Origin of the sequence: Nitrospira sp. (genome assembly GCA_016715825.1) — a bacterium.
Taxonomy (GTDB): domain Bacteria; phylum Nitrospirota; class Nitrospiria; order Nitrospirales; family Nitrospiraceae; genus Nitrospira_D.
Window position 1 is genome coordinate 759,614 of record JADJXO010000001.1, and the last position, 115,343, is coordinate 874,956.

100 protein-coding genes and 1 pseudogene (1 of these 101 cut by a window edge) are annotated in these 115,343 nt (G+C 55.8%); 48 read left to right on the forward strand and 53 right to left on the reverse strand.

The genetic code is table 11. From position 1 onward, the window contains the following. The 7 genes from IPM58_03755 to IPM58_03785 all read left to right on the forward strand — a co-directional run. A protein-coding gene (locus IPM58_03755) for a glycogen debranching enzyme family protein (GenBank protein MBK9306204.1) crosses the window boundary here: on the forward strand, nucleotides 1–3 show its 3' portion. It extends 1,995 nt beyond the left edge of the window; the window shows 3 of its 1,998 coding nt (coding positions 1,996–1,998); the start codon falls outside the window, past its left edge; its stop codon occupies nucleotides 1–3. Between the two features lie 114 nt (nucleotides 4–117). Then, nucleotides 118–666: a heme-binding protein gene (locus IPM58_03760; GenBank protein ID MBK9306205.1), complete on the forward strand. Its 549-nt coding sequence runs from the start codon at nucleotides 118–120 to the stop codon at nucleotides 664–666. 125 nt (nucleotides 667–791) lie between these two features. Then, on the forward strand, nucleotides 792–1,118 hold the full coding sequence (locus tag IPM58_03765) for a hypothetical protein (GenBank protein ID MBK9306206.1): 327 nt from the start codon (nucleotides 792–794) through the stop codon (nucleotides 1,116–1,118). A 4-nt stretch (nucleotides 1,119–1,122) separates the two neighbouring features. Next, nucleotides 1,123–1,350, forward strand: coding sequence for a DUF3565 domain-containing protein (locus tag IPM58_03770; protein MBK9306207.1), 228 nt, complete (start codon nucleotides 1,123–1,125; stop codon nucleotides 1,348–1,350). A 316-nt stretch (nucleotides 1,351–1,666) separates the two neighbouring features. Then, on the forward strand, nucleotides 1,667–4,456 hold the full coding sequence (locus IPM58_03775; protein MBK9306208.1) for a YdbH domain-containing protein: 2,790 nt from the start codon (nucleotides 1,667–1,669) through the stop codon (nucleotides 4,454–4,456). A 17-nt stretch (nucleotides 4,457–4,473) separates the two neighbouring features. Beyond that, nucleotides 4,474–4,683 (forward strand): YnbE family lipoprotein, encoded by a 210-nt coding sequence (locus tag IPM58_03780; GenBank protein ID MBK9306209.1) that lies wholly within the window; start codon nucleotides 4,474–4,476, stop codon nucleotides 4,681–4,683. A 15-nt stretch (nucleotides 4,684–4,698) separates the two neighbouring features. Beyond that, the gene (locus IPM58_03785) at nucleotides 4,699–5,034 is read left to right on the forward strand and encodes a YdbL family protein (GenBank protein MBK9306210.1); all 336 of its coding nucleotides are present in this window, start codon (nucleotides 4,699–4,701) and stop codon (nucleotides 5,032–5,034) included. 3 nt (nucleotides 5,035–5,037) lie between these two features. On the opposite strand, the gene IPM58_03790 is transcribed toward IPM58_03785, so the two are convergent. Continuing rightward, a complete protein-coding gene (locus IPM58_03790) occupies nucleotides 5,038–5,682 on the reverse strand; it encodes a sulfite oxidase-like oxidoreductase (protein MBK9306211.1) in 645 nt (214 codons plus the stop codon). A 272-nt stretch (nucleotides 5,683–5,954) separates the two neighbouring features. Between IPM58_03790 and IPM58_03795 the strand changes: the two genes are divergently transcribed. The 7 genes from IPM58_03795 to IPM58_03825 all read left to right on the forward strand — a co-directional run bounded on the left by IPM58_03795 (nucleotide 5,955) and on the right by IPM58_03825 (nucleotide 13,861). Then, nucleotides 5,955–6,674 (forward strand): TVP38/TMEM64 family protein, encoded by a 720-nt coding sequence (locus IPM58_03795; protein ID MBK9306212.1) that lies wholly within the window; start codon nucleotides 5,955–5,957, stop codon nucleotides 6,672–6,674. A gap of 69 nt (nucleotides 6,675–6,743) precedes the next feature. After that, nucleotides 6,744–8,294 (forward strand): mercuric reductase, encoded by a 1,551-nt coding sequence (locus tag IPM58_03800; GenBank protein MBK9306213.1) that lies wholly within the window; start codon nucleotides 6,744–6,746, stop codon nucleotides 8,292–8,294. A gap of 28 nt (nucleotides 8,295–8,322) precedes the next feature. After that, nucleotides 8,323–9,051 carry a DUF3047 domain-containing protein gene (locus IPM58_03805; protein MBK9306214.1) on the forward strand — a complete coding sequence of 243 codons (729 nt, stop codon included), beginning with the start codon at nucleotides 8,323–8,325 and terminating at the stop codon, nucleotides 9,049–9,051. Between the two features lie 270 nt (nucleotides 9,052–9,321). Further along, nucleotides 9,322–10,425: a beta-propeller fold lactonase family protein gene (locus IPM58_03810; GenBank protein ID MBK9306215.1), complete on the forward strand. Its 1,104-nt coding sequence runs from the start codon at nucleotides 9,322–9,324 to the stop codon at nucleotides 10,423–10,425. Beyond that, nucleotides 10,406–11,311 (forward strand): response regulator transcription factor, encoded by a 906-nt coding sequence (locus tag IPM58_03815; GenBank protein ID MBK9306216.1) that lies wholly within the window; start codon nucleotides 10,406–10,408, stop codon nucleotides 11,309–11,311. The genes IPM58_03810 and IPM58_03815 overlap by 20 nt, the downstream gene beginning before the upstream one ends. 4 nt (nucleotides 11,312–11,315) lie before the next feature. Continuing rightward, complete coding sequence (locus IPM58_03820; protein ID MBK9306217.1) at nucleotides 11,316–12,860, forward strand: sensor histidine kinase; 1,545 nt, start codon at nucleotides 11,316–11,318, stop codon at nucleotides 12,858–12,860. Between the two features lie 359 nt (nucleotides 12,861–13,219). Then, nucleotides 13,220–13,861, forward strand: a complete 642-nt coding sequence (locus IPM58_03825) for an RNA polymerase sigma factor (GenBank protein MBK9306218.1) — start codon at nucleotides 13,220–13,222, stop codon at nucleotides 13,859–13,861. A 212-nt stretch (nucleotides 13,862–14,073) separates the two neighbouring features. On the opposite strand, the gene IPM58_03830 is transcribed toward IPM58_03825, so the two are convergent. After that, nucleotides 14,074–14,451 (reverse strand): hypothetical protein, encoded by a 378-nt coding sequence (locus tag IPM58_03830; protein ID MBK9306219.1) that lies wholly within the window; start codon nucleotides 14,449–14,451, stop codon nucleotides 14,074–14,076. Between the two features lie 388 nt (nucleotides 14,452–14,839). Between IPM58_03830 and IPM58_03835 the strand changes: the two genes are divergently transcribed. From IPM58_03835 to IPM58_03890, 12 genes are all read left to right on the forward strand, one after another. After that, nucleotides 14,840–15,700, forward strand: a complete 861-nt coding sequence (locus IPM58_03835) for a radical SAM protein (protein ID MBK9306220.1) — start codon at nucleotides 14,840–14,842, stop codon at nucleotides 15,698–15,700. Nucleotides 15,701–15,705: 5 nt separating this feature from the next. Further along, entirely contained in the window at nucleotides 15,706–16,512 is an 807-nt protein-coding gene (locus tag IPM58_03840) for a DUF547 domain-containing protein (GenBank protein MBK9306221.1), read from the forward strand. Then, nucleotides 16,496–17,131: a hypothetical protein gene (locus IPM58_03845; protein ID MBK9306222.1), complete on the forward strand. Its 636-nt coding sequence runs from the start codon at nucleotides 16,496–16,498 to the stop codon at nucleotides 17,129–17,131. Before IPM58_03840 ends, IPM58_03845 begins: the two co-directional genes overlap by 17 nt. Further along, on the forward strand, nucleotides 17,083–17,889 hold the full coding sequence (locus IPM58_03850; protein MBK9306223.1) for a TIGR04283 family arsenosugar biosynthesis glycosyltransferase: 807 nt from the start codon (nucleotides 17,083–17,085) through the stop codon (nucleotides 17,887–17,889). Before IPM58_03845 ends, IPM58_03850 begins: the two co-directional genes overlap by 49 nt. Before the next feature lie 186 nt (nucleotides 17,890–18,075). Continuing rightward, a complete protein-coding gene (locus IPM58_03855; protein MBK9306224.1) occupies nucleotides 18,076–18,516 on the forward strand; it encodes a hypothetical protein in 441 nt (146 codons plus the stop codon). Nucleotides 18,517–18,543: 27 nt separating this feature from the next. Next, a complete protein-coding gene (locus IPM58_03860) occupies nucleotides 18,544–19,968 on the forward strand; it encodes a hypothetical protein (GenBank protein MBK9306225.1) in 1,425 nt (474 codons plus the stop codon). 63 nt (nucleotides 19,969–20,031) lie between these two features. After that, the gene (locus tag IPM58_03865) at nucleotides 20,032–20,622 is read left to right on the forward strand and encodes a hypothetical protein (protein ID MBK9306226.1); all 591 of its coding nucleotides are present in this window, start codon (nucleotides 20,032–20,034) and stop codon (nucleotides 20,620–20,622) included. Between the two features lie 193 nt (nucleotides 20,623–20,815). Further along, the gene (locus tag IPM58_03870) at nucleotides 20,816–21,724 is read left to right on the forward strand and encodes a transporter (GenBank protein MBK9306227.1); all 909 of its coding nucleotides are present in this window, start codon (nucleotides 20,816–20,818) and stop codon (nucleotides 21,722–21,724) included. A gap of 117 nt (nucleotides 21,725–21,841) precedes the next feature. Next, entirely contained in the window at nucleotides 21,842–22,432 is a 591-nt protein-coding gene (locus tag IPM58_03875; protein ID MBK9306228.1) for a sigma-70 family RNA polymerase sigma factor, read from the forward strand. Nucleotides 22,433–22,449: 17 nt separating this feature from the next. Then, nucleotides 22,450–23,133, forward strand: coding sequence for a hypothetical protein (locus IPM58_03880; GenBank protein MBK9306229.1), 684 nt, complete (start codon nucleotides 22,450–22,452; stop codon nucleotides 23,131–23,133). 101 nt (nucleotides 23,134–23,234) lie between these two features. Next, nucleotides 23,235–23,570: an isoamylase early set domain-containing protein gene (locus IPM58_03885; GenBank protein ID MBK9306230.1), complete on the forward strand. Its 336-nt coding sequence runs from the start codon at nucleotides 23,235–23,237 to the stop codon at nucleotides 23,568–23,570. 44 nt (nucleotides 23,571–23,614) lie between these two features. After that, nucleotides 23,615–24,514 (forward strand): hypothetical protein, encoded by a 900-nt coding sequence (locus IPM58_03890; protein MBK9306231.1) that lies wholly within the window; start codon nucleotides 23,615–23,617, stop codon nucleotides 24,512–24,514. 283 nt (nucleotides 24,515–24,797) lie between these two features. On the opposite strand, the gene IPM58_03895 is transcribed toward IPM58_03890, so the two are convergent. From IPM58_03895 to IPM58_03990, 20 genes are all read right to left on the reverse strand, one after another. Continuing rightward, nucleotides 24,798–26,228 carry an alginate export family protein gene (locus IPM58_03895; protein MBK9306232.1) on the reverse strand — a complete coding sequence of 477 codons (1,431 nt, stop codon included), beginning with the start codon at nucleotides 26,226–26,228 and terminating at the stop codon, nucleotides 24,798–24,800. Nucleotides 26,229–26,296: 68 nt separating this feature from the next. Beyond that, a complete protein-coding gene (locus IPM58_03900; GenBank protein ID MBK9306233.1) occupies nucleotides 26,297–28,129 on the reverse strand; it encodes an ABC transporter ATP-binding protein in 1,833 nt (610 codons plus the stop codon). Beyond that, nucleotides 28,126–28,437, reverse strand: coding sequence for a hypothetical protein (locus tag IPM58_03905; GenBank protein ID MBK9306234.1), 312 nt, complete (start codon nucleotides 28,435–28,437; stop codon nucleotides 28,126–28,128). The genes IPM58_03900 and IPM58_03905 overlap by 4 nt, the downstream gene beginning before the upstream one ends. 138 nt (nucleotides 28,438–28,575) lie before the next feature. After that, the gene (locus tag IPM58_03910; GenBank protein ID MBK9306235.1) at nucleotides 28,576–30,171 is read right to left on the reverse strand and encodes a glycosyl transferase; all 1,596 of its coding nucleotides are present in this window, start codon (nucleotides 30,169–30,171) and stop codon (nucleotides 28,576–28,578) included. Continuing rightward, a complete protein-coding gene (locus IPM58_03915; GenBank protein MBK9306236.1) occupies nucleotides 30,168–31,178 on the reverse strand; it encodes a phosphotransferase in 1,011 nt (336 codons plus the stop codon). The genes IPM58_03910 and IPM58_03915 overlap by 4 nt, the downstream gene beginning before the upstream one ends. A 392-nt stretch (nucleotides 31,179–31,570) precedes the next feature. Further along, complete coding sequence (locus IPM58_03920) at nucleotides 31,571–32,722, reverse strand: hypothetical protein (GenBank protein MBK9306237.1); 1,152 nt, start codon at nucleotides 32,720–32,722, stop codon at nucleotides 31,571–31,573. Nucleotides 32,723–32,819: 97 nt separating this feature from the next. After that, complete coding sequence (locus tag IPM58_03925; protein ID MBK9306238.1) at nucleotides 32,820–33,797, reverse strand: glycosyltransferase family 4 protein; 978 nt, start codon at nucleotides 33,795–33,797, stop codon at nucleotides 32,820–32,822. Beyond that, on the reverse strand, nucleotides 33,791–35,302 hold the full coding sequence (locus tag IPM58_03930) for a phosphotransferase (GenBank protein MBK9306239.1): 1,512 nt from the start codon (nucleotides 35,300–35,302) through the stop codon (nucleotides 33,791–33,793). The genes IPM58_03925 and IPM58_03930 overlap by 7 nt, the downstream gene beginning before the upstream one ends. Beyond that, nucleotides 35,299–35,955 carry a histidine phosphatase family protein gene (locus IPM58_03935; GenBank protein ID MBK9306240.1) on the reverse strand — a complete coding sequence of 219 codons (657 nt, stop codon included), beginning with the start codon at nucleotides 35,953–35,955 and terminating at the stop codon, nucleotides 35,299–35,301. The genes IPM58_03930 and IPM58_03935 overlap by 4 nt, the downstream gene beginning before the upstream one ends. After that, entirely contained in the window at nucleotides 35,952–37,319 is a 1,368-nt protein-coding gene (locus IPM58_03940) for a phosphotransferase (protein MBK9306241.1), read from the reverse strand. The genes IPM58_03935 and IPM58_03940 overlap by 4 nt, the downstream gene beginning before the upstream one ends. A 126-nt stretch (nucleotides 37,320–37,445) precedes the next feature. After that, entirely contained in the window at nucleotides 37,446–39,434 is a 1,989-nt protein-coding gene (locus IPM58_03945) for an alginate lyase family protein (protein ID MBK9306242.1), read from the reverse strand. After that, complete coding sequence (locus IPM58_03950; GenBank protein ID MBK9306243.1) at nucleotides 39,418–42,075, reverse strand: glycosyltransferase; 2,658 nt, start codon at nucleotides 42,073–42,075, stop codon at nucleotides 39,418–39,420. Before IPM58_03950 ends, IPM58_03945 begins: the two co-directional genes overlap by 17 nt. Nucleotides 42,076–42,077: 2 nt before the next feature. Then, nucleotides 42,078–43,352 (reverse strand): glycosyltransferase, encoded by a 1,275-nt coding sequence (locus tag IPM58_03955; protein ID MBK9306244.1) that lies wholly within the window; start codon nucleotides 43,350–43,352, stop codon nucleotides 42,078–42,080. A 169-nt stretch (nucleotides 43,353–43,521) separates the two neighbouring features. Continuing rightward, nucleotides 43,522–43,941, reverse strand: coding sequence for a response regulator (locus IPM58_03960; protein MBK9306245.1), 420 nt, complete (start codon nucleotides 43,939–43,941; stop codon nucleotides 43,522–43,524). Between the two features lie 176 nt (nucleotides 43,942–44,117). Then, nucleotides 44,118–44,468: a hypothetical protein gene (locus IPM58_03965; protein MBK9306246.1), complete on the reverse strand. Its 351-nt coding sequence runs from the start codon at nucleotides 44,466–44,468 to the stop codon at nucleotides 44,118–44,120. A 449-nt stretch (nucleotides 44,469–44,917) separates the two neighbouring features. After that, nucleotides 44,918–45,604 (reverse strand): response regulator transcription factor, encoded by a 687-nt coding sequence (locus tag IPM58_03970; protein MBK9306247.1) that lies wholly within the window; start codon nucleotides 45,602–45,604, stop codon nucleotides 44,918–44,920. 12 nt (nucleotides 45,605–45,616) lie between these two features. Next, nucleotides 45,617–47,890: a PAS domain S-box protein gene (locus IPM58_03975; GenBank protein ID MBK9306248.1), complete on the reverse strand. Its 2,274-nt coding sequence runs from the start codon at nucleotides 47,888–47,890 to the stop codon at nucleotides 45,617–45,619. A gap of 10 nt (nucleotides 47,891–47,900) precedes the next feature. Next, entirely contained in the window at nucleotides 47,901–48,359 is a 459-nt protein-coding gene (locus IPM58_03980; protein ID MBK9306249.1) for a hypothetical protein, read from the reverse strand. A 10-nt stretch (nucleotides 48,360–48,369) separates the two neighbouring features. Next, nucleotides 48,370–49,671: a hypothetical protein gene (locus IPM58_03985; protein ID MBK9306250.1), complete on the reverse strand. Its 1,302-nt coding sequence runs from the start codon at nucleotides 49,669–49,671 to the stop codon at nucleotides 48,370–48,372. 13 nt (nucleotides 49,672–49,684) lie between these two features. Beyond that, on the reverse strand, nucleotides 49,685–50,269 hold the full coding sequence (locus IPM58_03990; GenBank protein MBK9306251.1) for a hypothetical protein: 585 nt from the start codon (nucleotides 50,267–50,269) through the stop codon (nucleotides 49,685–49,687). A 158-nt stretch (nucleotides 50,270–50,427) separates the two neighbouring features. Between IPM58_03990 and IPM58_03995 the strand changes: the two genes are divergently transcribed. The 14 genes from IPM58_03995 to IPM58_04060 all read left to right on the forward strand — a co-directional run bounded on the left by IPM58_03995 (nucleotide 50,428) and on the right by IPM58_04060 (nucleotide 68,601). Beyond that, complete coding sequence (locus tag IPM58_03995; protein ID MBK9306252.1) at nucleotides 50,428–53,079, forward strand: CBS domain-containing protein; 2,652 nt, start codon at nucleotides 50,428–50,430, stop codon at nucleotides 53,077–53,079. 288 nt (nucleotides 53,080–53,367) lie between these two features. After that, a complete protein-coding gene (ndhC, locus tag IPM58_04000; protein MBK9306253.1) occupies nucleotides 53,368–53,832 on the forward strand; it encodes an NADH-quinone oxidoreductase subunit A in 465 nt (154 codons plus the stop codon). Continuing rightward, nucleotides 53,816–54,523 carry an NADH-quinone oxidoreductase subunit B gene (locus tag IPM58_04005; GenBank protein MBK9306254.1) on the forward strand — a complete coding sequence of 236 codons (708 nt, stop codon included), beginning with the start codon at nucleotides 53,816–53,818 and terminating at the stop codon, nucleotides 54,521–54,523. Before ndhC ends, IPM58_04005 begins: the two co-directional genes overlap by 17 nt. After that, nucleotides 54,520–56,322 carry an NADH-quinone oxidoreductase subunit C/D gene (gene nuoC / locus IPM58_04010; GenBank protein ID MBK9306255.1) on the forward strand — a complete coding sequence of 601 codons (1,803 nt, stop codon included), beginning with the start codon at nucleotides 54,520–54,522 and terminating at the stop codon, nucleotides 56,320–56,322. The genes IPM58_04005 and nuoC overlap by 4 nt, the downstream gene beginning before the upstream one ends. Before the next feature lie 98 nt (nucleotides 56,323–56,420). Then, on the forward strand, nucleotides 56,421–56,885 hold the full coding sequence (gene nuoE / locus IPM58_04015) for an NADH-quinone oxidoreductase subunit NuoE (GenBank protein ID MBK9306256.1): 465 nt from the start codon (nucleotides 56,421–56,423) through the stop codon (nucleotides 56,883–56,885). A gap of 84 nt (nucleotides 56,886–56,969) precedes the next feature. Continuing rightward, on the forward strand, nucleotides 56,970–58,274 hold the full coding sequence (locus IPM58_04020) for an SLBB domain-containing protein (GenBank protein MBK9306257.1): 1,305 nt from the start codon (nucleotides 56,970–56,972) through the stop codon (nucleotides 58,272–58,274). 3 nt (nucleotides 58,275–58,277) lie between these two features. Then, nucleotides 58,278–61,037: an NADH-quinone oxidoreductase subunit NuoG gene (gene nuoG / locus IPM58_04025; GenBank protein MBK9306258.1), complete on the forward strand. Its 2,760-nt coding sequence runs from the start codon at nucleotides 58,278–58,280 to the stop codon at nucleotides 61,035–61,037. After that, nucleotides 61,037–61,990 (forward strand): NADH-quinone oxidoreductase subunit NuoH, encoded by a 954-nt coding sequence (gene nuoH, locus IPM58_04030; GenBank protein MBK9306259.1) that lies wholly within the window; start codon nucleotides 61,037–61,039, stop codon nucleotides 61,988–61,990. The genes nuoG and nuoH overlap by 1 nt, the downstream gene beginning before the upstream one ends. Before the next feature lie 78 nt (nucleotides 61,991–62,068). Next, nucleotides 62,069–62,611 carry an NADH-quinone oxidoreductase subunit NuoI gene (gene nuoI, locus IPM58_04035; GenBank protein MBK9306260.1) on the forward strand — a complete coding sequence of 181 codons (543 nt, stop codon included), beginning with the start codon at nucleotides 62,069–62,071 and terminating at the stop codon, nucleotides 62,609–62,611. Between the two features lie 119 nt (nucleotides 62,612–62,730). Further along, nucleotides 62,731–63,234: an NADH-quinone oxidoreductase subunit J gene (gene nuoJ, locus IPM58_04040; GenBank protein ID MBK9306261.1), complete on the forward strand. Its 504-nt coding sequence runs from the start codon at nucleotides 62,731–62,733 to the stop codon at nucleotides 63,232–63,234. Continuing rightward, the gene (nuoK, locus tag IPM58_04045) at nucleotides 63,228–63,527 is read left to right on the forward strand and encodes an NADH-quinone oxidoreductase subunit NuoK (GenBank protein MBK9306262.1); all 300 of its coding nucleotides are present in this window, start codon (nucleotides 63,228–63,230) and stop codon (nucleotides 63,525–63,527) included. Before nuoJ ends, nuoK begins: the two co-directional genes overlap by 7 nt. A gap of 141 nt (nucleotides 63,528–63,668) precedes the next feature. After that, nucleotides 63,669–65,558: an NADH-quinone oxidoreductase subunit L gene (gene nuoL, locus IPM58_04050; GenBank protein MBK9306263.1), complete on the forward strand. Its 1,890-nt coding sequence runs from the start codon at nucleotides 63,669–63,671 to the stop codon at nucleotides 65,556–65,558. 5 nt (nucleotides 65,559–65,563) lie between these two features. Continuing rightward, a complete protein-coding gene (locus IPM58_04055; protein MBK9306264.1) occupies nucleotides 65,564–67,117 on the forward strand; it encodes an NADH-quinone oxidoreductase subunit M in 1,554 nt (517 codons plus the stop codon). Beyond that, nucleotides 67,114–68,601 (forward strand): NADH-quinone oxidoreductase subunit N, encoded by a 1,488-nt coding sequence (locus IPM58_04060; GenBank protein MBK9306265.1) that lies wholly within the window; start codon nucleotides 67,114–67,116, stop codon nucleotides 68,599–68,601. Before IPM58_04055 ends, IPM58_04060 begins: the two co-directional genes overlap by 4 nt. 96 nt (nucleotides 68,602–68,697) lie before the next feature. Here IPM58_04060 and IPM58_04065 read toward each other — a convergent pair. The 7 genes and pseudogenes from IPM58_04065 to IPM58_04095 form a co-directional block, all read right to left on the reverse strand. Beyond that, a pseudogene (locus IPM58_04065) lies at nucleotides 68,698–70,339 on the reverse strand (type I restriction-modification system subunit M). Between the two features lie 5 nt (nucleotides 70,340–70,344). Continuing rightward, nucleotides 70,345–70,539 (reverse strand): hypothetical protein, encoded by a 195-nt coding sequence (locus tag IPM58_04070; protein ID MBK9306266.1) that lies wholly within the window; start codon nucleotides 70,537–70,539, stop codon nucleotides 70,345–70,347. Then, the gene (locus IPM58_04075; protein MBK9306267.1) at nucleotides 70,539–71,054 is read right to left on the reverse strand and encodes a zeta toxin family protein; all 516 of its coding nucleotides are present in this window, start codon (nucleotides 71,052–71,054) and stop codon (nucleotides 70,539–70,541) included. Before IPM58_04075 ends, IPM58_04070 begins: the two co-directional genes overlap by 1 nt. Beyond that, nucleotides 71,051–72,313 carry a restriction endonuclease subunit S gene (locus IPM58_04080; protein MBK9306268.1) on the reverse strand — a complete coding sequence of 421 codons (1,263 nt, stop codon included), beginning with the start codon at nucleotides 72,311–72,313 and terminating at the stop codon, nucleotides 71,051–71,053. Before IPM58_04080 ends, IPM58_04075 begins: the two co-directional genes overlap by 4 nt. Continuing rightward, the gene (locus IPM58_04085; protein ID MBK9306269.1) at nucleotides 72,303–75,374 is read right to left on the reverse strand and encodes a type I restriction endonuclease subunit R; all 3,072 of its coding nucleotides are present in this window, start codon (nucleotides 75,372–75,374) and stop codon (nucleotides 72,303–72,305) included. Before IPM58_04085 ends, IPM58_04080 begins: the two co-directional genes overlap by 11 nt. A 371-nt stretch (nucleotides 75,375–75,745) precedes the next feature. Then, on the reverse strand, nucleotides 75,746–76,432 hold the full coding sequence (locus IPM58_04090; GenBank protein MBK9306270.1) for a hypothetical protein: 687 nt from the start codon (nucleotides 76,430–76,432) through the stop codon (nucleotides 75,746–75,748). Between the two features lie 48 nt (nucleotides 76,433–76,480). Beyond that, the gene (locus IPM58_04095) at nucleotides 76,481–77,659 is read right to left on the reverse strand and encodes an MFS transporter (GenBank protein ID MBK9306271.1); all 1,179 of its coding nucleotides are present in this window, start codon (nucleotides 77,657–77,659) and stop codon (nucleotides 76,481–76,483) included. A 327-nt stretch (nucleotides 77,660–77,986) separates the two neighbouring features. Between IPM58_04095 and IPM58_04100 the strand changes: the two genes are divergently transcribed. Continuing rightward, on the forward strand, nucleotides 77,987–78,625 hold the full coding sequence (locus IPM58_04100; GenBank protein ID MBK9306272.1) for a J domain-containing protein: 639 nt from the start codon (nucleotides 77,987–77,989) through the stop codon (nucleotides 78,623–78,625). Here the strand turns inward: IPM58_04100 and IPM58_04105 are convergent. Both IPM58_04105 and IPM58_04110 read right to left on the reverse strand, forming a co-directional pair. Continuing rightward, entirely contained in the window at nucleotides 78,622–79,830 is a 1,209-nt protein-coding gene (locus tag IPM58_04105; protein MBK9306273.1) for an amidohydrolase family protein, read from the reverse strand. The genes IPM58_04100 and IPM58_04105 overlap by 4 nt on opposite strands. 4 nt (nucleotides 79,831–79,834) lie before the next feature. Then, nucleotides 79,835–81,013, reverse strand: coding sequence for an alanine--glyoxylate aminotransferase family protein (locus IPM58_04110; GenBank protein MBK9306274.1), 1,179 nt, complete (start codon nucleotides 81,011–81,013; stop codon nucleotides 79,835–79,837). Between the two features lie 145 nt (nucleotides 81,014–81,158). Between IPM58_04110 and IPM58_04115 the strand changes: the two genes are divergently transcribed. Then, entirely contained in the window at nucleotides 81,159–82,655 is a 1,497-nt protein-coding gene (locus IPM58_04115; protein ID MBK9306275.1) for a CPBP family intramembrane metalloprotease, read from the forward strand. On the opposite strand, the gene IPM58_04120 is transcribed toward IPM58_04115, so the two are convergent. Beyond that, nucleotides 82,630–83,466, reverse strand: a complete 837-nt coding sequence (locus IPM58_04120) for a hypothetical protein (protein ID MBK9306276.1) — start codon at nucleotides 83,464–83,466, stop codon at nucleotides 82,630–82,632. The two genes, IPM58_04115 and IPM58_04120, sit on opposite strands and share 26 nt — an antisense overlap. Nucleotides 83,467–83,670: 204 nt before the next feature. Here IPM58_04120 and IPM58_04125 point away from each other — a divergent pair, with 204 nt between their 5' ends. After that, nucleotides 83,671–84,894, forward strand: a complete 1,224-nt coding sequence (locus tag IPM58_04125; GenBank protein MBK9306277.1) for a beta-propeller fold lactonase family protein — start codon at nucleotides 83,671–83,673, stop codon at nucleotides 84,892–84,894. Nucleotides 84,895–84,926: 32 nt separating this feature from the next. Here IPM58_04125 and IPM58_04130 read toward each other — a convergent pair whose 3' ends face one another. From IPM58_04130 to IPM58_04165, 8 genes are all read right to left on the reverse strand, one after another. After that, nucleotides 84,927–87,095: an EAL domain-containing protein gene (locus tag IPM58_04130; GenBank protein MBK9306278.1), complete on the reverse strand. Its 2,169-nt coding sequence runs from the start codon at nucleotides 87,093–87,095 to the stop codon at nucleotides 84,927–84,929. Then, nucleotides 87,092–90,088, reverse strand: coding sequence for a response regulator (locus tag IPM58_04135; GenBank protein ID MBK9306279.1), 2,997 nt, complete (start codon nucleotides 90,086–90,088; stop codon nucleotides 87,092–87,094). Before IPM58_04135 ends, IPM58_04130 begins: the two co-directional genes overlap by 4 nt. Next, nucleotides 90,055–91,290 (reverse strand): HAMP domain-containing protein, encoded by a 1,236-nt coding sequence (locus IPM58_04140; GenBank protein ID MBK9306280.1) that lies wholly within the window; start codon nucleotides 91,288–91,290, stop codon nucleotides 90,055–90,057. The genes IPM58_04135 and IPM58_04140 overlap by 34 nt, the downstream gene beginning before the upstream one ends. Before the next feature lie 6 nt (nucleotides 91,291–91,296). After that, the gene (locus IPM58_04145) at nucleotides 91,297–92,058 is read right to left on the reverse strand and encodes a prepilin-type N-terminal cleavage/methylation domain-containing protein (GenBank protein MBK9306281.1); all 762 of its coding nucleotides are present in this window, start codon (nucleotides 92,056–92,058) and stop codon (nucleotides 91,297–91,299) included. 9 nt (nucleotides 92,059–92,067) lie between these two features. Then, nucleotides 92,068–92,811, reverse strand: coding sequence for a hypothetical protein (locus IPM58_04150; GenBank protein ID MBK9306282.1), 744 nt, complete (start codon nucleotides 92,809–92,811; stop codon nucleotides 92,068–92,070). Between the two features lie 2 nt (nucleotides 92,812–92,813). Continuing rightward, nucleotides 92,814–93,503, reverse strand: a complete 690-nt coding sequence (locus IPM58_04155; GenBank protein ID MBK9306283.1) for a methyl-accepting chemotaxis protein — start codon at nucleotides 93,501–93,503, stop codon at nucleotides 92,814–92,816. Then, nucleotides 93,476–93,910: a hypothetical protein gene (locus tag IPM58_04160; protein MBK9306284.1), complete on the reverse strand. Its 435-nt coding sequence runs from the start codon at nucleotides 93,908–93,910 to the stop codon at nucleotides 93,476–93,478. The genes IPM58_04155 and IPM58_04160 overlap by 28 nt, the downstream gene beginning before the upstream one ends. A 252-nt stretch (nucleotides 93,911–94,162) precedes the next feature. Then, nucleotides 94,163–95,074 (reverse strand): alpha/beta hydrolase, encoded by a 912-nt coding sequence (locus IPM58_04165; GenBank protein MBK9306285.1) that lies wholly within the window; start codon nucleotides 95,072–95,074, stop codon nucleotides 94,163–94,165. A gap of 45 nt (nucleotides 95,075–95,119) precedes the next feature. On the opposite strand from IPM58_04165, the gene IPM58_04170 reads away from it, so the two are divergent. Then, nucleotides 95,120–95,503 (forward strand): hypothetical protein, encoded by a 384-nt coding sequence (locus IPM58_04170; GenBank protein MBK9306286.1) that lies wholly within the window; start codon nucleotides 95,120–95,122, stop codon nucleotides 95,501–95,503. Nucleotides 95,504–95,623: 120 nt separating this feature from the next. Here IPM58_04170 and IPM58_04175 read toward each other — a convergent pair whose 3' ends face one another. The 3 genes from IPM58_04175 to IPM58_04185 form a co-directional block, all read right to left on the reverse strand. Next, a complete protein-coding gene (locus tag IPM58_04175) occupies nucleotides 95,624–97,213 on the reverse strand; it encodes a hypothetical protein (protein ID MBK9306287.1) in 1,590 nt (529 codons plus the stop codon). A gap of 134 nt (nucleotides 97,214–97,347) precedes the next feature. Then, on the reverse strand, nucleotides 97,348–98,298 hold the full coding sequence (locus IPM58_04180; protein MBK9306288.1) for a hypothetical protein: 951 nt from the start codon (nucleotides 98,296–98,298) through the stop codon (nucleotides 97,348–97,350). Nucleotides 98,299–98,338: 40 nt separating this feature from the next. Continuing rightward, a complete protein-coding gene (locus IPM58_04185; GenBank protein MBK9306289.1) occupies nucleotides 98,339–98,797 on the reverse strand; it encodes a rhodanese-like domain-containing protein in 459 nt (152 codons plus the stop codon). Between the two features lie 486 nt (nucleotides 98,798–99,283). Between IPM58_04185 and IPM58_04190 the strand changes: the two genes are divergently transcribed. Continuing rightward, nucleotides 99,284–103,135, forward strand: coding sequence for a DUF4347 domain-containing protein (locus IPM58_04190; protein MBK9306290.1), 3,852 nt, complete (start codon nucleotides 99,284–99,286; stop codon nucleotides 103,133–103,135). 49 nt (nucleotides 103,136–103,184) lie between these two features. On the opposite strand, the gene IPM58_04195 is transcribed toward IPM58_04190, so the two are convergent. The 5 genes from IPM58_04195 to IPM58_04215 form a co-directional block, all read right to left on the reverse strand. Continuing rightward, nucleotides 103,185–104,198, reverse strand: coding sequence for a hypothetical protein (locus IPM58_04195; GenBank protein ID MBK9306291.1), 1,014 nt, complete (start codon nucleotides 104,196–104,198; stop codon nucleotides 103,185–103,187). Between the two features lie 697 nt (nucleotides 104,199–104,895). After that, on the reverse strand, nucleotides 104,896–105,765 hold the full coding sequence (locus IPM58_04200) for a nuclear transport factor 2 family protein (protein MBK9306292.1): 870 nt from the start codon (nucleotides 105,763–105,765) through the stop codon (nucleotides 104,896–104,898). Between the two features lie 68 nt (nucleotides 105,766–105,833). Next, nucleotides 105,834–106,373 (reverse strand): hypothetical protein, encoded by a 540-nt coding sequence (locus IPM58_04205; protein MBK9306293.1) that lies wholly within the window; start codon nucleotides 106,371–106,373, stop codon nucleotides 105,834–105,836. A gap of 113 nt (nucleotides 106,374–106,486) precedes the next feature. Next, on the reverse strand, nucleotides 106,487–106,897 hold the full coding sequence (locus IPM58_04210) for a rhodanese-like domain-containing protein (protein ID MBK9306294.1): 411 nt from the start codon (nucleotides 106,895–106,897) through the stop codon (nucleotides 106,487–106,489). Between the two features lie 247 nt (nucleotides 106,898–107,144). Beyond that, nucleotides 107,145–107,444 (reverse strand): hypothetical protein, encoded by a 300-nt coding sequence (locus tag IPM58_04215; GenBank protein MBK9306295.1) that lies wholly within the window; start codon nucleotides 107,442–107,444, stop codon nucleotides 107,145–107,147. A gap of 260 nt (nucleotides 107,445–107,704) precedes the next feature. On the opposite strand from IPM58_04215, the gene IPM58_04220 reads away from it, so the two are divergent. From IPM58_04220 to IPM58_04230, 3 genes are all read left to right on the forward strand, one after another. After that, the gene (locus tag IPM58_04220; protein MBK9306296.1) at nucleotides 107,705–109,204 is read left to right on the forward strand and encodes a circularly permuted type 2 ATP-grasp protein; all 1,500 of its coding nucleotides are present in this window, start codon (nucleotides 107,705–107,707) and stop codon (nucleotides 109,202–109,204) included. A 6-nt stretch (nucleotides 109,205–109,210) separates the two neighbouring features. Continuing rightward, complete coding sequence (locus IPM58_04225) at nucleotides 109,211–111,154, forward strand: alpha-E domain-containing protein (GenBank protein ID MBK9306297.1); 1,944 nt, start codon at nucleotides 109,211–109,213, stop codon at nucleotides 111,152–111,154. 268 nt (nucleotides 111,155–111,422) lie between these two features. Then, the gene (locus IPM58_04230) at nucleotides 111,423–111,617 is read left to right on the forward strand and encodes a hypothetical protein (protein MBK9306298.1); all 195 of its coding nucleotides are present in this window, start codon (nucleotides 111,423–111,425) and stop codon (nucleotides 111,615–111,617) included. A 126-nt stretch (nucleotides 111,618–111,743) separates the two neighbouring features. Here the strand turns inward: IPM58_04230 and IPM58_04235 are convergent, their stop codons facing one another. The 5 genes from IPM58_04235 to IPM58_04255 all read right to left on the reverse strand — a co-directional run bounded on the left by IPM58_04235 (nucleotide 111,744) and on the right by IPM58_04255 (nucleotide 114,966). Next, complete coding sequence (locus tag IPM58_04235) at nucleotides 111,744–112,283, reverse strand: YaeQ family protein (protein ID MBK9306299.1); 540 nt, start codon at nucleotides 112,281–112,283, stop codon at nucleotides 111,744–111,746. 17 nt (nucleotides 112,284–112,300) lie between these two features. Continuing rightward, nucleotides 112,301–112,531, reverse strand: a complete 231-nt coding sequence (locus tag IPM58_04240; GenBank protein MBK9306300.1) for a DUF2132 domain-containing protein — start codon at nucleotides 112,529–112,531, stop codon at nucleotides 112,301–112,303. A 75-nt stretch (nucleotides 112,532–112,606) separates the two neighbouring features. Continuing rightward, the gene (locus IPM58_04245) at nucleotides 112,607–113,074 is read right to left on the reverse strand and encodes a CreA family protein (GenBank protein ID MBK9306301.1); all 468 of its coding nucleotides are present in this window, start codon (nucleotides 113,072–113,074) and stop codon (nucleotides 112,607–112,609) included. Nucleotides 113,075–113,224: 150 nt separating this feature from the next. Continuing rightward, the gene (locus IPM58_04250; protein ID MBK9306302.1) at nucleotides 113,225–113,731 is read right to left on the reverse strand and encodes a sel1 repeat family protein; all 507 of its coding nucleotides are present in this window, start codon (nucleotides 113,729–113,731) and stop codon (nucleotides 113,225–113,227) included. Nucleotides 113,732–114,021: 290 nt separating this feature from the next. After that, nucleotides 114,022–114,966 carry a PilZ domain-containing protein gene (locus IPM58_04255; protein ID MBK9306303.1) on the reverse strand — a complete coding sequence of 315 codons (945 nt, stop codon included), beginning with the start codon at nucleotides 114,964–114,966 and terminating at the stop codon, nucleotides 114,022–114,024. Nucleotides 114,967–115,343: the final 377 nt, after the last annotated feature.

Genomic DNA, 115,343 nt, shown 5'->3' on the forward strand with positions numbered 1-115,343 from the left:
TAAGATCTCAACGTGCCTGGCGGCTCACCGAGTCCACTCACATCTGGCGATCTTGACAGCGTTTCCTATGCAGCCGTACTGTGAGGATGTATTAAGGTCGAAAAGGGGGAAACTGTCATGAGCCAGCGGTATGGATACACCAAAATTCAGCGGTTTCTTGCGACTGGAAAGCTGATAATCGGTGTCTTGAGTACGACGATGCCTCTGGTTGGCTCGGCAGAAGATCTACCCAAGGAAGCCACCTTGCCGCTGAGCCTCGCCAACAAGGCGATGGAGGCGGCGGTCGAAGCCTGTAAGAAAGATGGATATCGAGTCAGTGTGTCGGTAGTGGATCGCAACGGCGTACTACGTGCGATGGGACGAGCCGATGGAGCAGGGCCACATACGGTCGATAGCAGCCGAAAAAAAGCCTACACGGCCGTAAGTATCCGTCGTCCGACCAGCGAACTTGCCGATCTGATCACAAAAGTCCCGACGCTTGAGGCGCTTCGCGATATGAATAGCGAGATCCTGATTTTAGGTGGAGGCCTTCCCGTCGAGATCGGCGGAGATGTCGTCGGCGGCATCGGAGTCGGCGGAGCACCAGGTGCTCATCTCGATGATGCTTGCGCACAGCAGGGGCTCAACGCAATCGGCGCAACCCCAAAGGTTTCTACGCCCAAGTGAGCATTCTCCCACGGTCTCTTGTTCTCGGGAGTGCACTGTTGCTCAGTGTAGGGTGCAATAGCAATACTCCCGAGCCCGCCTCTGCTGAACTAGATTCTGCGCGGCTTCGATTAACCATCGTCAGAATGGCGACCGATCCGTTCCTCCAGCGGTTCAATCTCACCATGAAGGTCCAGGGAACGGCAGGCTGTGTCTCATCCACCGAATTATTTCCCGACACTGGTTATGCGGGGAGGCGAAATGTCTATCAGGCTGCCAAAGGCATGGTGTACGTCGTAGGACAGTACGACGCACGAGTCATTGATTCTCAGACCTGTCGAACGAGTCTTTCAGAGTTTCGGCATCTCGATCGAGAGGTGATCTTCCTTGGTAGCTTCGACCATGATGACGAAAAGCGCTGGAGGTATTTTCCATCCTTCGAGCGTCCGGAACTACCATTTGTAAAACGCTAAGATCATGCAACAAGCGATCACTGGATATCATCAGGATGAATATGGAGATTGGGTTGCTGAGTTAGCCTGTGGCCATGGACAACACGTGCGTCATCAACCTCCATTTTTCAATCGTCCTTGGGTAATCGACGTGATCGGACGAAACGAGCATCTTGGGACGTATCTGAACTGCAAGAAGTGCGAGGAGCCGACGGAGAATATGTCGCCAGGTAGATCTCGGACATATCCCTAGTCAGGTTTCTTGAAACGACACCATTGCCTTAGGGGGGATTGATCCTCGATGATGTTGGGACGAGGCGGTACCTGTTTGTGTAGGATCTGCATGTACGGGGAAGAATAATTTGCCTTGCATAAGAAGATCGTTTTTCTGCATGATCACGGAGAACAGAATTCGATGCGTGCCTGATGACCAATCCAACATCGCGACGGATGGTTCCATTGGGCCCTATCCTCACGTAGAGTCGTTCGGATCTCTTGACACAGCTTGTTTGTTTACCTGAGAACCGTTGTCGTATTCCATACGGTCGCTCTCTAGAAGAGAGCCGTTTATGCTAACTCAACGATACCAGGTTACCGCACTCTTTGGACTCGTCGTCATTCTTGGTTGCTACCTGCTGCTGCCGTTGGGAGTGTCGTACCTTCTGGCAAACAAGCTTCGGGATTTCGGGTACAGCCATGTGATCCTCCAACTGGGCTATCCCGGGTGGAAACAAATCCGCGTTCCGGTTCTCTCATTCCAGCAGGATTGGGGTGAGGAGCGATTGATCGTCTCGGTTATGAATACGGAGATTCAATATGACCTATCACAGTTATTGCAGGGTCAACCACGTCGGATTGTGCTTCGAGAGGTGACGATCCAGATCTTGAACACTCCTACGACGGGTCGACTCGAGGAAGATGGAAAGTCTCCCGAAGAGGCTGATGACGACTCATCACCTTTGAGCCTCATCACCGCCGGTGATCTGTTGAAAAGCTTACCGATGCTCCCATTCGAGGAGTTGCAGCTCGATCATCTCAGCTTCTTTCGGGAACAGGCGACGGGTCCGCTTCGCAGGGTGACGGTCGCCGGAAGCCTGACATACAGTGACCGAGAGTTAGGTGGCCATCTCTCGTTTCGGGGTCTTGATACCGCCTCCTATGGACTCGTGGTCGTGGGGAATTCCGCCAGCACGTGGTCTGCGATCCTTTCTTCTCAACGACCGCATGCGTCTCCGATTGTGGCATGGCAATCCCAAGCCCAGCCGAGCGGTTCACAGATTCAAGTCAATGGTCGTCTACAGGTCAATGTGCAGGAACTTGCTCCATTTATCGCGTTGTTGGTTCCCATCGGCCCAGAATTGGAAAAAGTCACGGGTCATATCGCGATTGATTGGACCGGAAAGGCCGACGCTGGTACCACTCTTGATTCTCTGGACCAGAATGCCCAGTCACATCTGGCAGGGAATATTCAGGTCAATGCCACGTTGCCGGGTCTCAAAGGGATCGCGAAAGATATCGGGTTGGCGTACGAAGGGACATTTGCGGGGAATGTCTCCCAGCTCGAATGGGTGATGAATCCTGGTGTTCTGCTCACCGCGACCGTCAATGCACAGCCGCGTATCATCCCTGAAATGATTCGGTTGGTTCTTCCTCATGGTGATCAGCCCGTGCGGATGGAAAATAAGAAGCCCGTACACGGCACCTTACACTGGAAGGAAACCCCGGTTCGAATGAGCGTTCGGGGGCCGTTGGATATCAGTTACGGACAGGCGACAGGTCCGGTGGTTGCGCAATTCCACACCACGCGTGCTGAAGGGATCGGTCATGAGCTCGTCCTGGTTGAAGGAGCCTATGATCTCGAGGGGAAGCTTCCGAAAACCATCACGGAGATCCTCTCAGCAAAAGAAGCGGTAGGCGGTGTTCGAGGTACCATCAAGTTGGGCAGGACACAGGTCGAGGGAGCTCTGTTGGCATCATCTTCGGTCACTGTAAAGCAGGTGGGAAAGGGGGTAACACACATTCCAGATCTTATGCTGGAGCTTTCTGAGCCGATGGTGTTTGAGTGCACTGTGAAGGCGCTCCACTGTAGCGGCGGGCCAATGACTGCAACGGTTCAGGTCCCGACGTTACGAATCGGAGACCGCACCGTTCATACTACGCAAGGGCAGTTACGGTTGGACAAAGTGCAAACAAAAGGGAACGAATGGGAGACTCACGGGACCCTCTCAGTCGATGGCGTGCGCCTGGATTCTCCTTCGTTGGCGCTTGCTCCAAGTATGTGGAGTCTTGGGTTCGCGGCCGATCATGTTGGCGTGAAGGCGGATCTTCGTGTCGATCTGCCGGTACGCACCAAAATCATGACGGCAAGGATCGAACAGCCCTATCGGGGAAAACAAGGGACGCTGCATGGAATAGTTGGTCCGTTCACCTTCAACAGTGCCGACGGTCGACTCAGCAAGATTTTGACGGGGCTTCCCCCATCTACCGATGTCATTGACGGGACATTTCGTGGGACCGTGGACGCCTCCTGGTCTGGTGGCCTGGGTGGGTCATCGAACGAAATGACAATTACTGCAGCCGCTGCGGAATTCGTGAGCCAGAACCTCTCAGGATATTACTCCGACTATGTGATGAAGGGTCTGAGCACGACGATGCATGTGCAGATGGATGGACCTCAGTCCGTTGCCATGGTTCAACCGGCGTCCCTTTTGGTCACATCGATACGCAGTGGTGTTGATATCTCCAATTTGGGAGCGTTCTACCAGATTCATTGGAGGTTTCTCGATGAATTGCCCATCATTGAGATAAAAGATTTTCAGTGTGATGTCCTTGGAGGGAAGGTCACGGCTCCCGGTCTTATGGTAGAATTAAGCAAGCCGCCGTTTTCAACGACCTTTTCCCTACATAATCTGGATCTTGCAAGAATTCTCAGTGTGGAACAGCAGCGAGGGCTGCAGGGAACGGGAATACTCAACGGGACAGTTCCGATGACATTCACATCTACCGGAGTGAGCGTGAACGATGGACAGGTTGAGGCACAGCCTCCAGGGGGTGTGTTACGGTATGTCTCCGAGTCCGCAACTGCTCAGGATACGTCGGAATCAGACCGCCACCTCCAGTTTGTCGAGCAGGCACTGAACAATTTCCATTATTCGCTGTTACGAGTCGGAGTGAGGTACGAAGAGACGGGGACGTTGGATTTGAGTGCTCGTATCGAAGGGAAGAACCCGGATTTGAAGAACACACCTCCCATTCATTTTAATGTGACGGTACAGGAACACATTCCGACGTTGCTGAAGAGTCTACGTTTGGTGGAAGATATCCAAGGGTCTATTGAGAGAAAGTATGGGCGTTTATGACTATGATGAGGCTGACTATGCGGAGGAGAGTGTGGCTGATCAGTGTTGAACTGCTGATGTCTGGAGCTCTCCTCATCAGCCTAGGAGCGTGTACTCCTCGTGTCGAAGTGGCGCCGTCGGACAAACCGATTACCATTAATCTCAATGTCAAGATTGATCATGAGATTCGGCTGAAAGTAGACAAAGAACTCGATGACGTCATTTCAAAGGACAGTGGATTGTTTTAGGTGCTGGAGGGAACGATGCGGAACGGAATATGGGGCCTCGCAATCTGTATCGCGGTCATTGTGCTGACAACAGCATCGGTCGTTGCTGCATTGTCGCTGGACGAAGCCAAAGCCAAGGGTTTGGTCGGGGAGCGGCCAACCGGGTATCTTGGGATAGTGAACAATTCAAACGCGGAGGCTCAGACACTGATTGCGGATGTCAATCAGAAGCGGCGGCAAGCCTATGAAGACATCGCCAAGCGTAATCGAACGCCGGTGACGACAGTTGAGACTTTGGCAGGAGAAAAAGCTATCCAGAGCACCAAGCCAGGCCATTTCATTGAAGGCCCGGGTGGGTGGATCAAGAAATAACCGCTATCCGTAGCGATCATTCTTCCAAGGAAATGCGGTATTGGAGTACCCACGAACCTCCCAGAACCCCTTTTCGTCTTTATCCGAAAACGTAATTTCCTTCACCCACTTTGCCCCCTTCCAGGCATACCGTTTCGGGACGATGACACGGACAGGTCCGCCATGGTCCCGCGAGAGCGGCGTGCCGTTCCAACTGCGGGCGAGCAACACATCGTCATCGTCACAAGCCTCAAGCGGGAGGTTCGTGGTGTAGTCGTCGTAGGACTTGAATAAGATAAATCGTGCAAGTGAGAGCGGTTTCACAACTGCAATGAGGTGCTTGAAGCTGACACCTTCCCAGTCGTTATCGTAACGGCTCCACGACGTGACACAATGGAAATCCGACCGATCTTTGAAGTGGGGCTGTGCCAGGAACTGTTCCCATGTCCAGGTAACCGGAGTCGTGACGAAGCCTCCGACGGTCAGTTGCCAATCGCCTAACGCAATATCCGGCTTGAAGCCAAGATCGAGTACGGGAAAGTTTTCCACCAGATGCTGCCCCGGCGGCAAGCGTTCATCACCCTCATAAAATACCTCACGTTCTTCTCCACCTCGTCGAGCTCGTGCCCACTGTTCCTTCGTCTTCGTGAGTCGATTGTATTCGTCCATGACGGCCTCCTGGCATAGACTACGGGAAGAGGAGTGTACCTGACAACCTCTCTATAGCATATATCGTGAGAAAGGGATGTGTTCACACCCTTGAGCGAACCGCAGTCTGTAATCCTGGGGAAAGATACGATGAGGTCTCCTTATAGGCCTTGTAAGGCCTATGTGGGCATTGGGATCCTGTAAGATTCCTACGTCCGCTCCGACTTACCATTAAGCCGGTTATCTCGTTGACAGAACGAAGGGGAGCCACCATGATACGTCAGGATGCCGTCATGACCACCGAGGTTTCACAGCAAGCTGAATCAAAGAAGCCGAACGCAGGCAAGATCGTGATTGCCTTGCTGATCGCATTTGGTATCGGAGCCTTTTTCTATTTTGATCTTGGACGGTTTCTTTCCCTGACCTCGCTGAAAGACAATCGGGACCTTCTGTTGGCATTCACCGAGGAGAATTTCGGACCAGCAGTGGTGATTTTCATCATGGCCTATGTGCTTGTGGCCGGTTTGTCTCTTCCTGGGGCGGTCATTCTCACACTGGCCGGTGGGTTCTTGTTCGGGGCGGGTTTGGCAACGTTGTTCATCAATATCGGGGCCACAACCGGCGCGACCTTGGCATTTCTGGCTGCCCGCTATTTATTGCGGGATACGGTTGAACACAAGTTTGAAAAATGGCTGGTGCCGTTCCAGGAGGGATTCGCGAAGAATGCCTTCAGCTACTTGTTAACCCTCCGGCTCATCCCACTTTTTCCATTCTTTGTGGTGAACCTGGTGTCAGGACTGACGCGTGTCAATACCGGAACCTATGTCACAGCCACAGCCATCGGCATCATTCCTGGTTCCTTTGTCTATGCCTATGCAGGACGACAACTGGGCACCATTGATTCCTTGAAAGAGATTGCCTCGCCCAATGTGATGGGGGCCTTTGTGCTGCTTGGACTTCTCGCATTGGTTCCAGTGCTGTACAAGAAATACGCAGCAAAATCATTCGGATGACACCGACTGATGATAGGCAAAGAATGGTGAGGTCCGATGATCACGCAACCTGGCAAAAGGCCGACTGGAATGAGTGAGTCCGATCAATCTCTCGTGTATCCCAACGACGAATACAATCGGCAACTTGTCGCCAATGTACATCCGTCAGACTGGGTCAACCCAGAGTCGACGGCTCGATACAACCTGGTCGTGCTCGGGGCAGGAACGGCCGGTTTAATTACGGCCGTGGTGGCCGCGAGTCTTGGAGCGAAGGTCGCCTTGATCGAAAAGCATTTGATGGGCGGAGACTGTCTGAATGTTGGCTGTGTGCCCTCGAAAGGAGTGATTCGTGCTGCCAGAGCGTGGGCTGACTTACGGAAGGCCTCAGAGTTCGGCCTTCAGATACCCCCTGGGGTGAAGTATGATTTCGGGGCTGTGATGACTCGGATGAGAAAACTACGGGCGCGCATCAGCCGGAATGACTCTGCCCATCGGTATGCCAAACTTGGAGTTGACGTCTACATCGGTAGCGGGCATTTTCTGGGCACCGATACGATTCAAGTCAACGGATCCGCAGGCGATCGGATTCTCAGGTTTGTGAAAGCCGCCGTCTGTACCGGCGCGCGGGCTTCGGAGCCACCCATACCAGGACTTCAGGAGGCGGGATCTCTCACGAACGAGACCGTCTTTTCCTTAACCACGCTCCCGCAACGGGTCGGAGTAATCGGGGCGGGTCCGATTGGGTGTGAACTGGCGCAAGCCTTTGGTCGGTTTGGAAGCCAGGTCTACCTCATCGAGGCGACCCATGGCATTCTACCCACTGAAGATCGTGATGCGGCAGAGATCGTCGAGCAACAGATACGTCGTGACGGTGTCACACTACTCTGTTGCGGGAAGGACCTGAGAGTAGAGAAGACCTCTGGTGGGAAACGGTTAACCGTCGATTCGCATGGTATTCAATATGACGTGACGGTCGATGAAATTCTTACGGCGGTCGGCCGGGCCCCAAATGTTGAGGGGATTGGTCTTGAGGCAGCGGGCGTGAACTACGATAAGAACGGCATCACGGTCAACGCGCGCCTTCAGACGACAAACCCGAGGATCTATGCGGCGGGCGACATCTGTTCACGGTTCAAGTTTACCCATGCCGCCGATGCCATGGCGCAAATCGTTATCCAGAATGCGCTCTTTCCTCATCCGTTCGGGTTAGGGTACGCCAGTGTCGAAACCTTGAACATGCCATGGTGCACCTTCACTGAGCCTGAAATTGCCCATGTCGGCATGTATGAAACAGATGCCAAGGAAAAGGGGATTGAGGTGGAAACCTATACCTACACGTTGGATGAGGTTGATCGGGCACTCCTCGATGGAGAGGACGAAGGATTTGCGCGCGTCCACATCAAGAAGGGAACCGATAAGATCCTCGGGGCGACGATCGTGGCAGCACGTGCCGGTGACATGATCAGTGAGTTTGCGGTAGCCATGAAAGCAGGTGGAGCAAAGACGATCGCTGGGACAATCCATCCATACCCAACACAAGCCGAGGTGAACAAGAAAGTGGTGAATCTGTGGCGGAAAGCCCATTTCACACAGAACACCAAGAACGTTCTTACGAAAGTATTTGCTTGGATGCGGCGCTAGAGATGCGCGGAGAGAAGGAACGCCTATGATGCGTGTGTTTGTGATGATGCTGTGGGCCGCCATGTGGAGTCCCGCACTAGGGGCGGAGGGCAGAGCTGTGCTGGAGGTAGGGAAGTTTTCAGCAAACGAACCAGGGACTAGCCTACCTGAAGACTGGAAGCCGTTGACCTTCAAAAAGATTCCCAAACTGACCACCTATGAATTGGTGAAAGATGAGGAACGGATAGTGGTCAAAGCGACGAGCGATGCATCGGCCTCTGGGCTGACCAAAGAAGTCAAGATCGACCCGAAAGAGTTTCCTGTCGTGCGATGGAACTGGAAGGTTGAGAACCTTCTCAAGAAGAGCGATGCGACGCGCAAGGACGGCGACGACTATCCGGCCCGTCTGTACATCACGTTTGAATACGACCCTGAGAAGGTGAGCTTCGGCAAGAAGCTCAAGTATAAGGCGGGACAAGTCTTGTTCGGAGATATCCCAATCGGGGCAATCAACTATGTATGGGAACAAAAGGCTCCTGTCGGCACGATCATCGATAATGCCTATACGGATTTCGTCAAAATGGTGGTCGTCGAGAGCGGGCTACAAAACATCGGCATGTGGGTGGATGAAGAGCGAAACATCTATCAGGATTACAAGAAGGCTTTTGGGGAGGAACCACCGATGATCAATGGTGTGGCGATCATGAGCGACACGGATAATACCAAAGAACGTGCAGTGGCGTACTACGGCGACATCGTATTTCTGAAAGGGCAGTAGGCTAAGTGGTCAGCCATCCACACGGGAGGCCTATTCACTCGTTTCTTGAACGATCCTTATCCCAGCATACCAGTAGCTAAGTCCCTGCCATTCTCCACGTATTGTTTTCTCATCGTATGGCCATGTGCTCGTCCTATGACCTGTGCATGACATCCAAGGCCTCATCGTCGTGACGAAAATGTGATGCTTTCGCGAGACCGACGTGAGATGGCGACGCTATGGTGGAAGAGTCGATTTCTTGCAATTTATTCATACACTAAGGAGGACGGAATGCGACATAAATTGATCATGGGTGCGCTGGTCACAGCGATCACTCTTTCCGGGTGGGTGACCGGCTCGGCATTCGCCAACGAGGAATGGCAATGGCCAACCGTCTACACGATGTCGAATGGGACAGACGGCAATGCGGTGTTGGCATTTAGGCAGCACGGAGACACGCTGGTTCCTGTTGGATCGTTTCCGACAGGGGGAAAAGGGTCAGGCGGTGGCCTGGGGAATCAAGGAGCCCTCGCCTTCAGCGATGATGGTGACGCCCTCTTAGTTGTGAATCCTGGGAGTCATGATATCTCGGTGTTCGAAATCAACGGACGTTACCTGAAGCTGACAGATCGAGTGTCTTCCGGGGGAAGCAGTCCGATCAGTATTACCACCCATGAAGATTATGTCTATGTATTGAACGCGGGTGGGCAGGGTAACATTGCGGGGTTCGAACTGACGCAGCACAACAAGTTGAAGCCTATTGCTGGATCGATTCAGCCACTCAGTGGGGCCAATACCGCGCCGGCCCAAATCTCGTTCAATCTCTTGGGCGATACGCTGGTCGTGACTGAAAAAGCAACAAGCATCATTGACACCTATGCGGTGGATGAGAACGGTGTGGCAGCTGCGCCGGTTTCACAGCGATCCAACGGCCAAACCCCCTTCGGCTTTTCCTTTACTCGGCGAGGGGTGTTGGTGGTCAGTGAAGCCTTCGGAGGCGCACCGAATGCGTCTGCTGTCTCGTCGTACCGCCTCCGCGATGAACAATTGACCGTCCGGAGCGCGTCGGTCCCCACCACCCAGTCGGCCGCATGCTGGATCGTGATTACGAAAAATGGAAAGTTTGCGTATGCCAGTAATACCGGCAGCAACAATATTTCCAGTTATCGAGTGAGAAGTGCGGGGAGGTTAACGTTACAAGAAGCGGTGGCAACGCCCACCGGGGCTGGGCCCATTGACATGGCATTGAACAAGAACAGTCGGTTCTTGTATGTGCTCGATGCAGGATCCGATTCTATCGAGGTCTTTCGGGTCAATCGTTGGAATGGACGCTTGACCCAAATGACTGGCGTTTCGGGCCTCCCTGATGGGGCCAATGGCCTTGTTGCGCGATAACCGCCGCCGAAGTCAGGTTTCTAGTATCAGGACTACTCAGAGGTCTCGCCTCGGCGAGGCTTCTGAGTGTCTCAGGACGGCCGAGTCGGCGCGAGCACGGGAGCGCTCGTCCTCGCGCTGGTCAGAACGTGGTCGGTTGTCATATGCTGGTAGAGATCATGGAGCACACGTGACGCCTCGTACAATCCTGGTAATTGAAGACGATCCGGATATTGCGAACCTTGTGCACTTGCACCTGTGTGATTCGGGCTACCAGGTCGATGTCGCGCGAGATGGTACGGTCGGCCTTCAGCAAGCCCTGGCCAAGTCGTATGATTTGGTGATTCTGGATCTGATGCTTCCTGGAATAGATGGATTGGAATTGTGTCGGAAACTGCGTGGATCAACGAGATATAGCTTGATCCTGATGCTCACGTCCAAGTCGACTGAATTGGATCGCGTGTTGGGTCTGGAAGTCGGCGCTGACGACTATCTTACAAAGCCGTTCAGTATTCTGGAGCTTCTCGCCCGGGTGAAAGCCTTGTTCCGTCGTATGGAGGCTCTTCGTTCGCAGGCCCCTCAAAAGACGCTCCCGACCATTCGTGCAGGCGACCTCGTGATCGAAGTCGATAAACGAAAGGTCCAACTGCGTGGGCAATCGATCGAGTTGACGGCCAAAGAGTTTGACCTCTTACTGCAGTTTGCCCAACACCCTGGCCAGGTGTACACCCGTGCCACACTCTTAGATGCTGTGTGGGGGTATTCACATGAAGGGTATGAACATACCGTGAATTCCCACATCAATCGGCTGCGGGCTAAAATCGAGGATGATAGCAGTCGGCCTCGGTATATTTTAACGGTGTGGGGAGTCGGCTATAGCTTTACTGAAGAATGGTCAGAACGGTAGCGGCATGCTCAATACGTTGTATGGAAAGTTAGCGGCTGTTCTCTTCGGGCTCTTTTGTGTGATCGGCGCCGTGGTCATGTTCCTCACGCTCTATGTCACCCAGTCGTATTTCCAGGAAGTCAACCAGAAGCTGAACCGGACCTTGGCTGAACGGATGGTGTCTGAAAAGGTTCTGATGCAGGAAGGGCGAGTCAATGATGAGGTGTTGAAGGAAATCTTTCACGAGCTCATGGTGATCAATCCTAGTATTGAACTGTATCTACTTGATCCTCAAGGCGCAATTCTGACCTTTTCCGCTCCCTCTGGGAAGGTCACACGACAACACATCTCTCTCGACCCACTTGAGCGGTTCCTGTCTGGTACCGTGGACTTCCCAATTCTGGGAGAGGACCCTCGTGATCTCACACGTAAGAAGGTGTTTTCGGTCTTTCCTATTGAAACGTTAGGAGGCTCCATCCAGGGTTATCTGTACATCATTCTGGGTGGTGAAGAGTTCGATTCGATCATGCAGATGCTTGAGGAGAGCTATATTCTGAGACTGAGCGTATGGACTGTGTGTGCCATTCTGGTCTTTACCCTCCTAGCGGGGCTGCTCTGCCTGAAGCTCTTGACGCGAAGACTCAACTCCCTGGCTTTGGCAATGGAGTCCTTCAGACACACAGAACTCCCAACCCAGCCGCACCTCTCGTCTCCATCCGACCTTCGACCATCTGTAGTCTGGCAAGGAGATGAAATTGATCAGCTGAAAATGATGTTTTCGCAAATGGCCGATCTCATTCACCAACAAGTTCAAGCGTTGAAAGAGACCGATCAGTTGCGACGGGAATTGGTCGCCAACGTCTCCCATGATCTTCGCACGCCCGTCACCAGTCTCCAGGGTTATCTTGAAACCTTGGTGCTGAAGGAAGGCGCGCTCACGTCTCAAGAGCGACAGCGGTATCTGGAAATCGCTACGGCACAGAGCCAACGGCTCGGAGAGCTGATTGCGGAACTGTTTGAACTTGCCAAACTGAACTCGCAGGAAATGAAACCTCGTATCGAGTCATTTTCGCTTGGTGAACTGGTACAGGACGTGCTTCAAAAGTTTCGGTTGAGCGTTGCAACTAAACAGGTGACGCTTCAGGCAAAGCTGGGGGAGAATCTCCCGTTTGTTTCAGCTGATATCGGACTGATCGAACGTGTTCTCGAAAACCTGATCGAGAATGCCCTGAGATACACGCCACAAGGGGGTCGGATTACGGTGATTTTGAGCCTCATGAGTCAGAACATCATGACACGGATTGAGGATACCGGCTGCGGTATTCCGCCGGAAGACCTGCCGCATGTTTTTGACCGGTACTATCAAGTCGGGAAGAAACATCAAAGTCATGACAAAGGGGCCGGGCTTGGGCTCGCGATCACGAAGCGAATTCTAGAGCTGCACGGAAGCGCTATTGAGGTTCAGAGTGCCGTCAATCAAGGGACGACCTTTTCCTTCTACCTCGCAGCCACTCAGTCGGGTGTCATCCAGGTCGCTACTTCGGCAACTGAATACTCGCCCCACAGATAAACCTTCCGATCACACTTCACATACTCCTGCCCTAGTCCTATTCACTCGACTCACGCGGACACACTATGTTTTCTGCGGTGCCATGGCGTGATCGCACGGCCATGTGTCCAGAAAACGATCAGTCTGTGACGAAGACGTCATGATTTCGTGAAGGTTTGTTGATCATTGTTTGCGAATATGCCGATGAGTCCATCATCGGCCTTCACGGATGAATGCTGAATCGATCGATGTGTTCGAAAACCTATATTGGAGCACAGGCATCGAAGGCGACCGTAGACCGGAGGAAGAGTATGAGTACAAACGTGATCAGGTATACAGGATCGATTCCTTTTGCTGTACCGGCGAGCAGGACATCGCCGATGAACAACGTCTTCCGTTTGATGAACGATGAGGATCGGCTTGTGTCACAACTGCAGGCAGGGGAGGAAGAAGCATTTGGAGCCGTCGTCACCCACTATCAGGAAACACTCATCCGAATGGCGCTGCGCTATGTGGCCAATCGAGCAACGGCAGAGGAGGTCGTGCAGGAGACCTGGATAGGGGTGATGAGCGGGCTGAATCGATTCGAAGGCCGGTCGTCCCTCCATGCATGGATCTGTGCGATTCTCATCCACAAGGCGAAGGATCGAGGCGTCAGAGAGAAACGTCAGAAAGTCTTTTCAGACTTCGAAGTGGAAACCGCGAACTGGCGTGGCGAACATGACCCATCTCATTTCAGACCACACAGGGAGTGGTCCGGGCTCACGGCGTTCGCCCATCATCTTTGGGACAACCGGACTCCGGAGAAACTGTTGGCATCAAGCCAGGCTACAGCCTGTATGTGGCATGCGATCGAGACTCTGCCCATACTTCAGAAGGAAGTCCTGGTTCTACACGATGTGCATGGTGCGAAAACCAAAGAGGTGTGTACACAACTGAGGATTTCTGAAACGAACTTCTATGTACGATTACACCGCGCTCGGGAACGAGTGAAAGTGGCGGTCGCGGCCGCGTTGGGATGAACTAGGGTCCAGGTCTGAATGCAATAGAGCATCTCGTGGTCATTCACATGTGATCAAACTGTGTACTGAGAGACCTATGTTAACACCGCATGAACCCACTGTGAGTGGCTGCCAGAAATGTCGGTGAGGTTGTAAGAAATAGAACGAGTATCCGACAAACACTCAAGGGCAACACAGCCCGCGTCGATTGAGGCGGGCTGTGCATGAAGCGATCACTGGATCGAATTGGCAAAACCGCTGTGGGTGATTTCGGCACGAACATGATCACCAACTTTCTTGCGACCCCCCAGCTGCTTGGTCTCTCGACTGACAACAAGTTGAACCTGGTTTCCTTCATAATCTTCGATCGTGTACGTCGTATCTTTCATGTGCTTGACAGTGCCTCCGATTGTCCTCCAGGCAGGGCCAGGCTTATTGTTGGAATGGTGCGTTACGGCAGAGGAATGACTTTCGGTAGAAGATGAAGATGCGGCGATATCTGACTTCCGCTCATGCTTTTGGCCGGCCATAATGAAGGAAGGTGCAGCCAACAAGATTGCGGTCAGTCCTCCGATCGTCACGAGGTGGATTTTTTGATGATCTTTCTTCATGATGAACCTCCTGTGGAAGAAACCGTCTTTGCCGGGAAGTTCTCAGCAAGGCACATGCCGGAGCTACAAAACCCATGACCTACCAATTTCAAAGTGTTACAAAGTTTGCCGGACTAGAGACGGCAGGTCAGCGCGGTAAAAAACTGTCAACGACTGTACAGATCTGGGCATAGCATATCCAGCGTGGCGTATGCTGATTCGAATTGAACGAACTAGGGAAAAACTTCATGATCACGATAGCCAATCTGCGACATTCGAAGGCAGGAGGCCGGGTCTCCACCGAGCCTTATGGGGTGGGTTGAGGAATCTGGTTTGGCAACGACCACTCCTAGCCATTTTTCAAATAAATCTCCGCTGTAATTCCTCTTGCGGGTACTGCAACCTTCCGTTGAATGAAGGTCGATACGAGATGACACGAGATGAAATTCGGCATGTCTTCGCAGGACTCTATAAGGAGGGTGTACGGTTTGTATTTGTGCAGGGGGGAGAACCGTTACTTCGAAAAGACTTACTAGGCATTCTTCAAGATTTAGTTCAGATTGGATTCCACATTACGCTCATTACAAATGGGACCAGATTAACTTCCGATCTGGTCGACGCATTCAACACGCTCAACGTGTCGCTTTCGATTAGTCTGGATACGCTTGACCCGATCAACTATGCACGTATCCGCGGAGCCGATCAACTTGATCGGGTACTTGCTGGTCTCGACCTACTGGAAGACTATCGTCATCCCAAGTTTCTGACCTGCATCGTCAGTGAAATCAATCGCCATGAAGTCACTCAGGTGGTTCGATTTGCTCAAGAACGGGGCTTCTTGCCGGTTGTGGGCGCCTATCATTGGGACGTCGGACTGTACGGAAAGCAAGAACCCGTCTTGATGTATGAACGTGAACAGGCACGTGCTGTGTTTGAGGAGCTACTGAAAGAAGATATCCTCCCACCAGGATATTTGCGGCAATACGCGAAGGACAATGTAGCCTGGCTCGCTGGTGAGCCATTAAAGCCCTGCGACGCTGGACGGTATAGCATTGCCATTGGTGCATCGGGTCATGTCTCCCCTTGCTTGTCCCTCCGTGAAGCCGGGAATCTCCTCGAGTCTCCGCTGTGCGACATCCTTGCGCGGTTTGATCGACAGGCCATTCAAGCTTGTTCGGATCGATCGTCCTGTAACAGGCTGGATGGGCGCGTCATCGGGTCGGTACTGCGGCACCCTATTGCTGCATGGCAAACCCCGGTGCAATGGTGACAAAGGTGAAGGGCTTCATCAAATGCGGCATCGTGAGCCTCGCGGTTATCCTCGCGGGGTGCTCCACCGTTCCGACCTCCTTCACTCCTCTCAATCCGATTCCATCAGAAGAGTTCTCACATAAGGTGTTTCATGATGTGGTACAGGCCCATGTTACAGACGGCCTCGTCGATTATCCTGGCATCCAGTCTGATGCACGGCTACCGACGTATCTCCAGCAACTCGACCGAGTAGACCCAAATGCCCTCAAGACAAAGAATGCACGCCTAGCCTACTGGATCAATGCCTACAACGCCTTTGCGATCAAGGGCATTCTCGATACATACTCACCCACGAGCTATTGGGGACGGTATCGCTATTTTATCGGCCGAGACTATCGTGTCGGTGGAGAAACCATCAATCTCTATGATCTGGAACGAACGGTGTTAATTGCGCAGTTCCATGAGCCGCGGATCCATTTTGCCATCGTCTGCGCCTCGCTGTCCTGTCCGAAACTTCAAGCCTGGGCCTACGAGCCGAATCAGCTTGAATTCCAGCTGGACCGCGTGGCTCGGGAGTTTATCAACGACCCGACTCGGAATCATTTTGATCGTGCGAAGAAAGTGGCGTCACTCTCGATGATCTTCAAATGGTTTGAGAAAGACTTTACGAAAGCCGCCGGATCTGTTCAGGTCTACATCGCGCGGTACATAAACGATCCTGAACTGGTCCAGGACCTGATGCAATCGGACTATCGTATCGAGTATCTCGACTACGACTGGAGCTTAAACGGGACACCACCAAAGGAGATGCGCGATGCTGGCCGGTCCTGATGAGAGAGAGCCTATCGCCAGGCTGTTGACGTTCTTAGAGCACGGCGAACGGATGGCCCATGAGTGCGCCAAGGCTCAAGCCGCATTGTCCGACGATTCGGGGACACGGCGATTTCTGCTGAGTCAGGCCAAACAAGAAGCGATGCATGCGCGGGTCTTTCAGGGAGCCATTGCCTGGCTTGCGCCGAAACACCTCCGTGACACGCCATTCCTTCCTGCCCTGGAAGAATATCGAAGAGTTCTGGACGAGGCGCTGGCTCGTCATGATCTCCTGGAAACGTTCCTCGCCGAGCAAGTCGTGCTCGAAGGCTTAGGCGAGGCCGTCCTCACGCGCATCGAACAGGGATTGGTGAAGCGGGCGGCTCCGTTCGGACGGCTCCGCCGTATTTTGCTGCACCAGGAAGAAGCCCATCATGGATTTGGCCGCCGCCAGGTCGAACAGGCGATGGAGCGTGGCGAGACCGATGTGCCGGATCTCAGGCAACGGGCGCAGCGCTACCTCGCGTTGACCGATGCCATGGTCTTCACGCTCTGTGACTTATTTGAGAGCATCGACGAAGATGCCACGGCTTGGGCACAGGATGTCCGGACATTTTTGCCGGACTGGTGTTCGGCATGATCAGCGTCATCATGCCTGCCTATAACGAAGAGAAGGTTTTGCCTGGCACACTCCAGGCGTTGTTCGCACAGCCAGGAGAATTTGAGACGATCCTTGTCGACGGCGGCAGCACCGACCGGACCCGCACGATCGCCGAATCGTTTGGGTTTGCTGATCGAACCGGCGATGACGGCTGGTCATCGCTCGTCCCTCATCGTTCCCTAGACTCTCCCCGATATAGGCTCCACGCGTCACATATTGTGCTGACGGCGCCCAAGGGTCGCGCCTCCCAGATGAATGCCGGGGCCAAGCAGGCGAGGGGAGAGTGGTTACTTTTTCTCCATGCCGATACGGTCCTACCGGATGGTGCACTCCAACGGCTCAATGACATGGAGCGAGATCAGACGGTTCAAGCTGGCGGTTTCATGCACCGATTTTCAGGAGACGACTGGCGGCTCAAGTTCATTTCCTTCTTAGACAATTTCCGGTGCACCCGCAGCCGGATCATTTACGGAGACCAGGCCCTCTTCGTCCGACGAACTTTATTTGAACAGCTCGGCGGGTTTCCCAAACAGCCGATCCTGGAAGACGTTGCCTTCTGTGAGCGTGTGATTCAAGTCACCAACCCGCTCTTGCTCTCTCCACCGGTCGTCACCGATGCTCGGAAGTTCGTGAAGATGGGGATTTGGCGTAGCTTTGTCCGAGTCTTGTTAATTATTCTCCATGTCGAATATCGCCTGCCGGTCCTGCCTCGCATGTTTTTCCAGGATGTGCGCTGATCGCGAGATTAGTGCATTATCCGCTACTCATTGCACAATCCAACAGATAATTGGTTAATCCAGTTTGAACAGCACTCAGGAGGAACTCCTCCCCCTACCGTTGCGGAACTAAGGCCTTCCTCGGCCCCGTTTACCTTTCCCTCGCCCCTCCGTCTAACCCATCAGATAAGGTTAGAAGGAGGGGTTATGCAACCATTCCGTTCAAGAGTGTGCACGTTTGTTTTATCCGCGACGCTGTTGTCTTCTGGCTGTTCCTCGACCTTGGTCCGCGATGATGTGAACCTGACGGCTGACGTAGAAGGACATTGCTCTGGAAGTGAATGGGTAGACGATTCATCCATAGCCGTTCTACCGGTCCCAGTTGTCGCCTTCGTGATTCCTCACGTTGATCTACGTCACGTCTCCAGCGAGCCCTACCTGAATCGGTGCGGAGCCTCGACTAAAGTGATCAATCGGGACGTGTCCGTCAATCGACTCGCCTGCATGCCGGCCGGGCTCACGCGGATCATCACGCTCGGCGTCTGGCAATGGTGTCCGGCGCGAGTCACCTGGTCGGCTGATGTGTTACCCGATGTCCCTCGGCCGGCGAGTGCCTCGTTCGATGACCACGGAAACCAGAAATCGTAACCATCATCGTTTCAGAAGGAACATACTATGAACACCACACGATGGATTCTTAGTCTGCTGGGAATAGTAGGACTTGCGGGACTCCTTGCTGCTTGCGGCAGCGAGGGGGCTCCCTCTGTGTCGGCAAGTGCCTCAGGGAGCGGTTCTGCGTCTGCGTCGGGCAGCATCACCGGTTTTGGGAGCGTGTTTGTGAACGGTAAACGCTTTGAGACGAGTGACGCATCGTTTCGTGTCGACGGTCAATCCGGCAGCCAAAGCGACCTTAAGATTGGGATGACCGTGACAGTCAACGGCTCGTTCAACGGTGATCAACGGTCGGCCCGCATTGTTCTCCAGAAGGACGCGGTGGAGGGTCTTGTCCAATCCGTGGCAGCGGATGGTTCCAGCCTGATCGTGATGGGACAGACGGTATTGGCCGACAATACTACCCTGATCGACGACAATATCCCTGGACGGAATCTTCTGAACCTCGTAGCCGGGACCGATCATGTCGAAGTGAATGGCCACATTCGCCCGAACGGCATCATTCAGGCGACGTATATTGAAAGGAAGCCGGTCAATGTCACACCGGAAGTTCGTGGCTTTGTAAGTGGTCATGCTTCTGGTTCTGCGACATTCCAAATCGGGAACCTCATGATCCATTACAGCGGAGCAGATATCAGTCACATGCCCGTCCCCAATGGGAGCAACTGGGACGGTCTTTTCGTGGAGAGTAAGGGAACGAATTTCATCAGCCCCTCGACGACGCTCATCGCTACGAAGGTCGAACCTGAGAACCAGACCGTCGGTCAGGTGATCGATGAATTCGAGGTTGAAGGATTTGTGACACAGGCCGGCCTTCCTAGCGGCAACAGCATTGATTTTACCATTGGGACCACTCCGGTGAGGACGACGGACAACACAGAATTTAGAGGTGGCAGAGTTGATGAGATTCTGGCCGGGACGAAGATGTCCGGTGAAGGCCGATTCGACGGGAACACGCTCGTCGCCAAGCATGTGAAGTTCCACGAAAGTGTACGCCTCGAAGGCGATATCGCAACCATTGGATCGAATGTGTTCACGATCGCCGGTTTACCCGGTGTGACCGTTCATGTGAACAACCGGACGGATCTCAGAGGGGCCGGTCTGGATAATTTGTCACCCGGCGATCACGTGCGCGTACGCGGTCGCATCAACGGTTCGATTTCGCTCATCGCCACACGTGTTGAGTTACGCTCAGCCGATAAGGATCTGGATCTTCAAGGGCCGGTGCAATCGATCACCGGCAATGATCTGGTCATTCTCGGGGTACCGGTGGATACGAGTTCGATTACTCACTTTGAGAGCGTGACCGGCTCTTCCATGAGTCGTGCAGGCTTCTTCGCAGCGGTAAAGGTGAACTCGCTGGTGAAGTTCAAAGGTGGGCGGAACGGAACTGTGGTGGTATGGGACGAGGCGGAATTGGAAGATTAGGTAGCTGTCGATTCGTTCGCACGTTAGACTGAGCCCGTTTGATGCTTACAAAGGAGCTACATTATGAACCGTATGAGTTGGAAGGAAATCATCGTTGGGACTCTCGCAGGACTTTCAATCTTGGCTTCACCGGCCGTAGGAAAGATGAACGGTGACAGTAAAGGATCGGAGGTTCGAATAGACAATCGAGGGCATGGATCGCTCAATAGTGGACCGGGATCATTGAATGGTGGTCATGGGTCTATCAATAGTGGTCGAGATGGAAAGGGGCGAGACTATACGGTAGTGGCTCAGGTCGATCATATGCGCCAGGAGGATCGACGGGCGGACAGAAGAGAAGACCGCCGAGAAGATCGCCGGATGGATCGTCGTGAAGATCGGCGCGAGGACCGGAGAGAGGATCGACGGATGGATCGGCAAGCGGATCGTCGAGACAATCATCGCTCGAACGCCGGCGGGGAGCTCCGCGGACTGGACCGAGCCGACCATGTGGCCGGCGAGCACGGTCGAGGTGGGCGAGAGAACGCCCGCATGATGCAGATCGATCGGCTGAACCGACCGGAACGGATGGAGCGCTTTGAACGACCGGATCGTCCGGAAAAACCTGAGAAGCCCGAACGCTCTGAACGACCGGAACGCTCTGGAAGAAACTGAATACGGTCGGTCATCACTGCTTGGAGTGGCTACGGCGCCGAGACGGTCTCGGCGCCGTTTTTCTGTGTATCTGAGATGTGTGTCAAATTGTTGCATGTCACGAAGTCCGTTGCTAACCTACAGAATATGTATTGGTTCGTACGAGATCATATGGCGGGAGAGTTCTTAATCCGGAAAGGGATGGTGAGTGACGATGCAGAAGTGGATGGTGGTCGTGGTGACAATGTTCGGAATGGTTGCCTGTGCGATGGACCGGGTATACGCAACAGATCCGTACGACAAGAGACCCCAACCTACAGCTGAACGAAACTGGCAGATTGGGATTACCCCCAGTTACAGCAGCGGAAACTTTGGCACCACGACCACCAATGAATTTGTGTACGTCCCGTTTTCAATACGGCGCTACTTTCGAGACGGCGATGTGTCGTTGGTGATTCCGTTTGTGTCGGTGACCAGTAACGGCACAGCGACGTTGGTTGGTGGTCAGCCGATTCAGACGTTGCCTGGACGGTGCCTCAAGAAGGGCGGGACAGAAATCGATACGGACAAGCCGGAGTGTCTTGCCTTGCTTAATGCCGGCCAGGGTGTTGCCGGGCAGGCGGCACAAAAGGTGACCAATTCAGGCCTCGGTGATATCATCCTCAGGGGACGCTACTACCTCGTGGAAGAACGGGACTATGTCCCACTGATTGCCATCACCGGGCGTTTAAAGATCCCCACCGCCAGTGAAGGAAAGGGCTTGGGAACCGGTGCCCTTGACCATGGATACGGGATCGAAATATCCAAGCTTATCGGGGAGAAGTGGTTGGCTTTCCTCGACGGCGGGTACAATTTCATTGGGAATCCCGATGGCGTGGAGTTACAGAACCAGTATTGGTATGACGTCGGCGCCGGTTACTACTTCACCAAGAATCTCCTGGCGAGCGTCTATTTTGAGGAGTATCGGGCATTAGTACCGGGTCTCGTGAATATTCGAGATTTCTTTTTCGCGATGAATTACAAAGCGTCCGCTGCCTGGAGATTCAACGGCGGTGTGGCGGTTGGTGTCTCCAACGGCGCGCCCGACTATGTGGTCTCAATCGGGACCAGTTACCGATTTTAACCGAGCTTCCCAGTCTTTGAGGGTTGTTTACGCCCTGCAGCCCCCTGCGTCTAATGTTATGTGTAGGCCAAAACAGACGGTCCCGTGGCATCGGACCAGACTAACCGGAATCGGAGTATGCCGCCGGATCTGAAGGTAGGACCCGATGATGCACAACTGGTTGCCCGTAGCCTCAAGCAAGATCATGAGGCCTTCGGACAACTCATTGAGCGACATGCGTCTACGATTGTGAGTCTGGCTTATCGGATGGTGGGGAATCGTGCGGAAGCTGAAGACCTGGCTCAGGAAGCATTTCTCACGGCCTTCAAGGCGCTCGCGACATTTCGTGCCGATTCCAAGTTCTCGACCTGGCTCTACCGGATCGGAGTCAATAAGTGTAAGGACTGGCTGCGAGCCAAGCGTCCAGGAAAGGGACCGGCCGACCTCGATGTGGATGAGGCGTTGGACAGCCATGTCGCCGAGATGCGGACGCCGGAGCGACTGCTGTCGCAACAGCAGGTGGCGAACCAGTTGGAAGAAGCGATAGCACGCTTGCCACCGCTCTATCGCGAGGCCTTCGTTCTGAAGCATGTCGAAGGACTCAGTTATGAGGAGATGGAAGAGATGCTCGGTGTGAACAGCGACACACTCAAAATGCGGGTGTATAAGGGGCGGCTCCAGCTCAGCCGTGACCTGGTGGCCTTACGCCCCACAGGACAGGATACATAACGCGGCCTGGTGACCGTATGGATGAACACGAACTTCTTCTCCAACGATTTGTGGATCACGATCTCACTCCCGAGGAGCGAGTCAGATTTCTACAAGCCATCGATGCAGAACCAGACCTTCGCCGACAGTGGCTGAATCTTGAGATGGTTGTTGCCGAAGCCGTTGCACTGCCCAAGATTGTGCCTTCGCCGAAATTCTTCACTGAGCTGAAAACCAGGCTCGAGCCACGGTCGCCTACTTGGTGGGAGCGACTGTGGGTGACCGTCACGGCACCACGCACATTGGAGTGGAATCTTGTCGGTGCCGTTGCTGCAGCTTGTATTGCCATCGTATCCGTCGTGGGTGTATTTGCCGTCCTACCTCCCCGGGTTGTGGAAATGCCAGCGCCTACTGGTCCGGCACATACCATTGCAGCTCAGATGGAGCAAGCAAAGCCGAAGGTGTTTGTCCGTCTCATTCTCCTCCAGCCGGACGCGCACTCGGTCTCTGTTGCGGGAGACTTCAACGGATGGAATCCAGCGCGAACCCCGTTGGAACGGTCCGATGGGGGCATGTGGACTGCCACCATTCCTCTAACTCCCGGCCGATATCAATATATGTTTGTCATCGACGGGAAAGAGTGGATTGTCGATCCGTTGGCAGATGAGGAAACCACCGATGGTTTTGGTGCGCACAATGCGGTGCTTGATGTTGCCATCTAGCGTCTATACCTGTTCCCTTGAAACGATCGGCAACCTGCATTACTCTTGTGCTCATGTACAGAACGCCGAGACCTCATGGGTGCTTCCAATCGATTGCGCTGTTGAGCCTCTTTCTCGTATTGATCGGGACTTGGGGTTGCGCCACGACCTTGAGGCCCGAACGGCCGAGAACCACAGCTCAAGGAGTCCAATTTACCGTATCGGCACCAGGGGCCAAGGCTGTCTGTCTCGTCGGTTCCTTCAATGGGTGGGTCAAACATACCACACCGATGACCATCGTAGATGGGGCGATCTGGTCAGTGGTCGTGCCCTTGAAGGAAGGGGAGTATCCCTTCATGTATGTCATTGACCAAGGCCAGTGGATCACACCACCCCATGCCGATGATTTTGTGACGGATGGATTCGGACAAACAAACGGAATAGTGGTGGTACGGTAAACGCCATGAGGAACGGGACTGTTACACGATACATCATCCTAAGCATGGCACTGACGCACTGGATCACTCCTGTCCAGGCAGAATCTCTTTCGAATCAAGATCGAGCGGAGATCAATCGGCTGCGGGCTGCGCAAGGTCATTCATCCGACGATATCACCGCCCTCCTCGAACAGGTCAATAAGGCCGGTGACCGAGGTCTACCGGTTGAATCGCTGGCCAATAAAGTGAAAGAGGGGCTCGCAAAAGGAATTGATCCCAAGCGGATCGACCCGGTGCTTCGACAAATGACCTCTCGGCTTGAATCCGCGCATGAGGTCTTGGAAGAAGCGAAGGGGCGCGGCATAGCCGAGGGGAACCGGCAGCGTGCGCTGGAAACCATGGCGGAAGCATTTGCACGTGGAGCGACGGCAGACGAGGTGCGGGAGCTGAGCAGACTGTCTCAGGAAGGCCGTCATAAGGCGACTCAGGAGGAACTTGCGGCCGGTGCGAAAGGCCTCGCCGTGATGAAAGAAGGGAAGATTCCGTCGAAGGACGGAACGGCCTTGGTCGGTGAGGGAATCAAACAAGGCTATCGCGCATCCGAACTCTTAGACCTCGGTCGAGAAGTCAAACGGCGAGGGTCCGACTTTAAAGAAGGGCGTGCGAGTCTTCAAACGCTTCGTGACAAAGTCAGCAAAGGCGAACGAAGCGATCGGCTCTTTCGTGATGATCACAGCGGTTCCGGAGGGGATCGCGATCGGGGAGAACGCAGCGATCGTGGCGGGAAGGGGGGCCGCGACGATTCCGACAGAGACCGATCTGACCGACATGAGCAATCCGGCAGCCGAGACCGATCGGAGCGAATGGACCGTCCTGATAAAGTAGATCGAATCGAGCGTCCTGACCGCCTGGACAGTAGGGACCGCCCCGAGCGATCCGATCGTTCCGGCCGCGGACGCGATTGATCACTCAATAATTGTCTCACCCCGCACGGTTCACAAGGACCACACGTAACGGCAATGACCCTGCGCAGGTTCCCGAGCCGGTTGACTGGAACAGTCAGTTCAGGAGTAATGTATCGTTGTGACACAGCTCTATAGTTTGACATTCCCCTGATGTCTTTACGTTGTATATCGGGTAGGTTGACACCAACGACCTAATCGTTACAGGCCACGAGTACGTATGCCAGCGAAGGCACAACACTGTCCTCATTAAGGCGTCGGCTCTCATGCCACCGATGGTTAAAGCTTAGTAGAAGCTGTACCGTAAGAGGATGCTGGCGAGAAACGCTCCGCTACGAGACGTGTCAGGAAATGCATCGCCAGGGGAAAAATACCCGAGCACAAACTTCGTCTGTAAATGCGGTATCCCCTGATAGCCTGCCACGAAATCGATTTCGTGGCCGATGTCTTTACTGAGGCCGGTCGGATCGATCGAAAGATCGGAGCCACGGACACGTGTCGACGCGTGGTCCTGCAAGTAATAGTGATAGATCAAGTCAAACGAGGTCTTTGAAAACGGCTTGATACCGACGCCACCGGTAAAGACCATGAGATTACTCAGCCTCGGATCCAGCACTTCGCCGTAATATTTGAAACGAGCGACCCCACTGAATTTGTCGGAGTTCCCTTGAAAACCGGTCTGTCGAAACGATCCATCGACATTGTCGTCAGGATTCCCGTCTCCGGTACCATACGCATACCCGATCGTGACGGATGGTTCCCAGGACCCATCAAAAGCTTGTGTCAGTCCCACATCGATTGCCTCACCTCGAATCCGCTCGCCTCCATCTGAGCCACGGACCACCGCTGCCTGAAGCCAATATTTCAAGTCTTTCAAGAGTCGTCCGCTTGTTTGGAGGCCGACATAGATCGGTTGTGCCGAACCAAGGCGCTGTTGATCCTGATAAAGAGCAAACAGCCCGATATGATTTTTCTTGCCGAATTTGTAGTCGGCGTACAGGTAATAATTGACGAACGTTTCTTCGTCGTCCCCTTCTTCCGTCCGTAAGAGATTCCGCTGAACCACGTTCAATTGGCTGACCGAAAGCTCAACGGAGAAGTTATCGTACTGGTATCCGAGCCTGATGGCGTCCATATTGTCGTTGAACAGCCATCGCCTGGAGTCGATGAACCGCTGTCTTCCGACCTGCAGCCTGGCGCCGGGCACGACGTTCCGCAGCGTAAGGAAGGCCAGGTTCATCTTGAGTTCCGTCGGCTGAGACGTATCCTCGATTTCCTCCACTGAAATCGGTACCTCTAGAACAGGATTGGCATAGAACTGTAGGTATTGGTTTGGAGTATAGGCAAATGCAGGGGAGAGAATCGGTGCCAGAATGCTGTCGGCCTTGCCCAGGTCTGAGGAGAGGCTATAGTTACGATTGCTTTCTCCCTCTAACGAGACGTACCCACCGAACGTCAAATTGGGGCCGATCGGGATGGTCGCCCTTGGGGGTGCGGTCTGATCAAATGGCTCAACGGCCTGACCAGGGGGCAGACCATTGGTCTGACTGTACGTCGGAAGAATCGGACCATTGTGTACTGAAGGCCCGCTTGATGACGCTGCTGAGGATTGCATCGCCCTATCTGAAGATTCCTCTGCCGCATACGGAGCGGTGGTCAGCAATAACGTACAAGCTGACGTCATGAGCATGAGTCGAATTGTCGCCTCGCAGGTCATGCTCTTTAGACGCAAAGCACGAGCTGGCGTTACCCAGTTTGTAGACATCATTCGCACATATGTTGGCGTTACGTCAGGTTCTTCGATTGAAGGCCGAGCAGATTATCGGATTGTTGCGTATAGAGGCCGGCATAGAGCCCCTGGCGTTCCAGCAACTGTCGATGCGTACCCTGTTCGACCAATTCACCTTGGTCTAGGACAAGGATGTGGTCGAATAGCTCCATTCCGACAAATTGATGGGTGATGACAATGGTCGTTCGGTCTGCTTGGATGCGGGTGATGGCTTCTCGAACATAGGTGGCCGATCCCTGGTCGAGGGAGGCCGTTGGTTCGTCCAAGACTAAAATAGACGGTTGTTTTACAAGTGCCCGCGCAAGGCAGATCCGTTGCCGCTGTCCGCCGGACAACGTGCTACCACGTTCTCCGATCACGGTCTCGTACCCGTGCGGCAGCCTGGATATAAAATCATGTGCATTGGCCTCCCGAGCCGCGTCGATAATCTGTTCGAGGGTAGCATGTTCCGCCCCGTACGAAATGTTGTCCGCAATACCGGCTCGACACAACAGGGTATCTTGCAACACCACACCAATTTCACGGCGAAGTGATTCACGTTGGTACTCTGCAAGATCTCGCCCATCAAGCATGATCGACCCACTTGAAGGCTGATAGAGTCTGAGCAACAAGTTGACCAATGTGGACTTTCCGGATCCGGAAGGGCCGACTATGGCGACCCGCTGGCCCGGCAATATCCGGAAACACAAATCCGCGAGGACCGGACAGCCTTTGAGATATCCAAACGAGACGTGTTCAAATCGGATCTCGCCTCGGAGCTGTGTTGCCTTGACGGCATCAGGGCGGTCTTCAATGTCCGGTTCGACACCCAGTAAATCGGCAATACGATCGGCGCTCACCGTCGCTTTAGAAAATTGAGCCGACAGCTTCGACAGGTCCTTGATAGGGCTATAGAGGTTCTTCATATAGCTGACAAAGATGAGCAGGTCGCCCGGTGTCATACGGGCTTTGAGCACCTGCCAGGCTCCGAAGAACACGGTGATGGCCGTACTGATCGCACCGATGATCGAGACGACTCGTGTCACCGCAGCAGTGGTCCTGGCTGTTTGAAGCCCCGTATGTAAGTGTTTTGTGCTTTCCTGCTTGAAGCGATCTTGTTCAAACCGCTCTCGGCCGAACGTTTGGACGACGGAGATGGAGGAGAGGGATTCGCTGAGCTGTGAGGCGATGCGACTCTCCTGCTCTCGCTGCTCACGCGTCGTGGCCAAGATTTTCCGATTCAGGATAAAGAGACCGCTGATAAGGATCGGCATGGTGGCGAGAATGATGAGACTGAGCTCCCAGTTGACGACGAACATGACCGTAAACATACCCATGAACGTGAAAACATGGCCGGAGACGGCCAACGGAATATCGGTGAAGGCATTCTTCAAGGTCTGCGTATCGCCTGCCAATTTCGTCAAGAGTTCCCCGGACCGAGTTTGTGAATGGAACGACAGCGAAAGCCCTTGAACATGGGCGAAAAGATGCTGCCGGATCGTAAACACCAAGTGGTGGCCGATTTTGCTCGTCACGAACGATTGAGCGTAGGAGAGGGCCCCGCTCATGATCGCAATCACGGCAATCGATGCGGCAAGGCCGCCCAACACGGTCAATGGCCAGGTGTCATATAGAGCACTGAGGAAAGCGAGTGACGGGGGAGTCGGCTTCTGCAGCAAGATATAGTCAAGAATGAGTTTGAGCGGCCATGGCACCACCAGTTGCATAAGGGTCACACCGAACAGACAGCCTCCGGCCAAAGCCAGGTGTCTCTTGGCTGAACGTAGATGCGAGGCGATGATCGTTCGAAATCGTGCTCGCCCTCGTAAGTAGGTCTCGTTCTGCATCATTGTTGCGTCACCTGTGATTCCTGTGAGAGCGGAAGTAGCGTACGAAACGTATGGAATCGCACTGCCGAGTGGCTGGCCAACTCGCAGAGCAACTGATCGAGAAACTTGAAGGCATCTTTGGTCATAACCTTATGATGGAGTAATAACCCGACGAGGGGAAATGCTTCCAACTGCTCAAGCAATGCATGGACGATATCATCCGGGGACTTCATTCTGGCTCCCTCTTTCCAAGAGTAGAGATCCAGCGTGGTCGAAATCTCCGTGAAGCGGTATTCGGTGATCCGCTCCTGACCTCTATCCTTTGACAAGATCTGAAACCCGAGTTCCTCAAGGGCTCGATAGGTGTCCGTTGTGCAGCGGTTCCAGGGCGGCGTGAAAGCCGGATAAAACTGCTCCTCAAATGTGGATTCAAGAATGGCTTTCCCCTGTGCGATGTCGTTCAGTTGCTAGGTGAACGAGCGGGAAGAGCCGAATTCGCATTTTCGTCCCTTGACCTCGTGATTGCTGTGCATCCAGCCATGTTGGTCGAGGCTCAAGAGAGCGTGATCGGCTCGAAGGGCATTTTTAAGGATCGCCGTGCAGGTTGGCGTGAGACGACCCGGGATAATTTCCAAATTCATCGGCACACTTCGGGCCAGTGCAAGGTCGAGCAGATGCTTGAGCGAGTCGTCATCGTCATCGACATCATCATCACGGAGAAAAAGGTGGAGGTCCCGGCCTTCGGTCTCTTTTGCATCAAGAAAGTGCTTGAGCTCGGTGAGCCATGGGGCAGGTTGATGGATGAGTGCTGAGGTCGAGGCCGCTCGCTCGTTGAGAGCTCGACCGTGTGCCTGTGATGCGAGTCGTTCAATCACCAGGGCGGTCTCTCGTCCACCATTAGTATTGATGGAATGACCAGTGTGAACCGAAGAGCCATCCAAGGATACCGCGATCTTCTCTGCCAAATGCTCTGGGCTGAGATCAGTGGGTTGCAATACAGTGAGGAGCCCCAATTGTTCCAGCTTTCGGGCGCGAATGGTTTGCTCATCATTCTTGTGGCCGGTAAAAGGCCACACCAGTGCGCGTGCACCGGTATTCAAGAGATTCATACAGGTGTTGTAGCCGGCCATTGAGATGGAGAGAGCGGCCTGATGCATCAGTGATTCGAAGGACGAGGTAAAACGCCGGACATCGATATGTGAGTACTGAGCCGCAAGATGGCGGAGTTGAGCATACTGGTGCTCGGGCATATAAGGACCCGTGAACAGTAGCATCCGATGAGGGACGCTCCGAATCAGCAGAACGGAGGCACGAATACTACTGTCGAGTAGCTCGTATCCCACGCGTCCTCCCCCGATGCTGGCAAGAATCGACGGCCCGCCATCGGAAGCTAGTTGGCCGTCCAATGCCTGAACATCCGCCGACACATCGGAGTCCTGCGTCACGAAGCCGGTGTACTGAACCTCGCACCGGAGATCCCGGCAGCGTGAAAATGTTTCGTCCAAGGTCTGGAACGTCGGATCCGAATGGATCAGCAACAGGTCGAAGTATCGGTTCATGAGGCTGACCACCCAATCCTCGTGGCGAACCTGATCCGGTTTGGTGACTAGAATATCCCGCAGGCTGCAGACGACTTGTGTCGAAGAAGTGGAGAGACGGATATGCGCCAATAGGGGCAGCAACTCGAAGGCAAATCGCTTTCTCCCAAAGGGGAAGAGCTCAATGATGACAACGTCGGGACGAAAATGGCCAACAAGCTCGAGCAGCATGTTCTTTCTGGCTCGCTGAACCTGTTCAAGGGTGGTGTCTTCGCTATGAATGTTCAACCCTTGGAATTCACTGTCGGACGTGATCGGTGGTAGATTGACGATCGTAACCCACGACGGAATGTCTATGTCGGAGATGGATTCACCTCCATTCACAAAGACGACGGTGCAGTTCTTCAATGATCGGGCGATGGCCATGCTTCGGATGAGATGGCCCATCCCCAGGACATGCTGACAATAGATAAGGACTCGAGGTTTCTCTGTCACCGCTGTCTTATCGGGTAATTCATCGTTCATTGAAGTAAACCTCTCTGGGCCGATCTGATAATCCGCTCGACTGTCTCCTCGAAGCCTGGCGCAAACCGTAAGTATTGTCGGTAGGCCTTGTTCACCAATTGGAGACGAACATGCCAAGCAAACCGCTCAATCGAGACCGGCCAGTCCACCAACCTCTGGTATTGATGCCATCCTTCGGTTGTGATGAGGTGCACAAATTCATGATCTCCATGGCGGAATTGAAGATCCACCACGAAGTTTGCCAGATCCTGTACGGGATCGCCGATGACAAGTTCATCGAGATCACAAAAGACGAGTCTCCCGTTGTCGGCAAGCAGTTGATCAACATGAAAATCCCAATGGATTGGACGAAATGGGATGGTTGATGAATGCGGCGCAGTCCGCTCAACCTCATCAGCCACATCCCCACATGCCTCTGAGAGCCGTGGGATCGCATCAGAGAGTTTACTCAACTTCTTGTGGGTCTCAACAAGATGGCTTGCTGGGGAATGGACGGCAAGGTCGCGTATGTCACTGGCGTGTAGTGAGGCCAAGCCCTTTGCAACGGTGGCGATATAGGGTTTGTAATTGGATGTGTTGAGCACGTGGAGCAGTGGAGTGCCGGGCGCCCCACGCTGCCACACTGTATTAATTGCAGCGCTGTAGCCGAGAGGTTGCGCAATGGTCATCGCCTCCTGGTCGGCAAGGCAGCGCTCCCAGAAGTATTGCAGACGTTCATAGAGGGTTTGCCCCTGTGAGTCACCGAACGTTTTTCCAAACAATTGATAGGTTCGATCGTGAGTTGAATCGTAAAGGTTGTACCGGTTGGTGCAGCGAATCTCTGGTCGATAATTCACTACTTGATGCGCCAAGACCTGAGCGGTTCCCTGTATGCCGATCTTTCTCAGACCCTCTGCAGGGAGGTGTTGCTGGACGGCTAGAAGATTAACAAGTTGGCGTAAATGAGGAAGGGCAGGGTCGTGAGGAAATCTCCAGAGGATCAGATCGTATTCCGGTACATGGCTCACAGAATTCTGAAACTCCGAGTCAGATATTCCGTTCTGAACAAGTAGGCGAAAGTCCTCTCTACTGCGACCGCTAAGAAACACTTTCAGATAAACGATACGCTGGAAGGATCGGCCAGTTGCTCCTTCTCTCAGTGTGAGCTGATAGCAGGCGGACAACGTGGACTTATTCTTGCTGGTCGGCTTGAGGTACGTCTTCAGTTTTGCGTCTAGAATGACGCAGTCCCTGATTTCAAAAGAGCCTGTGGAAAGTTCTGGAACACATGATCGAAGGATGGGAACAGCGTTCACGAGGGTTGCGAACCGCTGAAAGGTTCGGCGTATAGTCCCCCAATCTGGTGTTATCATGGATTCAGAAACAGGACCGATATTGAACGGGCTGTGGGTGGTCGACATCATCCATACCCCACGTGAGCCAGAATGTTCGTGAGTATGCGATCGGAATCGAAATGGGTTTCAGCGATGTCTCGCGCCGCACGACAATGACCAAGATAGTCTCCGTTAATATCTTCGATGCCTGCCAGGGCTTCTTCCATCGTGCTGAACGTGAGCAGCCCCTTGCCTGTCGGTAGGTGCGGTTCGATGCCGGTTGATTGAACAAGCACCGGCCTCCCGGATGCTAAGTAGAGGGCACTCCGGTCGCTGAACCAGCCGACCGCAAATTCGACGACGCGATGATGTGCCACGCTGAACTCTGCGCGGGAGTGAGAGATATATTCTCTGTAATCCGTCATCGTGCGAAGCCTCCGGGGATCCGTCAGCCGCCAGCCGTTCTGTCGAAATATCTCCCCATCGACTTCATCGCGAGGTTCAACACGCAGAGCGATTTCCAGTTCCTGTGCGGTTCTCTTCGGGATCTCGATGAACTTGAGCCAGCTATCAGATTTTTCACCCGACTCCGTTCCTTGCCACCGGAAGGTGGTTCGCCCCTTCCAACTGGAGATGGTCGTGAATCGAGTGCTCGCATGATCCGGACCCGTCGGCCATATTGGGAGAACCACGGGACGGAGTATCGGATGCCAGTGGCGATTTCCTGTCGGGATGCGACAGGCGTCCGTCCCGATATTGAGACCCAAAGTGAACAGATAATCGTAGTGATCCAATGCCTCGTAGTCACCGCCATGTTGTTGAAGAAAGACCTGCGTATTACCAGGATTGCCATCGATGTAGAGCCGATATCTCGGATTCGCAAAAATGTCTTGAACCTTATGGATTTCTCCGCTTCTCGTCATCAACAGGTCACACCGCTTGGCGACGTTGACGGCTTCGGCGAACGGTATGCCGTGCGTGGCTTCTCCATTCTTGTAAATCAGGCAACATCGTGGCCAGATTCCATAGGTCTTCATTACCGATTCGAAATGTCGTCGACCCTCCCATTGTTCGAATGGAACCTTCTTGCCGGATGCATCGACGCATCGATTTGAACCGACGCGCTCCATCACGTACACCTCATGGCCGAGTCGTTGCAGGCCAACCGGGTAGGCCATGATGCTGTCGATATGACCAGCAGTGGCATTGGCGATTTTCCCCGTACAGATGATCAGCATGTCATCAGTGTTCCGTTCGCGCACATCGGATAGTCGTATCAGCGGACTACGTGCACACTGTTCTCGACTTGTTCCTCGCACACTGAACTGCCGATCCTCATCGCGTGTAGAAGTGCAGGAATTTGTCCCGAACTGCCGGTGCGAGGGATGCTTCCAGTTTCTTCCTCGCGGCCTGGCCTACACGCTTCCGCAACGCCGGGTCGGCTTTGAGGGTCAAGAGGATCTCGACAGCCTCCTCGTCGGTATCGAAGAGGAAGCCGTCAACTCGGTCGTTGATGTACTCGCGGTAGCCGCCTCTCCTGTGGCAGACGACGGGCAGTCCGCAGGCCATGGCCTCAGAGACGACCCTGCCGCTGGGCTCGAAGTACTTCTCCGACGTGCGGTAGAAGAAACAATCCAGGCCCTTCAAGAAGACTTCCGGCTCCTGCGCGCCTGCCGGAAGCAGGGTGACCTCTGGTACGTTGTCGAGCTCGCCGGCCAGGCATCGGCCCCCCATGATCTTCACGGTGCCGCCTTCAGAGATAAGGTGGTCGTAGATCCCGATGTCGTTGGGGTGGTGCTTCTTGGAGTGGTCCCTGCTCAGCCGGCCGATTGTGAAGCGCCTGTCCGACCCATTGTCGGACTCGCATTCGGCCGGTGCGAACCGTTGCAGATCTATCGGAGACATCTCGACAGGGCCCGAGAGACGGCAGGCATCCATCAGCCACTGCGCCGCGAAGACGATCTCCACCTTCGGCTTCCCGAAGCTCTGTAGTGTATGCAGGCGGTCTTGGAGCTGGTCGAGTCGCGATGTGTTGTAGATGAGAATGGTGCGCGTCGGCCGAGCCAGGTCAATCCAGGGCCCAAGCTCGTGATAGACGCCGACGATGATGAACGTGCCGGTGATCGGAAAAGACTTGCTCGAGAAATCGATTCTGCGTATCGGATAGTCCGAGAAGCGGGAATTCGGCTCCAAAGAGCTCCAGAGCTGGACATCGCAGCGCTTGGAGAGTTCTTCGAACAGCCTCAGGGTCCGCCATTCACTGCCGCCCGATGCGTTCCCCATCGGATTGATCAGATGGACCTGCTTCAACATGAGTCTTGCCTCCACGGGGCAGTCGGAGGCTCGATCCCGTTCAGCGCGCACTTTGAGGCGAGCCTCGTTGCATTGCCGGCCAGATCCAAGATTCGGAGGACCTCCTGTTCGGTCCCAGCCGCCTGTTGGAAGTAAGCCCGATAGGCCTTGTTGAGGAACTGGACGCGCAAATGCCAAGCCAGGCGCTCGGCCGACATTTCCCACTCGACCGAGCGCTGGTATGACGCGAGAAAAGTGGAACTCATCGCGTCTCGGAGTGTCGGAGAGAAGTCGTAGAAATGCAGATAGACAATGAAATTAGCCACGTCCCGTGCCGGATCCCCTTGCACACAGTCGTCGAAATCCAAGAACACCACCTGGTCATCTTGGGCCAACAGGTTGCCAAACTGACAATCTCCGTGGATGAGCGTGTGGTCGGCAGATGCGATTGAGGGTGCGTCAGTCTCGAGATGCCGGAGCAAGACCTGGAGCGGCGTCATCACTAGAGGGAGGGCCTGTCCAAGCTTGAGTGATTTCTTGCGGGACTCAACGAGATGATCATCAATGGTCACGGCACGAGAGCTGCCCAGACGGCTTTTGTGGAGCGTCGCGAGACCCGTCGCCACCTTGAGGAGATAGCGTTCGTAATTGGTTTCGTCGATGACACGAGACAACGGGGCGCCGTCAATGGCCCGTTGCCAGATGGTCTTGACGGTTTCCGTGTAGGCGAGCGGCTGAGCCACCGTGATGCTTCCGGGATCCTGGCACGATGTGCGCCAGAAGTGTATCATCCGCTCGTAAATCTCTTTGCCTTCCTCGCCCTTGAAGGTTTTGCCGTAGAGGGTGAGCTCGTGCGGAGTTCCGGCCACTTGCCATTGTAAGTCATAGCGTGTGGTGCAACTTTTCTCCGGCAGGTAGTGAGCCACTCTGTTGGTGAGATTAGTGAGACCGTCTGGTGCTGGCACGCTGTTCGGAAGAAGCTCCCAGGGCAGGTAAGACCGGACTCGGTCCGCATCAATCACCTTTGGCAGATGCGTAAGCACCGGGTCGTGTGGGAACCTCCAAACGATGGCGTCGAGCTCCGGGACGTGAACGACGAAGGTTCCCGTGCCTAGGCCGGTGCGGCTCGAGTCGGCCAGCTTCTCCCATTCGTTCCGGCTGCGACCTCCGAGATAGGCCTTGACGTAGAAGAGAGTATCGTGCCGGCGCTCGCGACGGCCGGCCACGTCGAGCCGATAACAGACGGACAGTGATGATTTGGACTGCGACTGCGCCTTCAAATGCTTATACCGCGCATAGACGATGGTGCAGGCGATCGGAAGCTCCTGGCTGTCGAAGCCGGCAGCAAGCCGTTGCCACAGGAGGTTTCCCATGGCCTCTGCGTCGGCGAATCGTGCGAAATTCGCGATGGGTACGTTGGGCTCAAGATGTGTGCTGTTTCGGTCTTGCACCATATTGTCAGCCCCGGCTTCGATAGCACTGTCGCAGTGCACAATCTTTGTAGGCGTCCATAGTCGATCGCTCATGATGCCGTAATACTTACAGATCTTAAGCCAGCCCGATTTGCGGTGAGATGAATAAGAGCTAGCTCCGGCCGGTCGTGAACCGCAATTTCATAGACGTATCGTCTTTTCAGATCTAAATGCGGCCATTCTTCTTCAGGACGTTGCATCAGCATGCCGAACAGAACTCGATTCGTATTGCGATGTCCGACGATCAGAATTATGCCGCCACGCTGCGCGGTCAGGATCTTCTTCAGCGACTCTTTCACCCGTTCCGCGAGATCGAGAAAGCTTTCTCCTTCGGGAATGCGATAGTGTCGCTTGTCCCGTTTGCGCTCCTCCCAGAGAACCTTGGCCTCAGGATCGCGTGCGTCTCGGTAGCGCCCTTCAAGAACTCCCAAGTGCATCTCATTCAGTGCGGTAGTGGGGTGAATGGGGAGGCCGTGGATCGCAGCGGTAGGCTCGGCGGTCTCCACCGTTCGTCTGAGGGCGCTGGTATAGATTCCCGTCAGGGGCACCGCACGAAGACGATCCGCCAAGGCCTGGCTCTGATCAACTCCCTCTGAGGAGAGCGGGGGATCGAGCTGGCCGGACATTCGCTTTTCCAGATTGAACTGGCTTTCCCCGTGACGAACAAGATACACAAGAGTTGGGCGAGGTCCGGGATGAATAATCACGGCTTCACGCTCCGCATGATCGCATCGGAGTTTTCGCTGGTCACTACGCCCAACGACTGACCCTTGGAGATCTCATCAGCGAGTCTCAGCAAACCGTTCAGGAGTCCTCTTTGATTATCTTTCAGGCGGGTTATGCATCGGTATGAACGCTCGGCCACCAGCGCCACGGCGGTGAACCAGGCAATGGTCGGAGTATCAATCGTCCACGCAACAGACCGATGGTAGTGGTCGAGAAATAATTGCACATGGCTGACTGTGCGAGAAGATGATCCATGGTTTGCTAAGGTGCCTGTGAGAAGTCCTGCGACGAAACTACCGATATCCCAACCTGGGGGTCCTTGGCACACGTTGTCGAGATCGATTAATGCGATTGTGCCGTCGGTCAGGAAAAGGTTTTTGAGGTGAAGATCGCCATGGAGGGTCGCGGTCGGGTGAATTGGAATCATCGCCGCTTGAGCCGTTAACCGACTGAGGAGAGGAACAAGAATCGGGCGGCTGAATGGCTGATGTTGCGCCAACAGAGAACCGACGACGGCAAGCTTCTTGACGAGATTCGGTACGGTGATCGCTTGAAGCTGGGACACGGAGGTCGCATGGAGTGCAGCGACGGCATGACCCGCTTCAACGAACAACAGGGAAGAGTTCGAGCCTTCCATGGCATCACGCTCCAGCGTGGTGCCGTGTATGCCGAGTTGCCACAGTGTTTTGAGTCGGGCGTCATACCACAGGGGTTCGGCCATGCAAAGCCGGCCGCTGCGCCTCGCTTCACTGCTCCAAAGTTCTCGCATCACATGATCGGTGTGAGCACCTTCGTTGTCGTAGTAGGTCTTCCCGTAGATGGATATGCGACGGTGGGTGTCTCCGGTACGGTGCTGCACCTCCAGTGTTGTCCGAACGGTGCAGGTGTGCTCACCGACATAATGCATGACGCGAGAGTTTGTGTCGGTGACACGCCACTCTTCGCCTACATGTGCGACGAGCCACTGAGGCAAGGATTCGGAAGTGTTGTGGGTCAGCTGGATCATCGCCGGGAGTGTGTGAATCTTGCGGTCGTTGGGAAACGTCCACAAGACCATCTCCACTTCGGGTACATGGAGGAGCGGTTTCCCAAAACGTGGCTGAACGAGAGCTCGTTGACAGGCCTTTTCCCATTGTGATCGTGAGGAGCCTTGTGGAAGTGCCCGCCCACACAAAATCTGTTCTACACGCTCACCCGTGGTCTCCTTCTCGATGTCGAGACGGTAACTCACCATACAAGAGGATTCCGGTTTGTAGCGCACTTGCAGGATCTCGCATTGTCGGACTGCGAGCCGCTCTCGGGTACCGATCGAGTCCTGGAGTTGCTGCTGCAGAATCTCGCTCATCGCTTCCTGGTCCAAGATGATACAAAGCTGCGGAAGCCGTGCATCTGTAGGAATGTCGGCAAGCAATCTACGGTTGGATACGCGAGGTGTGAAGGCTCGGTCAATCACAGCATGGTCCATCATGAGTTAGGCCTGGTACTGAAATAGGAGTCGGTCGTCCTGATCAGTCCTTGATACAGACACCTTCGTTGATGAGCCCTTTTCAGACAATCCCGATTCGGCAGGCGCGAATACCACGTCATCGCGATACTGCCGTCCGTTCTGTGCGATGACGATATGCAGCGTTGCCTGTGTATTGTCGAGCAGTCCCTGGAGGTCGCCGTTGGTGTTCAACATGCCCACGGAGATCGCAGGCGCATCAGCCTTGTACGGATACACCACGGTTACGAAACCCGTGCACGACGCCTGTTGCGTGAACTGCACGATCGGAGCCAGGTGTTTTACCCCATATGATTGCGAGACAAAACCCTCGTCGATTCGTGGAAACGCAGCGGGGACAAGCGGCTGAGCCAAAACAAGCTGTGGAGCATGGACGGACAATGTATCGTCCGAGAGGGAAAGAGAAACATTCCCTAGTGCAGCAGGTGTGAGATGGAATCGGAGATCATATCGATGGGATTCTTGCGCTCTCAGGAGATCAACAATGACCCAATACTCCCCACCGATGAACAGGACCTTTCGTTCATGAACGACCGGATACTCGTGGCTCTTCGCTATCCCGTGCAGATAGTCCAGCCCCGTGGTACTCACGAATGTTCTCAATTCATGTTCCGGCTCAGGCCCCTGAATCTTGTATCGGCGTTTCCCTGGGAGATATCGCGTTTGATTCTGCTCGTCCACTAGCACCGTATTATGGGAAGCCGTGCCTCGGAAGAGGATACGCCAATTGATCGGTCCCGATTCATCGTACGTGTAGCGACCCGGATCGACGATAAGAGGCGCGCCGTAGGCCGAGGCTTCGAAACTGAGCAGGTCCAAGTGCCCATGATTGCCTGCCCCTAGGGGGCCGCAATCAAAGATCAACTGACGCTCATCCTGATAGGCCTCTTCGGCCTCACCCCAACCGCTTCGCAAAATGTAGTAACCGCCATGGGGAAATCCTTTTGAACGGACCGCCGGAGGCGCGCCTTGCGTCCCACCAGTGGCCACATAAAGCAAATCGTCTCCGCCGTAGAGCTCGTAGCCACTTTGCAAGAGATCGAGAAAGGACCGACTATCTCCGTCGCTGAGGGCAGGGATCATGCCATCTGGCCTGTGGCAGTAGAGTGAAAATTCCAAGGCGTTCTTCACGAGTACATCGAACTCCACAGGCATATCGATCTGATTGAGGACTGCCAGTCTCTTCACCCAGAGGTAGTTCTTGAGGACGAGGTGGTGGTAGTCCGTGGATTGTTCACAATGGACGCCATCGGGCTGGAGATCAGATTGAATGTTCTTCAGCAGTTCGTCCATCGACCATCTCAGCCATTCGGTCGATTCAATAAACTCAGGAAACACAACGGCTGCCAAGAAAATCGCGCAGAGTTCCAGAGTTCGGTGGTTTCGAGCCGGGCTCACGTGGTCTCGGAGGTACGAGACCTGACTATGAATCGAGTCCAGGAAGGAACCATAGAAGTCCGGCGTGACGCAGGGAGGCTGTCGTGTGCTCACAAAATAATAATGTGCAAAGATCCAATTCTGGATGCGTCGCCCAGCGACGTCGCTCGGGAGGAAGTCGTGGGGAACAGTACGAATCCAAGAACTGGTGAGCTCAACCCATTTCTTGGCGTACTGCGAATCATTCGTCTCATGATAGGCAATGCCAAGTCCGACGGCGTAATAGAACTTATGAAGCAGGATCAACCATTCCTGATCGCTGCTGAGATTGGTGAGCCAGAGGGGCGACGAGGGAAACATATGACGTTCGTTGTTGAACTCGAATAGGTTGTTCAGGATATTGTCGATCTTGGGACGTGCGGTCTCTACCACGTCGGGCACCGGGAAATAGTGGACCGACGTACGCGTGTGGAAATGCCGGAACAGATCCTCCGCTGTGAATTCACGAAATGGCGAGGCGAAGATATGTCGCCGCGCTATTCTCGGAGTCGGCTGAGTTCGACTAGGAGCAAGAAACATAGGCCTCCTGATGTGGTGTGGAGGATCCGAAGACTTCCGTCTGAAAGAGGTCGAACAACTGTCTCGTCGTGGTGGTCGAGTCAAAGATCCGATGAATTGTCGCGCGTCCTGCTTCTGCTAAACCATTGCGAAGCCGGGAGTCACGCAGCAATTCCCCGATGGCGTCGGCGAGGGCTGCCGCGTCGCGCTGAGCAACAAGGAGACCGGTCAGTCGATGCTCGATCAGTTCTGGAATCCCGGACACTGTCGTTGAGATCACCGGGAGGCCGGAAGCCATCGCCTCCGCTAAAACGTTGGGAATACCGTCTCGATCCCCATTGTCAACGATGCGGCAGGGCAACACGAAGACGCTGGCGCTTTGATAGATGGCGCGAAGTTCCTCTTGCGATACTCCCGGCTCGATAGATATGTCCTTCTCAAGTTCATATTCACGAATCAGGTTCTGAACCAGGTCCGTCTGTTCGTCCGGTTCACCGACTATCCGACAGTGAAACGCGACCCCTTGCCCTTTGAGGATCCGACAGGCTTCGATCAAATAGGGGAACCCTTTCTTTTCCACGAAGCGGCCGACCGAAAGAATCGTGGGGGTTGCGGAAGGTTGGCGATGGGGCATCGGTGAAAATCGAGCGAGGTTGACTCCATGATAGATGGCATGGATGGGCGCTCCTTGTGGACAGATAGCTTCCAAGTGCTGTTGATTGGCTTCAGTACAGGTCACCACAAACTTGGCCCGACTCAACTTGATCCGTAGGAGATCGCCGGGATTGAGATTCGGTAAATAGATATCTTTGGCATGGGCAGTGAAGCTGAAGGGGAGTTCTGTCAAGATGCCGGCGAACATCGCCATGGTCGTCGCGCCATGACAAAAGTGCGCATGCAGATGGCGGATCGTGTTCGTTTCGACGATAGAGGCAGCGATGAACCCGGCTCGCAAGAAGTCTTTGTAAAACACTTTTTTCGGTAACGCAAAGAATCCGGTACGGCATCGCCAACTCAATGTGATGGTTTCACCCACAGTACGGAGATATCGACCTGGAGTCGTGCGAAACAGTTGCAGGTGGCTCGGAAGATAACGGGGCAGATTGGCAATGAGCCAGAAGGCAAATCCGCTGTCGGTGTTCTCATGATCTTCTGGAAGATAGGTCAGGGTTGATGGCAGAGTATAGGCCTGAGCTCTTCTAGCATCTGTCTCGCCCTGAAAGGCAGAAAACAGATGGAGCCGGAGACCCATCTGTTCTAAGAGAGTGATTTCATTGGTAATGAACGCTTCCGACCGGCGCGGAAATCCTTTTACAACATAACCGATGCTGGGAGCAGCCGCGCTGTCCGACGCTCTGCTCTCGGCGTTGTCGTGCTCTCGACCCCGGGCTTCAGACGTTTCACCATTAGAGAGTCCTGAGTCATCCGAAGAGGTTTCTTCCAGGAGGAGCGCCTTGAGGCGACTACTCGTGTGCAGAGAAGCGAATTGCTGAACGATCGTCTCGCGCCCGGCTTTCCCTAGACGCTGCCGGAGTGCAGGGTTTTCAAGCAAGTGGCCAAGGACCAGTGCCAAGGTTTCGGGGTCTTCCGGAGGGACGAGGATGCCATTGTGGTCATGGCGGACGAGTTCAGGAATACCGGACACAGCAGTGGTGACGACAGGCAAGTGACAAGCCATCGCCTCCATGAGTACATTCGGAATTCCATCGCGATCACCGTCCTGGGCGACCTGGCACGGCAACGCAAATATGTCTGCGGCTTGATACAACCCCACGACCTCTTCAAGCGGTCTTTTGCCGACCAATGCGATGATGTCTTGGAGGTTGAGTTCTCGTATCAACGTCTCCATCTGGGGTTGAAGCGGACCGTACCCCACGATGCAGCAGTGAAATCGGTACCCACGTTTGGTCAAGACGTGACAGGCTCGGATGAGGGTGAGAAATCCTTTTTTTTCACGAAACCGTCCGACACTCATGATGGTGGCGCTCGTGGTCGGCAACCCACGGCGACTCGCCCGTAGATGGTCGAATCGATTCAGATTGAGGCCATGATAGAGACGATGGAGCGGAGTGCCGTGTTCCGACAGGTGTTGAAGATACGATCGATTATGTTCCGTACAGGTCACCACAAATGCCGCATGACGTATTTTCCTCCGAAGGCTGGAAGGAGTTGTCAGGAATAGATCCTTCGCGTGGCACGTCATGCTGTAGGGGATTCCGATCAATCGATAGACCAGCTCCGCAATACTGGTGGGGGCATTCGCGAAATGGGCGTGGAGGTGATCGATCTGGGCATCTTGCATTGCTCGAGCAAGAGAACCGGCCTGTAGGAACTTAGAAAATGAGGGCCTTTCTGGAGTCTGCAACCAGAATCGCAACGTCGATAGATATCTCCATGGAGATGAAAGAAAAAGACGGAGATGGGCCAGGAGGGGATTATGATGCACGCTCAAAGGGGTCTCGGGCAGATAGGTCACGGATGCATGGACATGACGCGCCAAACCATGGACCATAGCATTGGTGGGGCGCTGCAAGGCGTAGATCGTGAGATCAAGTCCCAATGCTTCAAGGTCCAGAACCTCTTGAAGAATGAACGTCTCCGAAACCTTCGGAAAGATCTTGACGAGGTAGGCGATTTTTTTAGGTGTGGGCTGAGCCGTCACGATTACACTCTTGATTCTGCGATGAACTGCGCTTGAGATACCCGAATACCCGCAGGAAGAATGGATGGACTCTCGCTTTTCTGGATGCGTTGTAGGTCCGTGAACAATTGCTTCATGGCTTTCGTGACATTCGCGGCACCATCCATGGCGATCCCGAGCTCTTGGGGACGAGGTGGCCGTGGATGCTGCAACGAATGCGTGATGGCTTGGAAGAGGCTGGCAGGAGTCAACTGACTTGGGTGAATCATGTCGAGAAGACCTTTTGCCGCAAAGCGCTCTGCTCGAATACTTTGTTCAAGCCTCGGTCGAACGCGTGGGATAATGATCCCGCGTTGGTTTGCCCCCAGAATTTCGACGACAGTGTTATAGCCGCCCATCGAGACGACGAGATCAGCCGCGGCCAAATAGTCGTAGAGACGCGGAGTGAATTCAGTGACCGTCAAAGCCAGCGCCGCATCGGCGGCTTCCTGGAGGCGACGGCGCTGGTCCGAGTTCATCATGGGACCGGTTACGAGAAACGTATCGAATGTCGGAGCTTGTGAGCCAAACTGATCCTTCAACATTCGGAGATAGGTTGTGAGCAAGGGATACCCATCATCTCCTCCCCCTGGGGTGACGACCACCAACCGATCAGTCTGTAGCTGTAATTCTTCTCGAATCCGCTCCCGCGAAAGACTGGGCTGATATCGGCCGACATAGCCGCAGGACACGAGTTTGTTCTGGATGATCGGCGACAATCCATATTCCTTGACCGGATCATAGATCGACAGCGACCCATACAGGAAAATCGCATGATAGGTGTTCTTCAGCAACGGGATGATTCCGGACTTCGCCCATTCGGCATGAACATGGTCGGGATGATCCTCGATATCGCGCATACCCAAAACGATTCTGGTCGAGGGCGACTTTGCTTTCAGATAGTTTAGGGCGGGCAATAATTCGCCACGTATGCCGGCCGGTGCTTTATCCACCAAGAGAATGTCGGGTTTCAGATTCCGAATACTTTCCAGAATGATTTTTTCGCGGAGCTTCAAGGTGATATCGATGGCATGTGGAAGCAGTCGTGAACAATATTGTCCATCTGCGTCTTTCGTGAGCGCCGGCAGCTTGATGTATTCCATACGATCGGGGAGTGGGTAGGTATGGGCTTGCATCGAGCCGGTCAGCATGACCAGTGACGCGTGAGGAATATGTTCGGACAGATGCTTCGCGATTTCGAGACTGCGGCGAATGTGGCCGAGCCCGTAACTGTCGTGTGAATAGAGCATGATCAGCATGGACGTATCTCCCAACAATGCTCGAGGTCTGAAACCACGTCAGGCTTGTGAAGACCCAGATGGAGGCGCCGGGTCACGGTTGTGCCACCCGTGGCAGAGCGGACAGAATGGTTTCCGTATAAACGATCATGTGTCTTGGACGAACGGCCTGACATTTAGTAAACGCCTCCTAGTTCGTTTTGGGGGTGGATGGTGGGTGTGATCGCAATTCTAGGACAGAATCATGAGGCTCCCTCTCCGGGCCAAGACGGGCAATGGTCTCAATCAGATCCTGAAACGCAAAGGGTTTTGCCAAGTAAGCATTCGCACCTGCTGCTTTGCTCGTCCTATCCGTCTCCAATGTTCCTTTCGCTGTCATGATGACGATCGGGAGATGCGTGTGGTGCTGGCGCAGGGTTTCACAAAACTCGAGACCATCATCCGGTCCGAGATAAATATCGATGATCAGCAGGTCGTAGCCTTGTGAATTGATGAGATCAAGAGCCTGAGACGTTCCCAAAGCCACATCGACGGTAAAGTCCTCCGCTTCTAGTCCGCGTTTCATGAACGCGACGATTCGCTCATCATCTTCTACAACAAGGATGCGCATGCTCTCACCGGTCCAGAGGACAGAAAACATTTGTTAAAGGGACGTGAGGGATCATCCTACTCAGAACATATGAGAAGGGACTGAGCAGGAGATGAGAAATCCATAAGAAATAAGATGCAGCTAGAGAAGGAAGTCTCCAATCGACAGATCCGAGAAGTCTCACGATGTGCGAGTGCTCATCGAATGGGAACGATAATCCAATTCGTGATTGTTCCAGTCGCTCCTTGATGAGAGACATAGTGACGCTCGCCGTCGCGCGGAAGTAGCGCCCATCGGGCAATCTGCTGCGGATCAGAATTCTTCGCGCGGTCGTGCCAAGATCGCGGCAGTTCTTCGATAATCAAGTGCAAGTCGTCACCGTGTACAAACGCTAGACCTTTAGTCTGTCCCCTTGGGTGCTCGGCATCAGACACGCTGAAGGCTGCCACCTCATGTGGAAGGGCAAGGTTCAGCGCCTTTGAAAGTTCCGGTGCCAGCGTTTCCGCCTGGGTTCTGGTAAAGACGTGGTGTTGTTGCCTGTGTGCCAACGGCACTCCTGAGCGGCTCTCATACGTCAGAGACTCGAGGAGCACAAAGGTATCCCTCGGGTCTATCACATGTGCGTAGTGGAAAGGGGCAAGCGAAGGGTACCCTGCGGGGAGTTCGCGAAGAACCATGGTGAGTGTCTCGGATTGATGGATCTCAAGGTGTGACTGTGTCTTGCAGGATAGTGCGCTTGCGATACACAGAAGGAACGAGGCGGCGAGTGCCGCGTTCCTGGCTATGGGCCTGTTTCTGTCGATCATTTCATCCTCCCTGTCAAAGGGGACGCATCGTGATGACGTCTTACGCCACGCTCCTGACATAGAGTGAGACGAAGGCAGGTGGATTTTGTAAATAGGTGCGGACACTGCCGTCCAAACAGAGGCATGAGTGCGCTATGGGAAATCGGCACAAACAGAATGTGAAGAGGAGAAGAGGCCGTGATACGACAGAGTTACGAGGGTCGAGCGTCAGAAATTTTGTATCCGAAGTCCCGTACGGTCTGAATCAGCTTCGTGTTCGAACCACCATCAATTTTCTTCCGCAGGTACCCGATGTAGACATCAATCGTATTGGTCATCGTATCGTGATGATAGCCCCAGACCTGGTCCAATATCGACGTGCGACTCAACGCTTTGTTGGGGTGTGCCATCAAATACTCCAAGAGCTCAAATTCCTTCCTGGTTAATGCAATCGTCTTGGTCCCGCGGTGGACCTCGCGGGAGGTTCGGTCCAGTGTAAGATCAGCGACCTGCAGCACCGCCGGCGCCTCTTCATACGTGGGCCTCCGTCGAAGCAGCGCTTTGATTCGAGCGAGAAGTTCCTCAAATGCAAACGGTTTCGTGAGATAGTCATCGGCCCCATGGTCAAAGCCGCTGAGCTTGTCCTTCAGCCCGTCTTTGGCGGTCAGGACCAAAATGGGGGTATGAATGTGTTTCCGACGAAAGGTCCGGCAGATCTCGTATCCGCTTGTGTCGGGCAGCATGAGGTCGAGGATGATGAGGTCGTAATCGATCTCTATGCCTCGTTGCAGTCCCTCTTGACCGTCGTGAGCGAGATCGACGCGGTACCCCTCGGCCTCCAGTCCGCGTCCAATAAAGCGAGTAATCCGTTCGTCATCTTCGATCACCAGGATGTGCATGGTCGCCATGGGTTACCTTCTTCCTGAAAAGATCGGGGGGTGGCTCTGGTCGTCGCCGGATTGTGACTCTACGGATTGATGAAGCGGAAGCCGCACGGTCACCGTAGTTCCACGATTAACAAGGCTTGTAATGGAAATTGTTCCGTGGTGTGCCTCGGCAATCCACTTGGCAATCGGGAGGCCCAGCCCTGCACCACCGACCGACGAAGGCCGGCCCCGCCAGACTCGATAGGCTCGTTCAAAGACATGAGGAAGATCTTCCGCGGGAATGCCCAGCCCGTCATCAACCACGGTCAGCGTCGTCTCAACCGGTGTTGCCGTCATGCGAATCGCAATGGATCCGCGTGGTCGTCCGTATTTGATGGCATTGTCTGTGAGAATCATGAGCAGTTGTTTGAGTCGTTCACCGTCTGCGTGAATGATAACATCGGATGATTCCTCCTCCAATGTAGCTGTCATGCCTCGTGATTGTGCAAGGACATTGGTCTCGCGACACACTTCGTCAAGAATGTCCAATAGTGATGTCGGTTTCAAGTCCATTTGCAATGCGCCTGATTCCGAACGCGCCAGAAATAGAATATCGCCGACCAGCTTGTTCATTTGATTTGATAGTTGCACGATTCGTTGCAATGTGGTCCGGTATTCTGAGAGTGGCTTCTCTTTTCCTCTCAACGTGACCTCGGCCTCACCCCGAATGACCGTTAAGGGTGTTCGAAGCTCATGACTGATATCGGCAAAAAACTGTGATCGCAAGTGATCGAGAGCCTTGAGCTTTTGATGGGCATCCTGGACCGACTCGACCGCTTGTTTGCGTTTCGTGACATCCTGCTTGATGCTGATAAAGTGGCTGATGGTGCCGTCCTGATTACGGACGGGAGTGATAGTCTCCTCCGCCGTGTAGATGCTCCCATCTTTCCTTCGATTGGTGACCTCACCGTGCCATACTCTGCCGGTTATGATCGTCTTCCACTGATTCTCATAGAAGGCCTGCTCTTTCCGTTCAGATCTCAACGTACGGATATTCTGATCGATCACGTCGTTAGACGAGTAACCGGTCAATGTGGTAAACGCGGGATTGACCCAGGTAATACGCCCTGATTTGGCTATGATCATGACTGCATTGGCCGCCGACTCCAGCGCGGTGCCTTGCAAGCGGAGCTGCTCCTCTTCCTGCCGCATCACGGTCATGTCTTTGGCGACACATGCGATACCCTGGACAGCGCCAGCTTCGTCGGGCATGGTGGCGGCGGAGAGGACTACGGGGATGGGACGGTCGTCTTTTGCGACATACGTCGTGGCAATCGGATGGATTGAGCCATGGGTCAGGAGTTCGCCATATTTCCTTCCGCTGAGGGGGTTGTCTCCCTCCGGAAACAGTATGGCCACATCTTGGCCCATCAATTCACGCTCTTCGTAGCCAAGGAGATGCAGTGCGGCGTGATTGACGCTTCGGATGGTGCGATCCGGATTAAAGACGATCAAGAGATCAGTCATTGAACGAATGACATGATCGACATAGTTCTTTGATACGGTCGTTTGGAGCAACTGCTCGGTCATGCTGTTAAAGCATGTTGCCAATTCGCCTAATTCATCCTTGGTTGATACTGGAATCGTGACCTGAAGGTCGCCGCCTGCAACCTTCTTGGTTGCTTCCGTGAGAGGTCCGATGACGTGAAGGGATCGTCTGAGCAGGAGGATAAACGCCGTCCCGCCGATCATGGTCGTCAAGAGACCGGTCAGCAGGGTTTGAACCAACAGACTGGTGAGGCGTTGCTCAATCGCGTTCCGATCCAGAAAAACTCTCACCCATCCGACTGGGATCACGGACTCGCTGCCATTCCCGTCAATCTGGTGTGGCGAGTCACTCACCGCGCGTCCGAATTCCGAGATTCGATAGCCTTTTTTGAGACTGATATCCCGTTGCCACACGGTCGTTGGTGCTGGAAGATTCAGGTCGTCGAGGGTGAGTTGAATGCTGGAAAACTCGACCCAGATGCTTTTCGAGGGGTGATAGGCAAGAACGGCTACCACATCTTCACCCTCACCCAGAGAATGGAGGAGCGATGTCAGTCGATCGACGTCGCGCATCTGAAAATAGCCCTTTGATTGCGAAGCGATGGTCTTGGCAAGCATTCTTCCCCGAATCTCGAATTCCTGGAACATGGCCTTGCGACTGGATGTATAGGCGAAATAACTCAAGCCGCAGACAGCACTGAAAAATACGGCGAAAAACAGAGCCATCATTTTATGGGTGAGAGAGTGTCTTAACGACCGTAGGGTCAGCATAGCGGCGTCTTTAGGGATCTTCGACGATGAGGACGACCTTGACCTGGTCATCTCTCATGGTTTTGAGCTTTGTAAGGGTGACATAACCGATCGCCCCCTCGATGACCCCGACGAAACGCACGACGGCGTCCTCCGTCCGTTCGATTACGCTTTGTATGGGAATGGGGGTGCCTTCGCGATAAAATACCTGGTCGGGTCTTGCGTTTAGCACACGGAGGTAAAATACCCTTCTCGTCTCGGCTGAAATATCACGGTTGACCAGTTTCACTCGATCACCATTCGGCCAATGGAGAATCTCTCCTCGATACATGTCCGCGACAGCTGGATTCGTCAACGACGTAATGGGGTTGTTCCGGTTGACGATGACAGCCAGTGATTCGGCGTAGGCGCGAGGGGTAGTTGCCCACAACGCGAAGGCGATGGTCAGCGCTGTGAGCCAGCGTGTACCTGTACGGACAGAGGGGTTCATGGGGTAGCCATTAAAAAATCCATGCGATGGAGGAGAGAAATCCGTCAGACGGGAACTGATTGAACTGACCGCTGTTCAAGTGATACTCCATCTTGAACACGTAGTCTTCGACCGGGCGATAATTGAAGCCGATAATATACTGCTCTCCGGTCTGATTCCCGGTTGGACTCGCCGTGGTATTGATCTTGGTGCGGCCGTAGAGTCCGACCAGCGCGAACGTCGGGTTGTTGAAATGGCGTCCGAGGACGGTTGAGTTTAAGGCGGAAGGCCAGAAACGATAGGTCAGCTGGATATAGTACCCCCATAAGCTGGAGGGGGTGGTCGTACCTTGGATGTCAAATCGCGCAAATTCGCTTCTTAACACGAAATCTTCCAAGATCCTTATGTTTCGAGGCCGGAATTCGGTATCAACGGCGATACCGGTAATCAGGTCCTGGGACCCCGTCTTGTAGTCTCCTCGATATCCAGAAAGCCCTACTTCGTACTGATCGAAGAATTTCAACGTCCCACGGCCGACTATGGCCTTATCACCGTTATTGTCGGCCCGTAGTTCTGATCGTGCGCTGCGCAGTCCTACGTCCGGGCTGTTTCCAGGGGTCGCGATGAATCGATCGGTCAGCCCGTTCACTGCCTGAATTTCATAGGTAGCTTTGACGTTCTCCGAGATCGGCAAGACACCAAACACGCTGAGTCCTAAGTCGGACCAGTTCGTGGGGGTCACGAGTCGCGCCACATTTGGAGGGCGAGTCAAGTCTCGGCGAGGATCGAAGTGATCAAGGTTAAACTTTCCGAACGCAATCAATAACACACCGGCACGGACGTTGAATGCTTGGGTCAGTAAGAGATCAACATAGGCCTGTTCGGCACCCACGCCTTCTCCCCGAGCCCCGAGATCGAGTTCCGCATACGCTCGAATCCGATCATGGAGATGCGCGGACAGCAAGAGTTCGAAGTTCCCGCTATAGTTTGTACGACGGTCACGAAAACTTTCGAATGCCACGGCGCCGTACGCACCGATTCTGACGCGTTGAGCAAATTCATCCGACAAGCTGCTTTGTTGTTGTTCCATCACCCCAAGCCGGTCTTTTAGGTCGGACAACTCTCTCCGGTGCTGTTCTTCAACCAGCCGAAGCCGCTCTTTCAATTCATCGATGGCATTTTCCCGATGGATCTGACTAGGGTGGTCGATGGTTTGAGCCAACGGCGTACTCGCCAGAGGCAGAGATAGGAGAAGAGTCAACACACCGATGCGAAACAAATAGTGCCTTCGTCCATCAATGCCGCCATGACACCAGGATCGAGACTTGGACATAATCAACGCTGCCTCAATGAAGTGGAGTAATGATCCAATTTGTGATGCTCCCTTTTCCTCCGAGACGACTTGCATAGTGTCGTTGTGTATCGCTTTGCAGCAACTCCCATCGCGAGACTTGTTGCTGATAGGGCTTCCGTTCTCCTTCATAGAGCGGTTTTCGTATTTCCTCGATGATCAGATGGAATTCGCCTCCTACGACAAAGACGAAGCCCTTCGTGCGCCGATTGGGTTTTACTTCATCAGCGATAGTGAATGCCACCACTGTGTCTGGTGTCGCTTGGCTGAACGCCTTCGATATTTCAGGTGCCAGCGACTGCGCCTGGTGCCCAGAAAATACCCGACGGGGTGGTCCTGATGAAAACGGCAGAATAGAACCTGCATCATATTTGACAGAGTCAAGAATAATGAATACTTTCTTGGATGGTATAGGATAGGAGTGATGATAGGGTGCGAGTGCGGGGTATCCGCTCGGCAACTCACGAAGCACTACCGAGAGATTCTCTGACTGATGAACGACAACATCGGTGTGCGTCTGGCATGACGGTGAAGTGCAAAGAATGAGGAATGCAGCAGCTATTATTCTGCCTTTCATCATGATCGAGCTCTTCACACTCTCGCTCTCAATGCGAAACTCTCCCAGGCCAAGCCGATGTATACCACAGTCTGAGCACCCGCCAGGCATTCTTTATGGAGGCCCTGTCCGTAACCATCGCAGGCGTTTTACGAACGAGTGGAGCCTGCTAGAATGCCCGTATGGAAGTTATTGCCACTCACAGCAATGCGGATTTCGACGGTTTGGCCTCCATGGTGGCGGCACGGAAACTCTTTCCCGACGCCATGCTGGTTCTTCCGGCCGGAGGGCAAGAAACAGTTCGCAATTTTCTCGCCGATCATGACCTGGGTATCAGCAAGCTCAAAGGGATCGATCTTTCACAGATCACCAAACTGATCCTCGTCGACACTCAAGACCTCGATCGAATCGGATCGCTCAAAACGTGTGTCGACAATCTCTCAGTTGAAATCGTCGTGTTTGATCATCATGTGGACGAAGCCTCTCCCTGTGCTGGTCGGTCGCCCTTGTCACTTGTGCAACCTGTCGGCGCAACGACGACATTGCTGATTGAACTGCTTCGCCAACGGCAGATCACTGTGACACCCTTCGAAGCCACGGTCTTGGCGTTGGGACTCTATGAAGAAACCGGTTCGTTTGGGTTTACCTCCACGACCGTGCGGGACATCCACGCCGGGGCATTTCTTCTTGAATCCGGCGCTGATCTGACTATGGTGATGGATGTCCTTCGTCGTCCGTTGGATCCCGATACGGTCGCTCTCCTCAACGATCTGATGGAGCACAGCGAGTTGCACTACTTGGAAGGCCGAAAGGTATTGGTGGCCACCAGCACGATTGATCGTCGTCGTGGAGAAGCAGCCGGCGTGGTCCATCTGCTTGCAGAAATGCAGGGCATTGATGCCGTTGTTGTGGCGGTCATGATGGAAGATCGAGTCCAAGTGATCGGCAGAAGCCGCCGATCCGAGATCGATGTCGGATGGATCGCACGGGAGTTCGGTGGCGGAGGACATGCCGTGGCCGCTGCCGCAACAGTCAAAGGTCACACGCTCGCGGAAGTCAAAGAGAAGCTTGTGGGACTACTGACCACACAGTATCGCCCGACCTTGCTGGCACAAGATGTCATGACCCGCCCGGTAAAGGCCATCGAGGGCGGCACGACAGTCACTGAGGCCGGGCAACGGATGACCGCCTATGGACTCAATGTGTTCCCGGTTCTGGATGACAATGGCCGGTATGCTGGACTGGTCAGTCGAGAGTTGATTCAAAAGGCCTTGTTTCATCGGTTGGGTAAAATGGCCGTACGGGATATTATGCAGACTGATGCCTATGCCGCTCAGATGGAAACACCGTTTCATGATATCGAAACGGCCATGATCGAGCGGAACCAACGGTTTGTTCCGATCATCGAGGAAGCCAACGTGGTGGGCGTCATTACCAGAACGGATCTGCTACGTACCCTGCATGACGACGTCTTGAAGGGCGCTCGAATTCGGGCTCAACGGCCAGGCGAAGGTGAGGCTTCGATCGGAGGGCCGCACCGTAACGTGAAGGGGTTACTCCGGAGTCGGTTGCCCCATCGCCTTGTGGCATTGCTGGAGCAAGGCGGGCAGTTGGCCGACCGTTGCGAGGTCTCCCTCTTCGTCGTCGGTGGGTGCGTGCGAGATCTGTTGCTGGGCATCAAGAACTTGGATTTGGATCTCGTGGTCGAAGGCGATGGAATCGCCTTCGCACGAAAACTGGGCGATGTACTACATGCGCGGGTCAAGGTCCACGAACGATTCGGTACGGCCATCGTCTTGCTGCCGGATGGATTCAAGCTGGATATCGCCACGGCCAGAACGGAGTATTACGAATTCCCGACGGCTCTCCCGACGGTAGAGCAAAGCTCAATCAAGAAAGATCTGTATCGCCGCGATTTCACGATCAATGCCCTGGCTGTCCGCTTGAACGGGAAGGGCTTCGGAGACATTCTGGACTTTTATGGAGGTCAACGGGATCTCAATGAGAAGGTGATCCGAGTCTTGCACGGACTGAGTTTCGTTGAAGATCCAACCCGCGTGTTTCGGGCGATCCGATTTGAATCCCGGTTCGGATTTCATTTGGGCAAGGACACGGCGGCGTTGATCGCCGGCGCCGTGAAGATGAACCTGTTTCAGCGCGTATCCGGCCACCGTCTCCTGGAAGAACTGAAACTCCTGTTGGGCGAACGGGAACCGAAACAGGTGATCAAACGATTGGCGGAGCTCAATCTTTTGAAGTTCATCCATCCGAAATTAAGTTGCTCCACCCGATTGGACCAACTGTTGGCCGCGATCGAAGAAGCCGTTGATTGGTACCGGCTCCTCTACTTAGATCGGAAGATGGACGTCTGGGTGGTCTACATGATGGGACTGATCGAGGTATTGCCCGAGCGTGCTGTGAAAGACCTGCTCAAACGCTTTCCCATATCCGAACCGGAAGCCACCAGGCTCAAAATGGCTCGCGTGAGTTGTCACAATGTGATTCGCCGACTCGCGTCGAAACGACCGCTCTCGCCGGCCGACGTGTACCATCTCTTATCGGGACTATCCGATGAAACACTCTTGATCCTCATGGCAAAGAGCAAAGGAGAAACAGTCAAGCGCCAGGTCTCAGCGTTCCTCATGAGCTATCAGCATGTGAAGCCAATTCTGACGGGCACTGACCTGAAAGCCATGGGGTTGAAACCAGGCCCGCAGTTCAAAAAACTCCTCGACCGATTGCTAACTGCACGTCTGAACGGCGACGTAGAAACTGAAGCCGAGGAACGGCAGTTCCTTCATCAGTTGGTTCAAGATCCCAAGAGAGGTGTGTGAAGGATTGGACACACATGCGGATGGGATGCCATGTGTAAACAATCTGTTCAACAGCCTCAGTGACTGACCTGCAGACATCGTCGCGCACTCGCCGGAATAGTCTCCCCACAATTATTCTCTCACTCCACCGTTCGCAGCAGTTCTCCCTGTAAACAACCGTAAAGTTGTGCTTTTTTAGAGCCACGCCCTACTCAGCATGATCTCGAAGGGTTGGGAAGACCCTCATTGCCCTCAATATATAGCTAGTTAGTGCCGATAGTTAGTTATTACAGATGGTTAGTTATTGTCATGGTAGATGACGCGATTTGGCAGATCTGTATCTATGGGTTGTGTGTCGGCGTGGTGATTGCCGTCATGCTGGGACTTCCACCTTTGCTTGGCGAGCGTCACTGGAAAAAGACTGAGCGTCGATCTGAAAGTGCAACCGGCGTTCCCTATGAATGTGGGATTCGGCCAACCGGCAACGGTCAAGTCCGCCCACCGGTGCAATATTATTTGATCGCCATGTTCTTCGTCATTTTCGATGTGGAGGCGGCATACCTCTATGCCTGGGCCGTCGCGGTGCCCGAAACAGGCTGGCTTGGTTTTATTGAAGTGACAATCTTTGTGGCCATTTTGTTGGCATCTCTTGCGTATTTATGGCTCACCGGAGCGCTGGACTGGCATGCACAGTCTCAACGTCCACGAGTCCGTCACCGCCAGAACTCCACCCGGGGGGAGTCAAAGGAGCTCTACGATGACCGAGTGGCGTAACGGACGACTGGAGGGGGTACGGATCACCGATGGTGGCGATGGTTCGTTGACCTCTGTCGTCGGCGACTCGGTCCTCTTTGCGAAGCTTCAAGATCTCTTAGCATGGGGACGGAAGAATTCATTGTGGCCGTTGAATTTTGGTCTGTCCTGCTGTTTCGTTGAAATGGCGACGAGTTTGACCAGTGTCTATGACGTCTCTCGATTTGGCGCAGAAGTCGTCCGTGGCTCACCACGGCAGGCCGACGTGTTGGTCGTATCCGGGACGGTGTTTCTGAAGGTGGCCCCTGTCATCAAGCAGCTGTACGAGCAGATGCTAGAACCACGGTGGGTAATTTCGATGGGGTCCTGTTCAAATTCCGGCGGAATGTTCGACGCCTATTCTGTCGTACAAGGCGTCGATAAGTTCATTCCCGTGGATGTGTACATGCCAGGCTGCCCACCGCCACCCCATGCCTTTATGGAATGTTTGCTGCTCCTCCAGAACATGGTGGGGTCAGAACGCCGTCCCTTGAGCTGGCACTTCGGTCCACAGGAGGTTCAGCGACCCATGATGCCCTCGCTGCGTGATGCCAAACGAGCCGAGCGGATGAGTCAACGTGAATATCCCGGCATCGATGTGCTTCCGCGGACCGACCTTCTCTCGCCCCATTTTGCAGGGCAGCCGGACGGTCGCCCGAAAGGCAAGTCATGACTCCACGACTGTCGGCTGTACGAGATTCCTCAATCGGGGAGCAGACTGGACTCGTGGCGGAGATCGCGGCCCACTTCGGCTCCGACGGATATCTGACCGCCGTGCAATCCACCAAGGATGAGATTCCAACCCTCTGGGTTGAGACACATCGACTGCATGACATTCTGCGCTATGTCAAATCTGAGCTTCCTCGCCCGTTTCCCATGCTGTTTGACCTGAGTGCGACCGACGAACGGCTTCGTCGCCATCACGACGGATTACCGATCGGAAGATTTACCGTGTTCTATCATCTCTTTTCCTTTGATCGGAACCAATCACTCCGCATCAAGGTGGCGCTGGAGAGTGAGACACCGTCTCTGCCGTCGAGCATTGATCTATGGCCAAACGCCGATTGGTATGAACGAGAAATATTCGACATGTTCGGAATTCGTTTCGACGGGCACCCCTTTCTCCGCCGCCTGCTCATGCCTTCGTGGTGGGAGGGATATCCGCTTCGGAAAGATCATCCCTCGCGCGCGACAGAAGTCGGGCAGTTCCAAATGCCGCCGGAGAAACTGGTCATGGCACAGGACGCGCTGCAATTCAAACCCGAGGATTGGGGGTTAGCCCGCACCCACCACGATCAAGATTCAGATTTCGACTATATGTTCATCAACCTTGGTCCAGCCCATACCGGTACGCACGGGGTGCTTCGACTCGTGGCGCAACTGGCGGGCGAGGAAATCATCCATATCGTCCCGGATATCGGCTTCCACCATCGTTCTCAGGAAAAGATCGCGGAGCGGCAAACCTGGCATTCGTTCATTCCGTACACCGATCGTGTGGACTACCTTCAGGGTGTGTTGAACGAAATGCCGTACTGTCTCTCAGTCGAACGATTGGCCGGCATCACCGTGCCACCACGGGCACAAGTCATTCGAGTCATGATGTCTGAATTCTACCGGATCGCCAGTCATCTCGTCTGGTACGGGACCTTTGCGGGTGACATTGGTGCCTTGTCGCCGGTCTTTTACATGTTCAACGATCGAGAACGCATCCTCTCGATCACCGAAGCCATTTGTGGCGGCCGTATGCATCCGAATTGGCTCCGGATCGGTGGGGTCGCACGAGATCTTCCGATTGGGTGGGACACACTGGTTCGCCAGTTCATCGATTGGTTTCCCAGCCGACTCGATGACTATGAGCGCCTGGTGATGGACAATCCGATTCTCAAACAGCGGACCGTCGGGATCGGAGTCTTGTCTCTCGATGACGCCATCGCGTGGGGCGCCACTGGTCCCATGTTGCGTGCCTGCGGCTTGCCGTGGGATTTACGCAAAACCCGTCCGTACTCCGGCTATGAGCAGTTCGACTTTGAGGTCCCGGTTGCTTCACACGGCGATTGTTATGACCGAGCGCTGGTGCATGTCTTGGAGTTGCGTCAGTCGCTGCGCATCATTCGGCAGTGTCTCGATTCCATGCCATCCGGTCCCTACACGTCACTCGATCCTCTTGCGACTCCACCGCTCAAAACACACACGCTGCAGGACATCGACACGCTCATCAATCATTTTGTCGGAGTGAGTTGGGGCCCCGTGCTTCCACCCGGTGAAGCGGAAGTTCCCACTGAATCGTCGAAAGGGCAGACCAGTTATTACTTGACGAGTGATGGGTCACAGCTTTCGTACCGCACGAGAATTCGAACCCCCTCGTTTGCCCATATCCAGATGGTGCCGCTGATGGCGCGTGGTGAACTGCTCTCGGATCTCTTGGCCGTGTTGGGTAGTGTGGATTATGTGCTCTCGGATGTGGATCGATAAGCAGTCATGTTTCAAGTTTCTGGTTTCGAGTTTCAACATGACATGAAACCTTCAACTTCAAACGTGAAACAAATGCTTTGCGAAATACGAGGAACGTCATGCTGAGTGAGATTGAACGCCGCGAGCTTGAAGATGCTGTGAAGCATTATCCTGATAAACGAGGGGCTACCATCGATGCGCTGCTGACCATCCAACGACGACGTGGCTGGATCTCGGATGACACGCTTCTCGAGATTGCCCAATTTCTTGAGATCACGGTCGAGGATGTGGATAGCGTGGCCACGTTCTACAACCTCGTCTTTCGCAAACCTGTCGGTCGGCATGTCGCTTTCGTGTGCGACAGTATTAGTTGTTGGATCAAGGGGTGTGAACAAGTTCAGGAGCAGATCAAAACACTCTATCAAGCGGATCTCGGACAGACATCACCAGACGGACGTTTCACCGTCTTGCCGATCGCCTGCTTGGGACACTGCGAACGGGCACCAGCCCTGATGATCGATCAGGATGTATACGGCGACGTCACGCCTGAAAAGATTGAACAGATCGTGGAGAAATACAAATAGAGAAGGCCTGAGGTTGGAGGCTGGAGATTAGAAGGTGAGGCTGTTCACTTAACTCTCTGCCTCGAACCTCAAACCGGTTTCACCATGGAACGACCACTTACTCAACATATTCATCCGGATGGGACGACGCGCACATTGCGTGAGTACGTCACAACGGGTGGGTATCGCAGCGTTCAACGGCTCTCCAGCGAGCTGGCTCCCAAGGACCTGCAGCGGCTGGTGACCGATGCCGGATTGCGCGGCAGGGGCGGGGGTGGGTTTCTGACTGGTACGAAGTGGAGCTTCGTACCGATGGGTGTCGACGCGCCGAAACCCAAGTATCTCGTTGCCAATGGCGATGAGATGGAACCGGGGACATTTAAGGATCGTGTCCTGATGGAGGGCGATCCTCATGGCCTGGTCGAAGGCATGATCCTCGCCGGCTATGCCATTGACGCGGAGGTTGGCTACATCTTTCTGCGTGGGGAATACCATCTGCCGGCCCAACGACTGACCGAAGCCATTGCGGAGGCCTACGCAGCCGGGTATTTGGGTAAACCTCTTCCTGGAACGCCATTTCGCTTTGACCTCCACCTTCATGCCAGCGCCGGCCGGTATATTTGTGGCGAAGAAACTGCGTTGATTAATGCGCTGGAAGGCAAACGAGCAGTGCCCCGCGCAAAGCCTCCCTTTCCGCAGACGGTCGGCTTATGGGGGAAACCGACGGTCGTGCAGAACGTCGAGACCCTCTACAACATCCCACATATCGTCAATCAAGGATCTGACTGGTATCACCGATTGAGTCGGACTCAAGACGGTGGCACGAAGATCTACGGTATCAGCGGCCGCGTCGCCAATCCGGGATGGTGGGAATTGCCGCTCGGCACCACTGTGCGCGAGGTCCTCGAACGATATGCCGGAGGGATGGCTGATGGCGTACGCTTTCGAGGCTTGTTGCCAGGGGGTATCTCCACGGCATTTATGACTGAAGAACACTTGGATCTCCCCTTAGATTTCTCGTCGATCCCGCCAGAGGTCGGTCGTCTTGGCACCGCCACGATGATCGTATTAGACGATCACACCTGTCCCGTGGGGTTTGTGTTGAATCTCGAAAAGTTCTTTGCCCGAGAATCTTGCGGCTGGTGTACGCCTTGTCGGGAAGGGTTGCCGTGGGTCGCGAGAATCTTAATGTCCTTCGAGGACGGTCGCGCGACCAAGGAGGATCTGTCGTTGCTTGAGATGCATACCAAGTGGCTTGCTCCCGGACATACCTTCTGTGGTCTTGCACCAGGAGCCATGGCGCCGTTGCAGTCGGCTTTAAAATATTTTCACGACGACTTCGAGCGCCACATCACGACCGGTGGATGTCCCTGGAGCAAGAAGTCGTCACAACACAGGATCGTGGTCTAGCCCATGGCAACCATTATCGTCGATAACAAGTCGTATACGGTGGATGAACAACAGAATGTGCTCGCCGCCTGTCTGGGACATGGGCTGAACGTGCCCTATTTCTGCTGGCATCCGGCCATGGGATCGGTCGGAGCCTGCCGCCAGTGTGCGGTCAAACAGTTCAAAGACGATCGAGATCAGTCTGGTCGACTGGTGATGTCCTGCATGACACCCGCGACGAACGGCACGCGGATCTCGATCGATGATCCGGAGGCCAAGGCCTTTCGCGCAGCAGTCATCGAATGGCTGATGGTGAACCATCCACACGACTGCCCAGTCTGTGATGAAGGAGGGGAGTGTCATTTACAAGACATGACGGTCATGACCGGGCATGTCTACCGGCGCTACCGCTATCAAAAACGGACCCATCGTAATCAGACTCTCGGCCCATTTATTCGGCACGAGATGAATCGGTGCATTCAATGTTACCGCTGCGTCCGATACTACCGAGACTATGCCGGTGGACGTGACCTCAACGTGTTTGGTTCGCATGACGCCGTCTACTTCGGCCGGGAACAGGATGGCACGCTGGAGAACGAATTCAGCGGAAATCTAGTGGAGGTCTGTCCGACCGGAGTCTTCACGGACAAAACTTTCTTTCATCACTACACGAGGAAATGGGATCTACAAGCCGCCCAATCGATCTGTCCACATTGTAGCCTTGGGTGCAATACCACCGCCGGTGAACGATCTGGGACTCTGCGTCGGATCACCAATCGGTTCAACAGTCAGGTGAACGGCTACTTTTTGTGTGATCGGGGGCGGTTTGGGTATGAGTATGTCAATAGCTCGCATCGCATCAAGCGGGCCGTGGTGAGGCCGGAACGTCGCCCATCCCAGTTAGGAACGACGGAAGGAGTACCGCAGCCTCTCGAGTTCGCGGCGGACTCTGTACGACAGGCTCGTGGGATTGTGGGCATTGGGTCGCCTCGCGCGTCGCTCGAGGCCAATGTGGCCCTGCGATCTTTGGTTGGCCCGCAGCACTTTTATCAGGGGATCGATGAGCAGGAACGCCGACTTCTCTCGACGATACTCAAGGTCCTTCAGACTGGACCGGTGCCGTCGGCGTCGATTCACGATGCCGAACAGTCGGATGCCGTCTTCGTTCTTGGAGCGGATCTCTTGAACGAGGCGCCACGCTTGGCGCTGGCTCTTCTCCAGTCCATTCGGCAACAGCCGATGGAACAGGTCGATGCATTGAAGATTCCTCGATGGGATGAGGCGGCAGTGCGCAATGCGGTGCAAAACCGACGAGGCCCTCTGTTCCTCGCTGGGTATCAGCGTACGTGGTTTCATGAGTATGCCACTGACACCTACTTCGCCGCGCCGGATGATCTTGCTAGGTTGGGATTTGCCGTGGCTGGGTCGATCAGTCAAGAGGCACCCTCCGTTCCGGATCTCAGTCCAGAGGTCAAGGATCTCACACAGCGTATTGCTGAGGCCCTCACCCATGCCCAACGCCCACTGATCATTGCCGGAACGGAAAGCGGCTCCCACGCGACGATAGAGGCAGCAGCCAATGTGGCCTGGGCTCTGCATCAACAAGGAAAACAGCCACGACTCAGCTTTGTGCTTCCAGAGTGCAATAGCGCAGGCCTCGCCTTACTCGGTGGCGGAAGCTTGAATGACGCGTTCGATGCGATCCGTCGGGGGAAAGCCGATACCGTGATCGTGCTGGAGAACGACTTGTATCGGCGCGCGGATCAGGCACACGTCGATGCCTTCTTTGAGACGGCGCACACAGTTATTGCCATCGATTCGGTTGAGAATCGCACGACGGCGCATGCCGATGTGCTGCTTCCGGCTGCCACAGGTCCGGAATCCGATGGGACATTTGTCAATCAGGAAGGCCGAGCCCAACGATTCTACCAAGTGTTTGTCCCGGACGGTGACGTCAAAGAGAGCTGGCGGTGGCTGAGTGAGCTTGGCCGTGCAACGTCACAGGAGGGTGAGAGTGAATCCGGAGTGGAGACCTGGCGCAACTTCGACGATGCAGTCTCTGCAACGGCGATAGCGGCTCCCGAGCTAGCACGCATCGGAGAGGTCGCCCCGTCAGCGAGTTTTCGTTTGGTGGGTCAAAAAGCTCCCAGACAATCTGAGCGATGCAGTGGACGTACGTCACTGATTTCTCATCTGACCATGCACGAACCGCCTCCTCCCGTTGATCATGATTCGCCGCTTGGATTTACGATGGAGGGATATCGAGGACCGCTTCCTTCACCGCTGATTTCCCAATTCTGGGCGCCTGGCTGGAATTCTATCCAGGCTGTGAATACGTATCAAGACGAAGTCGGTGGGCCATTGCGCGATGAAATGCCTGGAGTCCGGCTCATCGAACCAGTTGCCACGAAGACCTCTGGTTGGTTCACCACCATTCCACTCGCGTTTCAGGCACCCGCTCATCAATGGTTGCTGCTGCCTCTATCCGCCGTCTTTGGAAGCGACGAACTCAGCAACCGATCTCCGGCGATTGCCGAACGGATCGGCAAGCCGTTCCTCTCCTTGCATCCATCAGATGGTGCGCGGTTGACCCTTGAAGACCACAGCACGATCGATCTGGTGCTGCAGGACATGACGTACCGCCTTGTTGTGCACCTCGATCCTTCCATACCTGTGGGGACGGCAGGTCTCTCCCTTGTGCCAGAGGTATCTGGCGTCAGCGTGCCGGCTTGGGTTGATCTGTTAAAGGCAATCCAGACTGAACACAAGCGGAGGGCTGCATGATCGATTGGAGCCACACCGCCCTCACTATCGCCGTCATGCTTGGCAGCTGCCTGACCTTGGCCGGGATGCTGATCTGGGTCGAACGGCGACTGCTCGGAGTATGGCAAGAACGATACGGCCCCAACCGTCTGGGGCCAGGCGGGTGCCTGCAATCACTGGCGGATATGATCAAGATCTTTACGAAAGAAGACTGGATTCCGCCCTTCGCTGATAAGGCGGTATTTGTTATTACGCCGGCCATCGTCGTGATCACGGCACTTATGTCGTTCGCCGTGATACCGATTGCGCCTACCTTCGTGGTCGCCGATCTCAATGTGGGCGTCCTGTTCTTTTTGGCCATGTCGAGCCTTGCCGCCTACAGTGTCATCATCGGGGGATGGGCGTCCAACAACAAATTCGCGTTTCTCGGCAGCCTTCGGGCGATCGCGCAATTGTTGAGCTACGAAGTCTTCATGGGATTGTCGCTGATGGGCGCGGTGCTGTTGGCAGGATCCTTCAACCTCAGTGACATTGTGGAGGCGCAACGGCATCAATGGTTTGTGATCCCTCAGTTCTTGGGGTTTCTTGGGTTTTTCATGGCGGGACTGGCTGAAGCACACCGCACCCCGTTCGATATGCCTGAGGCGGAAGCAGAGCTCGTGGCCGGCTACCACTCCGAGTACAGCGGGATGAAATTTGGGATGTTCTTTGTCGGTGAATACCTGAGCATCCTCCTCCTTTCAGCGATGACGGTCATTCTATTCTTCGGTGGCTGGCACGGCCCCTGGCTGCCGCCGGTGGTGTGGTTTGCCGTGAAGATGTTCGGCTTCATCGCCTTGATCATCCTGATTCGTGCGGCCTGGCCTCGATTCCGTTTTGATCAGCTTCTGTCATTCGGGTGGAAGGTCGTAATGCCACTCGCGTTGATCAATCTGTTGGTGACGGGCGGGGTGGTGTTGTGGAGAGCAGGATAGCAGGGATGCACAATGCGGCAGTGAGCTCGGATCGGATGTGATGCAAAGGGGAATCATCCCTGCAGAACGGCTGTACGTATGATGAACACATGGTTATACGCCCGGAATCTCATCGTGGGGCTATGGATCGTCTTTAAACGGACCTTCACGAAGCCGGTGACGGTTCAGTATCCGGAAGAGCAACCCTATTTGCCGCCGCGTTGGCGTGGACGCATCGTCCTCACCAGAGATCCCGACGGTGAAGAGCGGTGTGTGGCCTGTTACCTCTGCTCAGCCGCCTGTCCTGTCGATTGTATTTCGCTTCAGGCTGCGGACAATCCAGAAGCGCACGACCGTCGCTATCCGGCGTTCTTCCGGATCAACTTTTCGCGCTGCATTTACTGTGGCATGTGCGAGGAAGCCTGTCCGACCAATGCGATCCAGCTGATTCCGGATTTTGAACAGAGTGAATATGCACGGCGGAACCTGGTGTATGAGAAAGAAGACCTCCTTATCAGCGGGACCGGTAAGTATCACGACTACAATTTTTATCGAATGGCCGGCGTCAGGACTCGCGACAAAGACAAGGGACAAGGTGAACACGAACTTCCACCGGTGGATGTGAAGAGTTTGATGCCATGAGAGGGATGTGACGCGTCGATCTGAAACTGATGCCGTTTCGGTTTCGGTTTCTCGTCTAAGAGCACGAAACAACCGGAAACAGTTCTTTCAAGAGAGACACACGTCGAGGTAGGTAAGCCATGGAAGTTTTATTCTATATCGCTGCCGCGGTGACTGTCTTGGCGACGCTACGCGTGATCACGCATGTGCATGCGGTCCACGCGCTGCTCTATCTGGTCGTGGCACTGATCGCGTTATCCCTGATTTTCTATTTACTTGGTGCACAGTTTGCCGCCGCGCTGGAAATCATCATTTACGGTGGTGCCATCATGGTGCTGTTCATTTTTGTCGTGATGCTCCTAGGGCCACTCGCGGTTGAACAGGAACGGACGTGGTTCTCACCCACCGCATGGGTAGGGCCTAGTATCCTAGCCCTAGTCCTTCTGGGAGAAGTGGGATATCTCATTGCTTCCGGGGACCATCCCACGATGGCAGTCGCAGAACCGACGCAGAAAGCGATCTCTATCGCCCTCTACGGACCCTATATCATTGGGGTGGAATTGGCGTCCATGCTGTTGTTGCCAGGGTTGATCGGCGCCTATCACTTAGGGCGCCGTCTCTCAAGTGAGGCCCGTTCATGTTGAGTACGCCTGCACTGGTATTGGCCATCATGTTGTTTGGTCTCGGATTGATCGGCTTATTGAGTCGGCGAAACATCCTGTACATGCTCCTCTCGCTCGAAATCATGTTGAATGCTGCCGCGCTTGCGTTCATTGCCGGAGGGGCTCGTTGGGGACAAGTCGATGGGGAGATTATGTTCCTGTTCATCCTCACGCTGGCAGCAGCTGAAGTGTCCGTGGCACTGGGGATCGTACTGCAGCTGTCCTACCGGTTCCGGACATTGGACGCTGATGCATTCTGCGAAATGAAAGGGTAACCAATGTGAGCGATCAAGTGAAGAACGAAAGCGCTTCTTGTTTCGCGTTTCTGGTTTCATGGTGCGATTTGTCCGGCTTGAAACATGAAACTTGTCACGCGAAACGTGTTCTGGTTGGTTTCACGAAGAACGAGAGACGAGATGATTAGCGTACTGTGGCTCATTCCCGTTCTCCCGCTCGCAGGATTTCTGCTGTTGGTCCTCTGTGGCGCACGGTTGAGCCGACAGCAGATCGCGTGGGTTGGGTGCGGATCGGTTGGGGCAGCCGCCGTGACGACCGCGCTGGTCGCCACAGACTTTTTCAGCCTCTTTCCCGCCCGCGAGTCCTATCAGCAAACATTGTGGGATTGGATCGACACGTCTGGAATGACGGTCGGCATCTCCTGGTATCTGGATGCGCTCTCACTCTTGATGGTGGCGGTGATCACCGGCATCGGTTTCTTGATCCATCTGTACTCCGCTGAATACATGGCTCACGATGATGATTACGCCAGATTTTTTGCCTACATGAATCTGTTTGTGGCCGCCATGCTGACGCTGGTGTTGGCCGACAATCTCCTTCTGCTCTATCTGGGCTGGGAAGGGGTCGGGCTCTGCAGCTATCTGTTGATCGGATTTTGGTATCGCGAACCCGAATACGGCACAGCCGCGCAGAAGGCCTTCATTGTGACTCGCATCGGAGATACGGCGTTTGCCATCGGGCTGTTTATCCTCTTCACGCAATTCCAAACCTTATCGATTCAACAGGTCCAGAGTTTGGCGATGGAGGCCTGGCCAGTGGGTGCAAATCTGGCCATGATCGTCGCGGCGCTCTTTTTGATCGGTGCGGTCGGCAAGTCGGCGCAGTTGCCTCTTCAAGTGTGGTTGCCCGACGCGATGGCAGGCCCCACTCCGGTCAGTGCGCTGATCCATGCGGCCACGATGGTGACAGCAGGGGTCTACCTCATTGCCCGCATGCATCATCTGTTTGAGCTCGCGCCGATGGTGCAAGAGGGTATTGCAGTGCTTGGCCTCGTGACGTTGCTGCTGGCAGCCACCAGCGCCTTGGTGCAGCACGATATTAAGCGGGTGCTCGCCTATTCGACGATGAGCCAGATCGGCTACATGTTTCTGGCACTCGGCGTGGGAGCCTGGTCTGCTGCGCTCTTTCATTTTTTCACTCATTCCTGCTTCAAAGCCTTACTCTTCCTGGCGGCTGGATCGGTCATTCACAGCCTCCACCATGAGCAGAACATCTTCAAGATGGGTGGACTCCGGCGGCATTTGCCCTGGACCTTTTGGACATTCTTAATCGGAGCCGCCGCAATGTCCGGTGTTCCCCTCATCACATCCGGGTTTTACAGCAAAGATTGGATCCTATGGTCGGTCTGGTCTTCACCCCTCAGTCATCGGTGGATCTGGTTTGGTGCGCTACTCGGGACCATGCTGACCGGGCTCTATAGTTTCCGGCTGATCTTTCGGGTCTTTTTCGGAGAGGTTCGTACACAACCGACCGGCGAATCAGGTCTGGCCATGCGCCTGCCTCTGGTGGTGCTGGCGTTCTTGGCGCTCACCGTCGGTTTTCTGGAGATGCCCCATACACTTGGGCATGTCACTCTGTTTAGCCAGTACCTGTCCCATGCGCTCCCAACAATAGAGCTCCTTCCTGGGATGGATGAATCGAGCGAGGCCCGCGAACAGTTGGCTGTCACCGTCGCGGCACTGCTCGGGATCGGCCTGGCCGCGCTCCTGTTCCTGCCCGGCTCCCTCTTTGGTGCGCGAGGGACAGATCAATCCACGTCTCACCCTTCGGTAACCTTGCTGCAAGGAGGGTGGGGGTTCGATCGACTCTATGATCGTCTGTTCGTGCAGCCCTGGTTTGCTGTAACCAAAAATTCTAGTGATATGGTCGATCGCGGGTACGAGTGGCTGGCCGTCTGCGCCGAGTCCTGTCATGGCTGGTTGAGTTACACCCAGACGGGGCAGGTCCGGTGGTATGCCGCCACCATTGCAGTCGGAACGCTGATGTTACTTGGTCTGTTTGCGATGTGACGGCTATGGCTCTCTGGCTACTCATACTCATCCCAATTCTCGCGGCACCCATAGCATGGATGGGACAGCAATGGTCTCGTCACGCCCCTCGTTGGATCGTCCTCGGAGCGTTAGCGATTGATTTCATGCTGTCGATTCTGCTCGGAGGACAACATTCCGCAGTACAGGCCTCAGGACATGGGGCATGGCTTGTGGAACATCACACCAGTTGGATTCCCCGTTGGGGCATCAGTCTCCATCTTGGCCTCGATGGACTGAGCGTCGTCCTTATTCTCTTGACGGTCTTCGTCGGGATCGTGGCCACGATCGCCTCCTGGACAGACATCCAGAGTCGCGTCGGATTGTTTCACTGTCACGTCCTGCTGGCCCTGGGCGGTGTCATCGGGGTGTTCTTGGCCATCGACCTGTTTCTGTTTTTCTTCTTTTGGGAGCTCATGCTCATCCCCATGTATCTCCTGATCGTCATCTGGGGCCATGCACAGCGCCGGCATGCCTCGTTCAAGTTCTTTCTCTTTACGCAGGCCGGGAGCTTGGTGCTGCTCGTTGCGATTGTGGCGCTCGCACTCCTGCATCAACAGGCCACTGGGCGACCGAGTTTCGACTATGGCGACCTGATGGGACTGACTCTGAGCAGTGAGACGGCTCGGTGGCTCATGCTGGCATTTCTCATCGGGTTTCTCGTGAAACTGCCGGCCCCTCCCTTTCATACGTGGCTACCCGATACCTACGCAGAAGCTCCCACCGGGGCCACGATCATCCTCGCCGGGATCTTAGCGAAGACGGGCGCCTATGGTTTGTTGCGATTCACGCTTCCATTGTTTCCCGAAGCCCTGAGCGAGTTCGCGCCCATCGCCATGGGACTCGGTGTGGTTGGGATTCTCTATGCAGCGGTATTGGCCTGTGCCCAAACCGATATCAAACGACTGGTGGCCTACAGCAGCATCAGCCACATGGGGTTCATCCTGCTCGGCGCCTTCGCCGGCACGGAGCTGGCGTTGCAGGGGGTGATGATGCAGATGGTAGCGCATGGGCTGAGTACTGCTGGCCTCTTCCTGCTGGCCGGTGCACTTGAGGAGCGGTATCAGACGAGGGACATGGGCCAGATGGGAGGACTCTGGAGCGTGATGCCACGTCTTGCCACGATGGCGCTGTTCTTTGCCTGCGCGTCATTGGGGTTGCCGGGTCTGGCAAATTTTATCGGTGAGTTCCTCGTGCTATTTGGCTCCTATGCGGCTCAACCGGTCATGATCATTCTGGCATCCCTCGGCATGGTGATGGCAGCCATCTATGCTTTGGGTATGATGCAACGCACGTTCTTTGGCCGACAACAAGACACCCGTACAGCCCCGGACCTGTCGAATGTCGCATTTGGAACCCTACTGTTCATCGCAGGCCTGCAGATCTGGCTGGGGTTCTATCCGAAGGCCCTGTTGACCACGACGAAGCCGGTTATGGAACAACTGGTCCAGCATGTACAGGTGTCTGCGAATCCGACTCACATGCCATCAGCATCCCTGCTCTCGTCCCACATCGTGACCTCGCAGGGGAGTACCCGATGATCCTCCAAGATTTCATCGCGCTTTCGCCCATTCTGGATCTCGGGGCCTTCTGCCTCGTGACGATGCTCGCGATTGCCTTCAGACGGAATCATGCAAGGATTGCAGTCTGTGCGTTTCTGTCGTGCCTATTCACCCTCGCGACGTTGCCCTGGGCAGCCACGGCGGCGCCACGAGCCGTGACAACCTTGCTGGTCGTGGATGGACATGCCTTGTTGTATATGGGGCTCATATTGAGTGCGACGATGGTCATCATTGCCCTGTCGTACCGATATCTGAACAGTCAGTTTCATGAGCAAGAAGGGGTCGAGGAATATTACCTGCTCCTACTATTGGCCACGTTCGGGGGATTGGTCCTGACGACAGCTGCGCACTTCGTCTCATTTTTTCTCGGATTCGAACTCCTTGGGCTGTCTCTCTGCAGTCTGATCGGGTATTTACGAACTCGACGAAATCCGCTCGAAGCCGCGGTGAAGTACCTGCTGCTCTCCATCACGGCATCCGCATTCCTCCTGTTTGGCCTGGCCTTGCTGTATTTCGAAAGCGGGGCCATGACCTTCCACGAGATTGGAGTGAGTGTGAAACAGTGGCAGACGGTCCCAGCACTGTGGTTGGGAGGATTGATCCTGGTCCTGGTCGGCATCGCATTGAAGCTCGGGCTGGCGCCGTTTCACATGTGGGTTCCCGATGTGTATCAGGGAGCACCGACTCCCATCACGACATACATCGCGACGGTCTCCAAGGCAGCGGTCATGGCACTGCTACTCCGCCTTGCCACTGAGGTCGGGATATTGGAACTGCCACCCGTTGTGCATCTGTTCAGTCTTCTGGCTGTTGTCTCGATGGTCACCGGGAATGTGCTGGCGCTCTTGCAAGAGAATGTCAAACGTCTCCTGGCCTATTCGTCGATTGCCCACTTCGGCTACGTGCTCGTGGCCTTGCTGGCCGGTGGCCCTCCCGCTGCGGAAGCAGTCACCTTCTATGTGATCGTCTATTGTGCCATGTCGTTAGGGGCCTTTGGTGTGGTGACGGTGTACTCGAGTGAGGGAGGGGAGAAGGACCGTGTCGAGGACTATCAAGGCCTGTTTTGGACTCGCCCTTGGATCGCGGGCATGTTGGCACTGAGCCTGTTGTCGTTGGCCGGCATCCCAGTGACGGCGGGATTCATCGGGAAATTTTATGCGATCACGGCTGGTGTTGATGCCGGCCTGTGGTGGCTGGTGTTGGCGCTGATTGGGAACAGCGTCGTGAGTCTCTACTATTACCTTCGATTGTTCGTGACCCTGTTCGGTGAGGCAGCAGCACCGGCAACACTTCCTCAACAGGAGACGCCGCAGCGGTCAGAGTTCGTCAGTTGGACGGCCGTATGCTCGCTCGGATTTGTCGCATCGATCATCCTCGTACTAGGAGTCTATCCAGAACCGCTGATTGAGCTTGTCCGTGAATCCGTGAGTAACCTCCTCACGGTGGCCACACAGAGACCGTGAACAAGTACTCGCGCCATTGGCGGGGGTTGCATGAGCGGAACAAGAGCGTAGAGTCTCACGCATAGCCGCCGACTTCTGTCGCCGGTTCAGCACCAGCTATGCCTTTGACGAGCCGACATTGCCTGTTGGCAGCAGCGGCAATCTCAGCTCCTCCAAGAATCCATTGTGCGTGTCCCGCGCCTTCTGGATATCTTTCTCGATCTCCACCAGTGCCTTGTTCGTCGCTGCCAGATCAATCTCCGCCTCACCCACCGCTGTGCTGATGTAGCGGGAAATGTTGAGGTTGAAGTCACTCTTCTCGATCTCGGCCATTTCCACCCGGCGGGCGTAGCGGGGTTCTTCCGTGCGGTTCTTGTAGGTATCGATGATTTTCTGGATGTGCTCCGGCTTGAGCTGGTTCTGGCGCTTACCTTTTACGAAGTGCTCGGCGGCGTTGATGAAGAGCACGTCGTCCGGCTTCTTGCATTTCTTGAGCACGAGGATGCAGACCGGAATGCCGGTGGAGTAGAAGAGATTGGCGGGCAGGCCGATGACGGTGTCGATGTGGCCGTCCTTGAGCAGTTTGGTACGAATCTTCTCTTCAGCTCCGCCACGGAAGAGCACGCCGTGGGGCAGGATGATTCGCCATCACACCTTCATCTTTCAGGAAATGGAAGCCGTGCAGCAGGAAGGCAAAGTCGGCGGCTGATTTTGGGGCCAGGCCGTAGTTCGTGAAGCGCACGTCTTTACCCATGGCCTCGGAGGGCTCCCACCGTAGGCTGAATGGCGGATTGGCGACGATGGCATCGAACGCGGGTTTCTTGGCGGGGTTCAAGTCCTTCAGCATGTCCCAATCGTTCTTTAGGCTGTCGCCGTGGAAGATTTCGAACTCCGTGTCCTTCACCCCGTGCAGCAGCATGTTCATGCGGGCCAGGTTGTAAGTGGTAATGTTCTTTTCCTGCCCGAAAATCTTTCCGATCGTGCCGCCCGCGTCCTTGATGCGGTGGCGCACATTGAGCAGCAGGGAGCCAGAGCCGCAGGCCATGTCCAGCACGCTCTCCAGCCGCTTCTTGGTGCCTGTCCTCGGTTCCTGACTGTCTAGCGTCACGATGGCGGAGAGCACGTTGGAAATCTGCTGCGGGGTGTAGAACTCCCCCGCTTTCTTGCCCGCCCCGGCGGCAAACTGACCGATCAGGTATTCATAGGCATCGCCTAGCACATCCACCTCGGTGGAAAACTCGGCCAGCCCTTCGGCGATCTTCTGGATGATGGTGCAGAGCTTGGCGTTGCGGTCGCTGTAGGTCTTGCCCAGCTTGGAGGAGCCGAGGTCGATGCCCGAGAACAGGTCGTGGAAGGTGTTCTCAAAGGATTCCGTCTCAATGTATTTGAAGCCCGCTTGCAGCGTGTTCAGCAGCTCCGCGTTCTGGATGCGGGCCATGTTGGCAATGCTGGCCCAGAGGTGCTGCGGCTGGATAACGTAGTGCGTCTTGCGGCGCATCTGTTTCTCGAACGCTACGATGTCGTCCGGGTTGTTGGCATACCAGAGCGCGAGCGGCACCTGGCAAGCGTCTCCCTTAGTATCGGGATAATCCTTCCCCAGCTCCTTCTTTGCCGCCGTCTCGTAGTTGTCCGAGAGGTACCGCAGAAAGAGGAAGGAGAGCATGTAGTCGCGGAAGTCATCCGCATCCATGGCCCCGCGCAGTTGATCGGCGATGCTCCACAGCGTGTTGCCCAGTTGCTTGTGATTGGTGTCGGTCATAAAAATCAGTGGTCGAAGCTTGCTGCCGCCTCACGCAGCGCCTGCGCCGAGATTCGGGTGAGTTTGCCATCTTTCACGACGATGAGATTCGTACCGGTCTGGATGGCAGTCTTCCGGGCAGCTTCGGCGGCGCGGCGCATGGCCGCGGTGGAGGCGCGGAGGTCGGCGTCTTTGGCTTCCTGGATGTTTTTCATAGTCATTAGTTCTCCCCCCATTCGAGCAGGATCGGACTTTCACCCACATTATCATAGTGTGCCCAGGCATCCACAGCGGCCTTGTAGGCCTCGTGGAAGTGACGCAGTCCTGCAGCGAACCGCCGCCGGATCACTCGTTCCGGGATGTCATGCCCGCCTTGCCGCACCCGCTCCGCCACGCGGGCAATTGCCGCATCTGCATCCGGCAGCGCGAGAAAGAACAGGCTTACGTGATAGCCCTGCTCCCGCCACTGCCTGATGTGGGACAGATAACTCAGCCCAGCGAGGGTCGTCTCAAAGGCAAAGCTTTCTCCGCGTTGAACGCAGGCGGCGATCTCCTCCAGCATCAGGCGTCCGGCCTTGAGCGCCGCGGTTTCTGGGGCGAACGGTGCCAGTCCCGCCGCGATCAGGTCTGCATTGATGAAACGCGGACATTGTGCTTCCTCCGGGAGGAACGAACGCGCAAAGGTTGTTTTTCCTGCGCCGTTGGGGCCGGCGATGATGATGATCTTTTTGCTCATCCCGCCACCTCCTCCGGGGATGGGAAAAGCTGCTGCATCAGCCCGCGCTTGTGGCGCTTGAGGGCTTCGAACTTTTGCGTTTCGGCGGTGATCAGGGTATCGAGGCTGCTCAGGCAGTTGGCGATGCGGTGTTGTTCGGGGACAGAAGGCAACATGAGTCCGATCTTTTGGATTCCGATCAGGTTCATTCCTGCCTTTGCGCCATTATCAGTTGATGCGCGGAAAAGCCGTTGGGATTCTTCCGAGGCGAGGAAGTAGGCAACGAACTTGCCACACAATTGGCCCTCTACGAAGCGCACCAGTGCGATATGCTGGTTGATGTAGGCGGGCGACGGGACACTTTTGTCCACGTAACCAACAATGCCGATATCAGCCGTGATGGAAATAAGCACGTCATGTTCCTTTAGCTGTGTGCGAACTCCTTCATTCGCGCCCGGTGGCAGTTGGACGAATTTCGAGTCGGTCAGATCCAAGTAAATGGAGTCTCGCCAGAGGTTTGTAATGCGGACGAACAACTCGCCCTTGTCGGCGTAGAACGCCGCCCACCCCCGCGAGCCGCTAGTAACAAATGGGTTCAATTCACCAATCGTTGTTCTCTCCCACTCCCCAGCGTTTTTGAATTCGGGGAGGCGGAGGCGGGGTTGGGTTTCGCCTTCGCGGGGGAAAAGCTGCTGCATCAGCCCTTTTCTATGGGTCTTGAGCGCGTCCACTTTCCGCGCTTGCGCCGCAATCACCTCGTCCACCGAACTCAGGCACTCGGCGATTTTGTGTTGCTCGGCTTGGGAGGACGGTGCGTTGATCTGGTATTCCTCCAGCATTGGCAGCCGTATGTAGCTCATGGCGCTTATTTGCACCTGCGCCAGCAAATCAGGCCGCAAATTCGCACTTAGTACTGAATAGAGATATGGGACAAAGATTCCTTTGAAGTCGGTCAAGACGTAGGTCCGCTGATAAGCCTCAAACTTGCCGTTGTAGTAGCTCGTTTGTCCCACGTTGGCGTTTCCGGCGATTAGGATCGCCTCCGCATCAAACGAATAGTTGTGGCTATAGATGTGTTTTTCCGCGCAGGTAAAAAACGGGTAAGCACCATCTACCGCGCCTTCGTTGGCATCTTTCTTCCCTGTCCGAATGCGGCACAAACCGCCGAGAGACTTCTGCTGCCACCCCTCCACCCCCCGAAACTCCGGAAACCGCAGCTTCGGCACCAGCGCGGGCTTGGCATCTTCCTTCGTGTCCGTGGTTTTCTTCTTACTGCTCATACGCGCTGAGTCCTGAGATGTCGCGGCCGTGGGCACGTTTCGTGAGAAGTGGGTGCAAATCCGCCATGATGGCGAGTTCGGCATGGGTGCGGGCTTTCCACCCGAGGTCGAGCGGGGCGAAGAGGTCGCCGAGCTGTTCGGCATCGAAGATCATGCGCTCAAAAATGCCGTCCACGAAGCTTTGCAGGATGTCGGTGGCGAGGCCGTGTTTCGCGGCGATGGCGGCGAGTTCCTTGGCGTTCTTCTCCGCCTTGAAGCGGGTGTAGCCCTTGCGGATGACGGTCTCAGAGAGGCCCTCGCCCGCCTTGAGCGTGGCGATATAGGCGGCGATGTCCTCGCGCTCGTCCATGAACTTGGCGTCCGCGCTGATGAGGCCGATGAGCTGCTCGCGGGTCATCTTCGATTTGCTCGGCCCCTTGGCGGAGAACTTGGCGATGAGGCCCATGATGTAGTCGTAATCAATGACGGCGGAGGCGAAGAGGACAAACTCGAAATCGAGCTGTTCGGCGTCGCCGGTGCCGGGCTGGTCAGTGCCTTTGCCCTTGCCCTGCTGCGCTTTCAGGCGCTGGGCGGTTTCCAGATAGGCACCCTTGAAGCCGCGGTGCTGTTCGTTCGACAGCACCTGCTCGATGGCGGTTTTGTTCTCCTCGGTGAGGTCGGTGTATTGGTCGAGCTGGGTCTTGAGGCGCTGGACTTCCTTGAAGCGCTCGATGAAGCAGGCGCGGGCGGCATCGCCCTTGAGGTTCGGCACGGCCTCGGGGGAGGTGGCCAGGCCCTGCGACTTCATGAAGCTGTCGAGCTGCTGCACGGCGGCCTCCAGCTTCCGGATGACCACGGGGGCCTTGTCCACCAGCCAGATTTCCCGCGCCTGCTCGCCGGTCTTCTCGCCGGAGAAGAGGGCGATGGCGGCATCCACCTCGGCCTGCTGCTGGCGGAAGTCGAGGATGTTGCCGTAGGGCTTGGTAGCGTTGAGCACGCGGTTCGTGCGGGAGAAGGCCTGGATGAGGCCGTGGTGCTTGAGATTTTTGTCCACGTAGAGCGTGTTCAGGTATTTGGAATCGAAGCCGGTGAGCAGCATGTCCACCACGATGGTGATGTCGATCTTCTGCGCGGGGGGGTAGTCGGCATTGGGCCACTGCTGGTCCTTGATGCGCTTCTGCACGTCCTGGTAGTAGAGGTCGAACTCGCCGAGCGTGTGGTTGGTGCCGTAGCGGGCGTTGTAGTCGGCGAGGATGCTTTTCAGCGCCTCCTTCTTCTTTTCCGGCTCGACTTCGTTGTCCGCCTTTTCCGTTGGCAGGTCTTCTTGAATCTGCTGCACATCCTTGTCCCCTTCGGCGGGGGGAGAGAAGACGCAGGCGATGTTCAGCGGCTTAAAGTCAGAGTCGGCGGTCCGTTTCTCGTCCTGTACGGTCTTGAACAGGCCGTGGTATTCGATGGCGTCGTTGATAGACGCGGTGGCGAGGAGGGCATTGAAGCGGCGTCCCGCGGTGGCGGCGTCGTGCTTGGCGAGGATGGCCTCGATGACGGCGCGTTTGGCGATGGCTTCGCCGGGCTTCGGCGGCTTCTTGCCCGCCTCTTCCTTGGGCTTGAAGTAGTCCACATGGAAGCGCAGGACGTTCCCGTCCTCGATGGCGTGGGTGATGGTATAGGCGTGAAGTTGCTTCTGGAAGAGGTCCTCCGTGGTCCTCATCGACGCTTGCGTGTCCTCGATCTTCTGCAAGCTGGCGTTGGCCTCGAAGATGGGCGTGCCGGTGAAGCCGAAGAGCTGGGCCTTGGGGAAGAACGCTTTGATGGCCTTGTGATTCTCGCCGAACTGAGAACGGTGGCATTCGTCGAAGATGAAGACGATGCGTTTGTCCCGCAGCGGCTCCAATAGCTCGTTGTAAGTGGGTTGATCGTTCTTTTTCCGCTGCTTGTTGCGCGTGCTGTCTTCATCCAGCGCGAGGCCGAGCTTCTGGATTGTGGTGACGATGACCTTGTCCGCATAGTCCTCGGAGCGCAGACGGCGGACGAGGGCGGCGGTGTTGGTGTTTTCCTCGACGCAGCCTTCTTGAAAGCGGTTGAACTCCTCGCGGGTCTGGCGGTCGAGGTCCTTGCGGTCCACGACGAAGAGGCACTTGTGGATGTGGTCGTTGAGCTTGAGCAGCGTGGAGGCCTTGAAGGAGGTGAGCGTCTTGCCGCTGCCGGTGGTGTGCCAGATGTAGCCGTTCCCCGCGTCGTCCTCGATGCACTTCACGATCTGCTGCACGGCATAGACCTGGTAGGGCCGCATGATCATGAGCTTCTGCTCGCTCTGGATCAGCACCATGTAGCGGCTGATGGTCTTGCCGAGGGCGCACTTCATGAGGAAGCCGACCGCGAAGTCGTCGAGATGCGTGATCTTCTTGTTTGCCTCGTCGGCGAACTCATAGACAGGCAGAAAGCGCTCGTCGGCGTTGAAAGCGAAGTGGCGGGCGTTGTTGTTGGCGAAGTAGTAGGTGCGGTCGCGGTTGCTGACGATGAAGAGCTGGAGGAAGCAGAGCAGCGTCCGGGTGTAGCCGTTGCCGGGGTCGTTCTTGTAGTCGACGATCTGCTCCATGGCCCGGCGCGGGCTGATGCCGAGCGTCTTCAGCTCGATCTGCACGCAGGGCACGCCGTTGATGAGCAGGATGACATCGTAGCGGTGGTGGCTGTTGTCCGTGTTGATGCGGAGCTGGTTGACGACCTCGAAGGTGTTCTTGCACCAGTCCTTGAGGTTGACGAGGGAGTAGTTCAACGGCGTGCCGTCATCGCGGGTGAACGCGTTGATCTCCCGCAGGGTCTTGGCGGCGGTGAAGACATCGACGGTGACGATCTCGTCGAGGAGTCGGGCGAACTCGGCGTCTGTCAGGCGGACGCGGTTCAAGGCCTCGAACTTTTCGCGGAAATTCTTTTCCAACGAGGCTCGGTCGGTGATGTCCGAGCGGTAGTCATATTTCAGGCCCTGCAGCGTGCCGATGAAGCCGTATTCGATCGTGTCCTCGCGGAGGACGGAGGAAGAGGCGTCGGCGGGCGGGTACTTGCTGTCAGAGGAACTATGCATGGTCGTCGCCTCTTAACATGACGCGCGCCTCGGCGAATTGCAGGAAAATCCACCCGGGGATGGGGCCAGAGTAAGCGCGGAACTGGTCAACGGACCTTTCCGCAACACTTCCATTTCGAAATATTCGGTGAAGGTATACCGCACCATCGCCCACACAATAGCGCATTCCCACAGGACTCGCCAGTCTTCGGCCTGACGTTGCAGCTCACCCGCGCCTGCTAGAGAAACGGGGATAGACAGGTTTCCCAGATGGGCGAAGATCTATGTCGCATCCATTGCGTGGCGGCCCTGAGCGCACGAGGATGAGCTGCATGGTTTGACAACAGCGGCTTCTTGCATAGGCGAGTGAACTGAAAAGAGGCTAAGGCAGATCAGTTCATCGGAACGATTGAGGCGGAGACTTCGTTCGGCAGCAAGAGCGTGACCATCGCCTGATTCTGCTCGCCCGGTTGGATCAGGGCGAACAAGGGCACCGGCTGCGGTACGCCACCCGGCGGGAGCGCGAGCATGGCCGGGAAATCAATCAATGGCGAAAGCGAGGCCTGACTCGCTAAGCGGAGACGAAATGCCATCAATACGTCACGTAATCGTGACGCTTTCGTTTCATCTGAAAGTGTCACGTCGGGAGCGATGCCGACTTCCCACAAGGGTTTCGTAATGGTGATGGGAAAGCTCATGCCCAGCTTCTGGGCATCCGCGGTGACATCAATAAGGACACCGGCTTGAATCGCTTGTTCCCTTGTCTCGAGCAACCCTTTCAGGAGCTGGCCAACCTTCTGCTCAGAAATGTCTTCTGCCTTTAGATTATCCTCAAGCTTTGGTGCTTCGTCTCCTGACAGGGAAACGATCGGCGTAACCGTTTCCTCCCCCTCATCCAGTGCTGTATCAGGTACCACCGGTGACTCCTCTGGGGGAGTAGGAAGGGCACGCAGCAACCCCTCATAGACCTTTTGGGCCGATGCGGACCAAGCTGGATTAAATGGCCGGCCGGCGAATGCAGCCTCAGCCGCTTTTCGTTCATCGTGGGTGAGTATTTTGGCGGTCTCTTTCATATCCATGGTGCATAGATAATCCGGCATAAAGGAAAGTCAAGAGCGGGGAGCAGGCTAGTCCGGGAGGCGGCGCCCTTTGGTTTCAGGAGCAAATAACAAAACTACGAGTCCAATCAAATAGATAAGTGCAACGGTACTAGCGGCACGACCAAAGGTACCAAGCGTCGTCACCAACCACCCGGTCAGGAACGGTGAGGCCGATGCCAGGACCCGCCCGGCGTTAAAGCAGAAGCCTGCTCCAGTGGCTCGCAACCGTGTCGGGTAGAGCTCGGGCAGATAGATCGGGAACCCACTGAAGATCCCATTATTAAAGAATCCCAAGATCGGCAGGAGCATCAGGACACCGACATAACTGGTCGGGGTCAGGTAGGTGACCGGCAACATGATGAAGCTGCCCAGACACATGAAGGCAAACACCGGACGCCGACCAAATCGATCAGCCAATGGACCGAATCCGAGATAACCGAAGATTGCCCCGGCGTTCAACGCCATGATGGCGTAGCTGACGGACTTGGTCAGCGTTGCCGAATCCTGTCCTTTCAAATCAGGAAGCTCACGAATCAGGGTGGGCGCCCAGTTCGTTGAGCCCCATAGTCCGAAGACCGCCACAAACGCCAAGGCAGAACCAACCAACGTCGCACGCCGCAAATCACCATGAAAGATGGCCGTCACGGGGATGGGCTGTTTCTCATGTTCATGCGTCCAGCGTTCTGGTTCCTTGACCCACCAGCGGACCAGCAGCGCTACGAATGCGGGAAGGACTCCAATCAGAAACAAGCCTCGCCATCCATAGGCTTCCTTCAAGGTGAGATTGATGGTGGCTGCTAGAAAAAATCCGACCGCCCAAGCCGATTGAAGGATGCCTGCCGCTTTAGCCCGCTTCTCTTCCGGCCAGGTTTCGGCCACGATCGCGGCACCGGCCGCCCACTCACCACCGATGCCGAGCGCGGTGAGAAATCTGGCGATTGCCAGGTGCCACCAGGTCTCCGTCAAGGCTGCGGCTCCGGTGAACACAGCATAGATGATGATCGTGGCGATCAGAACTTTTGTCCGGCCGAATCGATCGGCCATGATCCCGAACGAAATCCCGCCGATCGCCCAGCCGATAAGAAAAATAGAAAAGATGATGCCCCCATACCAACCGATGTGTTCGGTGGTCGGTGGGCCACTTGCTGTGTGCAGCAGATCGTGCAAGGCGGGATGTAAGACGATGGCGTAGATCGTGGCATCCATGGCATCGAAGACCCACCCAAGCCAAGCCACAAAAAGCACCAACCACTGATAGGGGGTGACACCAGACCGCCAGGATCGCTCCGTCACAGGTACTCCTTGCTGCTTTGATGCGACGGTACTTCAGTCTGGAGCGTTGAGCATTGAGGACTGCAGGGAGAGGACTGCGTATCGACCGTCTCTCTCTTCACGCTTCACGTTTCACGAACAACGCCTCACGGCTCTCTGACGCATGATCAATGCCGGTTGACACCATAGCGTGCAAGGCTAAAGCGCTTCTCCGCTGCTGTCAAGGTGAAGCGACCGACCCTCCGTGCTATAGTCTTTCGCATGGCGCGAATGAATTACTATCAGATACTCGGCGTCTCACGCGACGCCTCGGACGAAGACATCAAGAAGGCCTATCGCAAACTGGTCTTTGCGCACCATCCAGATCGTAACCCTGAGAAGACGGACTCGGAAGCGCGCATCAGAGAAATCAACGTCGCCTATGAGATCGTCGGAGACCCGGAGAAGCGCAAGAGCTACGACCGACTATCCTGGGGAGATGAGCCACGGGCAACCTCGGTTGATCCAGACCTCATCCTGAACGAGATCGAACAGAAGTTGTTCGATGAGGGACGAAAGGAAGTCTTCTCGATCTTGATGCAACACGTCGCGCGTGTGAAGGATGAACTCATGATCATTCGTGAACGAACCATTCAGGTCCAGGGATACGATTCATTCTTTGAACCGGTCGTTCACGCACGAGCCACGGAAATCATGGGCGACTTGGTGACTGACGACATGGAGAGACGAAAACACCGCCTCGTCGAGGTGGCCACAGACATGCTGCTATCACAGGGAGTTGCGAAGCGTGGCGACGAACGTGGAATTCGATCACTCAGATCTCGACTTGAAGAGAGTTTTCAGAAAGGGCGTCTCCAGGGTGTGGGGTCGGCCCTCGAGCTGTTTTATGAACGGCGCTAGGCGTGAGAAAGCGGGCCGGATACGAATCGCCCGCCACGCATCACTCCTACAATCTTGGCGCGGTCTCTCAGCACGTCGATTCCCTGCAGTGGGTTCCCTCGCAGGACAAGAAGATCAGCCTCCTTCCCTCTCGTCAGGGTTCCAACCATGTCCTGGACTCCGATCAATCGAGCTGCCGTGGCCGTCGATGCGACAATCGCTTCCATGGGCGTCATACCGAACGCCACCATGCGTTCCAACTCCTGTGCGTTGTCCCCATGATAGTTGAATGGTGTGCCGGCATCGGTCCCCATCGCAATGGAGATGCCGCTCCGATGCGCATATTTGAAGCTATTCTTGTGGCGCTTAGTCATGGCCTTGGCTTTCTCCAGCGCACTTTCCGGAATGCCGCAGCTCGGTCGACAGGCCGCGGTCGTGGCCAAGGCTGAGAGGGTCGGGACCATATAGACACCGTACCGTTTCATGAGTGCACCGGCCTCCTCATCCAACAGTGTGGCGTGCTCGATCGAACGCACACCGGCAAGAATCGCATTCCGCATGCCTGCAACGCCGTGCGCATGGGCTGCCACTTTTTTCTCCGCATGCCGCGCGGCGTCGACGGCTGCGGACAATTCCTCCATCGTCATTTGGGCCGCATCCGGAGATGTACCGGGTGTGAGCACTCCTCCTGAGGCAATGACTTTGATGACTCCGGCGCCGGCAGCAATCTGGTCCTTGACGGCCTGTCGGACGTGCTCCGTCCCTTCCACTTCTCGACCGATGAACCGCGCGTGCCCACCGATCATGCAGATGGCGAGACCCGCGCCGATGATGCGCGGACCCGGCACAAGCCCCGCATCAACGGCCTGTTTGAGGGCAAAAATCGAATGGTCACGAGCCCCAACGTCCCGTACCGTGGTGAAGCCGGCATCCAGCGTAGCCTTTGCATGGCTGGCTGATTTGAGCAGGGTCAGCGACGGATGTTCCGATTCTAAGGCTGCCACGACATCCGCCTCACCTCCCAAACAGAGGTGAACATGACAGTCGATCAGACCAGGGAGAATCGTGAGGCCACGCCCATTGATGCGTACGGTCTCCTTAGGAATCACCAGGGTCTTACTGGGGCCGACGGCGGTGATTTTCGAACCTCTTACTACGATCGTGGCGTGTTCATGAACGGCTCCGGTCCCGTCGATTAGGCGTGCATGATGAATCGCAATCGTCACGATATTACCGCCCTCGACTATAGGTAGAGGCCGCAGCCTGTAGCGCGATCCCGGGAATCGCAATCCACCCGTTTTGGATCCCGATCTCTTCCAGCGCGTTCAACAGCGTCAGCACGTTGGCTTCCGTAGACGATTCCCCCATCAGTCCGATCCTCCAGACTTTTCCCTTGAGATGGCCTAAGCCTCCTCCGATCTCAATGCCGAACCGTTCAAGGAGTTGAGACCGGACGGCCCCCTCGTCGATTGATGCAGGAACCGTCACGCACAGCAATGTTGGAAGCCGATACTCAACCGGAGGTACCGGGTCGAACCCAAGCGCCAGCAGTCCTGCCGTCAAGGCTCGGCTGTTGAGCTGATGCCGCGCAAAGCGGGGAGGGAGTCCTTCTTCTGCGATGATCCGCAAGGATTCGCGAAGAGCATACAACATTGAGATCGGCGCCGTGTGATGATAGGCCCGGTTGTGCTCCGTCCAATAGTCTGCAATCAGGGACAAGTCAAAATACCAACTTTGGCAGGGAGTCCGACGACTGCGGACTACCGAAAGCGCACGGTCATTCACCGTGAGTGGGGCCAGACCAGGAGGGCAGCTCAGACATTTTTGTGTGGCGCTATAACAGACATCGATCCCCCATCCATCGACGTCAACCGGCAGACCTCCCAGCGATGTCACGGCATCGACGATCAGCAACGCGTCATGCGCGCGACAGATCGCACTGATGGGTTCGATGGGCTGCCGGGCACCGGTGGAGGTTTCCGCATGGACGAGTGCGACGGCCTTGACCGGACCCGATCTTCTGAGCCTCTCTTCGATCAGATCCGGCTCAATAATCTGTCCCCAAGGCACCTCAATCCGTATCGCCTTTCCTCCGCATCGTTCAACGATCGTCGCGAGTCGAGTGCCGAACACACCGTTGACCCCCACAAGCACCGCATCGCCCGGTTCGACGATATTGACGACAGCCGCCTCCATACCGGCGGATCCTGTACCGGACACGGCGATCGTTAATCTGTTCGCGGTCGAGAAGAGTCGACGGAGGCGTGTTTGCACGTCGTTCATCACAGCGAGAAAGGTCTGGTCCAGGTGTCCGACGAGCGAGGTCGCCATGGCCTGCAAGACCCGAGGATGCACGTTGCTGGGACCAGGTCCCAACAGCAACCGTCGTGGTGCACAAAATTCGTCCATCGTGCAAAGGCTCCTGGAGTGTCGCCTGGTGAGTATAGCCAACTTCATCAGGCAAGGCTACGCAAGAAATCTTCGTCCGGCTTGGTCGGTAGCCACTTCGAGGGGGATTAAGAGTCGATGATGCCTGTGATATAGTCGGCTCCCCATGAGAGAACAAGCCCTGTCGATCGGACAATTGCAACGCGCCCCGCAGGTTGATCGCCCGACAGGTTCTTCCCATCCTCTATCACCGTTTAATTCCCCATGGTCGGTCTTAGTGAGCGTCGTATGTGCCTGTGCGCTGGTGACCGCGCTCGGGAGTGTCGTCTGGTTCTCAATCACGGCCCCCAAACTCGATCGCGTTGAAGAGCCGGATCGCGCACTAGAGCTGATGGTCGGTCGCATGATGGAGGCCCAAGAAGGGCTCGGCCGATCGCCGGAATGGCAGCAATGGCTCGCGGAGTGGACCATGGGCGACCAGAGGGAAGCCTATGAGCAAGGCATTCAATGGTACCGCGAACTCGTGGCCACAACGGATGATCCACGCTCAAAACTGCGATTGGCGATCTTACTGGGTGAATCAAGCCGACAAGATGAGGCTGTCGCCGAGGCAGCGGGATGGCTGAATCAGGGTCTGTTTACGGGACTGTTTGAACAACTCATTGTCGGCGCCTATGGTTCCCAACCGCTGACGTCCGCTCAAGAAGTCGATCTACAAGCTGCCCTCGCGGAAGCCATGCCCAGCGGATGGTTTTACAATCAGCTGTCTGCCCGGTTAGCCCAACGAGGAGGGGACCACGCACGACTCGCGATCGTTGAAGAACAGAATGCTGGTAAAGCCGACCACGTTCAGCAGGGGATTCGTCCCTTGCTCGTGACGGAAGTGATCTGCCTGTTGATCGGATCGGTCATGTTGCTGGGCATTGTGCGCTTGCAGGGACAACGAGTCGATATCTTACGCGTCCATCTCCCAGGTGTTCCACCGCCGTGGTCCGGACGTATCGCCATGGCCGTCATCCTCCGTGGCGGTACGTTGGGGGTTCTCACAACCGTCGCGTTTCTGTCCGTTCCATCGTTTGAACAATCGGTATTGAGCGCCTTCGTCATTCCCTTGGCGAATATCCCGCTACTCATCCTGGCCTACGTGCACTTGCTCAAGCCGGCCGGTCTGACCTTCTGGAACGGCTTCGGCTTGCGTATGAAAAACGCCAATCCCGGCCGACTGGCTTGCATCATTGTCGCCGTGATCGCAGCCGGACTCTGGGGAGAATGGGTCCTTGGTCGAACTGCCGAACTTTTCGATCTGAGCAATCACTGGACAGAATGGTTCGACCCAAACCTTGTGTGGGCCTCAGCGCCCAAGCTCACCGTGAGTTTGTTGGAATACGTCGTCTTTGCACCGATCTGTGAGGAAATAGCGTTTCGTGGACTGCTCTACGCCACGCTTCGACGACGGCTCGCATTCTTTCCCGCTGCGATCATCAGCACCAGCATCTTCGCCCTCGCACACGGCTACAGTCTCGTCGGGTTCATCAGCGTGTTTTGGAGCGGATTTCTGTGGGCCTGGATCTACGAGCGGACCGGGAGCCTGATTCCAGGCATGGTCGCGCATGCGATGAATAACTTGCTGGTGTGCCTTACCGTGATGGCTCTGCTTGGTTGAGCGAATGTTTCTGTATCGCGGCAAGGGCCTCAAATACATCCGTATGCCGCAGACCTACCCGATCCGACTCCAACAGCTCACATAGCTTCCGGTTCGACAGCCGTTTCCCGCCTGGCTTCTGTTCACCCGCGACAGAGGATCCGATATTCCAACGTCGCTCAACCTCTTCGCAGATCTCACTCCACGTTCTCGGAGTCCCATCGCTGACGGTATAGACCTCACCGGATCGACCATGCCTCAGCGCGGCAAGACAGACGGCGCTCAGATCTTCAACATGAATGAGGTTCACATACTTCCGTGAACGGTTCACCCGTCCCCTCTTAATCCACTCGATCGGATTGCGACCTGGACCGTAGATCCCTGCCACTCGCAAGACAATGGCACCATAAGTCGTTCGCAAGAGTTCTTCACTCTGTACTCGAGGTATGGTCAGATCAATAGACGCCGATTCGTCGATCCAGGGTGGAGGATAGAGCGTTGTGGCGTCCTCTTGGTAGGCGGAGGTGCTCCCAAGGATGACCACTCGGCGGGCACCCAGCAACGCATGATCGGCAAATCGGCGCACCACCTCAATCGGCACCGCCGGAAAACACCACACGACATCCGTTGCCGTCGGAATCGATGCCCAGGTATCGGATCGTGCCAGATCGAAGGTGATCCGTTGATCAGGACGCAGATGGCTGAGATGGTGTTCGGGATCTCGACTGGTCGCACAGACACGAGGGTACCGACGCTCCGCAAGCGGGTGAAGAACCTTCGCTGTATAGCCTGCCCCCAGAATCGTGAGTGATTGGTGCAACGCGTATCCCATTTGGACAACGAGGGGTGCAGTGTGCCAGGTTGAAGGGATCTGAGTCTAATGAATTTCGTCATGGTGTTGCCGTGCAGAGTGACGTCTTTCACTCCACAGTGGCCATGAGTTGTGAGGACGCACATCGGGAAATCTCCGTCGGTGCTCCGTTGTCACTGCGCAATGAGAATGGTATAAGTCAGAGAACGGTGGGTACAAGGAAGAATGCGTAGCCGATTATTCGCGAATCGATCGAGACTTGCGTGGATCATACCATTCGTGTTTCTCGCGCCAGGCTGCGGTGAGGAGGGCGGGGGAGGCGGGTTGGGTGGCGGTATCCCGATTGGGGGCGGGGACCCGACGGCGGCAACCGTGTATGTCACCAACAGCGGTTCCGACACGATCTCAGCGTATACGGTCAACGGGACAACCGGTGGGCTATCGGCCGTTGCCGGATCGCCTGTGGCCAATGTGTCGACCCCATCGGCCATCGCCGTCTCACCGAACGGGTTTTTTGCCTTCGCCACGAATAGTCAGACCAACACGGTCACGTCATTCAGAATCGGCACCGATGGCGGGTTACTGCTGGCGTCCGGAACGGCGACCAGTCCCAATCCAGCCTCAGTCGGGACTGCTCCAAGTGCGGTCGTCATTTCCAGCAAGACGGAGTTCCTCTATGTCGCCAATCGAGGTTCCGACAGTGTGACGGCCTTTACGATCGGGGCCACCGGCATCCTGACGCTTGTCCCGCCGGAAGCGGGAACACCCAATCCTGTTGCGGCTGGAGGCTCAGCGCCTGTCTCGCTCATTCGCTCCGCCACCGATCGGTTTCTTTACGTGGCCAATAGCGCCGACAACACCGTGTCGGTCTTTCAGATCGAAACGAGTGGATTGTTGAAGCTGGTCCCGCCGACAGGGTCGCTCAGGAATCCGGTCGCGGTCGGCGGCAACGCACCGAGCGCACTCGCACTCTCCTCGACCGGAGAGTTTCTGTATGTGGCCAATCGCGCGTCGAATACCGTCAGCGTCTTTCAGGTCGAAACCAGCGGACTCCTCACACTGGTGCCTCCGGTCGGGTCTGGAACGAATCCCATGTCCGTGGGAGGGACCGGTCCGATAGGAATCGCCGTCGCTCCGGATGGGCAAGTGCTGTACACCGCGAACGACGGAGGAACCGTGTCGGCCTTGACGAGTGGAAGTAATGGGCTGCTCACACTCGTGCCTTCTTCGGGAAGTTCATTGAATCCGATTCAGGCAGGGAGCAATCCCTCAGCCATTACGCTCTCGCAGGATGGACAGTTCTTGTACGTGGCGAATCAAGGAGGAGGGGTGTCGGCCTACACCGTTGTTTCCGGAACGGGCACCCTGGTCCCCTTGCCGGTGCTCCTGGGAAATCCCTTTCCGACCGGAACCGCACCGTCCGGAATTGCCATGCAGAGGCAGCTCTAACGAACAGGCTGCCATCGGCAACGTCCGACAGATCAACTCGCCAGACGATGTCTCACGCGTTCCGTCGTGGTCGAGGCTTCCTCGGAGAGTCGATCCCTCAGAAGGTGCTGGAGATGGGTGGCCGGAACCGGCTTGCTGAAAAGGTATCCTTGATAGGCCGCACACCCTTGCATGCGGAGAAAGGCGAGCTGATCTCGCGTTTCCACTCCCTCCGCCACGATATGAAGATTGAGGGCACGCCCCATCCCAATGATGGCCCGCATGATGGGGGAATCGACCTTGCCGAGCTTCAAATCCTTGACGAACGCTTGATCGATCTTGATCGTATCGATGGGAAATCGCTGAAGATAGGCGAGTGAGGAATAGCCCGTGCCGAAATCATCGATCGCCAATCGAAACCCCGATTCTTTCAGCTCCTTCAACGTGGCCGCTGTCGACGGCGCATCCGTCATCAAGACGCTTTCGGTCAACTCCAGCTCGATATCCTGCGGGTTTCCGCCCTCGGCAAAGACCAGCCCTTTTATGTGACTGGCGATATTCCGTTGCCTGAAATGCAGACCGGACAGATTGATCGAGACATCGGTCGGCGCCAACCCTTTCTTGTGCCAGATACGCTGCTGTTGCGTCACGCTCTGAATGACCCATTCACTCATCTCAACGATCAACTCTTCCTCTTCTGCGACGGGGATGAACTCGGCCGGAGCAATCAACCCACGGGTCGGATGCTGCCATCGAATCAAGGCTTCGAATCCGATGACCTTCTCCGAAAGAATGTCCACTTGCGGCTGATAGTGAAGCACGAACTGATTGCCGGCGATCGCGGCTCGCAAGTCTTGCTCAAGGTTGACACGAGCGGCGATCCACGCATTCATGGCATCCGAGTAGAACTGGTAGCAATTATGTCCTTTGGTTTTTGCCGACTGGAGCGCGGTCGCGGCATGACGGAGCACCTGCTCGGCATCCGTCCCGTCGGTTCCTGGTATCGCAATCCCAATATTGGCGGAGAGGGTCAGGCTGCTCGTCCCGACTTGAAACGGATGATTGAGCACATCAAGAAAATGCTGCGCGACCCTGGCGGAATCTTCAGCTTCGGCCAGATTCGATAAGAACGCAGCGAACTGACCATCAGCGAGGCGTGCCAAGACCGGCGTGTCCGTCCCGGCATGTTGCGCGATCATCGTACCGACGGAGAGAGACTGTTGAAGACGCTCCGTCACATCCTTGATGATCTGGTCTCCGCTGCGAGATCCATGCATATCGCAGATGCGATGGTAGCGATCCAAACTCAGGACCAAGACGGCGCCGATCACGCTTTTACCCGCTCCACAGGTGATGGCTTGGGCGACACGATGGAGAAACAGGCTGCGATTGGGAAGATGGGTCACATTGTCATAATTGGCGAGAAAGTAAATCTTTGCGTCCGCTGCGCGTTTGTCCGTCACATCTTGGACCGTTCCCACCATACGCGGCGCCGTACCCGTCTCATCAATCATGGGCTCGCCGACCAGATGTACGATACGCTCGGAACCATCGCGCTGAACGATGCGATGGTCGAGATCGAATCCCGACTCATCGACAGCTCCCTCGCGCATGGATTCGGCCACCAATGCGCGATCGGCCTCATGCACACAGTCAAGATAGGCCGCCTGGGAATGGCCACACGCCTCCGGCTCGATACCGAGAATGCGACATGCCGCATCAGACATCTCCATACGTTGTCGGGAGACGTCCCATTCCCACCCACCCAATTGCGCGATTCGCTGGGCTTGGGCAAGCCGAGATTCGCTGCTACGCAGCGCGCTCAGGTTCTGGTTGGCCCGCAACATGTACCGCACGCGCTGGCTGAGGATGAGTCCGTGACAAGGCTTCACGATGAAGTCGGTCGCACCCATCTGGTACGCCTGGGCGATCGAATCGACATCGTCGGATCCCGTCATGATGAGAATCGGCACGAATTCCCCTCTCGGCAATTGACGGATCCGTTGGCACGCGACAAACCCGTCCATGCCGGGCATCTGCAAGTCCAGGATCACGATGTCCGGCATCGTCGTGGCGGCGAACTCGATGGCGGCTTGACCGGACTCCGCCTCTTCGACGCGGAGATCCTCCTGTTCCAAGCTCATCCGCGACAACATGCGAAACGTCGCATCATCATCGACAATCAGTGCGAGGGGAAGTGGCGAGTGAGTGGGGGAGGTCATGCCGCTCTCCTCTCGAGTTCGGATTGAAAGATTTGGCTCGCATGGTCGAATGCCGCGTCGAGCTGCCCTAACAACGGTTCAGCTTCTGCCAGCTGCCCTTGGCGACTGGCATCCTCAAACTGTCGGCACAACTTGGACAACGTCACTGCGCCAAGTACCGAGCTTCTGGACTTCAGACTATGCGCGGCTTGGTTCACGGCTTGTGCATCACCGGCCCGCATTCCTTCTTGCAGGCGGGTGACGAGGTCGCGAGAGTCCAGGAGATACAGCGACAGAATTTTGGCCAGCGCATCTTCTTTGCCGGGCCGTTGCAGACTCGTAATCGACTTCCAGGCCTTCTGATCGACGACGAGCGATTTTTCCGAGACCGGCGCAGAGGCCGATGCAACGGGAACTGAGTCGGTTGTCGAAACCAGGCTGAGAGCGGGGGCGTTATGTGTTGCCGGGGCGGTGCTGGGATGCAGCCAGCAGGACAACAGGGTCTGCAGCTGCTCCATTGAGAATGGTTTCGACAAGTAATCACTCATCCCGATGGCCAGGCAATGTTCACGATCGCCCGGGGACGCATGGGCCGTCAGGGCGATGATCGGCACGGGCGTCCGCGATTCCGTCTGCTCCCATTCGCGGATCAAGCGGGTCGCCTCAAAGCCATCCATCTCCGGCATCTGACAATCCATCAGAATAAGGTCGATGGAAGCTGTCTTGGCCTGGGTGAGGACCTCACGTCCGTTCTGGGCGAGGGTCACGGTGCATCCCAATGTCTCGAGCATCAGCTGGGCGATCTCCTGGTTCACCGGGTTGTCCTCCCCAAGGAGGACGTGCCCGGAGAAAGTCGGGGCGGCCGGTCCCGGAGACGCATGAAGCGAGGCGACCGGTGCATCGCCGACCAGGTTGACCAGCGCTTGATGCAGGCCAAGGTACCGCAGGGGCTTGGTGATGACATGCATCTGAGCGCTCGTGGCATCCTGCTCGACGTCCGCGCTCTTGATGAAGGACACCATGCGTAGAATCTTGGTCGCGGCATACGTCGCGTCTGATCGCAAGGCTTGCAGTAATTCCGTCTCGGTCATATCAGTACACGTTTCATCGACGAGCGCCACGACCGGCCCACGGTCGGTCGCAAGCTCGGTCATGACCTGCTCAAGAAACTCTGCACCGGTGCCGGCTATCCGCGAGGGAATCCTCCACTGCGACAGATACCGGGTCAGCACCCGACCGGTCGCAGGATGACCGCTCGCAGCACAGACACGCACGCCGGCCAGCGAAGGATCGGGCTGCATCCCGGCCATCGCTCCCTCCTGAAGCGGCAGGGGGAGGATCACCCAGAAGGTGCTGCCTTGACCCATCACGCTGTCCACTCCAATGGTCCCACCCATCAATCCGCTCAGTTGTTTGCAGATGCTGAGGCCGAGACCGGTCCCACCATGCACGCGCGTCGAAGACCCATCTACCTGGGAAAACGACTGGAAGAGTTTCGCTTGTCCCTCGGCACTGATGCCGGATCCGGTATCCGTCACCGCGAGCTTCATCCTCGGAACGATATCCTGGGCGGACGGAGATGCGTCGACTGTGACCGCCACGCTCACATCGCCTTCCTGGGTGAATTTGATGGCGTTGCCCAGTAGATTGGTCACGATCTGTCTGATGCGAATGGGATCACCCATGACGGCGGTCGGAGCTGCCGGGTCGTAGTCTGCCAGGATGTGCAGGCCTTTCCGCTGTGCTCGCTCCGCCAGCTGCTCGACGGTTCGTTCGACAATGTCCCGCAGATCGATCGGAACGGATTGGATCTCCAGCTTCCCGGCCTCGATTTTCGAGAAATCGAGAATGTCGTTGATCAACGTCAGCAGGGTGTCACCGGAGTGGTGGATCGTCTCCACATAATGTCGCTGGGTCTCGGATAGGGGCGTGCGCGCAAGAATCTCGGTCATCCCGATCACGCCGTTCATCGGCGTCCTGATTTCATGACTCATGTTCGCCAAGAATTCCGCCTTGGCCTTGGTGGCATCCTCTGCCGCCAGCTTGGCGATGGCGAGCGCTTCTTCGGACTCACGACGCCGCGCCGCTTCGAGGACCAGCGTCATGAAATTGGCCAGCGCTTGAGCAAACTGTTGTTCATCCGGCGCCCAGTCGCGCGAGGACCCGACATGCTCGATCGTGACGACCCCGGTCAGCTTCCCCTGCATCTGAAACGGGGCATCGATCCGTGCCCCGACCTGATGAGGCGCAAGGATGTCGGCAACCAGCTCACCATAAGCCGACTCTTGTGGCGCCTGCGCCGCAGCAAACAGCTTCCCGTCGTTCAACATGGAGACGTAGCGAGGGTACTGCGAGCGAGACAATTTTCCACCAAACGTGTGTCGATCGGGTGTTCGTTCGTACCTGTCGAGGCAGTAGAGCGACTGCGTCTGTTCCTCAAAGATCCAGACACTGATCAGTTCGACTGCAAGGGCTTGCGCGGCAAGGGAGGTCAGCTGCCTCGCGGTAATGGGAAGCGATCCTTCGAACACCGTGCGGTCCTGGACAAGCGCCAGCGTCGCACTTTGCTGATGCCGGAGCCGTTCTTCCTTCGTCTCCAACGACCGATTGGCGGTCTGGAGGACGGTGGCGCGCTCTTCGGCCTGCTGCCGCGCATCGACGGCGCCGACTAACTCGATCTGTGCCTGCACCTGCGCTTTGATCGCTCGGCTGTTCGCAAGCGCCACAGCCACTTGGTCGGCTAATCGTCGCGCGTGGGCCAGATCATCGGCAGGTGGTTTGGTTTTCTGTCGATAGCCGAGGACCAACGCTCCCGTCACCGTGTCTGCCACGATGATCGGGAAGATGGCAAAGAGCGCAAGGTCCGGCCGAAGCATGGCCGCCAGATAGGACGGACTCGCAGTCGTCTTCACGAGCATGTGGTCGGGGTGAGCCTGCAGCGCCGTGAGATGCTCATCCGTCAATTGACACTGATACGTTTTCAGTTCGTCTGCCTGACTACTGAGAAACCGCACGGAAAGCTCGTTGGGCCCCGTATCGTCGGGTCCACAAGGAACATACCGATGGCATCGCACGTGATGGTTTCAGTGATACGCGACTGGACGATTCTCACCATGGCCGCCGGTTCATGGCTGGAGAGAATGGCCTGACCGATGGCCGAGATCGTTTCCAACATGTGGAACTGCTGGCTCAGCTTCCCGGTCATGCTGTTGAATGAACTTGCCAGCTCCTCGAATTCATCGTGGCTGGTGACCGTCACACGAGTGGAGAAATCGCCGTCGGCCAGGCGAGCGGTGCCGTCTTGAAGGATCGCCACAGGATGCAAACTGCGCCGAATCTGCGCCAGACTAAGCAGCACCACGGCACTCAAGGCAGACGCAATGACGAGCAAAAACGTATGGCGGAATTGTTCGACCGGAGCCAGTGCCGACTGCCGGTTTTGGCTCAGAACAATCACCCATGGTTCCATGAAGAAGGTGTGGCGGAGCGGCATGGACCAGGCTCCGGCGACATACTCTTCACTGCCTTTGTGCCACATGGCCCCTTCGCCCATCGGATCCCCACTGTCGTGCCGACGAAAATCGGGGAGGGTGACCGGCTGCGAGAACGTGGAGTAGATGGCCTGTCGTGCCCCGTCTTCGACGATCAGGTCCGTATTCCCCGGGAGCGTTTCTTTGACCTGCGTGCTCCACAAGGCCGTTTCATCAATGTGCGCAGACAGCAGGCCGGCTTCCCAGCGATCTGGATTGATGACACGAAGGAGGGTGAGTTGTGGAAGGTGCTCCGAAGAAGGGTGAATCTCCAGTAACGCTTTGCCTTCTCGCAGATGCGCAACCTGTGCGGCGGAGAGGCCATGTCGATCAGACGCCGACACAGCCAGAAGACGAATTTCTTGGAATCGTCGCCCAAGCTCCTTCACGGACGCAGTGATGGTCACATCCTCCGTGACGGTTCCGTCGTGCGGCAGTTCGGCCGCGAGGCGGTCCAGATCAGCCGCCAAGGTCAGGAGGTGGCTGTAGAGCACCATCCCTTGAGACTTGCTCTCTTGCTTGAGTCGAGCCGAGGTTTGCACGATGAGCTGTTCTGTGACCTGGCGGTACGAGACCCAGCCGAGAATCGAGGTGGGGACAAGGGCGGAGAGGACGAAGAGTCCGAGAATGCGGCGTCCAATACGGCTCTGGAAGAGCGATTGAGAAAACGAGGTCTGCATGGTCACACGAGGCTAGAAGTTCTTGCCCAATCCGTAAAACCCGCCGTCACTCGCACGAAGGACATCGTCGTGGCTTTTCGGGGGCGACAGAGGATTTTCTGAATCTCGATCCTTGCCCATACTGTAGACATCGAAGTCCGAGTTGAGCGGAACGAGAAACCGGTCCTTCCTGGCTCCTCCGACGCCGCCACAGGGCGGGCCGCCGCCACCCCCGGCTCCACCTCCGCCTCCTGCTCCACCCCCGCCACCAGCCCCACCACCACCGCCTGCTCCTTGTACAAAGTGCAGGAGGTCATCATGGTCTCCATGATCGACGGCAACGGAGACGTGCCAGCCATCGTAGGCCGTGAGGGAATGATCGGCCAGCAGCACCCGCGGTGGACGTTTCTTACGCAGTTTCAGTTTGGCCAGATTGGTGATCTCAACATCAGTCGCACAGTTGATGCGGTAGTATCGATACGGACTTCCCCAGGGATCCAGCATGGTGCTGCGCCCGATTTGGGCCAGGGTGTCCGGATAGCCTCCTCCTCCGATCGCGAATCCTTTGACTTCTTTTGCAAGAGCATGCAATTCAGAGATGGCTCTGGCCACCCGCGCCTTCTCGAGAAAGTCGACGTAGTTGGGCACGGCGAGCGACGCCAAGATGCCGACGATCGACACCGCAAGCATCAGTTCGATGAGGGTGAACCCGTTGGGGGTGACCGTACGAGACTGCCGTGATCGTGGAGTATCTCGCCATTTCACCCTCTGGCCGTCTAGAGGTTCGTAGTTCATGCTGGGCGTTTATCCATTGCGTGTCTTGAATCCATCGAGCGAGGTCTTCAAGACAATCAGATTCTGCTCCATCTGTTTCGCTAAGGCGACGAGAGCAGGATCATTCTTCGTGACCGCGAGTTCCTTCATTCGAGCCGCATCCAACGCCAGGATCACCTGCGCCTGCTTGATCTGATTGATCTTCGACTGCAGCTGAACGGTCATCTGGTTCACCAGATCGACTTCCGGTACCAGGTAATCATGCTGTCGGAGTGTCGTTCGAACACTGAGGTTGCCTTCCCCGATCTTCGGAAACACCTTCCGGAGTCGGTACAGTGGACCGGCGACACGATGCATCAGCTGCAAGGAATGGAGGCAGTTGATCAGCACCACGACGGACGCGCCCATCGCCCACGGCCAAAATCTGGCATGCAAATTGAGCAGATCATTGGCGACGGTGGCGCGTACCTCCCATGAAAGCTCAGGATCGTCGAGCGCTTCCATCAGCGGCTGAAACACCGGGATGGCCAACAAGACGAACACGATCAGCGAATAGGCGATCACTTGTAGGAGCATTCGGATTTGCAGCGGATGAACGACCGAAAAGAGTCGGCGTTTGTAGTGAGCGCTCTCCTGGGCCTGCGGGTCTTTCTCCGATTCTTGGACGACGGTCAATCTGGGTGTTTCGCGAACGGCGCCTGGCAGCGTATTCGGTGCACCGGGAGTGTCAGGCTTTGGCTCCGGCTGCTCAGCGAGACGAAGAGGTTCCCCCATGGCTAGGCCGCCTTCTTCTTGGGTGAGGGGTCTGTCGACGTCCCGTCGAGAAATGCAAGCCGCTGCTGTTCTGATGGTTTCACTGATGGGAGGTCGAAATCGGCTAAACAGGCCTTGAATCCTCTGATCTCCTCCTCAAGGCTCTGTAGCGCCGCATGGATGTGCCAGGAGGACGGCTCCTGCGCCCGCAGGGCAACCGCTTCATAGGCCTGAGTCACGAGCGCCGAATGGAGATTGATGGTCTGGATCCGGTTTTCCAGATTGTCGAGCATGGCATTGAAGGCTTGCGCTTCCCGATGGAGGTAATCGTGTTTGCGCAATCTGGCCCGTTGATGCAGCTGACCGGTTCCGATCGACCGAAAGAGGGTCCCGAACCGATAGAGCGGGCCGGCGATGCGATGCATGAAGTACATGGAGTGGAGGAGCAAGACGAGGAACGTGATGATCAGCCAGGGCCAGATCCGTTCATTCAGCTCGAGAAATTGTGCCGCAATCTGAGCATGCTGTTCCCACGACACGGACGTATCATAGAGCGGCTGTGCCATCGGCAAGAACACGACGGCATACAGCACGATCAACAGACAGGCGAAGTACATCAAGGTCGTGACCACGAACCAGTACTGCACCGGATGCACGAACAACTGTCTTCGCTGAAACATCCCGATCATGATTCCACCGCTTTTCTGGTCCACACAAGGTGAGCCTGATTCTTGAACGTGATGGTTTGGTCTTTGGTGTGGTAGTAGAAGGAGAGGGTTTGCTCGTCTCGCCTGGAGTCTCCATAGACCACGGTATAGAGCGTGCGCGGTCCCTCAGGAGTCAGCTCGAGCCGACGGACGGCCTGGGCATCCAGGTGGTCCGCTCCGACGCTGAACGCCACGCCGGTCTTGGTGAAGACCAACATCCCTTCCTCATAGCCCTTTGCGGATGTCACCCATGCGCCGACCAATTCGTTCGGGCAGGACACGTCAGAATCGCGGACGACGACACTATAAATCAGACCGACCAACATGAGGCCGGCGATGGCTAAGAGTATGGTGGTGGACTTATTCGACGGTTGTGCCGTGGGCGAACCGGTGGCTTTCGCAGCCTGTCTCATAGGCGCCTCATGGAAATGACAATGAGCATGCGGCTCGCGCGCGCAGCTCTTGATCGACATCCTATCCTGTCTGGCTTATTGGTCAACAAGTTGAGCACTTCCGGAACGGTATCGACCGCGTCGTGACTGACCTACCTCGGCGGATTCCGCAGTGTTCTTTATCAATACACCTGGAATTGCTCCTGGCCTTCGAATCAAAAGACAGGAAATGTGGCTATAGAGGCGACCGTACAGTGGGCGGGGTGGAATGGATCAGCAGGCACGTTTCTCACGGAGCCAGGCCAGGAGGGTATGTGTCACCAATTCTGGTTGATCTTCATGGACGAAATGTCCGGCGTCCGCCATCGTGACGACCCGTAGGTCGTCGACATGCTCATTCAGTCCGTCGAGATTCTGTGCCACGAGCGCCTGATCTTGCAGTCCCCACATCACGAGCGTTGGGACAGGGATTTTTGGATACCCCAGGCTGCGTTGACGCCACGCACCTCCACCTCGGAACGCGGCTCGATAATAATTGATCATGGCCGTCAAGGCCCCGGGCTCGCAGGCCTGTTGCCGATACACGTCCACGATTTCGTTCGGCAGATATCGACGATCCATCGCCATACGCTCAAAAATCTGCCCGATCACGTACCCACGACCGGCGGACAGGGCCAGCTCCGGGAGCCACGGCACTTGGAACAATCCCATGTACCAGGAGCGGTGCAATTGACGCCAGCGCTGAACTTCCCGTTCAAAACAAGCGGGGTGGGGCGCATTCATGATCACCAGGGCTTCGATACGGCTTGGGTGCCGCATCGCATAGTACCAGGCGATGATTCCTCCCCAGTCGTGTCCGACGAGGATAGCTCGTTTCACCTGTGCCGCATCGAGGAGCCCGCCGACATCCTCCATCAACGATTCGATCGAGTAGGTCTCGATGCCGGTCGGGCGCGCCGTCCCGCCGTATCCGCGCAGGTCAGGAGCCCAAACGCAATACCCAGCTTGTACCAATGGCTGCATCTGATGCCGCCAGGAGATGGCCGATTCCGGAAAGCCATGGAGACAGAGCACCAATCGCTCTCCGGCCCAGGCCATAGCGACCCGAAACGACACCTGATTGGCCTGGACCTGAGCAAACGAGAACGTCTCGGTGTCTTGCCTATGTGGGCCTCTGTCGCTCATGTGCAAACATTTAGAAATTGCTGGTCAGATGTGGACAGGCTCGCTATGCTCACCGGAATGGACGGACCAAATTGGGTATATTGGCCAGATCAGGGCAAGTGGCGCGCCTATCCGGAAGGCTCCCCCGATCGAGAAATACAAGCCGTCTCCTTCGAGGAGCTGCAGTTCCAGATCGAGCGCCTGAGCCGAGAGGTTCCACGAACCCCTCGAGAGATTCCCCGCATCGAACGACCCCGGCGGGTCGTGCTTGACGTGGACGCCCCACAGTATGTCCTGTCACAAGATCAAGGCAAGTGGCATGGGCATCTGCTGGGCTATCCGGAACATGCGGCACAAGGGGAGTCTTTTGACGAGGTGCAGTTCAAACTCGGACTGCTCTGCCGCAACCTGATCGCCGCCAAACAGCTGCCTCTCCGAAAAGCGGCCTGACCTAGGCGCTCCCTCGGACCTCACGACCTGAGCCGACGGTCGAATCACCGTCGACTCCTCGGTGCACGTCTTCACCCTCTCAACATCGGCACGGTGCTTCGTTCACACGTTGACGTCGCCTTATTGGCGTTTCTTCCGCACGATTGCTGCGTGTGGATCACTCAGGTTCCGTGAACCGTCCCCGTTGAGCACGCTCGTATCCAGCACCGCGGTCAGGCTCCCTGATCGACGATTTGGTGAGAGGTCGATAATTCCCAAACCAGGACAACTTCCATCCGCCGCATGGCTTACCGTCAGAGGAAACGGACCGCGTAATGCAACATAAATTCGATTACCTTTCGGCCCCTGGCCGACAGATAAGTCGCCGAGATCCGGTGTCGGATCGTTGGTCCGGGTCGCCCCAATTGTTGTGCCACAGGCTCCGCTTGAGGTCAGGCTATAGCTTCCTTCGTGACGCGTGCTCAGATTGTTCCAGGGAGGCGAGAGCTTAAACACTTCGACAGTGTTTCGTATGCGATCCATTTGGTGCAAGTATTTTGCGGTTCCAGACTGCGTATTCTGAACGATGACGACTCCATGCGCATCGCGATTGTTGCCGGCCGGAAAGCCATTCTGTCCGGCCACTTTGCCGTTATCCGGATCTTGCCAGACGGCGAGAGGAGCCGGTGTGTTAGGCGCATTGAATGCAGGAGCGATGGGATAATCGAGTCCAAATCGGTAAATGGAAAATTCCGAAATGTTCGGACCGGATGTACCGGTATTGAGGTGCATGAACCCATCAGCTTCGGCCCCTCCGCATCCAGCCGCCCTCACCACGGAAAGGTCATACTCTCCCACAATCCTCATCGGTGTGGCCGTCACATCGATCACAAACATGCCGCCGCCTCCCAGCGTCGTGTATGCATGCCGGCTATTGCTTGCAGGGATCGGGCAAATTGGGGCATTCGACGCGCGCAGGCCAGCGGCCTGTTTGGGCGAACCCGTTGGAGTCGTCGTCGGTTGCCCATCAGCCACAACGCCCGATACGGAACAGGAAATACCGTCGGATGGCTCCATGTCTACCGCGGCAGGCTGAGTCAGAATCCGTCCGTCCCCTCCCACCAGATCCAGGCTTGCTGCGCCATTGAACACAAAGCCTTCAGGCATGCCGTCCTGGTTGCGCACGACATCGACTCGCTCGAGCAAGCGCCCATTTTGATTGGCCACGATGATATGCCGTCCGTCCGGCGTCCAAAAGCTCATATGATTTTGACGGCCCGTGCTCGTTCCGGTCGTCCGAAACAGACAGACCGGCTGTTTGGTCCGACCATCGACAAGCCCCAAATGTCCGCTGCCGACAAAGTTGAGCGCCATGTACATATGATCCGGGCTCGGCAAGATGCCGTGAATTCGACTCACATGCGCGCCGGTCGTGGCATCGGCGGTTGGAAATAAATCACTGGTTACATCAAGGACGACCGGATGATTGATCGGCGGGGTTTGATCCAGATCGGCTCCATCATAAATTCGAATTTTCCCTCCATGTGTTCCTGTCGGCACCGCAGAGCTGATGCCCTGAGTGTTGGCTTGGTCACTGAGCCAGACCTCATATTCGCCTGCCACCGCCATACCGGGAACCACCAGCAAAAAAGCCAGAACACTCCCACACACCGCTGATGTCATATGGACCATTTCAGAGTCTCTTCCACTCCGCCTCTGACACATGTTCATAGGAACCTCCTTTCGATTGATCAACGGACGAACGCTCCCGCGGAACACAATCAGCCCTGGCATCGGCTGACCATATCGTGAATGACGAGAGGACTCAAGAGAGGACACGATGAGATTGAGTGAGGGCGATCTTGCTAGGGCATTCGATGCCGGATGGCGTAGCGTCCTGAAAATGTCTCGCTGGGTTCAAGTCGCTTCAGTCCCCATTCTGGATGGTTGAAGGCATCCGTGGCACAGGTCATCGGTTCGATGGCAAGTGCAGCGCGCGGCGTATCGGCAATCGCATCGCCGGTATACACCACGAGTGCGGAAAAGGCTGCATCCATCACGATGTCGATCACACGACCGCTTGCCACGTGGCGAAGAGAGGCAGTGGCCATTTCCTGTGCATCGCGTTCGAGGTGCACATAACAATGATTGAAACGCTGCCGACCAACCGCACGAAACTGGCGATAATCCCACGGCGTGCCGGCCACGGTTGTAATGGAGCCAGTTGGTGCCAGTCGCTCGTTGAATTCTAAATAACCAGCGCATGGGATCCGCGCCTCGGCTTCATCGATGAGAGATGATCCAACCGTGAAATACGGATGAAAGCCAACCCCCACCGGCGCCGTACGAGTGCCCACGTTCTTCACGAGAAAGGCACAGCTTAACCCCTGAGCGTCCAATTCATAGGACAAGGCGATTTCCAGGGAAAACGGATAGCCGTGAGCACGATACGTATCGGCATCAAGTCGGACTTCGCAGGTCACTTTGTTGGTGAATGCCTCTCGAACCTGCCAGGGAAGAGTTCGCACGAAGCCATGGATAGCATTGGGGCCTTCCTTGTCGTTGCATTCCAGCTGAAAAGATTGTCCATCGAACGAATAGTGACCGTCGGCGACGCGCCCAGGAAAGGGAATGAGCACATCACCTTGTCCACCGCGTTTCCGGCTTCCACCCGAATAACCCCATACAAGATCCATTTCCCGCCCACCGTCATCGATCAGCAGATAGCGCCGCAATGACGCGCCCCAGGGAGAGACCACCGCTCGCTGATTCTTACACGAGAGTGTGAGTTCGGTATCCGGTGTCACAAGTTGCATGGTGCGATCTTGGTTAGACGCCATATCAACGTACAACCAATTATTTCACGAATGGATTTCCAACCTTTTGCCAGTCGTTGAGATTCATAAGCACGACGGTCGTCTGCGTGAAGCCGAGCTCTTGGAGTGTCTGGGACGCCAGGGTCGCGCGCTTGCCGCTTTGGCACTGAAGGATGATCGGTCGTTCCTTGTCCGCCTGGTCGGAGGAACCGACGTAGTCCCAGATTTGAGATTCGATACGGCCTCGCGGAATGTTGATGGCTCCCGGTACATGCCCAGCTGAAAACTCCTGAGGCTCGCGCACATCCACGATGAGTGCTGCGCCAGGATTCTCGACAAGCTTCCGATACTCATCCATGCCGATTGTCCTCACGTGCTTCTGCGACGCCTCTACTTTCTGCATGACGGCAGGGGGGGCGCTTTGCGCAAGAATCGGCAACGGAAGGCTTAGGGTGAGAGGAAGAGCAAGCATTACCGGCAACAGCACTGTTTTGTTCATATCGTCTCCTTTTGAAATGGTCGATGATCCCTCAAGGTATTCAGAAATGGCTTCCAATACGATAGTCCGGTGACGGTGGTGAACCCGTGACCCACAGATGTATTGTACTGCTTTCCGGACGGTGGGTCTACGTAGATGGCACGAAGCGTGTGAAGCTTGGCATGAAAATGGTTCCCGCACGGCCCACAGTCTCACCCTCCATGTCCGAACAGCTGAATGGGAACGTCGCCACCTTCTACGCCTCACAATGGTCAGGTTGGAAACGAACAGGAAGGTTCAATATGACAAGCTCGGCCGGAGGCGAACGTTCGTAGGACCTGTGGGACCTTCTACAGGGCTCGGTTGTGTATCATTGCACCATTCGCGCTTGTTGGTAGCCATTCCTCCACGGCTGATCTCGCTTATCCTGCCAGCCACCGGTTCCCGATCTGGTTGTCGACGTTCAGATTCCGCTGCACATGGCCGATACAGATAGCACTTGTCCTTATGCTTAAACTGTTCAAAAAAACACGGGATGCCGCTGCAACGTCTCAGCCAAACAAGAAGAATCCGTCTTCATCCTCCAGCGTGAAACAATCGCTTCTTTCACTTGAACCACGACTCATGTTTGATGCCGCCGCCGCCGCGACGGCGTCTGAAGTGGCATCGGAACAGGTGGCCCAAGAGCAGGCTGAGGCCGCCGTCTCTTCCGACAGCGCCGCCGACGGTCGGACGACAGACCAGGTCGAATCGCAGGGAGTGCTTGATGCGATCGCCACCTATCATCCAGGTGAGTCCAGGGCCGAGGTCGTGTTCGTCGATCCCACCGTGCCGAACTACCAGGAACTCCTCAGCGGCATGGATCCGAATATCGAAGTGATCATGCTCGATGGGGGACAAGATGGTGTGGAACAAATGGCAACCACCTTGTCCGGCCGGAGCGGAATCGATGCCATTCACCTGATCTCCCATGGAAGTGCCGGCCAGCTGCAGTTGGGAACAGGCACGCTGAACGCTGACAGCATGCCCGGCGAGTACGCAGATGAGTTGGCCACGATCCAGCAGTCTCTCTCAGAACAAGCCGATATTCTCGTCTACGGCTGCGACTTTGCCGAGGGAGACACGGGACAGGCCGCGGTCAATCTGCTGGCAGAATTGACGGGCGCCGACGTGCAAGCCAGTACCGATCTCACGGGCCACCTCTCGCTCGGCGGGGATTGGGAGTTCGAAGTCAGCACAGGCACCATCGAAACCGCGCTGGCCGTTGATTACGATGCGCAGATGAATTGGGCAGGGCTCTTGGGAACTGAGACAGTCAAAGACACCTTCTCGGGTAAATCCTATGCCAACAACAACGGAACAGAATCCTGGTCCTCCGGCTGGTCCGAAAGAGATGCGGATGGAGGAGAGGCAAGCGGCGGTGACGTGCAAATCAATTCAGGTCAGTTACGCATCGATACCGATTCCGTCGGAACTGCCGTCAGTCGAGGGGTCGATCTGAGTCACGCCACGCGCGCGACGTTAACGTTTCACTACACCAATCGGTTGAGTGGTGGTGATCGTATCGAACTACGCGTGTCGACTGATGGTGGAGCCAACTACCAGACCCTACGCGGGGGCATCTTTTCCAATACGACCAACCCAGGTGGTGGTACCGCGAGCTTCGACCTTTCCGGATACATGTCCGCCAATACCAGAATCCAGTTTCTCGTGACCGGAACAGGTGGAGGCGACCGGCTGTTTGTGGACAATGTTCAAGTCAGTTACGACACTGGAGTGGTGAGCGAAGCTCCGACGGACTTGAGCCTCTCAGCCAACATGGTGCCCGAGAACGCGGTGACCGGGACGGTCATCGGTACGGTCAGCAGCACGGACCCCGATGCCGGCGACGCCAAGACCTATTCATTGACAGACACCGCAGGCGGCCGGTTTGCCATCGATCCCACGACAGGCGTGCTCACCGTGGCGGATGGAAGCTTGCTGAACTATGAGCGCGCCACTACGCACACGGTCACGGTTCAGGTGACAGACGCCGACGGTCAGTCACTCGAGCGCGCCGTCGACATTCACGTCACGAACATTGTCGAGACCTTTGTACTCTCAGGCAACGAAACCCTCCGCGCCTCCGACGGACCGTTTGAGAATGTCATCATCAACGGCGGCTACCTCGAGATCGATGGTGACGTCCAAATCAAAGGTGACCTGACGATCACCCGGGCGACGCGGATCAACGGCGGCACGCTGTCCGTGACCGGCGACGTGACGACCACGGACACCAGCTACACCGGCTCGGCGGTGATCGTGCTGGCCGGGGATGGACCGCAGACGATCTCGACGGGCGGCCGAACCGGCGAGCTCTGTCATCTCTCGATCGCGAACTCGTCGGGTCAGGTGACGATCGAGGGCGCCCTGCAGCTTTCCGGCCATTACACAGACAACGGCAACACGGTCGACGCGACGGGCGCCACCGTCGAGCTCCAGGCCAATGCCCGCATCACAGCCGCCGCGACACGCTTCGGGGACGTGACGCTCAACGGCGGCTACCTCGAGATCGATGGTGACGTCCAAATCAAAGGTGACCTGACGATCACCCGGGCGACGCGGATCAACGGCGGCACGCTGTCCGTGACCGGCGACGTGACGACCACGGACACCAGCTACACCGGCTCGGCGGTGATCGTGCTGGCCGGGGATGGACCGCAGACGATCTCGACGGGCGGCCGAACCGGCGAGCTCTGTCATCTCTCGATCGCGAACTCGTCGGGTCAGGTGACGATCGAGGGCGCCCTGCAGCTTTCCGGCCATTACACAGACAACGGCAACACGGTCGACGCGACGGGCGCCACCGTCGAGCTCCAGGCCAATGCCCGCATCACAGCCGCCGCGACACGCTTCGGGGACGTGACGCTCAACGGCGGCTACCTCGAGATCGATGGTGACGTCCAAATCAAAGGTGACCTGACGATCACCCGGGCGACGCGGATCAACGGCGGCACGCTGTCCGTGACCGGCGACGTGACGACCACGGACACCAGCTACACCGGCTCGGCGGTGATCGTGCTGGCCGGGGATGGACCGCAGACGATCTCGACGGGCGGCCGAACCGGCGAGCTCTGTCATCTCTCGATCGCGAACTCGTCGGGTCAGGTGACGATCGAGGGCGCCCTGCAGCTTTCCGGCCATTACACAGACAACGGCAACACGGTCGACGCGACGGGCGCCACCGTCGAGCTCCAGGCCAATGCCCGCATCACAGCCGCCGCGACACGCTTCGGGGACATGACGCTCAACGGCCGCTACCTCGAGCTCGGTAGGGACATCTATGTGGAGGGTGACCTCACCATTAACAATTTGGTCCGTCTGAACGGTGGAACAATCTACGTCGCGGGTCAGATCGCTGAGAACGATCGAATCTGGTCCGGAACAGGTGACATCCAGCCATGGGTGAGAAATCAGGCCCCGACAGATCTCGCACTTGAAGGTGGGACTGTCGTCGAGCGCGCCGTCAATGGCAGCCTCGTAGGCACGGTGAGTGGCACGGACCCCGATGCCGGCGACACCACAACCTACAGTCTGACCGACACGGCCGGCGGGCGCTTTGCGATCGACCCCACGACCGGCGTGCTCACCGTCGCCGATGGCCGTCTGCTGAACTATGAAGCCGCGACCACCCACACGGTCACGGTCCGCGTCACGGACCACGGCGGCCTCAGTTACGACGAGACGTTCACGATCCAGGTGAGCAACGTGAATGAGGCCACGACGATGCCTTTGGAAGGGAGCACCGTCGACGAAGGTCTGGTGAGTTCGTTGTTTATCAACGCCGAGGCTACCCAATCCGGATCAAGTCAGACGGTAGATGTGCCATCTGATCATCACAACGAGGTGACCGAAGCCGAGTCGTATCTTCTCAATGACGCTCCTGACACAGCTGAGGCGAACACCCACCCAGTCTCGACAGTTGAGCCTTTCACGACCGGACACAAGACTACGCAGGATACTCATGAACAAGTGCCCATCCAGGGAAGAGATGGACAGCAAGCCGCATCGCCTGGAATACCCGTACCCACAGGGGTTACGGATTCGACGGACTTTCCGGATAATCTCCCCCAGGAATCCGGTCCATGGCCTTGGTCGCAGTCTGACGGGGTGGAAACGGCACAGAATGAATCTGCCGGTCTCGGTCTCTCGATGGCTGTCGGTTTAGCCGGTCTGGTAGGGCAGGGCAGTCAGGGAACGAAAGAAAAGTTGATGTCGGTGAAAGCCCAGCTTCAGGCGCTTCATCAGAAGAACCCGTCTGAAAACACCTCTCAACGAGCAGCTGAAAACAAGAACAAAGAGCCTGCGCCGGAAGGGTGAGCACCCGTGCCGAACGATCGATTGACTCGGCTACTGTTCACACCTTCTTTCATGATGCGTCTCGACCCGTTTTCACCTCCCTGACCATAAATGTCGTGTCCGTTTGGGCACGCGTGCCGAGATTCACCGCTTTGGTTTCAGTGAGCTTGGTGATCCACCCGGTCCCCACATCAACTTCAACTTCGGCATAGTTCTCCAGGGATACGGTGTTTCCAGGTCTCTCTTCCGGTACCTGTTTGCCTCTCTGTGCCGCCAAGCCTTTGACGATCGATCGCATGATCCGGTCGGTCTGCTCACGATCAGCCGATTGCTTCCAGTGCAACACCGCGTGCCTGGACCGATCGTCGAACGACTTCAGCACAATGTCGGTGTGAGCCGGAAGCGGAGCGCCACCGAGTGGATTGTCGAGCTCGCTCTGGTATGCATCGTGTTGACCGCGTGTATAGGTTCTTCCGAGGATCCGAAAATAGATCTGTGCATCTCGCATGCAGACCTGTTCAATTTGTGTTTTGCTCGAGAACATGACGTCCCATTGTGCCCGTAGGTTTTCAATCAGCGCCTGGTCCGCCTTCTCTCGCTGCGAAGCCGCTGCGTTGTCCGAGAGCGCATCGAGCTTCTTCCGCATCTCCTTGCGCAGAGCCTCCCAGTTCTGCACGCCGGTGATGGCACCACGAGGGTCGATCTCAAGCTGAATCTGGAGGCCCTGCATGAGTCCCACAACATGGCGGAGAATAGACTCGGATGGAGCCGGGACCTCAAAGGTGGTTGCTCCAACCGTCCATCCCACGAGATACCCTGGTGGACCGGTCCGGAGCACCTCAAGGGAAAAACGTGTGTGGGTTTTCCCTGAACGCGTCGTCCGGCCATCAAGCGATTTCTCACGGACCCGTGTCACAATGAGCTCAACACGGTCGCCCGTTTTCCAGTGAGGGATGATCTCGACGGACTGCGCCGCAACCTGGTCCACGCCCCAGGGCACAAGACAGAGACAGAGAAGCGCTGTCGTACGGACGATCACTGATCGAAGAAGCACCAAACGAGTCTGAGGTCCTGATGTCAACACAGGCATCCTTTACCAAGTTCGCTGCACGGAACCTGAACACAATCAGGAACCATACGGATGCATCATTTCACGGTTATCAACCTACTATGACAGTGGCTTCCTCCTCCTTACAAGGACCATTGCACGAGAGCCAGGGTATCCAAGCGTTCTTCCTCCTTGACCTGACTATTGGCTGAAGCGTAGGGTACAGCTATCTTCCTTCTACCTCCTCATCATCGTGAGGTGGTGTCATGGTCCTCCGAGGAGAAGAGTTCCAACGGTCTGGGCCTGTCAGGTTTGCATTCATCACGACACAATCTGTTTCATCGAATCGCACCTGGTTGCCGCAGGGTTACCTGGACATGCGCCCGAGTGTTGGGAAACGGTTTCCCTCTAAGATCCGGTGTCACGGACGTGTGAAATCCATGATGGTTCCCAGAGGACTCGCGCAGGATGACGCGCGAGATGTGACGTATGATATCTGAATATTGGGGAATCCTGATTAGTCTGCTGGTTTGCGTGATCCTGCTTCTTGTATGCATGGATATTCTCTCGTGTAAGAGCATGCGGCGTCGAGGTAGACCAACAGAGGCCGACGGCACCTCGAGCGAGAAGCTGGTACGACCGACGGCACCCAGTCACCATACGACGTGACGACGAGCGGGCGTCGTGTGTGGCCCGACCTACCCGGGAGGGCAGGATCGATCAGAGTGTCCTGTCATCGGGCTCCGTCGGAGGAGGGTATCGGCTTCTTCCAGTGGTAGGTGCCCCCATGCTCTCGAGGCGGAATACCTTTTTGCTTACCGACCCTGGTGTACCACCAGATGCCTTTCGCTTCCGTACCATTGTCTGACAGCTGGAGTTGAAACCCGCCTTCTCGGTCATTACCGGATTGATGCCACATCCCCTCCCACAGACGTCCGGCAATCTTGGTGGTTGTAAACCGCCCGCCGTGCTGACTGTAGGGACCGTTCCCGTCCCGGTCGAGAGTCGCCTGGTACCGTTTGTCATCCTCGACTTCGAGGATCTCCCACGTACCGCTCACATCCGGTTCACCTGAGTATTGTCGCGTGCCGGTACGACGTTCCCGCGAATCTGCCGATGATGGACTCAACGCCCCGACGAGATTCGCCGATCGAAATGATTCGTGCCACGACAACAGTTGCCAGCGGCCCTCGCGACGTTCAAGGACACCTGTTTCTCGCATGGGAAGCACGGTACGTCTGAGCTCGGCCCCCTCTTGCATGTAGCGGATGTAATCCAGCTCCATCGCGTACCAGGCAAGATCTCCTCTTGCCCAGACCTTGAGTTCCTTGATTGGAATCTCAAGTTTCGTGGCGTTGACGAACTCATCCCGCATGCCCTGTTCCAGTTCGGCCCACCCGATGTACTTCCGTCCGGCCACCGCGTAACTGATGATGTCGGTGTCATGGGCCATCAGTTGGGAGAGAGTCGGTAGGTCCTTTTCTGCGTTGGCTTGGATCATCCTCCGAATGGCTGACTCTGGATCGGAACTGTCCGACGCGATGGCGATCGGGGGGAACCCAAGAAATACCACAAGGAGAGAGCGTACAAGGAGTGCCAACATGGTCATGCCTCTTGACTGTATCGCGGAGGATTATTGCTCAGATTGTGCGCAGAGGCAACGGCAGCACCTCAGGGCTCCCATCGATACCCGACAAGAAAGGGCATGACGGTCAACACACCGAGTGCTCCGATCGGCACCGTGCCCACAACCGGATGTTGGGCGGCAAGGAATTCATCGAGTGAGAGGCCGTGGAGGGGGAGGATAATGAGCCACTCCATAAGAACCCAGAACACCAGAGCAACGAGACCAACTCCAAGGCGGACACGGGGCAACGGCGGGAGTGTGAATCGGTCGATCGCCCAGCGCGCGGCGATCATCACAGCCAGAAGATGCGCGGGAATCTCCATCACCTGTGCGATACGCTCGCTGAGGTGAAGCCCCACAACTTGGAGGCGAATAATCTCCAGCACAACCCCCGCCCCAAGTGCGACCAGAAAATACACAGCGCCGGCATTTAAGACTTGCATCAAACCATGCGGCTGTTCCTCATCGAGCGGGCTCTCCGGCGTCGTGTTCGCCTGCAGGGGAATCACGTAGCGCGGGGCTTGACCGATCACATCGGTCGAAGGTGGCTTCTCCAACTCTTGAACGCCTCCAGATTTAGCCATGACGCAAGAGTCAGTCTAACCCAAACGTTTTTCTTCATCCAACATTCTGTCATTATGCGCCGAGCACGTCAGGCATGCGCAAACCATGGCGCTGTACACCACCCATCCGTGTACTAGTCATAGATGTGCACGCCTCGCTTGAGCCAAACCCCCCAGAACCTTGAGTAGGCATGGATCCGGTCCGTTTCGGAACCATCGTCAGTCACGACCGAGCGCCCTGTGTTGATCCATTCGAAAATGCCGCCATAGACGTTGACCACGTTGAGATATCCATCTTCCCGTAGTCGTTCCGCAATCCGTTCACTGCGGTACCCCACGGCGCAGTAGACCGCCACAGGCGCGTGTTTGTCGATGCCGGCTAACCGAGTCGGAGAAACCTCTTCGTACCCCACCCAGATGGCACCTGGAATATGACTCACCTCGAACTCCCGGTACCCACGGGCATCCAGTACGTGAAAGTTTTGCGAGGTAAGGGTATCGACCGACACCTCGGGCACGCTGTGTGAGAGCAACAGGGACAGCAAGAGATCGTAGGACGTATCCCTCACATGAATAGGAGCCTGGAGATGATGCCCCCACATGAGGAGGAGAACGAGGAGCAGCGCCAAGACGATGACATTTCGCATCAGAATTCGTAGGAAGACTGACCCGATCCGGCCCCCATCCTGTCGGCCCGTATCAGGATGAGGCACAACACAGCCAGGTGCCGTCGCGATGGCTCACACACGAACGCCGACGTTTTTACGACCATGCCTGTCTGAACCACAGGGCCTACGTCAATCTTCTCTTTGCCTTGTTGACTAACTTCCTCCCCATCCCCTGCGCTCGGCCAAGCATTTTCCCGATGGTCGCTCCGGCTTTACGAGCCCTCGTGTGAGCCGCCATACTCCCGAGGCTCGCTTTTGGGGCCGTCGTCTTTGCCACCGTGCGCACCTGTTTGGCTGTGGATCGAACAGCGTTCCGACCTTGGCTGGCAAGACTCTTCCCTTTGTTTACGGCTGTCCGTTTCGTGTGAGCCGCACGTTTGGCAACTTTCGCTGTAACTCGCTGAACTGATCGTGATGTGGCCATTGTCATCTCCTCTCTGGTGACTCGTGGGTGGCGGTGCTGCGTGATGAGTAGCATAGCCCGCACGGTGGTTCAAGCATTCACAGCCTGAGAAGACCAAGGAGGAGGATGAACGGTCCCATACCCATCGACACCCATGACGGCAAGACAACGAATGGATTGCGCTGTTCCCGATCCTTGTCTCAACCCTTGCATTGGCGACGAAAAGAGAAGACTATTGCCCCACACAGAATGTGCCAATGTGCATGCGGCAGGTTTCCGAAATGAGCCTCAATTCGAACCGCCAGTTCCAACCAGCCAAACTCCGAGACCTTTTCAGGCGCTATCAGATCGGCGAACACTTCGATGAAATGTTCGAAGCCCCGGAACGACTTCGGCCGCACTATCGCCAGTTATATGAGCAACTTCAGGCACTCTCGGTCGGCGAACTCGCCCAGTATCAAGAGCTGGCCGCCAGAGCTTTTTTAGATCAGGGAATTACATTTACGGTGTACGGAGACGCACAGGAAACGGAACGCATTTTCCCCTTTGACCTTCTGCCTCGTATCATTCCTAACAGCGAATGGCGACACATAGAGCAGGGTATCCGACAACGGATTCAAGCGCTCAACGCGTTCTTATTCGATGTCTATGGCGAGCAGCGCATTCTGCGCGAGGGGATTATCCCTCGTGAGCTTGTTGAAGGTGCGTCAGGTTTTCAACAGGAGTTCGTTGGATTCAGACCTCCGCGCGATCTGTATATTCATATCGCCGGCATTGATCTTGTTCGGAATCAGGACGGCACATACCTCGTTCTGGAAGACAATCTGCGGACTCCATCGGGTATCTCATATGTCTTGGAAACTCGTGAGATTATGAAGCGTGTCTTTCCGAGTTTATTCAAGCAAATGCGAATCAGGCCGGTCGATCACTATCCGAATCAGTTGCTGGAAAATCTTCGTTATCTTGCACCGGACATTCGCGAGAATCCCACCGTGGTCCTGCTGACACCAGGGGTAAATAATTCCGCCTATTTCGAGCATTCGTTCCTGGCGCTTCAAATGGGGATCGAGCTTGTGGAGGGTCGGGATTTGATCGTGGAGTCCGATCGAGTCTATATGAAAACGACTCAAGGATTGCAGCAAGTGGATGTCATTTATCGACGAGTGGATGATAGGTTTTTGGACCCAGAAGTCTTTCATCGCGACTCACTGTTGGGAGTACCGGGTCTCATGCGGGCCTACCATGCCGGACACGTGGCCTTAGCCAACGCAATCGGCAATGGCGTGGCAGACGATAAGGCCATCTATGCCTACGTACCGCAGATGATTGCCTTCTATTTGAGTGAAACTCCCGTGCTCCCCAACGTCGATACCTATCTCTGCAGTCGAGAGGGGGATCTCAGGTATGTGCTCGATCACCTTCCCTCTCTCGTGGTGAAAGCCGTGAATGAATCGGGTGGGTATGGCATGTTGATGGGGCCGGCCTCCACCAAAGCTGAACAGGAAGAGTTTCGAACGCGTATCCGTCACAATCCCAGAAACTACATCGCGCAGCCGATCGTGTCGTTATCGAGATTACCCTGTCTCACGGACAACCATTCCGGTGATTTCGAGTTTGCCGGACGCCATATCGATCTACGACCCTTCGTGCTCTCCGGTAAGGACATTACGCTCTCACTGGGCGGACTCACACGCGTGGCCTTGCAGGAGGGCTCCCTCGTCGTGAACTCTTCCCAAGGCGGGGGCAGTAAAGGAACCTGGGTCCTCTATGGAGAAGACTGACGATCCATGCTGAGCCGAACTGCAGAATCGTGTTTTTGGATCGCCCGCTATACGGAACGCGCCGAGTACACGGCCAGGCTGATCAACGTCCATTATCAGTTGTTGCTGGGAAGCTCCAACCAACACGATCAGAACACAATTTGGCGATGGTATCTGGAGAGCACCGGACAGCTCTCGTTGTACGAGGAACGGAGACAGCCTCTTGAAACGATGACGGTACTGCAATTCCTGACGCTTGATGCCGGCAATCCCAACGCCCTGGTCAACTTGATCAGCGCCGCCAGAGAAAATGCACGTGGCATTCAGGATCAGTTGTCCAGCGAAGTGTGGCACCATATCAACCGGATGCATTTGGCGTGGAGAACGTATACACCTGGGATCATCGCCGCCACACCGCATCGACTGCTGACCGAGGTTCAAGACACCTGTTACACGCTTCACGGCATCATGGCCAGTACGATGCTCCACGATGAAGGGTGGACGTTTTACCGTCTCGGGAAGGATATCGAGCGCGCGAACCATACGGCTCGCCTGCTCGTCCATCCAATCCTTCTTCAGATGTCCCCGGAGTCAACGGAATTGTCTGCTCTCCATCAATGCGTGGCCATCTTGAAGTCGGCGAGCGCCTACGAGGCCTACAGAAAAGTCTCACGCTCAGTAGTCCTGCCGGAAAAAATCGTCGAGTTCTTGTTGCTGAATCAATATTTCCCACGGTCTGTTCGGTTCTGCGCCCGAGGACTCCGTCAACATATCGAACGGCTGATGGACAAGTCATCCCGAGTGGGGGATCGTGAACCAGCCCGCCTGATCGGGCAGATGGCTGCTGACTTGGACTTCGCGACATTGGAAGAAATCCATGAGATCGGACTGGAATCGTTTCTCACCGAGGTCTTGCGACAGCTTGATCGCATTACGATGGCGGTGGCGCGCACCTATTTCAGGTCCGGGAACACTGAAGATGTGAGAATGTCGAGTCCACGGCGTCATCTGTGGTTGGAGCATCACGAGGCAACGGTTCACCACGTGAAAGCCTTACTCTCGGCACGCATCCAATTCACGTACACCTATGACGCGCCGGTGACGAATGTCAGGACCATCATGCGTGTGGCTCCCCATCAACATTATGGGAACCAGCGACGACTCGATGTCCGGTGGCATATGGATCCTCCGGCCGATTATCGGCATTACACCGACGCATTTGGAAATCTTGTGTGGCAGATGGATCATGCGCGAGTCGAAAAAGAAATTGCCTGTACCGTCGACATGCGTGTTGAAACACAAACCGGCTACCTCACAGACGGGTCGCTGGGAATGCAGGGCACCGATCCCCTCGATACCGATTGCACGGTCGCGTCTGCAGAGTTCACCAGATTCACCCATCTGGTCGACCGGTCTGAAGTCCTGGTGCGTCTCAGCGAACGGCTGCGGGGAGGCGGAGGCTCACCGGGCAAGCTCGCAGAAGCCATCCTTCATCAGGTGCATGCGGCCTTGCGTTATGAGCCAGGACGGACACATGTCGGAACAACAGCCTCTGAGGCCATGGCCTTAGGGTCAGGGGTCTGCCAAGATTACACCCACGTGATGCTGACGCTCTGCCGTTTAGCCGGCCTACCTGCTCGGTACGTGTCAGGTCTTCTCCCAGGCGAAGGGCAAATGCACGCCTGGGTTGAAGTGCTGATACCCGGCTCAGGACAGAAACTTCCCATGTGGGTCGGGTACGATCCAACCCATCAACGACGCTGCGATGAGCGGTACATCACCGTCGCCGTCGGACGCGACTACCAGGATATTGCCCCGACGAGCGGCTATTACGAAGGCGACGCCAACAACCGTCTCGACATGGCGGTCTCGGTGACCTTGGAGTCTCATGGCCCGATGGAACGGTGGATCAGCAGCCACGGTCAAGCCACCGCGTCAACATCCTATCCGGACGAACAACAACAGCAGTGATTGTATTTCGGTCGAAGGATTTACCGCAGGCGTGCACGCCTAGACGCTGTACCGGTGTGCGACGCTTTACCTCGGTATTCGCGTCTATTTGCCTCGTCTTAATTTGACCGTGAACGCGCCGACACCTCGTGTAATGATCACCTGCCTGGCTCGGCTTACTCGGCCGACTTCTTGAAACAGTTCGCTCCAGGTGATTTCAGGGTATCGAGCAATGAGGAGTTCACACTCACACTCAGGAAAGCCCTGGAATACGGCCAGGATTCGCTCGGTGATTGGCCTGGTGAGAGGCATCGGCGATTCCGCCTGGGAATGGCTGCGTCCGGTGAAGTGTGAGGGGCACTCGGCGTGGGAACGCGGAGACTTGGGAATCGGCCAGGAAAAAGCCGAACACGAGAGGGATGAGACGGTCAGCGTGCTGCAACGTCGTGGGAACATGCGACGTGGTCTTGAGCTGATCCGTTAAGCGAGGTGGAAGCCTCCAGCTCGATGCTGTCTGTCGTGCGTAAGGCCATCAGGTCCGACACATGGGCGCTGGGAGAGGACCCGTCTCGGTTTCGATGATCGGGACCTTGTGCGGAGTTTCTTGCCGTCAGCCCTTCAATCGCAGAAATTCCACGTGAATAGTCTGGGCGCCGTCGGCAATCCAGGCATGTCCGTCTTGAATCGTCCATTGTAGCTGCATGGTCGGTCGTGCCATCCTGGCCAAGGCACGAACGCTCTCCATCGGGAGCAGCGTCACAGCCAGATTCTTCAGCCGGTCGAGCGATTGCTTCTGGTTGGCCCACCATACCTCCGCACTGCGGGCTCCATACGCATAGACGATGACCTGTTTGGAGCGGCCACAGGCCTGACGCAGGAGCTTGTCGTCAGGCTGGCCGATCTCAATCCAGCAGTCGATGGCTCCGGTCAAATCACGTTGCCACAAGGCCGGTTCATCTTCTGTGCTCACCCCGCGGCCGAACGACAAGGCCTCGTCCGCATTGAGCGCGAAGGCCAGCACTCGTACCATCAGGCGTTCCTCGGTTTCAGACGGATGGCGTGCCAACGTGAGGGGATGGTCCTGGAAATACTGACGATCCATATCGGCGATCTGTAGCACTGCTTTATAGATGGTTGCGTTCGAAGCCATAGAGCCGGGCCTGGGGGTTAGGGGAGTTCCGCGACGAACATCTGTTCAATGCGTTTGCGCGCCCAGGGCGTCTTACGGAGGAACGTCAGACTCGACTGGATCGTCGGGTGATGACGAAAGCAGCGAATGGGCACCCGAGCGCCCAGTGTCGCCCATCCGTGCCGTGCGACCAAGGTCGTCACAATGGCTTCCAATGTGATCCCGTGCAAGGGATCCCGAGGATGAGCGATGGCGTGCGGTTGGTGCATGGATGAAGTGGGCCTGCGCGAGATCCTCAGAAAGAGGAAAACAATAAGGCGATTCCAGACGGTGTTTCCTGGCCCTTATTGAGCAGACCAGGATTGAACCGGCACGGTCGAGATCGCATTTTGTGGCGAGCCCTCGATCACGCGATCGCTGTAGACGAGGTAAATATAAGTCTGGCGTTTCTTGTCAAAAAATCTGACCACTTGGAGTTTCTTAAAAATCAAAGATCGACTCTCACTGAAGACCCGTTCTCCTTCTTTCAGCTCGCCTACAACCCGAATCGGACCGACTTGCCGACAAGCAATGGAGGCATCGGACGTTTCCTCTGCCAATCCGACCATTCCTTTGAAGCCGCCCTTTCTTGATCGACTCAGGTGACAAGTGATGCCTTCTATTTTCGGATCGTCAAACGCTTCGACCACAATCTTGTGATCCGGCCCAAAGAATTTGAATTTCGTATCGACACTGCCGATTTCCTCAGACTGACTCGCCGAAACAATAGTTGCGCAGCAGAGCAGCGTGGCCACCCATATGTTTATCTTCATCTACCTAGTCTCCCGTCATGGACTAACACGATAATCGTGTACCGTATAACTCGGAGATGCTCGAACGCAAGAGCGTCGTCGCCTGAAGATGTTGGATCACAATCCCTGATTCGTATTCTCCTCGTATCCTTGCGCTGCACGGCCGCTGATCTAGTCGCATGCCTGAAACTGGGATTGCTGGCAGCGCCGTGCCATTTCTTCCGCTTGCTCGATCTGTGCAGCGGTCATCTTTGAGCTCAGAACGTCTCGGCGTTTCAACGCGGCCTCTCCTTCATCGCCAGGTACGAGAGCGCCGGCGAGTTGGTACCACATGAACGCACGTACCAAGTCTTTCCGAACACCCCGTCCTCTCTCGTAGATCAGACCCAGGTTGTTCTGCGGGCCAGGATACCCCTGGGCCGCCGCTTTACGAAACCACGCCACTGCCATTTGGTAGTCCTGTCGGACGCCCCGTCCTCGGTCATGCATCACGCCCAGATAGAACTGCGCTGAGGCTACTCCTTGCTCCGCCAGAGGACCGAAGAGGCGAGCCGCCTTGGTATACTCACCACGCTCATAGGCAAATTCCGCTTCTTCAATCGAACCCGCCGCCACAACGGACGGTGCACCTGCCGCACAAGTCAAAACCACAAGGAGTACAGGGGAATACCACCGCATCGATCACCAGCCTTCCTTTCACCAGAATCGTTACACCATCAAGCCTGTTCCGATCAGTCTACTGTAAAGTTGGAGACCAATTCATCATTGCTCAAGCAATGGGAGGGGAGGTGGACCGGATAAAGCAGTGTCGGCAGGAGATGTCGGATCGCAGGAGTTATCACTCAACTCCTATAGAAGTGAATCACTGCTGGCAATGCAGTTCAACCCCTGGGCAACTGTGGTAACAACGTGTTGCATCAAGTGGGAGCGTTCGCGGGCGAGAGCTGATTGCATATCTCCCTCTTAGGTCAGAATGGTTTCGGCCTGTACCCATGATCGTGGCCCGACTCGTCCTCATGTCTGGCTCTCGCGCGCTGCTCTTGTTCACACTCAACACGCCGACGCTCCTCCATGATCATGTGATCGAGCTCGGCCATGTGCTGCGCGGCAAAGGCTGTGACCGCTGTTCGCTCATCTGTCAGCCAGCGCGTTAGTGACTCCTGCTTAACCCGCCAGGCATTCGCCAACCCAAATTCCCCGGAGCGGGCGCCTGGGCTATTGAGGATGGTCCGGACTTCGTCCATTTTTCGAGAGTCCTGTGGGAAATGTGCCACAATCTCTTTCAAGACGTCATCAATCGAGGTCGAACCAAGATAGTTCTGAAGAAGTGCGAGGGTGAAATCTATCTCCAGGTCGCGACCAGTCTTCACAAACTCGGCAAGCGCGGCCGCGAACTCAGACGTGCAGGTGGGGAACGCTCTGCCGAGTAGGCTGCCTCCACGAAAGCGAAATTCCGCTTGGTCCTGAGCGAACCACGCCAGTCCCTTCTTGATGGCGAGTCGTGGATCGTTCGCGAGCACCGGTTCCAATCCTTGGAACTCAAACGGGATCAGCTCACCCTGTGCATCGTCTCCGGTATCAGTCTCCTTCAGGAGTCGAGCCACCACAAGCTCGCTCAATCGTTGCCGTTCCGTCTCTCGGACTCGAACAAACACGAGTCCGGCGGTGCTCTCATCGACCCACTGGACATCGGCCCCATCAATCATCAAGGCCCACTCCAAGCCGGGCGCCGCGATGCGAAGCTCAAGTGAGAGGCCTGGCAACATGAGGAGCGGGCTCTCCAGTCGGCACCCGTTCTGTGAAAGATCGAGCAACATGCCCGTTCCTTCGGACTCCACGGAGCCGGTCATCATCGTGGGAAAGCGCACTCTAACTCGGGGTTCAGTTCGTTGATCCTCAACCTTCCCATTCATGACTGATCGAGACTCCTCTTTTTCATCAATTGAACCATCTTTTCCATCCCTCTCAAAAGGAAACAGAGGCGAGGGTACCTGTCCTTGTCGCCTGATTGATCAACAGGACATGATTTGTTCAGAGACACATTATCCCGCGCAGGGATGTCAACCGGCAACAGCCCTTCACCTGGAATACAGCGGGTCAAGAATCGCGGCTGCGAACAGGGGGGAAAGATATGAGGTGTGAGCTCTCAGAGAGTCAAATGAGGACGGCGAGCTATGCCGGAACTTCAACGAAGTCGCTACATATCTGCTATGGGAAAAGACTCTCGTGATTGGCCTCTCAGACGGTTCAGGACATGGCAGACGAGAACACCGGCAACCAGTTGGGTATA

Bases quoted from the DNA above. Each gene is read 5' to 3' on its own strand.
- IPM58_03870 (MBK9306227.1), top strand. From the start codon at position 20,816: ATGCAGAAGTGGATGGTGGTCGTGGTGACAATGTTCGGAATGGTTGCC.
- IPM58_03825 (MBK9306218.1), top strand. From the start codon at position 13,220: ATGAACAACGTCTTCCGTTTGATGAACGATGAGGATCGGCTTGTGTCA.
- IPM58_04125 (MBK9306277.1), top strand. From the start codon at position 83,671: ATGCGTAGCCGATTATTCGCGAATCGATCGAGACTTGCGTGGATCATA.
- IPM58_04170 (MBK9306286.1), top strand. From the start codon at position 95,120: ATGCTCACCGGAATGGACGGACCAAATTGGGTATATTGGCCAGATCAG.
- IPM58_04250 (MBK9306302.1), bottom strand. From the start codon at position 113,731: ATGCGGTGGTATTCCCCTGTACTCCTTGTGGTTTTGACTTGTGCGGCA.
- IPM58_03860 (MBK9306225.1), top strand. From the start codon at position 18,544: ATGAACACCACACGATGGATTCTTAGTCTGCTGGGAATAGTAGGACTT.
- IPM58_04145 (MBK9306281.1), bottom strand. From the start codon at position 92,058: ATGAACTACGAACCTCTAGACGGCCAGAGGGTGAAATGGCGAGATACT.
- IPM58_03925 (MBK9306238.1), bottom strand. From the start codon at position 33,797: ATGTTGAAGCAGGTCCATCTGATCAATCCGATGGGGAACGCATCGGGC.
- IPM58_04075 (MBK9306267.1), bottom strand. From the start codon at position 71,054: ATGAGCAAAAAGATCATCATCATCGCCGGCCCCAACGGCGCAGGAAAA.
- IPM58_03990 (MBK9306251.1), bottom strand. From the start codon at position 50,269: ATGATGAAAGGCAGAATAATAGCTGCTGCATTCCTCATTCTTTGCACT.
- IPM58_04255 (MBK9306303.1), bottom strand. From the start codon at position 114,966: ATGAATGGGAAGGTTGAGGATCAACGAACTGAACCCCGAGTTAGAGTG.
- IPM58_04220 (MBK9306296.1), top strand. From the start codon at position 107,705: ATGAGCCTCAATTCGAACCGCCAGTTCCAACCAGCCAAACTCCGAGAC.
- IPM58_03765 (MBK9306206.1), top strand. From the start codon at position 792: ATGGCGACCGATCCGTTCCTCCAGCGGTTCAATCTCACCATGAAGGTC.
- IPM58_03865 (MBK9306226.1), top strand. From the start codon at position 20,032: ATGAACCGTATGAGTTGGAAGGAAATCATCGTTGGGACTCTCGCAGGA.
- IPM58_04225 (MBK9306297.1), top strand. From the start codon at position 109,211: ATGCTGAGCCGAACTGCAGAATCGTGTTTTTGGATCGCCCGCTATACG.
- IPM58_03910 (MBK9306235.1), bottom strand. From the start codon at position 30,171: ATGAACGATGAATTACCCGATAAGACAGCGGTGACAGAGAAACCTCGA.
- IPM58_03890 (MBK9306231.1), top strand. From the start codon at position 23,615: ATGGCACTGACGCACTGGATCACTCCTGTCCAGGCAGAATCTCTTTCG.
- IPM58_03970 (MBK9306247.1), bottom strand. From the start codon at position 45,604: ATGCACATCCTGGTGATCGAAGATGACGAACGGATTACTCGCTTTATT.
- IPM58_03845 (MBK9306222.1), top strand. From the start codon at position 16,496: ATGCTGGCCGGTCCTGATGAGAGAGAGCCTATCGCCAGGCTGTTGACG.
- IPM58_04240 (MBK9306300.1), bottom strand. From the start codon at position 112,531: ATGCACCAACCGCACGCCATCGCTCATCCTCGGGATCCCTTGCACGGG.
- IPM58_04070 (MBK9306266.1), bottom strand. From the start codon at position 70,539: ATGACTATGAAAAACATCCAGGAAGCCAAAGACGCCGACCTCCGCGCC.
- IPM58_04110 (MBK9306274.1), bottom strand. From the start codon at position 81,013: ATGGACGAATTTTGTGCACCACGACGGTTGCTGTTGGGACCTGGTCCC.
- nuoI (MBK9306260.1), top strand. From the start codon at position 62,069: ATGATGAACACATGGTTATACGCCCGGAATCTCATCGTGGGGCTATGG.
- nuoJ (MBK9306261.1), top strand. From the start codon at position 62,731: ATGGAAGTTTTATTCTATATCGCTGCCGCGGTGACTGTCTTGGCGACG.
- IPM58_04090 (MBK9306270.1), bottom strand. From the start codon at position 76,432: ATGGATATGAAAGAGACCGCCAAAATACTCACCCACGATGAACGAAAA.
- IPM58_03875 (MBK9306228.1), top strand. From the start codon at position 21,842: ATGCCGCCGGATCTGAAGGTAGGACCCGATGATGCACAACTGGTTGCC.
- IPM58_03800 (MBK9306213.1), top strand. From the start codon at position 6,744: ATGAGTGAGTCCGATCAATCTCTCGTGTATCCCAACGACGAATACAAT.
- IPM58_04190 (MBK9306290.1), top strand. From the start codon at position 99,284: ATGCTTAAACTGTTCAAAAAAACACGGGATGCCGCTGCAACGTCTCAG.
- IPM58_04245 (MBK9306301.1), bottom strand. From the start codon at position 113,074: ATGAAGATAAACATATGGGTGGCCACGCTGCTCTGCTGCGCAACTATT.
- IPM58_04200 (MBK9306292.1), bottom strand. From the start codon at position 105,765: ATGTTGGCACTCCTTGTACGCTCTCTCCTTGTGGTATTTCTTGGGTTC.
- nuoE (MBK9306256.1), top strand. From the start codon at position 56,421: ATGCTGAGTGAGATTGAACGCCGCGAGCTTGAAGATGCTGTGAAGCAT.
- nuoG (MBK9306258.1), top strand. From the start codon at position 58,278: ATGGCAACCATTATCGTCGATAACAAGTCGTATACGGTGGATGAACAA.
- IPM58_03855 (MBK9306224.1), top strand. From the start codon at position 18,076: ATGCAACCATTCCGTTCAAGAGTGTGCACGTTTGTTTTATCCGCGACG.
- IPM58_04005 (MBK9306254.1), top strand. From the start codon at position 53,816: ATGACCGAGTGGCGTAACGGACGACTGGAGGGGGTACGGATCACCGAT.
- IPM58_04085 (MBK9306269.1), bottom strand. From the start codon at position 75,374: ATGCATAGTTCCTCTGACAGCAAGTACCCGCCCGCCGACGCCTCTTCC.
- IPM58_03760 (MBK9306205.1), top strand. From the start codon at position 118: ATGAGCCAGCGGTATGGATACACCAAAATTCAGCGGTTTCTTGCGACT.
- IPM58_03895 (MBK9306232.1), bottom strand. From the start codon at position 26,228: ATGACCTGCGAGGCGACAATTCGACTCATGCTCATGACGTCAGCTTGT.
- nuoK (MBK9306262.1), top strand. From the start codon at position 63,228: ATGTTGAGTACGCCTGCACTGGTATTGGCCATCATGTTGTTTGGTCTC.
- IPM58_04150 (MBK9306282.1), bottom strand. From the start codon at position 92,811: ATGGGGGAACCTCTTCGTCTCGCTGAGCAGCCGGAGCCAAAGCCTGAC.
- IPM58_04165 (MBK9306285.1), bottom strand. From the start codon at position 95,074: ATGAGCGACAGAGGCCCACATAGGCAAGACACCGAGACGTTCTCGTTT.
- IPM58_03955 (MBK9306244.1), bottom strand. From the start codon at position 43,352: ATGCTGATCATGCTCTATTCACACGACAGTTACGGGCTCGGCCACATT.
- IPM58_04160 (MBK9306284.1), bottom strand. From the start codon at position 93,910: ATGAGACAGGCTGCGAAAGCCACCGGTTCGCCCACGGCACAACCGTCG.
- IPM58_03785 (MBK9306210.1), top strand. From the start codon at position 4,699: ATGCGGAACGGAATATGGGGCCTCGCAATCTGTATCGCGGTCATTGTG.
- IPM58_04130 (MBK9306278.1), bottom strand. From the start codon at position 87,095: ATGACCTCCCCCACTCACTCGCCACTTCCCCTCGCACTGATTGTCGAT.
- IPM58_03945 (MBK9306242.1), bottom strand. From the start codon at position 39,434: ATGTTTCTTGCTCCTAGTCGAACTCAGCCGACTCCGAGAATAGCGCGG.
- IPM58_03880 (MBK9306229.1), top strand. From the start codon at position 22,450: ATGGATGAACACGAACTTCTTCTCCAACGATTTGTGGATCACGATCTC.
- IPM58_03995 (MBK9306252.1), top strand. From the start codon at position 50,428: ATGGAAGTTATTGCCACTCACAGCAATGCGGATTTCGACGGTTTGGCC.
- nuoC (MBK9306255.1), top strand. From the start codon at position 54,520: ATGACTCCACGACTGTCGGCTGTACGAGATTCCTCAATCGGGGAGCAG.
- IPM58_04020 (MBK9306257.1), top strand. From the start codon at position 56,970: ATGGAACGACCACTTACTCAACATATTCATCCGGATGGGACGACGCGC.
- IPM58_03815 (MBK9306216.1), top strand. From the start codon at position 10,406: ATGGCCTTGTTGCGCGATAACCGCCGCCGAAGTCAGGTTTCTAGTATC.
- IPM58_03930 (MBK9306239.1), bottom strand. From the start codon at position 35,302: ATGAGCGATCGACTATGGACGCCTACAAAGATTGTGCACTGCGACAGT.
- IPM58_04060 (MBK9306265.1), top strand. From the start codon at position 67,114: ATGATCCTCCAAGATTTCATCGCGCTTTCGCCCATTCTGGATCTCGGG.
- IPM58_04095 (MBK9306271.1), bottom strand. From the start codon at position 77,659: ATGGATGCCACGATCTACGCCATCGTCTTACATCCCGCCTTGCACGAT.
- IPM58_03975 (MBK9306248.1), bottom strand. From the start codon at position 47,890: ATGCTGACCCTACGGTCGTTAAGACACTCTCTCACCCATAAAATGATG.
- IPM58_04180 (MBK9306288.1), bottom strand. From the start codon at position 98,298: ATGCAACTTGTGACACCGGATACCGAACTCACACTCTCGTGTAAGAAT.
- IPM58_03805 (MBK9306214.1), top strand. From the start codon at position 8,323: ATGCGTGTGTTTGTGATGATGCTGTGGGCCGCCATGTGGAGTCCCGCA.
- IPM58_03790 (MBK9306211.1), bottom strand. From the start codon at position 5,682: ATGGACGAATACAATCGACTCACGAAGACGAAGGAACAGTGGGCACGA.
- IPM58_03780 (MBK9306209.1), top strand. From the start codon at position 4,474: ATGCGGAGGAGAGTGTGGCTGATCAGTGTTGAACTGCTGATGTCTGGA.
- IPM58_04080 (MBK9306268.1), bottom strand. From the start codon at position 72,313: ATGAGCAGTAAGAAGAAAACCACGGACACGAAGGAAGATGCCAAGCCC.
- IPM58_03810 (MBK9306215.1), top strand. From the start codon at position 9,322: ATGCGACATAAATTGATCATGGGTGCGCTGGTCACAGCGATCACTCTT.
- IPM58_04100 (MBK9306272.1), top strand. From the start codon at position 77,987: ATGGCGCGAATGAATTACTATCAGATACTCGGCGTCTCACGCGACGCC.
- nuoL (MBK9306263.1), top strand. From the start codon at position 63,669: ATGATTAGCGTACTGTGGCTCATTCCCGTTCTCCCGCTCGCAGGATTT.
- IPM58_03770 (MBK9306207.1), top strand. From the start codon at position 1,123: ATGCAACAAGCGATCACTGGATATCATCAGGATGAATATGGAGATTGG.
- IPM58_03795 (MBK9306212.1), top strand. From the start codon at position 5,955: ATGACCACCGAGGTTTCACAGCAAGCTGAATCAAAGAAGCCGAACGCA.
- IPM58_03900 (MBK9306233.1), bottom strand. From the start codon at position 28,129: ATGATGCAGAACGAGACCTACTTACGAGGGCGAGCACGATTTCGAACG.
- IPM58_03980 (MBK9306249.1), bottom strand. From the start codon at position 48,359: ATGAACCCCTCTGTCCGTACAGGTACACGCTGGCTCACAGCGCTGACC.
- IPM58_04235 (MBK9306299.1), bottom strand. From the start codon at position 112,283: ATGGCTTCGAACGCAACCATCTATAAAGCAGTGCTACAGATCGCCGAT.
- IPM58_04185 (MBK9306289.1), bottom strand. From the start codon at position 98,797: ATGAACAAAACAGTGCTGTTGCCGGTAATGCTTGCTCTTCCTCTCACC.
- IPM58_03960 (MBK9306245.1), bottom strand. From the start codon at position 43,941: ATGCGCATCCTTGTTGTAGAAGATGATGAGCGAATCGTCGCGTTCATG.
- IPM58_04120 (MBK9306276.1), bottom strand. From the start codon at position 83,466: ATGGGATACGCGTTGCACCAATCACTCACGATTCTGGGGGCAGGCTAT.
- IPM58_03820 (MBK9306217.1), top strand. From the start codon at position 11,316: ATGCTCAATACGTTGTATGGAAAGTTAGCGGCTGTTCTCTTCGGGCTC.
- IPM58_03920 (MBK9306237.1), bottom strand. From the start codon at position 32,722: ATGCTGATCATCTGTACGGGGAAAATCGCCAATGCCACTGCTGGTCAT.
- IPM58_03830 (MBK9306219.1), bottom strand. From the start codon at position 14,451: ATGAAGAAAGATCATCAAAAAATCCACCTCGTGACGATCGGAGGACTG.
- IPM58_03940 (MBK9306241.1), bottom strand. From the start codon at position 37,319: ATGAGCGAGATTCTGCAGCAGCAACTCCAGGACTCGATCGGTACCCGA.
- IPM58_04115 (MBK9306275.1), top strand. From the start codon at position 81,159: ATGAGAGAACAAGCCCTGTCGATCGGACAATTGCAACGCGCCCCGCAG.
- IPM58_04205 (MBK9306293.1), bottom strand. From the start codon at position 106,373: ATGGCTAAATCTGGAGGCGTTCAAGAGTTGGAGAAGCCACCTTCGACC.
- IPM58_04055 (MBK9306264.1), top strand. From the start codon at position 65,564: ATGGCTCTCTGGCTACTCATACTCATCCCAATTCTCGCGGCACCCATA.
- IPM58_04175 (MBK9306287.1), bottom strand. From the start codon at position 97,213: ATGAACATGTGTCAGAGGCGGAGTGGAAGAGACTCTGAAATGGTCCAT.
- IPM58_04215 (MBK9306295.1), bottom strand. From the start codon at position 107,444: ATGGCCACATCACGATCAGTTCAGCGAGTTACAGCGAAAGTTGCCAAA.
- IPM58_03775 (MBK9306208.1), top strand. From the start codon at position 1,667: ATGCTAACTCAACGATACCAGGTTACCGCACTCTTTGGACTCGTCGTC.
- IPM58_03985 (MBK9306250.1), bottom strand. From the start codon at position 49,671: ATGTCCAAGTCTCGATCCTGGTGTCATGGCGGCATTGATGGACGAAGG.
- ndhC (MBK9306253.1), top strand. From the start codon at position 53,368: ATGGTAGATGACGCGATTTGGCAGATCTGTATCTATGGGTTGTGTGTC.